General features: G+C 68.0%; 105 protein-coding genes and 5 pseudogenes (3 of these 110 running past the window's edge). 65 read left to right on the top strand and 45 right to left on the bottom strand.

The features are described 5' to 3' along the window. Positions 1-2977, bottom strand: a pseudogene (locus tag H0B43_RS07545) (protein kinase) (it extends 570 nt beyond the left edge of the window). 102 nt (positions 2978-3079) lie between these two features. Between H0B43_RS07545 and H0B43_RS07540 the strand changes: the two are divergent. The 3 genes from H0B43_RS07540 to H0B43_RS07530 all read left to right on the top strand — a co-directional run bounded on the left by H0B43_RS07540 (position 3080) and on the right by H0B43_RS07530 (position 5950). Further along, positions 3080-3787 carry a nitroreductase gene (locus H0B43_RS07540; RefSeq protein WP_185728522.1) on the top strand — a complete coding sequence of 236 codons (708 nt, stop codon included), beginning with the start codon at positions 3080-3082 and terminating at the stop codon, positions 3785-3787. A 1-nt stretch (position 3788) separates the two neighbouring features. Then, complete coding sequence (locus tag H0B43_RS07535; protein WP_185728524.1) at positions 3789-4931, top strand: methyltransferase; 1143 nt, start codon at positions 3789-3791, stop codon at positions 4929-4931. 164 nt (positions 4932-5095) lie between these two features. Continuing rightward, the gene (locus tag H0B43_RS07530) at positions 5096-5950 is read left to right on the top strand and encodes a Bax inhibitor-1/YccA family protein (protein WP_185728525.1); all 855 of its coding nucleotides are present in this window, start codon (positions 5096-5098) and stop codon (positions 5948-5950) included. A gap of 113 nt (positions 5951-6063) precedes the next feature. Here H0B43_RS07530 and H0B43_RS07525 read toward each other — a convergent pair whose 3' ends face one another. Then, positions 6064-7281 carry an acetyl-CoA C-acetyltransferase gene (locus H0B43_RS07525; RefSeq protein ID WP_185728527.1) on the bottom strand — a complete coding sequence of 406 codons (1218 nt, stop codon included), beginning with the start codon at positions 7279-7281 and terminating at the stop codon, positions 6064-6066. 106 nt (positions 7282-7387) lie between these two features. Next, positions 7388-8410 (bottom strand): SGNH/GDSL hydrolase family protein, encoded by a 1023-nt coding sequence (locus H0B43_RS07520; RefSeq protein ID WP_185728529.1) that lies wholly within the window; start codon positions 8408-8410, stop codon positions 7388-7390. A gap of 134 nt (positions 8411-8544) precedes the next feature. Between H0B43_RS07520 and H0B43_RS07515 the strand changes: the two genes are divergently transcribed. The 4 genes from H0B43_RS07515 (at position 8545) to ilvA (ending at position 13043) form a co-directional block, all read left to right on the top strand. Continuing rightward, on the top strand, positions 8545-9930 hold the full coding sequence (locus tag H0B43_RS07515) for a cystathionine beta-synthase (RefSeq protein WP_185728531.1): 1386 nt from the start codon (positions 8545-8547) through the stop codon (positions 9928-9930). An 86-nt stretch (positions 9931-10016) separates the two neighbouring features. Continuing rightward, on the top strand, positions 10017-10544 hold the full coding sequence (locus H0B43_RS07510) for a hypothetical protein (RefSeq protein WP_185728533.1): 528 nt from the start codon (positions 10017-10019) through the stop codon (positions 10542-10544). 21 nt (positions 10545-10565) lie between these two features. Beyond that, on the top strand, positions 10566-11738 hold the full coding sequence (locus H0B43_RS07505) for a cystathionine gamma-synthase (RefSeq protein ID WP_185728534.1): 1173 nt from the start codon (positions 10566-10568) through the stop codon (positions 11736-11738). A 72-nt stretch (positions 11739-11810) separates the two neighbouring features. Further along, the gene (gene ilvA, locus H0B43_RS07500) at positions 11811-13043 is read left to right on the top strand and encodes a threonine ammonia-lyase (RefSeq protein ID WP_185728535.1); all 1233 of its coding nucleotides are present in this window, start codon (positions 11811-11813) and stop codon (positions 13041-13043) included. Positions 13044-13049: 6 nt separating this feature from the next. On the opposite strand, the gene H0B43_RS07495 is transcribed toward ilvA, so the two are convergent. Further along, the gene (locus tag H0B43_RS07495; RefSeq protein WP_185728541.1) at positions 13050-13820 is read right to left on the bottom strand and encodes an FAD:protein FMN transferase; all 771 of its coding nucleotides are present in this window, start codon (positions 13818-13820) and stop codon (positions 13050-13052) included. A 19-nt stretch (positions 13821-13839) separates the two neighbouring features. Further along, positions 13840-14034 carry a hypothetical protein gene (locus tag H0B43_RS07490; RefSeq protein WP_185728543.1) on the bottom strand — a complete coding sequence of 65 codons (195 nt, stop codon included), beginning with the start codon at positions 14032-14034 and terminating at the stop codon, positions 13840-13842. A 220-nt stretch (positions 14035-14254) separates the two neighbouring features. Here H0B43_RS07490 and H0B43_RS07485 point away from each other — a divergent pair, with 220 nt between their 5' ends. Continuing rightward, the gene (locus H0B43_RS07485; protein ID WP_185728545.1) at positions 14255-15604 is read left to right on the top strand and encodes a bifunctional lytic transglycosylase/C40 family peptidase; all 1350 of its coding nucleotides are present in this window, start codon (positions 14255-14257) and stop codon (positions 15602-15604) included. 80 nt (positions 15605-15684) lie between these two features. Here the strand turns inward: H0B43_RS07485 and greA are convergent, their stop codons facing one another. Together greA and H0B43_RS07475 are read right to left on the bottom strand one after the other, a co-directional pair. After that, a complete protein-coding gene (gene greA / locus H0B43_RS07480; protein ID WP_005238978.1) occupies positions 15685-16179 on the bottom strand; it encodes a transcription elongation factor GreA in 495 nt (164 codons plus the stop codon). A gap of 225 nt (positions 16180-16404) precedes the next feature. Next, positions 16405-16830: a DUF4307 domain-containing protein gene (locus H0B43_RS07475; protein ID WP_185728546.1), complete on the bottom strand. Its 426-nt coding sequence runs from the start codon at positions 16828-16830 to the stop codon at positions 16405-16407. A 190-nt stretch (positions 16831-17020) separates the two neighbouring features. Here H0B43_RS07475 and mca point away from each other — a divergent pair, with 190 nt between their 5' ends. The 3 genes from mca to H0B43_RS07460 are packed head-to-tail and all read left to right on the top strand — an operon-like array spanning position 17021 to position 20249. After that, positions 17021-17899, top strand: a complete 879-nt coding sequence (gene mca / locus H0B43_RS07470; RefSeq protein WP_185728547.1) for a mycothiol conjugate amidase Mca — start codon at positions 17021-17023, stop codon at positions 17897-17899. Beyond that, positions 17896-18216 (top strand): hypothetical protein, encoded by a 321-nt coding sequence (locus H0B43_RS07465; RefSeq protein WP_185728550.1) that lies wholly within the window; start codon positions 17896-17898, stop codon positions 18214-18216. Before mca ends, H0B43_RS07465 begins: the two co-directional genes overlap by 4 nt. 17 nt (positions 18217-18233) lie before the next feature. Continuing rightward, on the top strand, positions 18234-20249 hold the full coding sequence (locus tag H0B43_RS07460) for a thioredoxin domain-containing protein (protein ID WP_185728552.1): 2016 nt from the start codon (positions 18234-18236) through the stop codon (positions 20247-20249). A 7-nt stretch (positions 20250-20256) separates the two neighbouring features. On the opposite strand, the gene H0B43_RS07455 is transcribed toward H0B43_RS07460, so the two are convergent. Next, on the bottom strand, positions 20257-20925 hold the full coding sequence (locus H0B43_RS07455; RefSeq protein WP_185728554.1) for a hemolysin III family protein: 669 nt from the start codon (positions 20923-20925) through the stop codon (positions 20257-20259). A 161-nt stretch (positions 20926-21086) separates the two neighbouring features. Between H0B43_RS07455 and H0B43_RS07450 the strand changes: the two genes are divergently transcribed. Further along, entirely contained in the window at positions 21087-21854 is a 768-nt protein-coding gene (locus H0B43_RS07450; RefSeq protein WP_185728556.1) for an isoprenyl transferase, read from the top strand. Between the two features lie 41 nt (positions 21855-21895). On the opposite strand, the gene coaA is transcribed toward H0B43_RS07450, so the two are convergent. Further along, on the bottom strand, positions 21896-22828 hold the full coding sequence (gene coaA / locus H0B43_RS07445; RefSeq protein ID WP_005238987.1) for a type I pantothenate kinase: 933 nt from the start codon (positions 22826-22828) through the stop codon (positions 21896-21898). Positions 22829-22997: 169 nt separating this feature from the next. On the opposite strand from coaA, the gene H0B43_RS07440 reads away from it, so the two are divergent. The 3 genes from H0B43_RS07440 (at position 22998) to H0B43_RS07430 (ending at position 27260) form a co-directional block, all read left to right on the top strand. After that, complete coding sequence (locus tag H0B43_RS07440) at positions 22998-24218, top strand: DUF885 domain-containing protein (protein WP_185728558.1); 1221 nt, start codon at positions 22998-23000, stop codon at positions 24216-24218. 66 nt (positions 24219-24284) lie between these two features. Further along, positions 24285-25580 (top strand): serine hydroxymethyltransferase, encoded by a 1296-nt coding sequence (gene glyA, locus H0B43_RS07435; protein ID WP_185728560.1) that lies wholly within the window; start codon positions 24285-24287, stop codon positions 25578-25580. Positions 25581-25892: 312 nt separating this feature from the next. Next, positions 25893-27260: a PhoH family protein gene (locus H0B43_RS07430; RefSeq protein WP_185728562.1), complete on the top strand. Its 1368-nt coding sequence runs from the start codon at positions 25893-25895 to the stop codon at positions 27258-27260. Positions 27261-27345: 85 nt separating this feature from the next. On the opposite strand, the gene H0B43_RS07425 is transcribed toward H0B43_RS07430, so the two are convergent. Beyond that, the gene (locus tag H0B43_RS07425; RefSeq protein ID WP_185728564.1) at positions 27346-27774 is read right to left on the bottom strand and encodes a limonene-1,2-epoxide hydrolase family protein; all 429 of its coding nucleotides are present in this window, start codon (positions 27772-27774) and stop codon (positions 27346-27348) included. Positions 27775-27800: 26 nt separating this feature from the next. Then, a complete protein-coding gene (locus tag H0B43_RS07420; protein WP_185728566.1) occupies positions 27801-29411 on the bottom strand; it encodes a serine hydrolase in 1611 nt (536 codons plus the stop codon). A 156-nt stretch (positions 29412-29567) separates the two neighbouring features. On the opposite strand from H0B43_RS07420, the gene H0B43_RS07415 reads away from it, so the two are divergent. Then, positions 29568-30425: an acyl-ACP desaturase gene (locus H0B43_RS07415; protein ID WP_185728567.1), complete on the top strand. Its 858-nt coding sequence runs from the start codon at positions 29568-29570 to the stop codon at positions 30423-30425. Between the two features lie 59 nt (positions 30426-30484). Here H0B43_RS07415 and H0B43_RS07410 read toward each other — a convergent pair whose 3' ends face one another. Together H0B43_RS07410 and glpX are read right to left on the bottom strand one after the other, a co-directional pair. After that, positions 30485-31888, bottom strand: a complete 1404-nt coding sequence (locus H0B43_RS07410; RefSeq protein ID WP_185728569.1) for a class II fumarate hydratase — start codon at positions 31886-31888, stop codon at positions 30485-30487. 98 nt (positions 31889-31986) lie between these two features. Then, entirely contained in the window at positions 31987-33027 is a 1041-nt protein-coding gene (gene glpX, locus H0B43_RS07405) for a class II fructose-bisphosphatase (protein ID WP_185728571.1), read from the bottom strand. A 191-nt stretch (positions 33028-33218) separates the two neighbouring features. On the opposite strand from glpX, the gene H0B43_RS07400 reads away from it, so the two are divergent. After that, entirely contained in the window at positions 33219-33788 is a 570-nt protein-coding gene (locus H0B43_RS07400) for a DUF4245 domain-containing protein (protein WP_185728573.1), read from the top strand. Between the two features lie 13 nt (positions 33789-33801). Here the strand turns inward: H0B43_RS07400 and H0B43_RS07395 are convergent, their stop codons facing one another. The 3 genes from H0B43_RS07395 to H0B43_RS07385 are packed head-to-tail and all read right to left on the bottom strand — an operon-like array spanning position 33802 to position 35921. After that, positions 33802-34032: an exodeoxyribonuclease VII small subunit gene (locus tag H0B43_RS07395; RefSeq protein WP_185728574.1), complete on the bottom strand. Its 231-nt coding sequence runs from the start codon at positions 34030-34032 to the stop codon at positions 33802-33804. A 3-nt stretch (positions 34033-34035) separates the two neighbouring features. After that, positions 34036-35292, bottom strand: a complete 1257-nt coding sequence (gene xseA / locus H0B43_RS07390) for an exodeoxyribonuclease VII large subunit (protein WP_185728576.1) — start codon at positions 35290-35292, stop codon at positions 34036-34038. Further along, complete coding sequence (locus tag H0B43_RS07385) at positions 35289-35921, bottom strand: lipid droplet-associated protein (protein WP_185728577.1); 633 nt, start codon at positions 35919-35921, stop codon at positions 35289-35291. The genes xseA and H0B43_RS07385 overlap by 4 nt, the downstream gene beginning before the upstream one ends. A 142-nt stretch (positions 35922-36063) precedes the next feature. On the opposite strand from H0B43_RS07385, the gene H0B43_RS07380 reads away from it, so the two are divergent. Next, entirely contained in the window at positions 36064-37074 is a 1011-nt protein-coding gene (locus H0B43_RS07380) for a 4-hydroxy-3-methylbut-2-enyl diphosphate reductase (protein WP_185728579.1), read from the top strand. Between the two features lie 22 nt (positions 37075-37096). Here the strand turns inward: H0B43_RS07380 and H0B43_RS07375 are convergent, their stop codons facing one another. Further along, positions 37097-37951: a DUF6542 domain-containing protein gene (locus H0B43_RS07375; RefSeq protein ID WP_185728581.1), complete on the bottom strand. Its 855-nt coding sequence runs from the start codon at positions 37949-37951 to the stop codon at positions 37097-37099. 23 nt (positions 37952-37974) lie between these two features. Next, a pseudogene (locus H0B43_RS07370) lies at positions 37975-38566 on the bottom strand (DNA recombination protein RmuC); the annotation flags it as partial. 205 nt (positions 38567-38771) lie between these two features. Here H0B43_RS07370 and H0B43_RS07365 point away from each other — a divergent pair. Both H0B43_RS07365 and H0B43_RS07360 read left to right on the top strand, forming a co-directional pair. Next, complete coding sequence (locus H0B43_RS07365; protein WP_185728583.1) at positions 38772-39956, top strand: exonuclease SbcCD subunit D; 1185 nt, start codon at positions 38772-38774, stop codon at positions 39954-39956. Continuing rightward, complete coding sequence (locus H0B43_RS07360) at positions 39953-42934, top strand: AAA family ATPase (protein ID WP_185728585.1); 2982 nt, start codon at positions 39953-39955, stop codon at positions 42932-42934. Before H0B43_RS07365 ends, H0B43_RS07360 begins: the two co-directional genes overlap by 4 nt. A gap of 7 nt (positions 42935-42941) precedes the next feature. On the opposite strand, the gene H0B43_RS07355 is transcribed toward H0B43_RS07360, so the two are convergent. The 4 genes and pseudogenes from H0B43_RS07355 to H0B43_RS07340 form a co-directional block, all read right to left on the bottom strand. Beyond that, complete coding sequence (locus H0B43_RS07355; RefSeq protein ID WP_185728587.1) at positions 42942-44153, bottom strand: AI-2E family transporter; 1212 nt, start codon at positions 44151-44153, stop codon at positions 42942-42944. 77 nt (positions 44154-44230) lie between these two features. Next, complete coding sequence (locus H0B43_RS07350) at positions 44231-44422, bottom strand: YbdD/YjiX family protein (RefSeq protein ID WP_029539499.1); 192 nt, start codon at positions 44420-44422, stop codon at positions 44231-44233. After that, on the bottom strand, positions 44415-46718 hold the full coding sequence (locus tag H0B43_RS07345) for a carbon starvation CstA family protein (RefSeq protein WP_185728589.1): 2304 nt from the start codon (positions 46716-46718) through the stop codon (positions 44415-44417). The genes H0B43_RS07350 and H0B43_RS07345 overlap by 8 nt, the downstream gene beginning before the upstream one ends. A 126-nt stretch (positions 46719-46844) precedes the next feature. After that, positions 46845-47730: pseudogene (locus tag H0B43_RS07340) on the bottom strand (glutamate synthase-related protein). 97 nt (positions 47731-47827) lie between these two features. Here H0B43_RS07340 and H0B43_RS07335 point away from each other — a divergent pair. After that, entirely contained in the window at positions 47828-48235 is a 408-nt protein-coding gene (locus H0B43_RS07335) for a CD225/dispanin family protein (protein ID WP_185728590.1), read from the top strand. Between the two features lie 47 nt (positions 48236-48282). Next, on the top strand, positions 48283-49362 hold the full coding sequence (gene ychF, locus H0B43_RS07330) for a redox-regulated ATPase YchF (RefSeq protein WP_185728592.1): 1080 nt from the start codon (positions 48283-48285) through the stop codon (positions 49360-49362). A gap of 111 nt (positions 49363-49473) precedes the next feature. On the opposite strand, the gene H0B43_RS07325 is transcribed toward ychF, so the two are convergent. The 3 genes from H0B43_RS07325 to H0B43_RS07315 all read right to left on the bottom strand — a co-directional run bounded on the left by H0B43_RS07325 (position 49474) and on the right by H0B43_RS07315 (position 52282). After that, positions 49474-49983, bottom strand: a complete 510-nt coding sequence (locus tag H0B43_RS07325; RefSeq protein ID WP_185728594.1) for a hypothetical protein — start codon at positions 49981-49983, stop codon at positions 49474-49476. Then, positions 49980-50741 carry a ParA family protein gene (locus H0B43_RS07320; protein WP_185728596.1) on the bottom strand — a complete coding sequence of 254 codons (762 nt, stop codon included), beginning with the start codon at positions 50739-50741 and terminating at the stop codon, positions 49980-49982. Before H0B43_RS07320 ends, H0B43_RS07325 begins: the two co-directional genes overlap by 4 nt. Positions 50742-50881: 140 nt before the next feature. Further along, the gene (locus H0B43_RS07315) at positions 50882-52282 is read right to left on the bottom strand and encodes an MFS transporter (protein ID WP_185728598.1); all 1401 of its coding nucleotides are present in this window, start codon (positions 52280-52282) and stop codon (positions 50882-50884) included. Between the two features lie 55 nt (positions 52283-52337). On the opposite strand from H0B43_RS07315, the gene H0B43_RS07310 reads away from it, so the two are divergent. Next, the gene (locus H0B43_RS07310) at positions 52338-52874 is read left to right on the top strand and encodes a helix-turn-helix domain-containing protein (RefSeq protein ID WP_185728600.1); all 537 of its coding nucleotides are present in this window, start codon (positions 52338-52340) and stop codon (positions 52872-52874) included. 18 nt (positions 52875-52892) lie between these two features. On the opposite strand, the gene H0B43_RS07305 is transcribed toward H0B43_RS07310, so the two are convergent. The 3 genes from H0B43_RS07305 to H0B43_RS07295 form a co-directional block, all read right to left on the bottom strand. Then, positions 52893-53750, bottom strand: a complete 858-nt coding sequence (locus H0B43_RS07305; protein ID WP_185728601.1) for a cutinase family protein — start codon at positions 53748-53750, stop codon at positions 52893-52895. Between the two features lie 78 nt (positions 53751-53828). After that, a complete protein-coding gene (locus H0B43_RS07300) occupies positions 53829-54233 on the bottom strand; it encodes a DUF1304 domain-containing protein (protein ID WP_185728603.1) in 405 nt (134 codons plus the stop codon). Beyond that, the gene (locus H0B43_RS07295; RefSeq protein ID WP_185728605.1) at positions 54230-54691 is read right to left on the bottom strand and encodes a hypothetical protein; all 462 of its coding nucleotides are present in this window, start codon (positions 54689-54691) and stop codon (positions 54230-54232) included. The genes H0B43_RS07300 and H0B43_RS07295 overlap by 4 nt, the downstream gene beginning before the upstream one ends. A gap of 86 nt (positions 54692-54777) precedes the next feature. On the opposite strand from H0B43_RS07295, the gene H0B43_RS07290 reads away from it, so the two are divergent. Continuing rightward, entirely contained in the window at positions 54778-55821 is a 1044-nt protein-coding gene (locus tag H0B43_RS07290) for a helix-turn-helix transcriptional regulator (RefSeq protein ID WP_185728607.1), read from the top strand. A gap of 7 nt (positions 55822-55828) precedes the next feature. Here the strand turns inward: H0B43_RS07290 and H0B43_RS07285 are convergent, their stop codons facing one another. Both H0B43_RS07285 and H0B43_RS07280 read right to left on the bottom strand, forming a co-directional pair. Further along, the gene (locus tag H0B43_RS07285) at positions 55829-56239 is read right to left on the bottom strand and encodes a hypothetical protein (RefSeq protein ID WP_252189850.1); all 411 of its coding nucleotides are present in this window, start codon (positions 56237-56239) and stop codon (positions 55829-55831) included. 84 nt (positions 56240-56323) lie between these two features. Next, entirely contained in the window at positions 56324-58423 is a 2100-nt protein-coding gene (locus H0B43_RS07280) for a translation factor GTPase family protein (RefSeq protein ID WP_185728609.1), read from the bottom strand. Positions 58424-58530: 107 nt separating this feature from the next. On the opposite strand from H0B43_RS07280, the gene H0B43_RS07275 reads away from it, so the two are divergent. Further along, a complete protein-coding gene (locus H0B43_RS07275; protein ID WP_185728611.1) occupies positions 58531-58998 on the top strand; it encodes an SRPBCC family protein in 468 nt (155 codons plus the stop codon). 5 nt (positions 58999-59003) lie between these two features. On the opposite strand, the gene H0B43_RS07270 is transcribed toward H0B43_RS07275, so the two are convergent. Beyond that, a complete protein-coding gene (locus tag H0B43_RS07270; RefSeq protein WP_185728612.1) occupies positions 59004-60650 on the bottom strand; it encodes an alkaline phosphatase D family protein in 1647 nt (548 codons plus the stop codon). A 547-nt stretch (positions 60651-61197) separates the two neighbouring features. Here H0B43_RS07270 and H0B43_RS07265 point away from each other — a divergent pair. From H0B43_RS07265 to H0B43_RS07245, 5 genes are all read left to right on the top strand, one after another. Continuing rightward, the gene (locus H0B43_RS07265) at positions 61198-61410 is read left to right on the top strand and encodes a DUF4287 domain-containing protein (RefSeq protein WP_185728614.1); all 213 of its coding nucleotides are present in this window, start codon (positions 61198-61200) and stop codon (positions 61408-61410) included. 117 nt (positions 61411-61527) lie between these two features. After that, positions 61528-63456: a molecular chaperone HtpG gene (gene htpG / locus H0B43_RS07260; protein WP_185728616.1), complete on the top strand. Its 1929-nt coding sequence runs from the start codon at positions 61528-61530 to the stop codon at positions 63454-63456. Positions 63457-63461: 5 nt separating this feature from the next. Next, positions 63462-64451 carry an SDR family NAD(P)-dependent oxidoreductase gene (locus H0B43_RS07255; RefSeq protein WP_185728618.1) on the top strand — a complete coding sequence of 330 codons (990 nt, stop codon included), beginning with the start codon at positions 63462-63464 and terminating at the stop codon, positions 64449-64451. Beyond that, positions 64448-65017, top strand: coding sequence for a mismatch-specific DNA-glycosylase (locus H0B43_RS07250; protein WP_185728620.1), 570 nt, complete (start codon positions 64448-64450; stop codon positions 65015-65017). Before H0B43_RS07255 ends, H0B43_RS07250 begins: the two co-directional genes overlap by 4 nt. Positions 65018-65042: 25 nt before the next feature. Then, positions 65043-65393 (top strand): hypothetical protein, encoded by a 351-nt coding sequence (locus H0B43_RS07245; RefSeq protein WP_185728621.1) that lies wholly within the window; start codon positions 65043-65045, stop codon positions 65391-65393. Positions 65394-65405: 12 nt separating this feature from the next. On the opposite strand, the gene H0B43_RS07240 is transcribed toward H0B43_RS07245, so the two are convergent. Beyond that, positions 65406-66800 (bottom strand): acyl-CoA dehydrogenase family protein, encoded by a 1395-nt coding sequence (locus H0B43_RS07240; RefSeq protein WP_185728623.1) that lies wholly within the window; start codon positions 66798-66800, stop codon positions 65406-65408. 131 nt (positions 66801-66931) lie between these two features. Here H0B43_RS07240 and H0B43_RS07235 point away from each other — a divergent pair, with 131 nt between their 5' ends. Next, a complete protein-coding gene (locus H0B43_RS07235; RefSeq protein WP_185728625.1) occupies positions 66932-67741 on the top strand; it encodes a class I SAM-dependent methyltransferase in 810 nt (269 codons plus the stop codon). A 52-nt stretch (positions 67742-67793) separates the two neighbouring features. Beyond that, positions 67794-68462, top strand: coding sequence for a L,D-transpeptidase (locus tag H0B43_RS07230; RefSeq protein WP_185728626.1), 669 nt, complete (start codon positions 67794-67796; stop codon positions 68460-68462). Between the two features lie 60 nt (positions 68463-68522). Here H0B43_RS07230 and H0B43_RS07225 read toward each other — a convergent pair whose 3' ends face one another. Next, on the bottom strand, positions 68523-70220 hold the full coding sequence (locus H0B43_RS07225) for a fumarate hydratase (protein ID WP_185728628.1): 1698 nt from the start codon (positions 70218-70220) through the stop codon (positions 68523-68525). 166 nt (positions 70221-70386) lie between these two features. Here H0B43_RS07225 and H0B43_RS07220 point away from each other — a divergent pair, with 166 nt between their 5' ends. Then, the gene (locus tag H0B43_RS07220) at positions 70387-71157 is read left to right on the top strand and encodes a CPBP family intramembrane glutamic endopeptidase (RefSeq protein WP_185728630.1); all 771 of its coding nucleotides are present in this window, start codon (positions 70387-70389) and stop codon (positions 71155-71157) included. Positions 71158-71188: 31 nt separating this feature from the next. Here the strand turns inward: H0B43_RS07220 and H0B43_RS07215 are convergent, their stop codons facing one another. Continuing rightward, complete coding sequence (locus H0B43_RS07215; RefSeq protein ID WP_185728632.1) at positions 71189-72433, bottom strand: alpha/beta fold hydrolase; 1245 nt, start codon at positions 72431-72433, stop codon at positions 71189-71191. Between the two features lie 320 nt (positions 72434-72753). Beyond that, entirely contained in the window at positions 72754-72891 is a 138-nt protein-coding gene (locus H0B43_RS07210; protein WP_185728633.1) for a hypothetical protein, read from the bottom strand. Positions 72892-73192: 301 nt separating this feature from the next. Between H0B43_RS07210 and H0B43_RS07205 the strand changes: the two genes are divergently transcribed. Further along, on the top strand, positions 73193-73717 hold the full coding sequence (locus H0B43_RS07205; RefSeq protein WP_213015093.1) for an OmpA family protein: 525 nt from the start codon (positions 73193-73195) through the stop codon (positions 73715-73717). 9 nt (positions 73718-73726) lie between these two features. On the opposite strand, the gene H0B43_RS07200 is transcribed toward H0B43_RS07205, so the two are convergent. Next, positions 73727-74857, bottom strand: coding sequence for an NADH:flavin oxidoreductase (locus tag H0B43_RS07200; RefSeq protein WP_185728635.1), 1131 nt, complete (start codon positions 74855-74857; stop codon positions 73727-73729). Between the two features lie 138 nt (positions 74858-74995). Between H0B43_RS07200 and H0B43_RS07195 the strand changes: the two genes are divergently transcribed. The 20 genes from H0B43_RS07195 (at position 74996) to H0B43_RS07100 (ending at position 98286) form a co-directional block, all read left to right on the top strand. After that, the gene (locus H0B43_RS07195; protein ID WP_185728636.1) at positions 74996-76627 is read left to right on the top strand and encodes an amidohydrolase; all 1632 of its coding nucleotides are present in this window, start codon (positions 74996-74998) and stop codon (positions 76625-76627) included. Further along, positions 76624-78036 (top strand): chloride channel protein, encoded by a 1413-nt coding sequence (locus tag H0B43_RS07190; protein ID WP_185728638.1) that lies wholly within the window; start codon positions 76624-76626, stop codon positions 78034-78036. Before H0B43_RS07195 ends, H0B43_RS07190 begins: the two co-directional genes overlap by 4 nt. Positions 78037-78170: 134 nt before the next feature. Continuing rightward, complete coding sequence (locus tag H0B43_RS07185) at positions 78171-79070, top strand: restriction endonuclease (RefSeq protein WP_185728640.1); 900 nt, start codon at positions 78171-78173, stop codon at positions 79068-79070. Positions 79071-79235: 165 nt separating this feature from the next. Beyond that, positions 79236-80444: a serine hydrolase domain-containing protein gene (locus H0B43_RS07180; RefSeq protein ID WP_185728642.1), complete on the top strand. Its 1209-nt coding sequence runs from the start codon at positions 79236-79238 to the stop codon at positions 80442-80444. 107 nt (positions 80445-80551) lie between these two features. Next, positions 80552-80974: a response regulator transcription factor gene (locus H0B43_RS07175; RefSeq protein WP_185728644.1), complete on the top strand. Its 423-nt coding sequence runs from the start codon at positions 80552-80554 to the stop codon at positions 80972-80974. A gap of 218 nt (positions 80975-81192) precedes the next feature. Next, positions 81193-81552, top strand: coding sequence for an NADH-quinone oxidoreductase subunit A (locus H0B43_RS07170; RefSeq protein ID WP_073363447.1), 360 nt, complete (start codon positions 81193-81195; stop codon positions 81550-81552). 49 nt (positions 81553-81601) lie between these two features. Beyond that, on the top strand, positions 81602-82156 hold the full coding sequence (locus H0B43_RS07165) for an NADH-quinone oxidoreductase subunit B family protein (RefSeq protein WP_185728646.1): 555 nt from the start codon (positions 81602-81604) through the stop codon (positions 82154-82156). Positions 82157-82267: 111 nt separating this feature from the next. Beyond that, positions 82268-83065, top strand: a complete 798-nt coding sequence (locus H0B43_RS07160; protein ID WP_397517484.1) for an NADH-quinone oxidoreductase subunit C — start codon at positions 82268-82270, stop codon at positions 83063-83065. Further along, positions 83065-84381, top strand: coding sequence for an NADH dehydrogenase (quinone) subunit D (nuoD, locus tag H0B43_RS07155; RefSeq protein WP_185728648.1), 1317 nt, complete (start codon positions 83065-83067; stop codon positions 84379-84381). The genes H0B43_RS07160 and nuoD overlap by 1 nt, the downstream gene beginning before the upstream one ends. Then, complete coding sequence (gene nuoE, locus H0B43_RS07150; RefSeq protein WP_185728650.1) at positions 84378-85283, top strand: NADH-quinone oxidoreductase subunit NuoE; 906 nt, start codon at positions 84378-84380, stop codon at positions 85281-85283. Before nuoD ends, nuoE begins: the two co-directional genes overlap by 4 nt. Before the next feature lies 1 nt (position 85284). Then, positions 85285-86583, top strand: coding sequence for an NADH-quinone oxidoreductase subunit NuoF (gene nuoF / locus H0B43_RS07145; protein WP_185728652.1), 1299 nt, complete (start codon positions 85285-85287; stop codon positions 86581-86583). A 147-nt stretch (positions 86584-86730) separates the two neighbouring features. Further along, positions 86731-89199, top strand: a complete 2469-nt coding sequence (locus H0B43_RS07140) for an NADH-quinone oxidoreductase subunit G (protein ID WP_213015092.1) — start codon at positions 86731-86733, stop codon at positions 89197-89199. After that, a complete protein-coding gene (nuoH, locus tag H0B43_RS07135) occupies positions 89196-90548 on the top strand; it encodes an NADH-quinone oxidoreductase subunit NuoH (protein ID WP_185728654.1) in 1353 nt (450 codons plus the stop codon). Before H0B43_RS07140 ends, nuoH begins: the two co-directional genes overlap by 4 nt. Beyond that, positions 90541-91107: an NADH-quinone oxidoreductase subunit NuoI gene (nuoI, locus tag H0B43_RS07130; protein ID WP_185728656.1), complete on the top strand. Its 567-nt coding sequence runs from the start codon at positions 90541-90543 to the stop codon at positions 91105-91107. The genes nuoH and nuoI overlap by 8 nt, the downstream gene beginning before the upstream one ends. 31 nt (positions 91108-91138) lie before the next feature. Continuing rightward, positions 91139-91948: an NADH-quinone oxidoreductase subunit J gene (locus H0B43_RS07125; protein ID WP_185730076.1), complete on the top strand. Its 810-nt coding sequence runs from the start codon at positions 91139-91141 to the stop codon at positions 91946-91948. Continuing rightward, positions 91945-92244, top strand: coding sequence for an NADH-quinone oxidoreductase subunit NuoK (nuoK, locus tag H0B43_RS07120; RefSeq protein ID WP_005239116.1), 300 nt, complete (start codon positions 91945-91947; stop codon positions 92242-92244). Before H0B43_RS07125 ends, nuoK begins: the two co-directional genes overlap by 4 nt. 72 nt (positions 92245-92316) lie before the next feature. After that, positions 92317-94209 (top strand): NADH-quinone oxidoreductase subunit L, encoded by a 1893-nt coding sequence (gene nuoL / locus H0B43_RS07115; protein WP_185728658.1) that lies wholly within the window; start codon positions 92317-92319, stop codon positions 94207-94209. Then, positions 94206-95777 (top strand): NADH-quinone oxidoreductase subunit M, encoded by a 1572-nt coding sequence (locus H0B43_RS07110; protein WP_185728660.1) that lies wholly within the window; start codon positions 94206-94208, stop codon positions 95775-95777. The genes nuoL and H0B43_RS07110 overlap by 4 nt, the downstream gene beginning before the upstream one ends. Next, positions 95774-97396: an NADH-quinone oxidoreductase subunit NuoN gene (gene nuoN / locus H0B43_RS07105; RefSeq protein WP_185728662.1), complete on the top strand. Its 1623-nt coding sequence runs from the start codon at positions 95774-95776 to the stop codon at positions 97394-97396. Before H0B43_RS07110 ends, nuoN begins: the two co-directional genes overlap by 4 nt. A gap of 155 nt (positions 97397-97551) precedes the next feature. Further along, entirely contained in the window at positions 97552-98286 is a 735-nt protein-coding gene (locus tag H0B43_RS07100; RefSeq protein ID WP_185728664.1) for a DUF1906 domain-containing protein, read from the top strand. Positions 98287-98290: 4 nt separating this feature from the next. Here the strand turns inward: H0B43_RS07100 and H0B43_RS07095 are convergent, their stop codons facing one another. Continuing rightward, positions 98291-98794 carry a nuclear transport factor 2 family protein gene (locus H0B43_RS07095; protein WP_185728665.1) on the bottom strand — a complete coding sequence of 168 codons (504 nt, stop codon included), beginning with the start codon at positions 98792-98794 and terminating at the stop codon, positions 98291-98293. A 338-nt stretch (positions 98795-99132) separates the two neighbouring features. Here H0B43_RS07095 and H0B43_RS07090 point away from each other — a divergent pair, with 338 nt between their 5' ends. After that, complete coding sequence (locus H0B43_RS07090) at positions 99133-99600, top strand: MarR family transcriptional regulator (protein ID WP_185728667.1); 468 nt, start codon at positions 99133-99135, stop codon at positions 99598-99600. A 10-nt stretch (positions 99601-99610) separates the two neighbouring features. On the opposite strand, the gene H0B43_RS07085 is transcribed toward H0B43_RS07090, so the two are convergent. Beyond that, positions 99611-99961, bottom strand: coding sequence for a hypothetical protein (locus H0B43_RS07085; protein ID WP_185728668.1), 351 nt, complete (start codon positions 99959-99961; stop codon positions 99611-99613). A gap of 106 nt (positions 99962-100067) precedes the next feature. Then, the gene (locus tag H0B43_RS07080) at positions 100068-100850 is read right to left on the bottom strand and encodes a hypothetical protein (protein ID WP_185728670.1); all 783 of its coding nucleotides are present in this window, start codon (positions 100848-100850) and stop codon (positions 100068-100070) included. Positions 100851-101165: 315 nt separating this feature from the next. Between H0B43_RS07080 and H0B43_RS07075 the strand changes: the two genes are divergently transcribed. Further along, positions 101166-102500 (top strand): mannosyltransferase, encoded by a 1335-nt coding sequence (locus H0B43_RS07075; RefSeq protein ID WP_185728672.1) that lies wholly within the window; start codon positions 101166-101168, stop codon positions 102498-102500. Here the strand turns inward: H0B43_RS07075 and H0B43_RS07070 are convergent. Beyond that, positions 102448-102732: a 4a-hydroxytetrahydrobiopterin dehydratase gene (locus H0B43_RS07070; RefSeq protein WP_185728674.1), complete on the bottom strand. Its 285-nt coding sequence runs from the start codon at positions 102730-102732 to the stop codon at positions 102448-102450. The two genes, H0B43_RS07075 and H0B43_RS07070, sit on opposite strands and share 53 nt — an antisense overlap. 16 nt (positions 102733-102748) lie before the next feature. On the opposite strand from H0B43_RS07070, the gene H0B43_RS07065 reads away from it, so the two are divergent. Beyond that, complete coding sequence (locus H0B43_RS07065; protein ID WP_185728676.1) at positions 102749-103165, top strand: NUDIX domain-containing protein; 417 nt, start codon at positions 102749-102751, stop codon at positions 103163-103165. Between the two features lie 8 nt (positions 103166-103173). Here H0B43_RS07065 and H0B43_RS07060 read toward each other — a convergent pair whose 3' ends face one another. Then, positions 103174-103341, bottom strand: coding sequence for a hypothetical protein (locus H0B43_RS07060; protein ID WP_162130660.1), 168 nt, complete (start codon positions 103339-103341; stop codon positions 103174-103176). A 344-nt stretch (positions 103342-103685) separates the two neighbouring features. Here H0B43_RS07060 and typA point away from each other — a divergent pair, with 344 nt between their 5' ends. From typA to H0B43_RS07030, 6 genes are all read left to right on the top strand, one after another. Next, positions 103686-105593 (top strand): translational GTPase TypA, encoded by a 1908-nt coding sequence (typA, locus tag H0B43_RS07055; protein WP_185728678.1) that lies wholly within the window; start codon positions 103686-103688, stop codon positions 105591-105593. Positions 105594-105715: 122 nt separating this feature from the next. Further along, positions 105716-107530 carry an ABC transporter family substrate-binding protein gene (locus tag H0B43_RS07050; protein WP_312033891.1) on the top strand — a complete coding sequence of 605 codons (1815 nt, stop codon included), beginning with the start codon at positions 105716-105718 and terminating at the stop codon, positions 107528-107530. Continuing rightward, positions 107527-108405 (top strand): N-acetyl-1-D-myo-inositol-2-amino-2-deoxy-alpha-D-glucopyranoside deacetylase, encoded by an 879-nt coding sequence (mshB, locus tag H0B43_RS07045; RefSeq protein WP_185728680.1) that lies wholly within the window; start codon positions 107527-107529, stop codon positions 108403-108405. Before H0B43_RS07050 ends, mshB begins: the two co-directional genes overlap by 4 nt. A 100-nt stretch (positions 108406-108505) precedes the next feature. Beyond that, on the top strand, positions 108506-108664 hold the full coding sequence (locus H0B43_RS07040) for a hypothetical protein (protein ID WP_185728681.1): 159 nt from the start codon (positions 108506-108508) through the stop codon (positions 108662-108664). Positions 108665-108678: 14 nt separating this feature from the next. Beyond that, positions 108679-109107 carry a hypothetical protein gene (locus H0B43_RS07035; protein WP_185728683.1) on the top strand — a complete coding sequence of 143 codons (429 nt, stop codon included), beginning with the start codon at positions 108679-108681 and terminating at the stop codon, positions 109105-109107. A 30-nt stretch (positions 109108-109137) separates the two neighbouring features. Beyond that, entirely contained in the window at positions 109138-110655 is a 1518-nt protein-coding gene (locus H0B43_RS07030) for a catalase (protein ID WP_185728684.1), read from the top strand. Here the strand turns inward: H0B43_RS07030 and H0B43_RS07025 are convergent. Next, positions 110652-110876 (bottom strand): annotated as a pseudogene (locus H0B43_RS07025) (VOC family protein); the annotation flags it as partial. The gene H0B43_RS07030 and the pseudogene H0B43_RS07025 sit on opposite strands and share 4 nt — an antisense overlap. A gap of 113 nt (positions 110877-110989) precedes the next feature. Between H0B43_RS07025 and H0B43_RS07020 the strand changes: the two are divergent. Further along, complete coding sequence (locus tag H0B43_RS07020; protein ID WP_043786706.1) at positions 110990-112606, top strand: IS1634 family transposase; 1617 nt, start codon at positions 110990-110992, stop codon at positions 112604-112606. 30 nt (positions 112607-112636) lie between these two features. Here the strand turns inward: H0B43_RS07020 and H0B43_RS07015 are convergent. Next, a pseudogene (locus tag H0B43_RS07015) lies at positions 112637-112843 on the bottom strand (VOC family protein); the annotation flags it as partial. Between the two features lie 39 nt (positions 112844-112882). Between H0B43_RS07015 and H0B43_RS07010 the strand changes: the two are divergent. Then, the gene (locus H0B43_RS07010; protein ID WP_185728688.1) at positions 112883-113725 is read left to right on the top strand and encodes a uroporphyrinogen-III synthase; all 843 of its coding nucleotides are present in this window, start codon (positions 112883-112885) and stop codon (positions 113723-113725) included. A gap of 48 nt (positions 113726-113773) precedes the next feature. Here H0B43_RS07010 and H0B43_RS07005 read toward each other — a convergent pair whose 3' ends face one another. Further along, positions 113774-114508: the 3' portion of a uracil-DNA glycosylase gene (locus H0B43_RS07005; protein ID WP_185728690.1), read on the bottom strand. It continues 9 nt past the right edge of the window; 735 of the gene's 744 nt are visible here — the last part of the coding sequence; its start codon lies off the right edge, out of view; its stop codon occupies positions 113774-113776. Continuing rightward, on the bottom strand, positions 114502-114508 hold the 3' end of the coding sequence (locus H0B43_RS07000) for a PH domain-containing protein (RefSeq protein WP_185728692.1). Its footprint extends 1535 nt past the window's final position; only the last 7 of its 1542 coding nucleotides appear in the window; the start codon falls outside the window, past its right edge; the stop codon is at positions 114502-114504. Before H0B43_RS07000 ends, H0B43_RS07005 begins: the two co-directional genes overlap by 16 nt.

Raw genomic sequence — 114508 nt, 5'->3', positions numbered from 1 at the left:
GCCGCGTCCCGCTTTCAGCCGTGCGCCCGTCACGAAGCGGGCGATCATGAAGTCGACGATGCCGCCCTCGGGCCCGAGTTCGTAGCTCTCGTCGAGAAGCCGCTCGGCCTCGTCGAGGTGACCCAGCTCGTACATCAGCTCGCCCAGCAGCGCTCCCGCGAGACGCGCGGCGTGCGAATGGATTCCGGTCGATTTCGTGGCGGTCTGCACGGCCAGCCGGAAGTTGTCCTCGGCGGCGACGATGTCGAGTTGCTCCATCGCTGCGATTCCGGCGAAGCAGTAGCCGTACATCGAACTGAACGGTCCGACGGTCCGCTGGTGATACCCGGCCGCCCACTCCTGCAGGCGGCGGGCCTCCACGAAATCGAAACGGGCGATCGCGACGGCCGACGCGAGATTGGACCCCGCCGAAACCACCCACGCCCGCAGGGTTTCCGGCCGGGCCAGACATTCCGCGATCAGGTCGGGCACCCCCGCGACGCGATCGGACGACACGGCGATCACCGCGCGGACGATGTCGGCCTCCACCCGGATGTCCGCCTGCTCGGATTCGCTCAACGCCGAGGATTCGAGCGCCGACGACACCAGCGACAGCGCGCGCAACGTCGGTGCCACCCGTTGCAGCAGGATGTTCGCCCACGCGACCGCGATCTGGATGCGGGGACTGGACTCGACCAACGGCCGCGGCAACTTGTCGACCAGACCGAGGAGCGCGACCATCCGCGAGTGCTCCACCAGGTACATTCCCTGCTCCTCGACCACCGCGACGGCCATGTCGCGGTCGCCCGCCGCCAGTGCGTGATCCACTGCGTCGCTGACGTAGTGGCGGTCGGCGAACCAGTGCGCCGCCGCGCGGTGGAGGTCCTCCACGCGGGACGGATGATCACGTTCGAGGCGCCGGCGGAGATACTCGGCGAACAGGTGGTGGTACTCGAACCACTCCCTGTCCTCGTCGAGACTGCGCAGGAACAGGTCGCGGGATTCGACCTGTTCGAGCAGGGCCTGGCCGCGGGTCACGTTCGCCAGGACGCAGGCGAGGTCGCCGCAGAGTCGTTCGGTGACGGACGTGGCCAGCATGAAGTCGAGCAGCGCGGGCTCGAGCGTGCTGAGCACGTTCTCCGCCAGATACTCGCCGATCGCATGATGGCGCCCCGACATGTGCCGGATGAGATCGCCCGGGTCGGCGCGATCCCGCAGCGACAGCGACGCCAGCTGCAGCGCCGCCACCCAGCCGTCGGTGGTCTCCTCCAGCGCTTCCACGTCGGAGTCCTCCAAATGGAGTCCGCCGAGGTCGACCAGAAATCGCTGCGACTCGGTGAGGTCGAAACGTAAAGCCGCGGAGTCGATTTCGACGAGTTCGTCGCGCACCCGCATCTTGGCGAGCGGGAGCCCCGCCTGGGTTCGACTGCTCACCACCATCTGCAGGTGGTGGCAGCCGTTCTCCAGGATGAAGTCCATCGCGGCGATCGTCTCCGGAGACGTGACGCGATGCCAGTCGTCGATCATCACCACCACATGGCGTCTGCTGTCGTGGACCTGGTTCACCAGCGACGTCAGGACGTACCGTTCCGCTTCGGCCCCGTTCTCCTCGAGTGCCTGACCCAGCTCGTCCGCGAGGGTCGGATCCGCCCGGCGGATCGCTTCGACCAGGTGGGACAGGAACCACACCACGTTGTTGTCGTCGTTGTCCACCGTCAGCCACGCGACAGCGGCGCCGTCCTCGATCAGGACGTCGCGCCACTGGGCGGCCACGGTGCTCTTCCCGAAGCCGGCGGGTGCGTGGATGAGGGTCAGTCGCCTGCGCTGACCCAGCCGGAGCAGATCCAGGAGGCGGGTGCGCTCCACCAGAGAACGCATCGGGGTCGGCGGCCGGAATCGGGCGGCGGCGCTCGGCGGGGTGGCGCCCGACCGCCTGCGGTAGCTGCGATTGTGCCCGGACGTCGACGCCTGCGTGGTCGGAGACGAGGTGTGCTCGGTGCGCGGAAACTCATCGGCCGCGGCGGGCAGCGCCATCTCGTCCACGTCGAGCCCGTGCCTGCGTTCGATGTCGCGCAGTTCCTGGCCGAACTCGGCCGCCGAGACCGGTCGGTCGGCCGGGTCCTCGGACATGGCCCGTTCGATGGCGGCGCACACGTCGTCGGGAATGTCCTCACCCCGCAGGTCCGGCACGGGCTGGGTGGCGATCCGGAGGAACTGCGCCACGAGCCGCTCCCCGCTGCGCCGCTCGAACGCGGCATGACCGGTGAGCAGGCAGAACAGGGCGGCGCCCAGACCGTAGACGTCGGACGCCGGCGACGGCGGGTCGCCGCGCAGCACCTCCGGGGCGGTGAACGCCGGCGAACCGGTGATCATGCTCGACGTCGTCTCGAACCCACCGGAGACGCGCGCGATCCCGAAATCCGTCAGCTGCGGTTCGCCGTAACCGGTGAGCAGGATGTTCGCCGGCTTCACGTCCCGGTGCAGGGTGCCGAGCCGGTGCGCGGTCTCGAGGGCGCCGGAGAGCTTCACCCCGACGCGCAGCGTCTCGGTCCACGGCAGCGGACCCTCACGGCGAATCCAGGCGTCGAGCGAATTGCGCGGGTGGTACGGCATCACGATGTAGGGCCTGCCGCTGCGCGTCACCCCGGACTGCAGGATGTCCACCACGTGCGGATGACCCGACAGTTTCCCCATCGCGCGCTGTTCCCGCAGGAACCGTTCGCGGTCCTCGCCGCCCTGTCATCGCGCGCTGTTCCCGCAGGAACCGTTCGCGGTCCTCGCCCTCCAGATCGGAGGACAGCACCTTGATCGCGACGGTGCGGTCGAGGGCCGTCTGGAGGCAGCGGTAGACGACCCCGAACCCTCCCCGGCCGATCTCGCGCGCATCGTCGAACCCTTCCGCCGACAGCTCCGCGACGATGTCGGTCACGACGATCCGCCTGGTTGCCTGCGGATCCGAGTCGGTCGGCCCGGAACTGCTTTCCGGGGGTCGTGGCACACTCAATCCAATCACCTTCTCGGTGCACTGACGCCAGCATATCGCGACCGCACGACACCGAGAGCGTGTTCGAGAACGAGTAGACCCGAGGAGAATTCGACGGTGACGGATACCGGCATGGCGACTGTGGACACGAGCACGGCCGAGCAGACCCTGGCCCAGCTCCTCGACGCGCGAATCAGTTGCAGGGCCTACCTGCCGACACAGGTACCCCGCGACGTGATCGAGAGGATCCTCGCGCTCGCGCAGCAGACGCCGTCGTGGTGCAACACGCAGCCGTGGCAGGTCGCGATCACCGAGGGGGAGGGCACCGAGCGGTTCCGCGCCGGGCTGGCGCAGTACGTGCGCACCCACCCGCAGGAATCCGACTTCGACTTCCCTCGCGAATACACAGGCGCGCACAAGCGGCGCCGCCGGGAATGCGCCATGCAGCTGTACGCCAGCGTGGGCATCGCGGCCGGCGACCGCGCCGCGTCGGCCGAGCAGACGATGAAGAACTTCGACCTCTTCGGGGCTCCGCACGTCGCGATCGTCACCACCCACGAAGCGCTCGGCACGTACGGTGCCGTCGACTGCGGGCTGTACGTCGACACGTTCCTCCTCGCCGCGCAGAGCCTCGGAGTCGCGACCATTCCCCAGGCCGCGCTCGCCGGCAGTTCGCGGTTCATCCACGAGTTCTTCGGGCTCGAGGAGGACCGCCGCGTCGTCTGCGCCATCTCCTTCGGCTACCCCGACGCGGAGAACCCCGTCAACGGTTTCCGCACCGACCGCGAATCCGTAGCCGACGTCGCGCAGTGGGTGTCCGAGTAGCGTGCACGGCTCCGAATTGTCCGACCGGGACGCGCTGTTCGCCCGCCTGCGTCGCCGCCCCGATGTCGAGGGCCCCAACCTGGTGGCCGTCGATGCCGCCGACCGGCTGATCCTCGACGAGGCCGAGGCGGACCTGTCCGTGGCCCGCGCCGGGACGGTCGCCGTGATCGGCGACCACTACGGGGCCCTCACCCTCGGTGCCGCGGCGGCGCACGGTGTCACCGGAATCCGCGTGCACCAGGACCCGCTGACCGGTGAGCTGGCCCTGGCCGCCAACGCGGAGACGACCGGTCTGTCCGACCGCTACCGGTCGTGCGCGCTCGGCGAGGAACTGCTGGGCGGCGCGACGGTCGTGTTGATGCAACTTCCGCGGAGTCTGAGCGAGCTCACCGAGATCGCCGAGAACATCGCCCGCTACGCCGATCCGTCCGTCGTCGTCTACGCCGGTGGCCGCGACAAACACATCTCCACCGCCATGAACGACGTCCTCGGCCGCTCGTTCTCCGCCGTCCGCGCCAGCCTCGGCAGGCAGAAGTCGCGGGTGCTGACCGCGAGCGGTCCCGCCGCGCCGGCGGAGCAGACGTACCCCGTCACCGATCACCTCGCCGACATCGGGCTGGACGTCGTGTCGTACGGGGCCGCGTTCGCCGGCGCCAAACTCGACATCGGGACCCGGTACCTCCTCGACTTCCTGCCCCGCGTGAACCCCCGTGCCCGCACCGCCGTCGACCTCGGATGTGGAACGGGCATTCTCGCTGTCAGCCTCGCCCGGCTGTTGCCGGACGTGTCGGTGATCGCCACCGACCAGTCGTCCGCGGCGGTGGCATCGGCGGCGGCGACCGCGCGCGCCAACGGTTTCGGCGACCGGGTGAGCACACTGCGTGACGACGCCATGTCCACGCTCGGCACGGACAGTCAGGACGTCGTCCTGTGCAACCCGCCGTTCCACGTCGGAGCGGCCGTCCACACCGGTGGTGCGTCGAAGATGTTCGCCGAAGCCGGCCGCGTGCTCCGGCCCGGCGGCGAGCTGTGGACCGTCTACAACTCCCATCTCGGGTACCGGGGACGGTTGCAGCGGCTCGTCGGCACGACCGACGTCGTCGGGCGCAACCCCAAGTTCACCGTCACGCGGTCCGTGGCCTGACCGCCACGCCGGACCGGCCTCGTCTGGCGGGTGTCCACGCGGCACCGGTAGAGTCCGAATTGTCCGACCCGAAAGCGACGAACGGGAACTTGCGCCGGGTGCGGGACGTTCAACGTACAAGAGAACCGGATCCACCCGGCGAGCCACGAGAAGGGATGTGCACGGTGCGCACCACCAGTAACCCGGTGTTCCGCAACCTGCCCAAACAAGAGGGCAGCGGCGGATACGCCTCGTTCGGATCTACGACGGCCGGCGCCGCGCAGGTCACGCAGCAGTTCGGTCAGCCGCAGTACACCCAGGCCGAGCCCTACCGGACCGGCCCCGATCACCGTTCGATGACCATCGACGACGTGGTCACCAAGACCGGAGTCACGCTCGGCGTGCTCTCGGTGGCGGCGATCATCTCCTATTTCCTGGTGAGCAACAACGCGAACCTCGCGGGCCCGCTGGTCATCGGTGGCGGCCTCGTCGGTCTGGTGCTGGTCCTGGTGGCCACGTTCGGCCGCAAGATGGACAACCCCGGCATCGTCCTCGCCTACGCGGTGGCGGAAGGCCTGTTCCTCGGTGCCCTGTCGTTCATGTTCACCGACGTCACGTTCGGTGGAGTCGGGGGATCGGCGCTCATCGCCCAGGCGGTGCTCGGCACGTTCGGCGTGTTCTTCGGCATGCTCGTCGTCTACAAGACCGGCGCCATCCGGGTCACACCCCGTCTGACGCGGATGATCGTCGGCGCCCTCATCGGTGTCGTCGTCCTCGCCCTCGGCAACCTGATCGCCAGCTTCTTCACCGAAGGCGGCCTCGGCCTGCGCGACGGCGGTCCGATGGCGATCATCTTCAGCCTCGTGTGCATCGGTATCGCCGCGTTCAGTTTCCTGCTGGACTTCGACGCCGCCGACCAGCTGATCCGCGCCCAGGCGCCGGAGAAGGCAGCGTGGGGCGTCGCATTCGGACTCACCGTCACCCTCGTGTGGCTGTACGTCGAGATCCTACGACTGCTGAGCTACTTCAACAGCGACTAGTAGGTCCACGAGAAGGCCCCCGGGAGAATGCTCTCGGGGGCCTTCTCGCGCTTCGCGCCCGTGCGCCCTTCTGGTTGCTACCGCTACCAAAAGGGCGCACGAGCCCGGAGGGCCTAGCTCAGGCGCTCGAGGACCATTGCCATGCCCTGCCCGCCGCCGACGCACATGGTTTCGACGCCGAACGTCTTGTCCTGCTCGCGGAGGTTGTTGAGCAGGGTGTTGGTGATGCGGGCCCCGGTCATGCCGAAGGGGTGGCCGAGGGCGATGGCGCCGCCGGAGATGTTCAGCTTGTCCTCGTCGATCTTCAGCTCGCGGGCCGAGCCGAGCACCTGGACGGCGAACGCCTCGTTGATCTCGAACAGGTCGATGTCGGAGATGGACTTGCCGGCGATCGCGAGGGCCTTCTTGACGGCCTCGATCGGCCCGAGACCCATGATCTCGGGCGACAGGCCGGACACCCCGGTCGACACGATGCGGGCCAGCGGGGTCAGACCCAGCTGCTTGGCTTTCGTGTCGGACATGATGACCAGCGCGGCGGCGCCGTCGTTGAGGGGGCACGCGTTGCCGGCGGTCACGGTGCCGTCGGGCCGGAACACCGGCTTCAGCTGACTGATGCCCTCGTACGTGGTGCCGGTACGTGGGCCGTCGTCGGTGCTGACGACGGTGCCGTCAGGGAGGGTGACCGGGGTGATCTCCCGCTCGAAGAACCCGTTCTTGATGGCGTCCTCCGCGCGGTTCTGGGACCGGACGCCCCAGCGGTCCTGCTCCTCACGGGTGATGCCGGTGGCGGAGGCGACGTTCTCCGCGGTCTGGCCCATGGCGATGTACACGTCGGGGAGCTGATCGTTCTCGCGCGGGTCGGTCCACGCGACACCGCCCTCGGCGAGCTTCGCGGTCCGCGCCTCGGCGTCGGCGAAGCGGTCGTTCTTGGTGTTCGGCAGGCCGTCGGCGTTGCCGGTGACGAAGCTCGACACCGACTCGACGCCGGCGGAGATGAAGACGTCGCCCTCGCCGGCCCGGATCGCGTGCAGCGCCATGCGGGTGGTCTGCAGCGACGAGGAACAGTAGCGGTTGACGGTGACGCCGGGCAGGAAGTCGTAGCCCAGTTCCACCGCGACTACGCGGGCGATGTTGAACCCGGACTGGCCGGCGGGCTGACCGCACCCGAGCAGCAGGTCGTCGATCTCGGTGGGGTCGAGTTCCGGGACCTTCGCCAGCGCCGCGGCCACCATCTGCGTCGTCAGATCATCCGGTCGGATGGTCTTGAGCGAGCCCTTCATGGCTCGGCCGATCGGTGAGCGTACTGCGGAGACGATGACTGCCTCGGGCATGGAAACTCCTTTGTCAACTGCGGGTGCCGGTCTGTGTTTCAGACCACCCGTTCTGTGGCCTTCCCGACAACTTACGTCGCCGGGGGAGAGCGTGGACATCGCTATCTCACTCAGCGACCCGTCGCGCCCTCGTCGCGGCGGCCTCCTCGACCGCGAGGAGTTCGTCGAGGCGGCCGGGGGAGCGCCTCCTCGCGTCGCGTCGCCACAGAAAACGATTGAGCGACGCCGTCATTCGGGTCGACAGCTTGCGGGATTCCGCGGCCTCCGACACCTCGGGCAAATCGGGGAGCGGCCCGCCGTGCCACATCCCCAGCGCGGTCGCGAGCACGGGCACGATCTGGATCGCCGCCAGTTCGTATCCCGCCGCCGACGGGTGGAAGTGGTCGGCGGAGAACATCCGGTCGGGGGCCGCGAGGAACTCGGGCGCCAGCAGGTCGGCCAGCGCCACCGGATGGCCACCCGCCGCACTGGTCGCGGCCGCCTGCGCCCGGGCCAGCCGCAACCCCCACGTGCGGACGACGGTGCGCAGCGGTTGCGGGATCGCGGTCACCACTCCGAGGTCCGGGCAGGTCCCGACGACGACGGCGCACTCATGTTTCCGTAGCCGCTCGACGGCGTCGCCCAGCCTGCGTGCCGACGCCCGAATGGAGTTCTTGGACGTCACGTCGTTGGCGCCGACCAGGATCACCGCGGCGTCCGGCGGCGCTCCGGCGACGAACATCGCATCCACCTGCCCGCTGAGTCCGCGGGAGGTGGCGCCGCCGATCGCCTTGGTGCTCAACCGGATCCGCTTCCCGGTCTCGTCGGCGAGGCGCATCGCGATCTGCACGCCCGGCACGTCCTCCGCCGCCACACACCCCACGCCCGCGGCCGTCGAGTCACCGAAGATCATCAGGTGCACGTCGTACGGGGTGGTCCGTAGCCAGCGTTCGGGCACCGATGCGCCGGGGGAGTAGACGCCGTCGGCTTCCGGCGGCTTGGCGACGTTGCGCCCGATCACACCCCGCGCCGCCGTCGCCTGGGACATCAGATACGAGTACGCCACCCACGACAACGTGCCTGCGCTCGAACCCGCCACGACAGCCGTGGCCCCGGCCTTCACACCGGTCTGCCAGGTGCTCTTGGGCACTGGTCTCACCTTTCCGCTACCTGGTGCTCATCTCACGGGTTCCAGCGGCTGCGTCCGTACCAATCTAGTCGGATCGGGTCCCCCGTGCCGGACGTCCGTGAGCATCGGATCGGAGCATCTGGGAGCATGGAGGCATGCGCATCGCGGAACACGTCGTCGACCTGATCGGCAACACCCCTCTCGTCAAGCTCTCCTCTGTCATCGGTGAGAACCACGGGACCGTTGCAGCCAAGATCGAATACCTCAACCCGGGTGGAAGCTCGAAGGACCGCATCGCGGTCAAGATGATCGACGCCGCGGAGGCGTCGGGTGAGCTGAAGCCGGGCGGGACCATCGTCGAGCCCACGTCCGGTAACACCGGCATCGGCCTCGCCCTGGTGGCGCAGAAGCGCGGATACAAATGCGTCTTCGTCTGCCCCGACAAGGTCAGCGAAGACAAGCGGAACGTCCTCAAGGCCTACGGCGCCGAGGTCGTGGTGTGCCCCACCGCGGTCGCGCCCGAGCATCCGGACAGCTACTACAGCGTCTCCGACCGGCTCGCTCGCGAACTCCCCGGCGGCTGGAAGCCCAACCAGTACTCCAACCCGGGCGGCCCGCAGAGCCATTACGAGACCACCGGCCCCGAGATCTGGGCCGACACGGACGGCAAGATCACGCACTTCGTCGCCGGCGTCGGCACCGGCGGCACCATCACCGGCACCGGCCGCTACCTGAAGGAGGTGTCCGGCGGCAAGGTCAAGGTCATCGGCGCCGACCCCGAAGGTTCCGTGTACTCGGGCGGCACCGGGCGTCCGTACCTGGTCGAGGGCGTCGGCGAGGACTTCTGGCCCACCGCGTACGACCCTTCCGTCCCGGACGAGATCATCGCCGTGTCGGACGCCGACTCCTTCGAGATGACGCGCCGCCTCGCCCGCGAGGAGGGCCTGCTGGTCGGCGGTTCGTGCGGCATGGCCGTCGTCGCCGCACTGGAGGTCGCCAAGCGTGAAGGCCCCGACGCCGTCATCGTCGTTCTGCTGCCCGACGGCGGTCGCGGCTACCTGTCGAAGATCTTCAACGACAAGTGGATGGCGTCCTACGGTTTCCTCCGCACCCCGCTCGACGGCAAGCCCGACGAGAAGACCGTCGGCGACGTGCTCCGCGGCAAGTCCGGCGAACTTCCGGACCTCGTCCACACGCACCCGTCCGAGACACTCCGCGATGCCATCGAGATCCTGCGCGAGTACGGAGTGTCGCAGATGCCCGTCGTCGGCGCCGAGCCGCCCGTCATGGCCGGTGAGGTGGCGGGCAGCGTCACCGAGCGCGACCTGCTCAGTGCCGTGTTCGAGGGTCGCGCCCACCTCGCGGATCCGGTCGAAAAGCACATGAGCAAGCCTTTCCCGCTCATCGGTTCGGGTGAGCCCGTGTCGGCCGCCACCAAGGCGCTCGGCGACACCGACGCACTGATGGTCGTCGACGACGGCAAGCCCGCCGGGGTCATCACCCGTCACGACCTGCTCGGTTTCCTCAGCGCCGGCTCCTAGCCGGCACGTCGGTCTGGTCCCTGCTGCGCACGGAACGTACGGTGCACAGCAGGGTGCCGGTCCGGTGGTCGTGAGGGGGAAACGCAGTGAGTGCTCGTCTATGCCGTGGCCTGGTGGTCCCGGTCGCCGTGCTCGGGTTCGCCGCGGCCGGTTGCGGGAACAGCATCGAGGGCGCCGCCGTCGCGCAGTCGGGACCGGCGGACGTCGGGTCGGTGTCGTCGCCGGGGTCGCCCGTGTCCACCGACTGCGCTGCGCTGACGAGGGCGCTCGGGCGGCTCGTGTCGGACCGACCGCATCTCACCGAGGCCGTCCTCCCCGGGTCGATCGACCCCACCTGCTCGTGGTCCAAGGGGCCGACGAACGTCATGAGCACCATCACCGCGTCGGTCAAGCCTCAGGTCACCGATCCGGCAGTGCTCGTCGAGATGCGGAACGGGACGAACGTCGTCCCCGACCCCCGTTCCGCCGAGGTCGGCGGGGTGGTCCTCGACGTCGTGGCCATGGCCCTGCTCACGCCGGAACACAGCATCATCGTCAACGCGCTCGACCCCTCCGTCAGCACCGCGACCAAGCTCGACGTCGCCTTCGCCATCGCGAAGTATCTGGAGAAGTAGGTCCCCACTAGGCTGGGGGCCATGAGTGAGCAGCGCAGCAAAGCGGACAACATCAGCTGGCAGGGTTTCTCCACCAAGGCCGTGCACGCAGGATTCGACCCGGACCCGCAGACGGGCGCCGTGAACGTGCCGATCTACGCGAGTTCGACGTTCGCACAGGACGGCGTCGGCGGTATGCGGAACGGATTCGAGTACGCCCGCACCGGCAACCCCACGCGACGACCGCTCGAGGCCAACCTCGCCGCCCTCGAGTCGGGCACGTACGGTCGCGCCTTCGGTTCGGGCATGGCCGCCACCGACTGCCTGCTCCGCGCCGCGCTCCGGCCCGGCGACCACCTCGTCATCCCGAACGACGCCTACGGCGGAACGTTCCGCCTGATCGACAAGGTCTTCACGCAGTGGGGTATCGAGTACACGCCCGCCGCGGTGTCCGACGTCGACGCGGTCCGGGCCGCGATCCGTCCCAACACCAAGCTCGTGTGGGTCGAGACGCCCACCAACCCGCTGCTCAACATCGGTGACATCGAGGCACTGGCCGACGTGGCGCACGAGGCCGGCGCGAAGATCGTCGTCGACAACACGTTCGCGTCGCCGTACCTGCAGCAGCCGCTGCAGCTCGGTGCCGACGTCGCACTGCACTCGACCACCAAGTACATCGGCGGGCACTCCGACGTCGTCGGCGGCGCACTCGTCACCAACGACGAAGAGCTCGACACGGCGTTCGCGTTCCTGCAGAACGGTGCCGGGGCCGTCCCCGGACCCTTCGACGCGTTCCTCACGCTCCGCGGCATCAAGACCCTCTCGCTGCGCATGGAGCGGCACAGCGACAACGCCGAGCAGGTCGTCGAACTGCTCAGCGGGCACCCCGCGGTGTCGCAGGTGATCTACCCCGGGCTCGAGTCGCACCCCGGCCACAAGGTCGCCGAGAAGCAGATGCGGCGCTTCGGCGGCATGATCTCGGTGCGTCTCGCCGGCGGCAAGCAGGCCGCGCTGGACTTCTGCGCGCGCACCGAGATCTTCACCCTCGCCGAGTCGCTCGGCGGCGTCGAATCGCTGATCGAGCATCCGGGCGCCATGACCCACGCCTCGACCGCCGGTTCGCTCCTCGAGGTCCCGGACGACCTGGTGCGCCTGTCCGTCGGCATCGAAGACGCCGCCGACCTCGTGGGCGACATCGAGCAGGCGCTGAAGTAGTAGGCGGCTTCGCCGCCCGTGCGCCCTTTTGGTAGCTGGAACAACCGGAAAGGCGCACGGGCCGCAGGCCCTATGCTGGCCCGCGTGGAGCCTGTCACGCTGGATCAGATCAGAGCAGCTCGTAAGCTGCTGGACCCCGTCATGCGCCGGACGCCGGTGATCGCGTCCCGGGCGCTGTCGGAACGATGCGGGCACGTCGTCACGTTGAAGTGCGAAAACCTGCAGCGCACAGGATCGTTCAAACCGCGTGGTGCGTACAACCGGATCGCGAATTTGTCGGTAGCGGAACGGGCGTGCGGTGTCGTTGCGGCCAGTGCCGGCAATCACGCGCAGGGCGTGGCCTGGGCGGCCACTGAACTCGGCATCCCGTCCACCGTCTTCATGCCCACCGGCGCACCCCTTCCGAAACTCGTCGCCACCAAGGCGTACGGCGCCACTGTCCACCTCACCGGCGACACGGTCGACGACGCGCTGGTCGCGGCGAGGGCGTACGCGGACGAGACCGGTGCCGTCCTCATCCACCCGTTCGATCACGCCGACATCGTCGCGGGGCAGGGGACCGTCGGGCTCGAGGTCCTCGAGCAGGAACCCGACGTCGGTACGATCGTCGTCCCGACCGGGGGCGGTGGCCTGATCGCGGGCATCGCCGCGGCGGTGAAGGCCACCCGCCCCGACGTGCGGATCGTCGGCGTCCAGGCCGAGCAAGCGGCCGCGTGGCCGCGTTCGCTGGCGGAGGGCCGCCCGATTCCGCTGGAGACCATGTCGACGATGGCCGACGGTATCGCGGTCGGCAGACCTGGTGACGTGCCGTTCGCGCACGTCGGCACTCAGGTCGACGCCATCGTCACGGTCAGCGAAGACGCGCTGTCCAGGGCGTTGTTGTTGTGCCTCGAGCGCGCGAAGCTCATCGTGGAGCCCGCGGGTGCGGCGGCGGTGGCCGCGCTGATCAGCTGCGCGGCGGAGGAGCTGGGACTCACCGGGACGGTGTGCGCGGTGCTCTCCGGCGGCAACATCGACCCGTTGCTGCTCACCCACGTCGTCAATCACGGTCTCCGAGCGGCGGGACGGTATCTCGGTGTGCACGTGACCATCCCGGACCGACCCGGCGGTCTGGTCAGCCTGCTCGGTGTGATCAGCGGCAACGGCGCCAGTGTCGTGGATGTCGTCCATTCCCGCACCGGCGGCGCGCTCGCGCTCGACGAGGTCGAGGTGTTCCTCACCGTCGAGACCCGCGGGCCCGGTCACCGGCAGGATCTTCTCGACGCCCTCCGCGACGCCCGGTACTCCGTCCGACTGCAGGAGTAGCCGGATCTAGTTCGGCCACCCGCCGAGGGTGATCACCCGGAACTCCTGGTCCACCAGCCGGGCGGGTAGCTCGAGGTTGGTGAGCCAGTCGACGGCGCCGCCGCCCATCCCCACCGCCGCCGTGCTCGACGCGTGCGCGGTGGTGCACGACGCGGCCACCACGGACACGGTGCGCCACAACGAGATCGAGTCGGGGTGCAGCGGTTTGACGGTGCTGGCGGTCGCGACGGCCGCACCCGACGGAATCGACACCTGGCAGGTTGGGTCGCCGGGCAGGTCCTGGACCTGGACCTGCCAGCCGCCGGGCGGTGTGGTCCCCGCGGTGGCGATGTCTCCGCCGAGGGCCACCAGGACACCGCACCCGAGCAGCTCGGCCGTCGTCGACGCACAGTGATCGGCGGAACTCGCCCGCGCGGTCGCCGTCAGGTCGAGTTCCACTCCGGCGGGAAGCGTTATCTCCGTGCCTTCGACGGTGATCGACCGCCACGCGTGCGGGGCAGGGGACGAGGCCGTGGGGTCGAGCGCTCCTTCTGTCGTGCGCGCCGCGGCGAGGGCGTCGGCGAGGAACCGGGCGAACATCGGTGTGACCGTGTTCCGGCCCTCGTCGAGCGAGCGGATCTCGGCGTCCGCACGGTCCCGGTTGACCGCGGCGTCGGCGGCTGCGAGGTACCCGCGGATCAGGTTCGACGCCGAACTCAGCGCGTCCGGGTCGGTGACGACGATGCGGGCGTGCACACCCCAGGTGGACCATTCGGTTGCGCTGCGCGCGCTGGTCATCGGTGGATCTCCGGTTGTTTCAGGAACCGCTGGACAGGGCGTCCGGTGCGCCGAATCCAGCCGAGACGAGGGGCGCTGCCACCGACGAATCGGGGGTCGCGGGGTCGGCGGCGGCTGCCGCCATACCACCACCTGCGACGAGTCCGGCGATTCCAGCTGCTGCCAAGACACGGCGAACGGGAAGCAGGCGGGTGATCCGTCGGTCTTCACTCATGCCGACCAGCTTCCCCGACGAACCTTAGAACAACCTGGGAAGAATCTGTCTCTCCTCCCCGAGTGCGCAGTCGGTTCCGTGGGCGTGATTCGCCCGGTGCCGCTATCCCGCAGGTCACAGCAGGAAACGGAGCAATCCCGCAGAATCGCCTCGCACCTGCTGTGCCCCGTCGTAACGTGAACTCACTCGGTTAGGTGCACCGAGGAGGAGGAGCGCACGTATGTCAGTTGATGCAGCGGCGATCATCGTGGCGATCACCACCGCAGCGGGGGCCATCGTTCAGGGAGCGGACATACCGCAGCCGGTGAAAGATCAAGCAGCCGAAGCAATTCATGTGGTCGAGCAGGCCTCACCCGACGTTCAGAAACAAGTTGACAACGCAATATCGTCCCTCCCCGAGCCGGCCCGTGCACAGGCCGAGCAGATGGTTGCCCAGGCTTCGGATGTGGTGAAGCAGGCAACCGACCCCTACATTCCGCCACCGCCCGCCCTCGAAGCGGCACCGCCGCCCGCCCCGGTCGCACCATTGGTGCTCCCGGACGCACCGCTCGACCAGCCTCCCGCGCCGAGTGCCCCCGACGTCGGAACGGCGATCGGGGGTCTGGCCGCCCTGCCCGGCGTCCCGGCGCTCATCAGCGGTCTCGGGTCGCTGATCCCGTCCGTCCCCGCCGGGTTTCCCGGTGTCTCGCTCGCGCCGGTCGGTGCCATCGCCGTCTTCGCGCCGTGGATCCGCAAGGCCGGGTCGCTGTGCGAGGGCATCAAGCCGCCGACACTGGCGGCCCTGTACTCGGTCGAGAACGGCTTCCGGTACGGCGCCACGTCGCCCGTGTCCCGGGCAGGTGCCCGCGGCCCCGGTCAGTTCATGCCCGCTGCCTGGGCCAAGTACGGCAAGGACGCCGACGGCGACGGCAAGGTCGACATCAACGGCGTCGCCGACCCGATGATGGCGTCCGGCCAGATGCTGTGCGACCTGTTCGGGCAGATCGACGGCTGGAAGAAGGAGGGAGTCGTCAAGGGCGACACCCTCGACCTCACGATCGCCGCCTACAACGCGGGTGCGGGCGCGGTCCGGTCGGCCGGTGGCATGCCCGCCGGGAAGTTCGACTACGAGCACGAAACCCAGCCGTACGTCGCACGGATCCGCTCGCTCGAGGACTCGTTCGCGCGGATGCTGTCACCGTTCTTCTACGGCGCCGCCGCCGGCGACACGAGCCGTGTCGTCGAAGCGGCCATGCGGTTCATCGGACTGCCGTACGTGTGGGGCGGCGGCAACATCAACGGGCCGTCCGGTGGCGGTTTCGACTGCTCCGGTCTGACGTCCTTCGCTGTGTACGCCGCCACCGGCATCAAGCTGCCCCGCACGTCGGAGACCCAGTGGGGTGTCGGCGTCGAGGTGCCGCTGTCCGAGGCCAGGCCCGGGGATCTGCTGTTCGGCAACTGGCAGTCGGGTGGGCCGGGGCACGTGGCGATCTACGTCGGTAACGGTTTGATGCTGCACGCGCCGACCACCGGGGACGTCGTGCGCATCGGACCCGTGTTCGCCGGCATGAAGGCTCGCCGGCTCTTCTGAAGAACCGTGCGTCCGAAAAACGCAGAAACTCCGGCCCGGGCGCTGGGCCCGGACCGGAGTTTTCGGCGGTGGATCCGAGATCAGCTGTGGTACGGCTCCGCGCTGACGAGCGTCACCTTCATGCTGCTGCCGTTGGGCAGCGTGTATTCGCGGGTCTCGCCGACCTTCGCCTCGAGCAGTGCGCCACCCAGCGGGGAGTTGGGGGAGTAGACCTCGAGCTTGTTGTCGCGGGCACCCTCTTCGCGGGTGGCGATCAGGAACGTCTCGGTGTCCTTCTCGTCGCCGTCGTAGTAGACCTTCACCACGGAACCGGGCAGCGCGACACCGGATTGGGTGGGGGCCTCGCCGACCTTCGCGCTGTTCAGGAGTTCCTGAAGCTGGCGGATGCGCGCCTCCTGCTGGCCCTGCTCTTCGCGGGCCGCGTGGTAGCCGCCGTTCTCCTTCAGATCGCCCTCTTCGCGACGCTCGTTGATTTCGGCGGCGATGACCGGACGATTGGCAATGAGCTGGTCGAGTTCGCTCTTGAGCCTGTCGTGTGACTCCTGGGTCAGCCAGGTCACCTGGGTCTCGGTCATCTCGATCACTCCCTCGTAGTTGGAGCCGCCGGGCTCCCTCGACAGACCACTGCAACAGCAGTGATCAACGGCTCGGCGGATTCGAGGGCCGCAGCCGTTCGGGTTCCGCCTTGCCGCCAATGCAGCAATACACGGTTCCAAACGGAACCGTGTATCAGGCGATTCTAGCACGATCGGGGAGTGCAACCCCCGAATAAGCCGAACGGTCGCTCGGGTTCGGGTGTGTCAGCCGCGGGTGAGATAGGCGGGAACGTCCAGGCTGCAGCCGTAGATGTCGCCCATGGCCGGCGGCCGCGAAGTGTAGACGGGTGCGGTGACCTTCACCGTCTGATCCTCGCCGCCGGCGATGAAGACCTCCCGGCGGCCGGTCTCGGAACCGTCCTTGGAGCGCGAGCGGACGATGCAGACCGCGTCCCGGGACGGGTCCTCGCGCGTGACGGTGAACGTGATGTCGAGTTGCGAATCACTCACCAGATCGAACGACGTGGCCTCACTGTCGATCTCGGAGACGGCGAACTTGTCGTATGCGACGAACGCCACGATCACGCCGACCACCACGACTGCTGCGGACAGCGCCCACACGAGCCAGCGCTTCGAATGCGCAGGCTTTGCCGCGGCTGTGTATCGGCCGGGGGGAAGCGTTCTCGTCATCTCTCAACTCTCGTACCGCTCCGGTTCCCTGTAACTCACAGCACTCGAGCGGGGGCACGGCTGCAAGCGGAACTCTCGGGTGGAACTATAGAGGACGTGCGTCAGTGCGCCGCCAGCGATGGCGGGGGCGAGAGCGCACGACACGGACAAGCCGGCAACGGCTACTGGCGAAGTTGAGGTGAACGAATACGTGAGCGGATTCCGGCTCATGGCCGTCCATGCCCATCCCGACGACGAGTCGAGCAAGGGCGCCGCGACGACGGCCCGTTACGCCGCAGAAGGCAACGAAGTGAAGGTCGTGACGTTGACCGGTGGTGAACGTGGCGACATCCTCAACCCCGCGATGGACGTGCCCGGGGTGCGGGACCGCATCCACGAGGTGCGCATCGAGGAGATGGCCGAGGCGGCGCGCATCCTCGGTGTTCAGCATCAGTGGCTGGGATTCGTCGACTCCGGTCTGCCGGAGGGCGACCCGAAGCCGCCGCTGCCGGAGGGATGCTTCGCGCTCGTTCCGCTCGAGGAGTCGACCGAGGTGCTGGTGCGCGCGATCCGTGAGTTCCGCCCGCACGTCATGACCACGTACGACGAGAACGGTGGCTACCCGCACCCCGATCACATCCGGTGCCACGAGGTGTCGATGGCCGCGTACGAGGCCGCGGCCGACCCCGATCAGTTCCCGGACGCCGGAGAACCGTGGCAGGTGCAGAAGGTCTACTACTCGCACGGCTTCATCCGGAAGCGACTCCTGCAGTTCCAGGAGGAGTACGACCGCCGCGGCGAAGAGTTCCCGATGGCCGAATGGCTCAAGAAGTGGAAGACCGAGCAGGGTGACCTGATGGCGCGCGTCACCACCCAGATCACGTGCGGCGACTACTTCCCGAAGCGGGACGACGCGTTGCGGGCCCACGCCACCCAGATCGACCCGAACGGCTCGTTCTTCGCGGTTCCGCTCGAGATTCAGCAGAAGATCTGGCCCACCGAGGAATTCGAACTCGCGAAGACACGGGTCACCACCTCCATCCCGGAGAACGACCTGTTCGCGGGCATCGCCGAGGACGGCCGGCAGTGAATGCATTGACGGCCGGCATCGTGACCGGCGCGGCAGACATCCTGGCGCAGACGCCGAGCACGCCGTCCGGCCCCGAATTCGGTAAGGCGTCGCCCATCGGCCTCGTGGTGATACTCGCGCTGCTCGCGGGTGTGGTGCTGCTGGTGCGGTCGATGAACAAGAAGCTCAAGAATCTGCCCGAGACGTTCGAGCCGGAGCACCCCGAACCCGACCAGGAAGCGGACGAGGGCACCGACCGCGGCGCGATTCACGGCGGCGGCGCGAGTACGACCGAACCGCCGAAGCCCACGGACACCCCACCGAACCTGCAGAAGTAGTCGAACGGGAGCTGGAGATGGACCCACGCGCGCGCAACACACTCGGCGGGTCCACCAGCCCCTATCTCCGACAGCACGCCGACAATCCCGTGCACTGGCAGCAGTGGGGTCCGGAGGCCACCGAGTGGGCGCGGGAGCGGGACGTCCCGATCCTGTTGTCGATCGGGTACTCGGCGTGCCATTGGTGCCACGTGATGGCTCACGAGTCCTTCGAGGACGAGGCGGTGGCGTCGCTGATGAACGAGCATTTCGTCTGCGTCAAGGTCGACCGCGAGGAGCGGCCCGACCTCGACGCGGTGTACATGAACGCCACGGTCGCGATGACCGGTCAGGGCGGCTGGCCGATGACGTGCTTTCTCACCCCGGCCGGCGCCCCGTTCTATTGCGGTACCTATTACCCGGCGGAGCCGCGTGGCGGCATGCCGTCGTTCACCCAGTTGCTGGGCGCCATCGCCGACACGTGGCGTGACCGTCGCGGCGACGTCGACGAGGCGGCCGCCTCGGTGGTCGCGGAATTGCGGCGCGGCGCCGGCGGCATCCCCGAGGGCGACGTCCGGGTCGACGCGGCTCTGCTGGACGCGGCCGCCGGGAGCGTGTGCGGCGACGAGGACGCCGAGCGCGGCGGGTTCGGGGGCGCCCCCAAATTCCCCCCGTCTGCGCTGATGGAGGGCCTACTCCGCACGTACGAGCGCTCCGGCGACGACGCCGTCCTCGGCGTGGTGCAGCGCACCGCGTCGGCGATGGCCCGCGGCGGCATCTACGACCAGCTCGGCGGCGGGTTCGCCCGCTACTCGGTCGACGCGGCGTGGGTGGTGCCGCACTTCGAGAAGATGCTCTACGACAACGCCCAGCTGTTGCGCGCGTACGCGCACCTGGGTCGCCGCACGGGCTCGGACCTGGCCGTCCGGGTCGCGGAGGAGACCGTCGAATTCCTGCTGCGCGATCTGCGCACCGCGAACGGGTCGTTCGCGTCGGCCCTCGACGCCGATACCCAGGGCGTGGAGGGGCTCACGTATGTGTGGACCCCGGAGCAGCTCGTCGACGTCCTCGGGCCCGACGACGGGCAGTGGGCGGCCGATGTGTTCGCGGTGACTCCCGCCGGGACGTTCGAGGCCGGCGCGTCCGTCCTGCAGCTCCCGCGCGACCCGGACGACCGGGACCGCTGGCGCCGGGTGCGGGACGCGCTGCTCGCGCAGCGGGCGACCCGGCCGCAGCCCGGACGCGACGACAAGGTCGTCACCGCCTGGAACGGCCTCACGATCACCGCGCTCGCCGAGGCGGGCGCGGGCCTCGGCAGGCCGGAGTGGGTGGCCGCCGCCGCGGAGTGCGCGCGAGCGGTCCTCGGACTGCACGTCGTCGACGGGCGGCTGCGGCGCGCGTCGCTGGGACCTTCCGTCGGCGAGTCGGCCGGCGTGCTCGAGGACTACGCGTGCCTGGCGACAGGACTCCTCGCGCTGTACCAGGCGACCGGCGATCCTGACTGGTCGACGCACGCGCTGGCGTTGCTGGACCGCGCGCTGATCCATTTCGCCGATGCAGAGCGGCCCGGCAGCTGGTTCGACACCGCGGACGACGCGGAGACGCTGGTGACCCGACCCCGGGACCCCGTCGACGGAGCGACGCCGTCCGGAGCGTCGTGCCTGGCAGAGGCGCTGCTCACCGCGGCCGCGGTGGCCGACCAGGAGTCGTCGGGACGGTACGCGGCCGCTGCCGCCCACTCGCTCGACCGGGTCGCGCTGCTCCTGCAACGTGCACCGCGATCCGCCGGGCACTGGCTCGCCGTCGCCGAGGCGTCGGTGCGTGGCCCGATCCAGGTGGCGGTGGCCACCGACGGCGACTCCGCGCTGCTCGCGCAGGCCCGCAGACTTGCCCCCGGCGGCGCGGTCGTGGTCGGGGGCGAACCGGACTCGTCACCCCTGCTCACCGACCGTCCGCTGGTCGGGGGAACGTCGGCGGCGTACGTGTGCCGCGGGTTCGTCTGCGACCGCCCGGTGTCGACGGCCGAGGACCTCGGCGAGGCGTTGAGCCGGTAACCGGCTGCTACCGGAACACCACCAGCCACACGGCGATGTAGTGGCACAGCGCCGCGACGACGGTGGCCGCGTGGAAGAACTCGTGATGGCCGAATGTGGACGGCCACGGATTGGGCCACTTGGTGGCGTAGAGGATCGCGCCGACCGAATACAGGATGCCGCCGATCAGGAGCAGCAGCATCGGGAGGACGCCGACCTCGCGTGTCAGTTCGGGTGCGACCGGGACGATCGCCCAGCCGAGCAGCAGGTACAGCGGCACACCCACCCATCGCGGCGCCGTCGGCCAGAGCATCTTCAGCGCGACCCCGGCGAGCGCCCCCGCCCACACGACGATCAGCAGCGTCCGGCCGGTTCCGGAGGGGAGCCCGAGCACCGCGAACGGGGTGTAGCTGCCGGCGATGAACAGGAAGATCATCGAATGGTCCGCGCGCTTCATCCAGGTGCGCGCCGACACGGTGTTCCAGTGGGTCCGGTGATACGTGGCGCTGACCCCGAAGACGCCGCACACCGTCAGGCTGTAGACGGCGGTCGCGAGGGCCGCCTGCTCCGACACCCGGAGGCCCGCGAGTGTGACGAGGACGAGCCCGGCGATCACGGAGACGCCGAACGCCCACAGGTGGATCCACCCTCGCAGTCGGGGCTTGACGGGTAGTTCGTCGAGGCCGAAAGCGGTCACTGAACACCTCTTCTCGCTGTGCGTGGCGCTAACCTACGGGACCGTAGGTTAGCTCGTGCTGTGAGCGTACCCGTCGGTAGCAGGAAGTCGCGCGCTGTGTGACGGCCGTCGCGGATCACGTTCGGCTGCGGCGTAGTCTTGCGTGTCATGGTGATCTCCAGGTGAGTGCGCGAGGACTGCTGTACAGCATCTACGAGCGTCGGCTACTCGCGCGGCTCGACGGACTACAGCACCCTCGGCACATTGCCGTGATGTGCGACGGCAACCGGCGGTGGGCCCGGGAGAACGGCTTCGAGGACGTCAGCCACGGCCACCGCATGGGCGCCCTCAAGATCTCCGAGCTGCTCGGCTGGTGCGACGCCGCGGGCATCGAGATGGCCACCATCTACCTGCTGTCCACCGAGAATCTGCGCCGCGACCCCGAGGAACTCGACACCCTGCTCGAGATCATCACGGACGTCGTCGAGGAGATCTCGGGCCCGGACAAGAACTGGAGCGTCAAGATCGTCGGCGCACTCGATCTCCTGCCCGCCGAACAGTCGCGCCGACTGCGCGACGCGGCCGCCGGAACCGAGGGCCGCACCGGCACCCACGTCAACGTCGCCATCGGCTACGGCGGCCGGCAGGAGATCTCCGACGCCGTCCAGTCTCTGCTGAGCGAAAAGATTCTCGCGGGACTGGCGGGGGACGAACTCGTGAAATCGATCACGGTCGACGGCATCGACGGCCACCTCTACACGTCCGGCCAGCCCGACCCGGACCTCGTGATCCGCACGTCAGGGGAGCAGCGGCTGTCGGGTTTCCTGCTGTGGCAGAGCGCGTACTCCGAGATCTGGTTCACTGAGGCGTACTGGCCCGAGTTCCGTCGCGTCGACTTCCTCCGCGCGCTGCGCGACTACGCCGCCCGGCACCGCAGGTTCGGCGTCTGACGTGAGCGGCGAAGCGTGCCTGAACACACTTCGCCACTCACCTACAGCTTGCGGAGCCGCAGCCGGTTGATCGAATGATTCGCGTCCTTGCGCAACACGAGCGTGGCGCGCGGACGCGTCGGCAGGATGTTCTCCACCAGATTCGGCCGGTTGATGTTGTGCCAGATCTCCTGCGCGGCTGACGTCGCATCCCGATCCGACAATCCGGCGTAGTGGTGGAAGTGCGCATCGGGATCCGAGAACGACGTCTTCCGCAGCGCCAGAAACCGCTGGATGTACCAGTTCTCGATGTCCTCGATCCGCGCGTCGACGTAGATCGAGAAGTCGAACAGGTCCGACACCATCAGCCGCGGGCCGGTCTGCAGCACGTTGAGACCCTCGATGATGAGGATGTCCGGCTGCCGGATCAGGTGATACTGGCCGGGGATGATGTCGTACGAGATGTGTGAATACACCGGCGCGGCCACTTCTTCGGCCCCCGACTTCACCTCGGTGACGAACCGCAGCAGCTTGCGGCGGTCGTAACTCTCGGGAAAGCCCTTGCGGTGCATGATGCCGCGGCGGTTCAGTTCGGCCGTCGGATACAGGAAGCCGTCCGTCGTAACCAGGTCGACCCGCGGGTGGTGCTCCCAGCGCGCGAGCAGCGCCTGCAGGACACGCGCCGTGGTCGACTTGCCGACCGCGACACTGCCGGCGACGCCGATCACGAACGGCACCTGCTGGTCGGGGTGCTTCTCGCCGAGGAACGTCGCGGTCGCGGCGAACAGTCGCTGCCGGGCCGCCACCTGGAGGTGGATGAGACGCGACAGCGGCAGGTAGACCTCCGCGACCTCCTCGAGGTCGATCTGCTCGCCGAGGCCCCGCAGTCCGTACAGCTCTTCCTCGGTGAGGACGAGCGGCGTCGACTTACGCAGTGTGCGCCACTGCTTCCGGTCGAATTCGACGTACGGACTGGACTCGCTCGTCCGCGCCATCAGTTCCGCTCACACTCGGGTACCAGGGGGAGTGAGCGGTCCATGCCCAGAATCTCTGCCGTCGTCGTCGCGCTGGCGAGTAGCGGTTGCATAGTCGGATTGTGCTTGGTGCCACAGGCTGCGCTGTCGGCGGGTCGGGAAGACGTGTCTGCGACTAAGGTCGGACGGCATGGAATCCGTTTCGTTCGTCCGCGAATACTTGCTGCTCGGGCTGGGTTTCGACCGGCTGGAGGAAGGATTCGTCGACGCGTACACCGGCGATCCCGCGTTGCGCAGGCAGGTGGAGAACGCGCCGAAGCCCGATCCGCGTGACCTCGCGCGCACGGCGGCGCACCTGCGTGCCGAATTGCCGTCGGCGGGACTGTCCGAGGAGCGTGCCCGGTTCCTCGACGTCCACCTCCGCGCCCTCGAATGCTCGGGACGCAAGTTCGCGGGCGACGACATCGGCTTCGTCGACGAGGTCGAGGCGTACTTCGACGTTCACATCGAACGCGGCGACGAGGAGCAGTACCGGGAGGCGCACCGGAAGATGGACGCCGTGCTGCCCGGACCGGCGCCGCTCGCCGAACGCGTCCGCGTCCACCGGGCGAAGGACACGATTCCCGCCGACCGGTTGCAGGAATGTGTCGACGCCTTCTCGAGCGCCCTCCGCGACCTCGTGCGGCAGCACTACGTGTTGCCCGACTCGGAGGTCGTGGAGTACGAGGTGGTGGGCGACAAGCCGTGGTCGGGGTTCAACTACTACCTCGGCGACTACCGGTCGAAGGTCGCGATCAACTCCGATCTCGAACAACACATGGCGAACCTGCCGCGGCTGATCGCGCACGAGTCGTACCCCGGCCACCACACCGAGCACTGCCGGAAGGAAGCCGGACTGGTCGGCGCCGGACAGCTCGAGCAGACGCTGTTCGTCGTCAACACGCCGCAGTGCCTGATGGCCGAGGGCCTCGCCGACCTCGCGCTGGAATCGATCGTCGGCGCCGACTGGGGGCTGTGGGCGCAGGAAATCTACGCCGACCTCGGTCTGCGATTCGACGGTGAGCAGGCGCAACGCCTGTCGGCAGCGTCCGGACAGCTGCTCGGCGTGCGGCAGGACGCGGCGATGATGCTGCACGACGAGGGCCGCAGCCACGACGACGTGGCGGCATTCCTCCAGCGGTGGAGCCTGTCGACCCCCGAGCGGGCCCGGCAGTCGCTGCGCTTCCTGTCCTCGCCGCTGTGGCGGGCGTACACCAGCACCTACGTGGAGGGGTACCGCCTGCTCGGCGGCTGGCTGGCCGAGGTGCCCGTCGGCGCGGAGCGGTCGGAACGGTTCCGCCGCCTGCTCGACGAGCCACTCGTTCCCAGCGTCCTGCGCGCCGATGAGGGCTACCTCACCGCGGGCGGTTAGGTACTGCTCACGGGTTCTTCGTAGACTGGGAGCATTCGTTTCCGCATCCAGCTTGGAGATCCCTCGATGACCGCTGTGCCCGGTACCGACGTCAACACGGCCCCCCTCGCCGAACTCGACCCCGAAGTCGCCCAGGCCATGGCAGGTGAGCTGGCCCGTCAGCGCGACACGCTCGAGATGATCGCCTCGGAGAACTTCGTTCCCCGCGCGGTCCTCCAGGCGCAGGGCAGCGTGCTCACCAACAAGTACGCCGAGGGCTACCCGGGCCGCCGCTACTACGGCGGATGCGAGCACGTCGACGTCGTCGAGGACCTCGCCCGCACCCGGGCGAAGGAACTGTTCGGCGCCGACTTCGCGAACGTCCAGCCGCACTCCGGCGCCCAGGCCAACGCGGCGGTCCTGATGGCCCTGATGAACCCGGGTGAGAAGCTCCTCGGCCTCGACCTGGCGCACGGCGGCCACCTCACGCACGGCATGAAGCTGAACTTCTCCGGCAAGCTCTACGACGTCGAGTCGTACGGGGTCAGCAAGGAAGACCACCGCATCGACATGGACGAGGTCCGCAAGATCGCCGTGGCCGCGCAGCCGAAGGTCATCGTCGCCGGCTGGTCCGCGTACCCGCGTCACGAGGACTTCGCCGCGTTCCGTTCCATCGCCGACGAGGTCGGCGCGTACCTGTGGGTCGACATGGCGCACTTCGCGGGCCTGGTGGCGGCCGGCCTGCACCCGTCGCCCGTGCCCTACGCCGACGTCGTGTCGAGCACCGTCCACAAGACGCTCGGCGGACCCCGCTCCGGTCTGATCCTCGCCAAGCAGGAGTGGGCGAAGAAGCTCAACTCCGCCGTCTTCCCCGGCCAGCAGGGCGGACCGCTAATGCACGCCATCGCCGCCAAGGCCGTCTCCCTGAAGATCGCGGGCACCGACGAGTTCAAGGACCGCCAGCAGCGCACCCTGACCGGCGCGAAGATCCTCGCCGAGCGTCTGACCGGCTCGGATGTCGTGGACAAGGGTGTCAGCGTCCTCACCGGCGGCACCGACGTCCACCTCGTGCTCGTCGACTTGCGCAACTCCCAGCTCGACGGACAGCAGGGTGAGGACCTTCTCCACGAGGTCGGCATCACCGTCAACCGCAACGCGGTGCCCTTCGACCCGCGCCCGCCGATGGTCACGTCCGGCCTCCGGATCGGCACTGCCGCGCTCGCGTCGCGTGGCTTCGGCGACGAGCAGTTCACCGAGGTCGCCGACGTCATCGGCACCGCGCTCGCCGGATCGTCCGACGTCGAGACGCTGAAGTCCCGCGTGTCGAAGCTCGCCGCCGACTTCCCGTTGTACGAGGGCCTCGAGGACTGGCGCCTGGTTTAGGCGCTTCGCGCTCGTGCGCCTTTCTGGTCGTTGGAGCAACCAGAAAGGCGCACGGGCGCCGCAGGCGCCTTCTCCGCGTAACTTGATGTTCACCGACACGCCCGCCGCTCGCGCGGCCGTCCGGCGTGTTTGGCAGTACCGTCGGGGGTAACAGGCAGCGGGGAAGTTGCTTGTACGGGAGGTCCTGATCGTGGCTGAAACACTCAGTGCGAGGGGGCCGGCGCCCGGCCCCCGTGTGGATTGACACACCAGGGACGGACCGGTTCCAGCGAACCGAGTTTGCGTGGGTGCCACGCAGACCTAGGAGCCAACGTGACTGCTTCACGCTCCGTCTCAGCCCGCGCCGGACATTCGTCCGCCGCACCCAGGAAATCCTCGGACTCGGCAGTTCGTACGTTCGTGCTCGACACGTCCGTTCTGCTGTCCGACCCCTGGGCCGTCACCAGGTTCGCCGAGCACCGTGTGGTGCTTCCCCTCGTCGTGATCAGCGAGCTCGAAGGGAAGCGGCACCACCACGAGTTGGGATGGTTCGCAAGGGAATCGCTGCGTATGCTGGACGACCTCCGGCTGCAATACGGTCGTCTCGATCAGCCCGTGCCGATCGGCACGGAGGGGGGCACCCTGCAGGTCGAGCTCAATCACACCGACCCGTCGGTTCTGCCGGTCGGATTCCGCACGGACAGCAACGATTCCAGGATCCTCGCCTGCGCCTTGAATCTCGAGGCCGAGGGGGGCGACGTCGTCCTCGTCAGCAAGGACATCCCGCTGCGTGTGAAGGCCGGTGCGGTGGGTCTGCCCGCCGACGAATACCACGCTCACGACGTCGTGCCGTCCGGGTGGACGGGTATGACGGAAATGGATGTGGCGTCGTCGTCGATCGACGAGTTGTTCGCCGAGGGCGTCGTCGACCTGGAGGAGGCCCGGGAGCTTCCGTGCCACACGGGTATTCGGCTGCTGGGTGGTTCGTCGAGCGCGCTGGGCAGGGTGAACGCCGACAAGCGGGTGCAGTTGGTGCGCGGGGAGCGTGAAGCATTCGGCCTGCACGGGCGTTCGGCCGAGCAGCGGATCGCCCTGGACATCCTGCTGGACGACAGCGTGGGCATCGTGTCGCTCGGCGGCAAGGCGGGTACCGGAAAGTCCGCGCTGGCGCTGACGGCGGGGCTGGAGGCGGTGCTGGAGCGACGCACCCAGCGCAAGGTCGTCGTCTTCCGGCCCCTGTACGCGGTGGGTGGTCAGGAACTCGGCTACCTGCCCGGCAGTGAGAGCGAGAAGATGGGCCCGTGGGCCCAGGCGGTCTTCGACACCCTCGACGGCCTCGCCAGCCCCGAGGTGATGGACGAGGTCATCAGCCGCGGCATGCTGGAAGTGCTGCCGCTCACGCATATTCGCGGACGATCGCTGCACGATTCGTTCGTGATCGTGGACGAGGCGCAGTCGCTGGAACGCAACGTGCTGCTCACGGTGCTCTCCCGGCTGGGAACCGGCTCCCGCGTGATCCTCACGCACGACGTCGCTCAGCGCGACAATCTGCGGGTCGGACGTCACGACGGTGTGGCAGCGGTGATCGAGAAGCTGAAGGGGCATCCGCTCTTCGCGCACATCACGCTGACCCGCAGTGAGCGCTCGCCGATCGCGGCGCTCGTGACGGAGATGCTGGAGGAGTTCGGGCCGACGCCGTAGGCGGCAGTCCCGCAGCGTGATCCGTCCGATGTCGCACCGGTGCAGTCGTAGTGGACCGAGGTGACATCGGGCGGAACCGGGACCGTCAGAAGGCGCGCAGGATTCCCTTGAGTGTGCCCCACAGGACGTCCCGGTTGCTGAAATAGTCACGCCAGACGGCGATCTTGCCGTCCTTCATCTCGAACGTGCCGCACACCCAGAACTCGCTGCGCACTCGCTTGTAGATCAGGACGTCGGTGCGTTCGGTGAGTACCGCTGTTCCGTCGCCCGCGATGTGGTGCAGGCGCACATCGAATCCGACACCGGGCCGGCTCATGCCGTTGAGGATGCGCATCACGGAGCGGATGCCGCGGATCTTGGGCAGAGACACGTTGTGCCACACGATGTCCTGGTCGAGATACTGCTGTGCGGCGTCCGGGTCGCCGGCGACGAGCGCGTTCAGGAACGCCCGAACCACCTCGACATCCGCGGCGTTCCGCGTGGTTCCCGTCGGTGCGTGCGAATTCGAATTCATGATCTTCTCCCAGTCGATAGTTCGGCTCAGCGGACGAATGTCCCCCGGCCTTCGGTGTCGTAATACTCGAGTGTCACGCCGTTGCCGGCGAACGTGGCCTTCGAAATGCTTCCGGGCGGTGCGTTCTCACCGCTGGGTGTGAAGGTGAAGGTGTCACCGTCCCAGTGGGTGAGAGGGTAGGTCTGCCCCGCGGGTCCGAGCCGCAGCGACAGCGCGCCGTTGCTCTCGGTGACGACGGCGGGGCCCCAATACGGGTTGACGTATGTGCCCGCGTAGGTCGGAAGGGGCTGCGGTGGTGCCGGTTTCGCGGGGGCCGTCTGGCCGACGAGGCTGCCTTCGGGCTCGTCCATCGGTGCGATGGCCTGCCGGTACGACGATCTCCAGTCCTCGCGGATCTCCCCGAACTGGACGAGGTCGGCGAACTCGGCGGTGAGGGTCTCGGGAATTCCGACGGGCGACCCGTTGGTCAGGGCGACGATGGCGACGTCGGCGGACGGTATCGCGACGAAGTTCGTCGCCACCCCGAGCTGGAACCCACCGGAGTGGCTGAGGGAGACCCGGCCCGCCGGGGTGGTCGAGACGTTGAATCCGTATCCGTACGATCCCGGACGGCTGTCCATCGAACGCGGTGGGCTGGACACCATCTGAGGACTCACGGCCGGGAGCAGCGCCTCGGGGGACACGATCTTCTTGCCCTCGAACGTTCCGTCGGCCAGCAGCATCGCCAGCCACTTGCCCATGTCGTTGACGGACGAGCTCACCCCGCCTGCGGGGGACTGGGCGTCGGGGTCGCGTACCGCGTCGGCGACGTACTTGCCGTCGACGAGTTGGTGCGCCACGGCGCGGTCGCTGCGGGCCTGGTAGTCGGCGAACCGTGAACTCGTGGACGACATCCCCAGCGGCTCGTAGAGCATCTTTTCCGAGAGCGTCGCCCAATCCGTCCCGGACGCCGCCGCGACAGCCTCCGCGGCCGCCGTGAGACCGAAATTGGTGTATTCGTACGTGATCCGGAACGGGTTCAGAGGGTCGAGCCGGAGCTTGTCGAGAACCTGCTGCTGGTTGTACCCCAGGTCCTCGAGCAGATCGCCGGCGTGATCGGGCAACCCCGACCGGTGCGAGTACAGATCGCCCACCGTGACGTGCTCGGTGACCCACGGGTCGGCGAGGGCGAAACCGGGCAACTTCGACACCACGGGCGTGTCCCAGCCGACGACGCCGGCATCGACCTGATGGGCCACCACAGTCGACCCGACCGGTTTCGACATCGACGCCAGCTGGAACACGGTGTCGGCGTCCACCTTCTGATCGGTGCCCGCCTCACGCACCCCGAATCCCTTCGCATAGACAGTCTGCCCGCCGTGGACGACGGCGACCGCCATACCCGGAAGTCCGGAACTCTCCATCAACTCGTTCGCCAGTTCGTCGAGACGCCCCACGGCGTCGTCGATCTGACCGTCCGGGATGTCGACGCCCGCGACCGTGCCCGGATTGGGCGGCGCGGAGCCCTCGGACGTGGGATTCGCGTCGGACGTTCCGGAGGGTGACGAGTCGCCGGTATCGGAGCCACATCCCGTGAGGAGTGACCCGCCGAGCGCGACGGCGAACAGAAGTGTCGTCAGGTTCCCATGTCTGCGCATTGGCGATCCTCTGCTCGGGCCCGGGACGGTCGTGAACTGCCAGCCTAACGACCACAGGCCCATGACCTGGCTGTTTTCGCCACAACGCCCGCGCCCGTTCCGTCGAATCCACCGCTGGTCGACCCTGCGTTCGCCCGCGGACGCTACGGTGTGCGGATGCCGATTGATATGAATGACTCGCAGCTGCTCAGTGAGCTGGCCCCGGTGGTGGACGAAAACCTCACACGCCACCTCGCCGAGGCGGACGGCTGGCAGCCGCACGATCTGGTTCCGTGGGACCAGGGCAAGAACTTCGCGTTCATGGGTGGAACGGATTGGTCGGCAGATCAGTCGACCCTGAGCGAGGTGGAATCGCTCGCACTGACGGTGGGTGTGCTGGTGGCGGACAATGTGCCCGCGTACCACCGGGAGATCGCCAAGCACCTCGCCCAGGTGGGTCCGTGGTGGCGCTGGGTGGGTCGCTGGACCGCGGAGGAGAACCGGCACTCCATCGTGCTCCGGAACTACCTGATGGTGACGCGGGCCGTCGATCCCGTCGCCCTCGAGCGCGCCCGGATGGACGAGATGGTCCGCGGGTACGCGATGCCGCCCATGCATCTGCTCGAGATGCTCGCGAACTCCGCGTTCGAGGAGAAGGCGGCGGCTGTGCGTCATCACAACACCGCAGCACTCGGCGAGGACGCGCTGGTGGCCACGATCGCCGAGCGGCTGGCCGCCGACGACGAACTGCAGTCGCTGTTCTACCGGAACGTCGTCGAGGCGGCGTTCGAGCTGGTCCCCGACCAGACGATGCGGGCCATCGCCTCGCGGATCGCCGCGTTCGACGTGCCGAGCGTGGCCCTGCCCGGTGGAACCGACAGCACCGCCGTGCTGGCCGAGGCCGGGATCTACGACCCCGCCCAGCAGGGGGAGAAGGTGTTCACCCCGCTGCTGCGGTCGTGGAATATCGCCGGACGCACCGATCTCGGCGAGGAGGGCGAGAAGGCCCGCAACGAGCTGTCCGCGCTGCTGTAGGGACCTTTGCGCGAGAGGGCCCGCACTCGATGGAGTGCGGGCCCTCTCCGTCGGCAGGGTCAGTCCTTCACCTTCGCCATCGCCAGCACGTCGAGACGCTTGTCGAGTTCCTCCTCGGTCAGCGTGTCGCCGATCAGCCCCCGGTCGATGACCGTCTCGCGGATGGTTTTCTTCTCCTTCAGCGCCTGCTTGGCGACGGCCGCCGCCTCCTCGTACCCGATGGCCGAGTTCAGCGGCGTCACGATGGACGGCGACGACTCCGCGAGGGTCTTCAGGTGCTCGGTGTTCGCGACGAGCCCCACGACGCACCGGTCGGCGAACAGGCGTGAGACGTTCGCCAGCAACCTCAACGACTCGAGCAGGTTGCGCGCCATCATCGGGATGTACACGTTGAGCTCGAATGCGCCCCCCGCACCGCCCCACGCGACCGCGGCGTCGTTGCCGACCACCTGCGCGGCGACCTGGGTGGCGGCCTCCGGGAGCACCGGGTTGACCTTCCCGGGCATGATCGAACTGCCGGGCTGCAGGTCGGGGAGCCGGATCTCGCCGAGACCGGTGAGCGGGCCCGAGCCCATCCAGCGGATGTCGTTGGCGATCTTGGTCAGCGACACCGCGATCGTGCGCAACGCTCCGGACGCCTCCACCAGGCCGTCGCGCGCCGCCTGCGCCTCGAAACTGTTCTTCGCGGGGGTGAGGGCATCGACGCCCGTCGCCTTGACCAGTTCGGCAACGACCTTCGGGCCGAACCCGTCGGGGGCATTGAGTCCCGTTCCGACCGCGGTGCCACCGATGGGAAGTTCGCCGAGGCGGGGGAGGCAGGCCACGATCCGCTCCATTCCGGCCTCCATCTGCCGGGCGTAACCGCCGAACTCCTGGCCGAGGGTCACCGGGACGGCGTCCATGAGGTGGGTGCGGCCCGACTTCACCACGGTCCGCCACTCGGTGGATTTGTCGAGCAGAGCCAGCCGCAGATGGTCGAGGGCGGGGAGGAGATCCTTCACCGCGGACTCGGTGGCCGCAAGGTGCGTCGCGGTGGGGAAGGTGTCGTTGGACGACTGCGACATGTTGACGTCGTCGTTGGGATGGACCACCACACCGTTGGCCGCCGCGATCGAGGCGATCACCTCGTTGGCGTTCATGTTGGAACTGGTGCCCGAACCGGTCTGGAAGACGTCGATGGGAAACTGGTCGTCGTGCTTGCCTTCGGCGATCTCGCTCGCCGCGGCGATGATGGCGTCCGCCTTGTCGGCATCGAGGAGGCCGAGGTCCTTGTTGACCTGCGCGCAGGCTGCCTTCAGCAACCCCATCGCACGGATCTGGGTGCGCTCGAGACCTCGACCGCTGATCGGGAAGTTCTCGACGGCACGCTGAGTTTGCGCGCGCCACAGGGCATCCACGGGCACCCGCACCTCGCCCATGGTGTCGTGTTCGATCCGGTACTGCTGTTCGCTGCTCTCGGTCATGCGTCAAACATGCCACTTCCGGGCGCCGCGTGGGGATGCTCCCGTGCGCCTTTCCGGTCGCCGCAGCAACCGGAAAGGCGCACGAGCAGCGGAGCTGCCTAGAACGACGGCGGAATGGCGCCGTCCTCGCCCGTGAAGTCCACGGACGAGTACTCGCGCAGCTTCTCCAGGCGGTGGTAGGCGTCGATCATGCGGACCGTGCCCGACTTCGACCGCATCACGATCGACTGGGTCGACGCGCCGCCACCGTAGTAGCGAACCCCGCGGAGCAGGTCGCCGTCGGTGACACCGGTGGCGCAGAAGAAGACGTTCTCACCGGACACGAGATCCTCGGTGGTCAGCACGCGATCCAGGTCATGGCCGGCGTCGATGGCCTTCTGGCGCTCGGCGTCGTCGGTCGGGGCCAGCCGGCCCTGCAGCGAACCACCCATACAGCGCATGGCGGCGGCCGCGATGATGCCCTCCGGGGTTCCACCGGTGCCGATCAGGATGTCGGTGCCCGACTCGGGGCGCGCGGCGGCGATCGCACCCGCGACGTCACCGTCGGAGATGAGCCGGATGCGGGCGCCGGTGTCCCGGACCTCCTGGATGAGCCTGGCGTGCCGGGGACGGTCGAGGATGCAGACCGTCACGTCGGACGTGGACGCCTTGCGCACCTTCGCGACACGTTTGATGTTCTCCGCGACGGGCGCGGTGATGTCGATCACATCGGCGGCGTCGGGACCGACGGCGATCTTCTCCATGTAGAAGACAGCGGACGGGTCGAACATCGCGCCGCGCTCGGCGACCGCGAGGACGGCGATCGCATTGGGCATGCCCTTGGCCATCAGCGTGGTGCCGTCGACCGGGTCGACGGCGAAGTCGCAGTCGGGCCCGTCGCCGTTGCCGACCTCCTCGCCGTTGAACAGCATCGGGGCTTCGTCCTTCTCGCCCTCGCCGATGACGACGACGCCGCGCATCGACACCGAGCTCACGAGCTGGCGCATGGCGTCGACGGCGGCTCCGTCGCCACCTTCCTTGTCGCCACGGCCCACCCAGCGACCGGCAGCCATCGCACCAGCCTCGGTGACTCGGACCAATTCCAGAGCAAGATTTCGGTCCGGGGCCTCGCGGCGACTCGAAGTGGTGCTAGCCGTCATGGGCAGTGCCTCCTGGTGCTGTCACGGTCGACGTTGTACGCCGACGCTGTGTCGGCGGCCTCTCGGCCACCGAGTGTCGGGTGGATCTCGCCTGCTGATTCTCCCAGAAAGATGTGTGACGTGCGCTCCTGGGGCGCGAATCACGGGACCGAGAATCGTTGTTCCGGGACCGACCCTGGATACTGGTGGGCGTGGCATCTGATAAACCCCGCATCCTGCACAACAACCGCGACATGGTGTGGTCGCTCGTACCCCTTGTCCTGTTCTGCGTACTGATCGCGGGTATCGCCAGCCAGTGCACGTTCAGCCCGGGCGGTCCGACAAGCGGCCCGATTCCCAGCTTCGACATCGATGCGGCACTGAAATACGACGCGCAGGACCTTCCGTTCCCGGTGCGTAAACCGGCGACCCCGGAGGGCTGGACGCCCAACTCGGGCAGCCGCAGCATCGTCAGCGGCGACAGCGGCGGAGATTCGAGCACCGTCGGATTCATCACCGAGGCAGGCCGCTACATCCAGCTCACCCAGAGCAACGCCGCTGAAACGGTGCTCGTGCCGTTCGTCGCGGGTGGCCCGCGCACGGCGACGGGAACCGAGGACGTCGCAGGTCACAGCTGGATCGTGTACGGCGGTGAAGGTGTCGAACCGATCTGGGTCTCCGACTTCGGCGACGTCCGGCTGCTCGTCACGGGCAGTGCGTCACCCGAGGCGTTCGAACAGCTGACGACCGCCGCGGCCGACGCCCCGATCCTCACGTACTGAGAAGGCGGGGGCGTCAGCCCTCGTCTTCGGCCTGCGACAGCGCCGTCTCGACGCGTTTGCGGGCCCCCGCGAGGTGCTCCTCGCACCGCTTCGCCAAGGCCTCGCCTCGCTCCCACAACGCGAGTGACGCGTCGAGGTCGAGGCCGCCCTGCTCGAGCACCTTGACCACGTCGACGAGTTCGTCGCGCGCCGCCTCGTAGCCGAGCTCCGCGATGTCGCTGTCGTTTCCGGTGGGCTCGCTCATGTCCTACTTGTCCTTTCCCATCACCGCGGCACGGACTGCGCCGTCCGCGACTCGAACGCGAATCTGGGTGCCCGGCGGGGCGTCGGCGACCGAACGCAGCACCTCGGGGTCGCCGTCGGGCACGATCCGCTGGACCACGGAGTAACCACGGGCCAGGGTCGCCGCCGGCCCGAGGGTCGTGAGCCGTGCGCGCAGGTGCTCGACGGTCGTGCTCTCCGCGGCGATCGCCCTGCTCACGTCGCGTCGTCCGGCTTCGCGCAGTCGTTCGACCTCGTCCGACCGGTGGTCGAGTGCGCGCAGGGGGTCGGCGAGAACAGGCCGGCTCCGCAGCTGGGCGATCAGGTGCGACTCGCGCTGCACCCAGTTGCGCAGGGCGGCCGCGCTCCGTGAGCGCAGTTCCCCGACCAGTGCCTGTTCGGCGACGGCGTCCGGGACCACTCGCTTGGCGGCGTCGGTGGGGGTCGCCGCACGCAGGTCGGCGACGTGGTCGCTGAGCGGGCTGTCCGGCTCGTGCCCGATCGCGCTGACCACCGGGGTCGTGCAGGCGACGATCGCGCGGCACAGGGTCTCGTCGGAGAACGGCAGCAGGTCCTCCACGCTGCCGCCGCCGCGAGCGAGGATGATGACGTCGACGTGCGGGTCGGCGTCCAGCTCCTTCAGTGCGTCGAGGATCTGCGGAACGGCGGTGGCGCCCTGGACCGGGGTGTTGCGCACCTCGAACCGCACCGCGGGCCAGCGGCGCTGCGCCACGCTGAGAACGTCGTGCTCGGCAGCGCTCGCGCGACCGGTGATCAACCCGATCGTGCCCGGCAGGAACGGCAGCGGACGCTTCAGCCGCGCGTCGAACAGGCCTTCCGCGGCCAGCAGTGCGCGTAACCGCTCGATCCTTGCCAGGAGTTCACCGATCCCGATCGCACGGATCTCCGTGACCCGCAGCGACACCGACCCGCGGCCGGTGTAGAACGACAACTTGCCGAACATCACCACCCGGCTGCCCTCGGTGAGCGGGACCGGGGAGTTCTGCAGCACCTGCGGGGAACAGGTCACCGACAACGACATGTCGACGGACGGATCCCGCAGCACCAGGAACGCGGTCCGGGTGCCGGGGCGTGCGTTGATCTGGGTGATCTGTCCCTCCACCCAGACACTTCCGAGTCGATCGATCCACTGCGCGACCTTCGCCGACACGGTGCGGACAGGCCAGGGCTGTTCGGCGGTGCTCGGTCCGGTACTGGCTGCGCGGGGCTGTGCGGAGGTCACTTGGCCTTGGCGGTGGTGATGCGGTTGGTCAGCATCGTCTGGAACGGCGCTCGTGCCAGGGTCGCATTCTCGTAGTCCAGCAGTGTGGTGAGGTCCTCGACCGACAGGCTGCGCAGGCGCGCCCGCAACTGGGCGAGGGTCAGCGAGCCGTAGTCGAGGACGACAGCGATCTCCGGTTCGGCGACGGCCGAAGTGGAGGTGGCGGACTTCGTGGTCGCCGACGTGACGGGGGAGGCGCCGTTGGTGGCGGCGGGCGCTGCCTTCGGGGTCGAGATCTTCGCCGGCGTGCCCTCGTCCTGCGGACTCAGCGAGTACAGGGCGAACCGGCCCGGTCCGGCCGCGCGGTCGTCGGACCCGCCGTCGGCGGCGGGCTCCGGGGCGGTGTCCTCGTCGAAGACGGCCCACGCGGGCTGCTCGTCGTCGTGTGTCCAGTGGATGAGCGCGAACGCCTGGTCGCCCTTGATGGCCAGCGCCGTCATGGACTGCTGAACCCGCATGGTGGTCTGCAGCACCTGACTGACCGCGGTCATGGGCAGGGTTGCCGCGGTGGTGGGCAGTTTCCTGGCCTCTTCGACGGCCGTCACGGCGATTCCAGCGGCGACGCGCGCCACGAACGGGGGACGAATCATTCCCACAGCCTGCCTGAGAACGGCACGTTTGGGTAGCCGACGTGCCCACAGCGTCGACGACTCGGGTGCGACGCTGCGCACAGTACCCCGCCGAGGCCCCGCGAAAGTGTCGTCCGCTGGGGGTGACCCGTAGTCTGGAGCCATGTCTTCGGCTGTTCCACTCAATGTGGGTATCACACGTTCGGCAGATTCGGGAGCGTCGCGTGCCGACGGCGAGAAGCGCGTGCTGCTCGCGGAGCCCCGCGGCTACTGCGCCGGCGTCGACCGCGCCGTCGAGACGGTGGAGAAGGCTCTCGAAAAGCACGGCGCCCCGATCTACGTGCGCAAGGAGATCGTGCACAACCGGCACGTCGTCGAGACGCTCACCGATCAGGGTGTCGTCTTCGTCGACGAGACGGACGAGGTCCCCGAGGGTGCGCTGCTCGTGTTCTCGGCCCACGGCGTGTCTCCCGCGGTCCACGAATCGGCCGCGGCGCGCAATCTGCGCACGATCGACGCCACCTGCCCGCTCGTGACGAAGGTTCACCAGGAAGCCAAGCGCTTCGCCCGAGACGACTTCGACATCCTTCTCATCGGCCACGAAGGCCACGAGGAAGTGGAGGGCACGGCCGGCGAGGCCCCCGACCACGTGCAACTCGTCGACGGTCCCGATTCCGTCGACACCGTGACCGTCCGCGACGAATCGAAGGTCATCTGGCTGTCGCAGACCACGTTGAGCGTCGACGAGACGATGCAGACCGTCGCCCGACTGCGGGAGCGTTTCCCGAATCTGCAGGACCCGCCGAGCGACGACATCTGTTACGCCACCCAAAACCGTCAGGTGGCGGTCAAGGCGATGGCCCCCGAGTGCGACCTGGTGATCGTGGTCGGGTCCCGGAACTCGTCGAACTCCGTTCGCCTCGTCGAGGTCGCACTGAACGCCGGCGCGAAGGCGTCGTATCTGGTCGACTACGCACGCGAGGTTGATCCGGCGTGGCTCGACGGCGTGCGGACCGTGGGAATCACCTCGGGGGCGTCCGTGCCGGAGATTCTGGTCCGCGGTGTGATCGACCTGCTCGACGAGCACGGATTCCACGACGTCCAGTCGGTCACCACCGCCAACGAGACGCTGGTCTTCGCACTGCCGCGCGAGCTGCGCGCAGCGCGGACCTGATCGTCGCGCTCTCTACCTCGCTCTAGCGGGGCTGCTCCGTCTCGAACGGCGGCTCGTACCGGTCGCGGTAGCGCACCTGCGGAATGGGGTGGGCCGGAACGTCCGGGTTGGGCCGCGGCCGAGGGGTGGTGCGCGGCGGGACCGAATGCGGCGCCTGGGTAGTGCGCGGCGGTGCCGAGCGGGGGGCCTGCGCTGCTCGGTCGACCATCGGCGGCGGCGCCGTGCGGCCGCCCGACGACGCAGATCGGCGCGGAGGAGGCGTGGCTGCCCGGCGCGACGAGCGGGGGTGCTCCCGGGCCGCGTCCGTGTTCCGCGCCCTGCGCGGCGACTCCCTGCGCGGCGGTGGAGTCGGCTCCGAGTCCTCTGCCGCACGACGTGGGCGGGCGGAGCGCGGAGCACGCTGGGAGCGTCGCCGCTCCGACGTGCGGGCGGGACCGGTCTTGCGTTGCTGCAACAGGAAGAGGCGGAGTCCGCCGATCAGCAGTGCTACGACGGTGGCGGCGAGCATTACCGGAAAGCGGTTGACCAGTGGGTACGCGATGTTGATCGCCAGGTCTCTCAGCGCGGTGCTGTTCTCGTCCGCGATCAGGCTCTGACCGAGCGGCACGGCGACGAACAGGATCAGCGGGGGTTGGACGATCGCGGTGAACAGCGCCCGATTGCTGGCGGCCGCCACGGCGAGGACACAGCCGAGGAAATAGAACGTGGAGAACGCCGCTGTGAGTTCCGTGCCACGTGCCGCGTCGACAGCGAATCCGACAAAGGCGACTCCGACGGCCAGGAGAATGACACCCCACCAGGGGAGACCGGGGACCGTAGGGACAATCGACCGCCTGTCGAGCGGCACCCCAGAGCGAGCACGTTGGGTTGCAGACACACAACGACAGTAGCGGCAACTTGTTAACTAGCCTCGTTGGCGTGACCGGTGGAGCCTGAGAGATCCTCGAGATTTGTGCGTCGCGGCCACGAATCGACGGCACTGACCTCGGTGAGGTCGCCGTCGAAGACGTCGAGGTCGTGCAGCTTGCGCGCGGTGACTGTGACCCGGGACTCCATCGCCGCGACGGTGAGATTGAACGAGTCGAGGGCCTCGCCGAGTTGCGAGCCCAGACGGTCGAGATGCGCGCCGACGGTGCCGAGTCTCGAATACAGCTCCCGGCCGAGTTGGTGGATCTTCGCGGCGTCCTGAGACAACGCCTCATGCCGCCAGGTGACCTCCGGCGTCGGGTCGAACGACTCCCAATACGTCGTGTCGGCCAACTGGTCGACATGCGTGCGCGGCTGCCGGGCGTGCCGGGTGAGGTGCTGGTCCCGGGCGGCCGGGTTCTCGGTCTGCGCGGCGTCCAGGTACGCCGCGAACGGGGACCTTGGCGTCGACGACGATCTGTTTGCCCCCTGCCAGGTACACGAGCAGGTCGGGGCGGACACCGTCCTTCGACACCTAGGTGTCGAAGTCGCAGTGCCGGACCATCCCCGCCAGTTCGACCACGCGTGCGGCGAACTACTGCTTGCTGCTCATCGTTCGGGGTTGTCGCCACAGGCGGCCAGAGGCTGGCTGGCGACGAGGGGGCATGCCAGTGCAGCGAGTGCATTCATGGGGCTCATGGTGCACCGCCCCACCGACGAGTCGAATCGGCCGGACGCCACGCGGCGGAGGTGTTCGAGGTTGTCGGCGGGGTGCTCTACGGTCTCGGGACATGAGGATCCTGCACACTTCGGACTGGCACATCGGACGCACGTTCCACGGGGTGGACCTGCTCGCCGACCAGGCCCGGGTGCTCGACGCGATCGCCGCACTCGTCACCGAGCACGGCGTCGACGTCGTGGTCGTCCCCGGAGACGTGTACGACCGGTCCATCCCCAGCGCCGACGCCGTCACCGTGTGCAATCGCGGATTCGAGGCGATCCGGGACGCCGGCGCTGTCATCGTCGCCACGTCCGGCAACCACGACTCCGCCGCACGACTCGGCGCGGGCGCGGCGTTCTCCGGGGCCGGCGGACTGCACCTCATGACGACGGTCGCCGGCATCGGCTCACCCGTCGTGCTCGAGGACGCGCACGGTCCCGTCGCGTTCTACGGCATCCCCTACCTCGAACCCGAGATCACCCGCGCGCAATTGGACGTGCCGTCCGCCCGCTCGCACGCCGAGATCCTCGACGCCGCGATGAATCGCGTCCGCACCGACCTCGACGCGCGCAACGACACCGGTCCGCGCACCAGGTCCGTGGTGCTGGCCCACGCATTCGTCGTGGGTGCCGAGGCCACGGGATCCGAACGGTCGATCTCCGTCGGCGGTGTCGAGACGGTGTCGGCGTCGGCCTTCGGCGATGTCGACTACGTCGCGCTGGGCCACCTTCACTCGCCGCAGACCCTCGCCGAGCACATCCGCTACTCGGGTTCGCCGCTGCCGTACTCCTTCGGTGAGCGCACCCACGGCAAGGCCGTGTATCTCGTGGACCTGGACGCCGACGGACTGCGGACGGTCGAACGCGTCGACCTGCCCGTGGTCCGCGGTCTGCGGCAACTGACCGGGACGGTCCAGGAGTTGCTCGAGGACGAGTCGTTCCGCGACGCCGAGGACTGCTACGTGTCGGCGGTGCTCACCGACCCGCAGCGCCCGGTCGACGCCATGCGCTCGCTGCAGACCCGATTCCCGTTCGCCGTGCACCTCGAATGGCAGCGCCCGGCCGGCGTCGACGATCTGCGCTACCGCGACAAGGTGCACGGGCGCAGCGATCTGCAGATCACGCGCAATTTCCTCACCGACGTGCGCAGCGCACCGTCGACCGGCGAGATCCGGCTGGTGGAGGAGGCGCTCGGGTTCGCCGACCGGGCCGGCGAGAACACCGCCGAGGTCGTCGCGCTGGGACAGACGGCATGAGGCTGCATCGACTCGAGGTCGAAGCCTTCGGGCCGTTCGCAGGATCTGTCGAAGTCGACTTCGACCGCCTCGGCGCCGATGGCCTTTTCCTGCTGCACGGCCACACCGGCGCCGGGAAGACGACGGTGCTCGACGCGGTGGCGTTCGCGCTCTACGGCACGGTGCCCGGGGCGCGGAAGGACGGCAAGCGCCTGTTGTCAGACCATGCACCAGCCGGTTCCGTGCCGACGGTGACCATCGAGGCGACGATCGCGGGCCGGCATCTCCGTCTCGTGCGCAGCCCCGAGTTCGAGCGTCCCAAGCGCCGGGGGTCGGGCACGATCAAGGAGAACGCGAAGGTCGCCCTCACCTGGCTCGACGGTCGCGGGGAAAACCTGTCCCGGATCCCCGACGTAGCCGAGGAGATCGGGCGGCTGATGGGGATGAGCGCCGATCAGTTCTTCCAGGTGGTCCTGCTGCCGCAGGGGGAGTTCGCGAAGTTCCTGCGCGCCGACAACGAGGAACGCGGTCAGCTCCTGGAGAGACTGTTCGACACCACCCGATTCGGGACGGTGGAGGGGTGGTTCCTCGACCGCAGGCGAACTAGTGCACACGACCTGGACGAGCAGCAACGGTCCGTCGACGTGCTGCTCGCCCGGGTCGCGACGGCGGCAGGAATCGAGGGAGGCGCCGACGCCGATCCGATGACCTGGGCCCACAAACTCGAAGAGCAGGCACGCGATACCCGCGACCTGGCTGCAGACGACCTGGAGCAGGCCAAGGCGCGGGCGAAGGTCACCCGTGACGCGCTGACGGAGGCGCGCCGGGTCCTGGAACTGCAGAACCGCAGACGTCGAGCCGAGTCGGAACTCGACGCCCACGCCGCGGGGGCGGACGAACGGGCCGTCCTCTTCGCCGAACTGGCGGACGCGCGCCGGGCCGAACCGGTGGCGACTGCGGCACGGGACGCCGACTCCGCACGCACCAAGGCTGCGGCCGCCGCGCGCACCGTCGAGACCATCACCGAGGGCCTGCGCTCCACGGCGGGCGGCGCCGATCTCGTGGCGGAACTGTCGTGGCCACCGGCCCCGGACGAACGGGAGCACATCCGGTCGAGCATCCGGTTCTGGCGCGACGAGATCGTGCGGCTCGACGGCGCACTCGCGGAATCCGAAGCCGCTGACCGGCTCGCCGTCGAACTCGATCGGCTGCGAGCCCGGCAGGCCGAACTCACCGAGACCGGCGCCACGCTGTCTCGGGAACGGGAACAACTTCCCCTCGGGCTGCGGGAAGCCGAGAAGGCACTCGACGCCGCAGAGAAGGCTCGCGCCGCACTGCCCGCACTGGTGGACGCTCGGGATCGTGCGGCCGACGCCGCCTCCGCGGCGACGGATCTCCGCACGCGCCGCGCCGAGCACGGTCGGTGCGACCGTGGCGTGCTCGATGCCCGGCAGAAGCATCAGGACGCCCGGGAGCACTGGCTCGACCTGCTGCAACGGCGGATCGCGGGCATGGCCGCAGAATTGGCGGGCACGCTCGAGGACGGGGCGCCGTGCCAGGTGTGCGGTTCACCCGAGCATCCGCAGCCTGCCGAACCGTCCGAGCTGTCGGTCACGAAGGCCGACGAGGACGCCGCTCGTGTCGCGGAGCAGAAGGCCGCGACGGTGCTGACGGCCGCCACCGAGAAGCTGAGTTCGGTCGAGCGGGCGATCGACGTCTTGATTCAGCGGGGCGGCGACGGCGACGCGGACGAACTCGCACGGGCACTCGCGTCCGCCGAGACGGCGGTGGGGGAGGCGACGGCGCTCGCCGATCAGGTCGAACGCCGATCCGGATCGCTCGCCGAACTGCGCGACCGGGAGAACCGACTGCAGGAGCAGTTGCGGGAGGTGGGCATCGACGCCGCAACCGTCACCGAGAAGATCGCGGCGGGCACCACACAACTCGGAGAGATCCGGGCCCGCGTCGCCGAGGCCGCGGGCGACGACCCGAGTGTCGCGGCTCGCCGCGCCCGACTCGAGACGCTCGCCGAATCCGCATCGAACCTGCTGGACGCCCGCGACGCGGGTGCCGGCGCCGAGTCGGCGGCCCGCGAACTCGCGGCCAGGGTCGAGACCCTCGCCGGCGACGCCGGTTTCGGCAGCGTCGACGACGCCGCGGCCGCGGTCCGCACGGCCACGCGCCAGAACGAGATCGAGACCGTCCTGACCACGGCCCGGGATGCCGAGGTCGGGGCGCGCAGCGTGCTCGACGACCCCGAGGTCGTCGCCGTCGCAGACGCGGAGCCCGTCGAGTTGGGATCCGTCCAGCAGGCACACGACGTGGCGGCCGAGGAAGTGAACGTCGCCGTCGCGGCGGCGTCCGACGCCGAGCGTCGGCTGCTCGACCTCGAACGATACGTCGGTCAGCTCGCCAGGGCGGCCGAGGCGATTGCCCCGCTACAGGCCGCGCACGAGGAACTGGCGGCGCTCGCCGAGGTCATCGCGGGCCGCGGCCAGAACTCCCGGAAGATGTCGTTGCGGTCGTATGTGCTGGCGGCCCGTCTGGAAGAGGTGGCGGTCTCGGCGTCGGCGCGGCTCGGCCAGATGTCGGGGGGACGCTACGAATTCGTCCACAGCGACGAGGCCGGTCCGCACGGTCGTCGCGGCGGACTGGGGTTGGACATCCGCGACGACTACACAGGGGTGGTCCGGTCGGCGAAGACCCTGTCGGGCGGCGAGTCGTTCCTGGCGTCGCTGTCGCTGGCGCTCGGTCTCGCCGATGTGGTCGCGGCGGAATCCGGGGGAGTCGTGCTCGACACGATCTTCATCGACGAGGGGTTCGGCACCCTCGACGCGGACACTCTCGACTCGGTGATGGGTGTTCTCGACGAGCTGCGGGACGGCGGCCGGGTGGTCGGGATCGTCAGTCACGTCGACGAGATGCGTCAGCGAATCCCGAGCCGCCTGCACGTGATTCGCGGCCGTACCGGGTCGACGGTTGAGGTCGTTGCCGGCTGACCGGCGGTCAGTCCGCGGTCGGGGCGACGGCGGACCGGTCGACGGTGACGCCTTCCTGTTCGGCGTCGCCGAGATCCTCGCCGGCGGCGGCGGAGTCGGTGATGTTGCTCTCGGCACTGTGCTCGTCGATCTGTTCACCGATGTAGCGCACCACCACGGCGGCGACGGCGGCGGCGGGCACGGCGAGGAATGCGCCCACGATCCCGAACACGGAACCGCCTGCCGTGACGGCGAGCAGCACCACGACGGCGTGGAGTTTCATGCTCTTGCTCTGCAGCACCGGCTGCAGCACGTTGCCCTCGATCTGCTGCACCACGAGGATGATGATCAGCACGATCACCGCAGTGGTGAGACCGTTGGCGACCAGCGCGACCAGCACCGCGAGGGCACCGGCGACGAACGCACCGACGATCGGGATGAAGCCACCGATGAACGTCAGGATCGCGAGGACCGGTGCGAGCGGCACGCCGAGAATCAACAGCCCGGCGCCGATGAAGACGGCGTCGACGAGGGCGACCAGCGCCTGCGTCCGGATGAACCCGCCGAGCGTGTCCCACATGCGGCCCAGGACCACCTCGAGGTGACGGCCGGCACGGCCGCCGCTGACGGAATGCAGCCACGGGATGAAGCGGGGTCCGTCCTTGATGAAGAAGAACGACAGCACGAGCACGAGGCCGAGCGTGATCAGCAGGGAACTGGCGGTGCTGACACCGGTGAACACCCCGGAGGCAATGACCGTTCCACTCTCCTGAACCTTCACGATGATCGTGTGGATGCCCTGGTCGATCTGATCGTCCTGCAGGTTGATCGGCGGGCCCTTCAACCAGTCCTGTACCTGGTTGATGCCCTGGGTGGCCTTGTTGGCCAGCTCGGGAGCCTGCCTGACGACCGACGGCACGATGCCCGCGATGATTCCGGCCACGACGGCGATGAACACGACGAGCGTCGTCGCGGCGGCCGCAGCCGGGGGGATGCGACGCTTCGTCATCGCCCGCGTCGGCGGCCACAGCACCGTGCACACCACGATGGCCAGGAGAACGGGGAGGACGATCACCCACAGCTTTTGGATGATCCACCCGAACAGCAACGCGCCCAGGGCGATCGCGACCAGGACCAGCGACCACTTGGCGAGCCACATCGCGCCCACCCCGATGAGGTGGCCGCGGTCCGGTTTCGTGACTGTGGTCCCGGACGGTGCCGGGGTTTCCTTCTCCGTCACAGATGGTCCTCCCTACCGTGTCTGCTCAGCCGATCAGTACTGACAGTACTGGGGGTCGGCGGGGAGGCACGGTGAGGTCAGCAGCAGCGGGCACCCGGGTTGGCATCGGCGTCCGCGTAGCGCGCCTTCCAGTACTCGCGTTCGGTCGGCACCTCCGCCTCCGGGTGGTTCCGGCGGAGGTGTTCGACGTATCGGCTGTAGTCGTGGTCGCCCATCAGCGATCCCGTCCACCACCACGCGGTCCGCACCGCGCCCACGACCCTATTCATCATGGTGATGCGCCCTGTCCGTGTGGGTGTGCGCCGCGCCGGGTGCGCGCACCGCGCCCGAAGCGATCAGTTCGTTCCATTCCTTGTCGAGCGCCTTCTCGGCGGACGTGGGGACGAACCCGGCCGGGGCGAAGATCTTCGACGGTTCCTCCGGCGACTCGGTGGTGGGGAGTCCGCCGGCCCGGAACGCCTTGATGCACACGAGTGCTCCGGCCACCACGACGACGAGGACGAGCCCGGCGAACACGATCGACAGGGTGCCCTGGATGAACGTGTTGCGGATGACGGCGTCGATGGCCTCGGGCGTCTTGGCCGAGCCGAAACTGGTCTTGCCGGCTTCCTTCGCGTCCTTGAACGCGGCGTGCTGGGACCAGTAGCCGACGGACGTGTTGGCGGAGAAGATCTTCTGCCACGACGCGGTCATGGTCACGATGAGGTCCCAGACGAGGGGCACACCGGGAATCCAGGCCCACTTGAAGAGGCCCTTCTTCATCACGACGGCGAGGACCACGGTGAGGGCGATCGCGGCGAGCAACTGGTTCGCGATCCCGAACAGCGGGAAGAGCGTGTTGATTCCGCCGAGCGGATCGGTGACACCCATCAGGAGGATTGCTCCCCACAGACCGACGACGGCGAGCGAGCACACCCAGGCTCCGACCCGCCACGACGGATCCTTGAACCGGCGGGCGGCGCCGCCGAAGTTGCCGAGCGAGTCCGACAGCATGAACCGCGCCACCCGGGTTCCGGCGTCGACGGTGGTGAGGATGAACAGCGCCTCGAACATGATCGCGAAGTGATACCAGAACGCCTTGAGGGCGGTACCGCCGAGGAACTGGCTGAGCACTTGCGACATGCCGAACGCGAGGGTGGGGGCACCGCCGGTGCGCGAGATGATCGACTCCTCGTCGACACTCGCCGCGGCCTGCGAGAGGGTGTCCGCGGTGATGTTGGGACTGGACAGTCCGAGACCGTTCACGTACGCGGCCGCGGTTTCCGGGGTGCCCCCGGTGAGGGTGGCCGGCGCGTTGAGCGCGAAGTACAGGTGCTGGTCGATGATGCACGCGGTGACGAGCGCCATGATCGCGACGAACGACTCGGTGAGCATGCCGCCGTAGCCGATCAGGCGTGTCTGCTTCTCCTTCTCCAGCAGTTTGGGGGTGGTGCCGGACGCAATCAGGGCATGGAAGCCGGACAGCGCGCCGCACGCGATGGTGATGAACAGGAACGGGAACAGCGATCCGGCGAACGCGGGACCGTTGCCCTGGATCGCGAACGTAGTGACGTCGGGCATCTGAATGGTGGGCCGGGCGATCAGGATGCCGATGGCGAGCAGGAGGATCGTGCCGATCTTCATGAACGTCGACAGGTAGTCGCGCGGCGCCAGCAGCAGCCACACGGGGAGGACGGATGCGGCGAAACCGTACGCGATCATCAGCCAGGCGATGGTGACCTTGGAGAGGGTGAACCAGTCGGAGCCCCATCCGGTGTCGGCCACCCAGCCGCCCGACACGATGGCCAGGAGCAGCAGTACGACGCCGATCAGCGACACCTCGGCGACCTTGCCGGGACGCAGGTAGCGGAGGTAGACGCCCATGAAGAGTGCGATCGGGATGGTCATGGCGATGGAGAAGACGCCCCAGGGGCTCTCCGCGAGTGCATTGACGACGACGAGGGCGAGCACCGCGATGAGGATGATCATGATGACGAAGACGCCGATCATGGCGGCGACACCGCCGACGACGCCGAGTTCGTCGCGCGCCATCTGTCCGAGGCTGCGTCCGCGGCGTTTCGTCGAGATCCACAGCACGAGGAAGTCCTGCACGGCTCCGGCGAAGACGACGCCGATGATGATCCACAGGGTGCCCGGCAGGTATCCCATCTGCGCGGCGAGGACCGGGCCGACGAGGGGTCCCGCGCCGGCGATGGCGGCGAAGTGGTGCCCGAACAGCACCCGCCGGTCCGTCGGCATGTAATCCTTGCCGTTCTCGAGGATCTCGGCGGGAGTGGCGCGGTCGTCGCGGGGTTGGACGATCTTGCGTTCGATCAGCCGCGCGTAGAAGCGGTACGCGATGAGGTACGTGCAGACGGCGGCGACCACGAACCAGACGGCGTTGATGTTCTCGCCGCGCACGAACGCGATCATCACCCAGGCGATGCCGCCGAGGATGCCGAGGACGGCGAACACGATTTTTGCGGTCGGTGAGATGGGAGTGCGGTCGACGATGCCCACCGGGGGCAGATCCGGATCCGTCTTCAGGTACTCGACCTCGGATTCGGGGGCGGCTCTCAGGGCCATCGCGAACTCCTTCCCAACGTCCCCGTACTCATTGTGTGCCAGGAGGAACGCTGTCGACAGATGCCACATCTCTTGTGGCCCCCGTCACCCTATTGCGCCGACGTTCCGTTCGACGAAAAAACGACGTCAGAAGCGAGTCGAGTCGGCATCGATCCAGTCGGTGAGCCAATCGGACGGCGGATCGTCGAGCAGTTCGCCCGGCATCAGCCACTCGTACAGTTCGGCGTAAGTGCGGGTGGTGACGCCGTCGATGTGACGGTTGAGCATCGCCGGGGTCAGCTGGTCGAAGCTGTCGAGGCCCATGGACGCCACCATCTGCTGGGCGCCGGCCACCGTCGACGCCTGGAACCGGAACACCCTGGCCGCCTTGTCGGGGACGTCGAGTGCGCGGGTCCGCGCCGGGTCCTGGGTGGTCACGCCGACGGGGCAGCGGTTCGTGTGGCACATCTCCCAGATCAGGTCCCGCCGGCGTTGAGCGCTTCGATGGCGTTGGCGGAGAGCGAGCCGAAACTCATCGCCGACACGTTGAGGAGCGCGATGTCGTAGGGGCGTGCGCAGTCGGGCCGCCGAGGCGCACGGTCGGCTGCTCCGGCGGTGCCATCCTCGCTCGCAGCGAGTGGATCATGAACTCGTAGCCGACGGCGTGCACGTCCCGCTCGGTGCCGAACGGCTCCTCGGCGAGGGTGCCCTTGGCGCGCTCGCAGACGAGGTCGCGGGTGTCGCGGTCGAAGGGCGTTCCATCCGTGGACGATTCGACGAAATACTGCTGGATCTCGGGGCGGATCTTCTCGAGCAGGAACCGCGCGTGCCCCAGCACCGGATAGTTCCGCAGAATGCTGTGCCGCCGTTGCAGCAGATCCCACGCCCCAAGGGCCGCCATCGCGAGCAGGAGGACCGCGGCGAACCACCACCCAGTCGCCACACCGAGGGCCAGGGCGAGAGCACCCAGACCGAGGATTCCTATCGCGAGGACGATCAACCAGCGGGTGACTCGCTGAGACTGGAACCTCACATGAGTGCCGATGCGTACTCCGGCGCACTTTCGCACTCACATGGGGGACGGGTGGGATAGTGGACGCACGAGGTCAGCTGCCACGACAGGGGGTGTCATGACGGAGTCACCGAACAATCCGGAATCGTCGAGCAATCCGGTTCCGCCGAAGCCCGGCGACACGGGCGCGTACGGATACCAGTACCCGACCCAGCAACAGCCGCAGTCGCAGCCCTACCCGGGCCAGTACGGGCCACCGCCGCTGCCGCCCTCGAACGCCGGGTGGGCGGTGGCGGCCATCCTCTTTTTCTGGCCGCTCGCGTTCGCCGCGTTCAACCACGTCCACGACGTCTACCCGAAGTGGGTGATGGGCGACTACCAGGGCGCTCAGTACGCGTCCGACCGCGCCAAGGCGTTGGGCAAGATCGCCCTGTGGATCTGGGTGGCGCTGATCGTCGTGTTCGTGATCGGGTACGCCATCCTGATCGTCGCCCTCGTCGCGAACAGCAATACCAACAGCTGGTGAGGGCGATGGTCGTTGTTACGGCCCCGACGCCGTAGAATCCAACGACCGTGAGCCTTACCCTCGGAATCGTCGGACTGCCCAACGTCGGCAAGTCCACCTTGTTCAACGCCCTGACCAACAACGACGTGCTGGCCGCGAACTACCCGTTCGCGACCATCGAACCCAACGTCGGCTTGGTCGAACTGCCCGATCCGCGGCTGTCCGCGCTCGCCGGGATCTTCGGTTCCGAGCGCATCCTGCCCGCGACGGTGTCGTTCGTCGACATCGCCGGCATCGTGAAGGGCGCCTCCGAGGGCGCCGGTCTGGGCAACAAGTTCCTTGCCAACATCCGCGAGGCCGACGCGATCTGCCAGGTGGTTCGCGTGTTCAACGACGACGACGTCGTGCACGTCGACGGGCGCGTCGACCCGGCGTCCGACATCGAGGTGATCGAGACCGAGCTCGTCATCGCCGACATGCAGACGCTGGAGAAGGCCCTGCCGCGTCTGGAGAAGGAAGCGAAGAAGAACAAGGAACTCAAGCCCCTCCACGAGGAGGCGCTGAAGGCGCAGGACATCCTAAACGAGGGCAAGACCCTCTTCAGCGCGAAGGACAAGCTGGACTTCTCGCTGCTGCGCGAGCTGAGCCTGCTCACCACCAAGCCGTTCCTCTACGTGTTCAACGCGGACGAGTCGGTGCTCACCGACGAGGCGAAGGTCGCCGAACTGCGCGCCTCCGTCGCCCCTGCCGACGCGGTGTTCCTCGACGCCAAGGTCGAGCAGGAGCTGCTCGAACTGGACGAGGAGGACCGGCAGGAGATGCTCGACTCCATCGGACAGTCCGAGCCCGGACTGCACGCCCTCGCCCGCACCGGCTTCCACACCCTCGGCTTGCAGACCTACCTCACCGCAGGTCCCAAGGAATCCCGCGCCTGGACCATCCACAAGGGGGACACCGCCCCGCAAGCCGCCGGCGTCATCCACACCGACTTCGAACGGGGCTTCATCAAGGCCGAGATCGTGTCCTTCGACGACCTCGTCGCCGCCGGATCCATGGCCGCCGCCAAGGCCGCGGGCAAGGTGCGCATGGAGGGCAAGGACTACATCATGGCCGACGGCGACGTGGTGGAGTTCCGCTTCAACGTCTAGACCCCTCGGTCACCGGACTGTTTGCCGTCGCTCGGCCGGTAACCAGGCGCCGGCCACGACCCACCGGCGAGCCGGTGGGTGTCGGTGTCGTCGTGGCTGCTTTTGGGCGGGCTAGGTGATGCGTGGACCCCGGGCGAGTGCGGCACCGCGCGGCGGGAAGGGTTCGCCGTTGTTGTACCTGCGTTCGAGAACGGCGAGGTAGTGGGTGAGCGCTTCGTCGACGAGGTTGGTCCAACTGTCGGGGGCGCCGGCGATGTGGCCGATGGCGGCGACGGCATTCTTGCCATTCTCGGCCTTGGCGCGGGTGATGGAGACGGATTCCTGCCTCTTGTCCGCGGCGATCCGTCTGGTGGTCTTCTTTTCCTCTCGGAGGGCCACCGGCGCCGATTGGGGTTCGGCTGCTGCGCCCTGTCCGACGTCCACGCACTGTTCGATGAGGTTCGGCAGTCGTGGCTTGCGGCGTTCGAGGGGGTTGTTGACCAGTCCGGGTTTCCGTGTCACGCCCGTCAGGAGGTCCTTCCGGCGAGTTCGCGAGTACGCCTCGTCCTGGTGAGCACCGGTGCGGGGCTGGCGGCGTTCGAGGGGGTTGTTGGCGAGTCCGGCTTTACGAGTCGTGCTCATCGGTGGTCCCTTTCGACGAGTTCTTGGGCGGCGTCGCGGTAGGCGCGTGCTGCGGAGGACGACGGTGCCCACCTGACGACGGGCTCTTCGGCGCTGTAGCTTTCGCTGACGCGGACGGACTTCGGGATGATGGTGTGCATCGTCTGCTCGGGGTAGGTCTCGCGGAGCGCGGCCAGGACCTGCTGGTCGATGACTTGGCCGAGTTCGACACGGCCGCACAGAATGTGGTTGAGCCGCGCAGTGGGGTTGAGCAACTCGACCTGCTGGGTGATGTAGTTCTCGATCCGCATGAGCGCCTCGAGTTCCATGGCTCCCGTCATGACGGCGGCGAGAACTTCGGTGCAGGCGACGAGTGCGCTGATGGTCAGATGGTCGAAGTCTCCCGGGCAGTCGAGGAGGTTGAAGTCGACCTCGGGGGCGCCGGCGAGGGCTTTGCGCAGAATGCCGTGTGCACCGGGCTTCTTGAGGAAGTAGGGCCCGACGGAATCGAGTTCCTTGGTGGCAGGAACGAGGTGGATCCCGGACGCGGTGATGGTGGTGGCTTCTTCGATGCTCGCCACCAACATGAGTACCGACAGGACATCGTTGTCGACGGCTTCTGGTGTGGCGCCGAGCCACGTGGTGGCGTTGCATTGTGGGTCGAGATCGACGACGCGGACGGTGTAGCCGGCTTCGACGAGGGCTTGGGCGAGGTTGACCGTGCTCGTGGTCTTGGTGGAGCCGCCTTTATGGTTGACCACTGCGATGGTGCGGGTCATATGAGCCTGTCCCTTCGTGAACATATAGTGACGTAGCTCAAGATACTGAACTTGGCCCTGGCTCGTGGATGACCCGCCGATCCGAGCTGGGAGCGAGCGGTGCTCTACCTCACTGAAACGCCCAGCACTGCGTTCCGATATCAACGTCGGGATGCGGTTCCCCGCACGAGTACTCCGACGACTGCCGCGCCGATGAGGGAGATCAGCCCGGTGGTGACGGCGGCGTGGTTCCAGCCCGACGTCATGCCGTCGACGGTGCCCGCCGGGTCGAGGGCGATGATGCTGACGACGGTGACGCCGATGGACGAGCCGAGGTAGCGGGCGGTGTTGTTGGCGCCGCTGCCGAGTCCGCCCTGGTCGGCGGGGACGCTGGCAACGGCTTGGCGTCCGAGGCCGGCGTTGAGCAGTCCGCTGGCGACGCCGGCGAGCAGTAGTCCCGGGACCAGTCGCAGGAGGGACGAGTCGGGGGGGAGGCCGGTCATCGTGAGCATGGCGATGCCGACGCCGGCGAGTCCGATGACCAGTTGCGGTGACCCGGCGAGCCGTGCGGGAAGTGTTCGCGCCAGCAGCGACGCGACGACGCTCGTGCCCGACCACAGCGCGATCACGCCGGCGGCCGCGAGTGTGCTGACGTGCATCGTCTTGACCAGGAACGTGCACGCGAACGACATCAGCCCGATGATGCCGGCCCCGGTTGCAAGGGCTGCGAGAGTGGCGGCGAGGAAGTCGCGTCGGCGGAACAGCGCGAGATCGAGCATCGGGTAGGGCCGTCGCCGTTCGACCGCGACGAAGGCGATCGTGAACATGGCCGCGCCCGCGCCGCAGAGCACGGTGGCGGTGGTGTTGCCCTGCCTGCCCTCGACGAGTGCGACGAGCACCAGGACCATCGCGGCGCACAGCGTGACCGCGCCCGGCACGTCGATCCGCTTCGGGACGGCGGAGCGTGACTCGGCCAGCGACCGGGTTGCGACCTGTCCGATCACGAGCGACGCGACGGCGAGCGCCCAGTACAGACCGCGCCACCATCCGGCGAGGTCGAGGAGGCCCGCGAGCACGGGGCCGACGGCGATTCCGGCGCCGCCGCTCGCGCCCCAGATTCCGCTCGCGGTCGCGCGGGCCGCCGGTGTGGTGAAGGCGTGCGCGACGGCGCCGAGACTGGCCGCGATCAGTGCTGCGCCCGCGACACCCTGGATCAGCCGCCCGACGATGAACAGGACGGGTTCGTGACTGACCGCGCCGATCACCGCGCCCAGGGCGAGAAGCCAGGTGCCCCAGTGGAACACCCGGCGCCGTCCGTAGTCGTCGGCGAGCGCGCCCGCGGTCAGCAGGACTGCGGCGAGGCCGACACTCATCGAACTGAGAATCCACGTCTGCGCTGCCGGGCCCGCCGACAGTGCGGCGGCAACGGTGGGCAGGTTGCCGAGCGGGGCGCAGAACGCGACGAGCGCGACGAACGTCCCGAGCGACGCGACGGACAGCGTGGTCCCCGGGCGGGGTGAGCGTGTGGGGATCGGCGCGGCAACCGCAGTTGGTCTGTTCACGAGACTGAACTTAGAACTATTTTGGTCTGGTGACAAGACTGAATTGCGCTAGCATGTGGGAGTGGCACTGGGAACCGGGTACTCACAGCAGAACTGCAACCTCGCTCGCGCGCTCGAAGTGGTGGGTGAGCGGTGGACGATGCTCGTGCTCCGTGACTGTTTCTACGGCGTCCGCCGCTTCAGTGATCTGCTCGCCCACCTCGACATCTCCCGCGCCGTCCTGACGGATCGACTGGTGGCTCTCGTCGACGCCGGAGTGTTGGTTCGCGTGGCCGACGGGGGTCATCCCGAGTACGAACTCACCGAGGCCGGAAAGGCACTGTGGCCGAGCATCTATGCGCTCTCGCAGTGGGGTGAGCAATATGCGTCGCCCGGCAGCTACCCCGGCCGCGTGTTCTCGCACGCCGAGTGCGGCACCCGGCTCGATCGCTTCGGGCGGTGCCCCGACTGCGGCTCGATCCCGGGGCCGGAAGACCTGGTGGTCGCGCCCGGGCCGGGGGAGGCGGTGCATCCTCGCAGCGACGCCGTCGCCGTGGCGTTGCGTCAGCCCCGCCGGATGCTCACCCCGCTGCCTTCGCGCACGCAGGCATGAGTCTGACGGGCGTGAGTCTTACGCCGCGATGCGCACGGGCGGTTCGAACGTGGCCCGCACCTGCAGCCACTGGGCGAGGATCTGGCATCCGGTGAGCCCGCTCGCGTCCAGTGGTTCGCTGGCGTACGCGATGTGCCGACCGCCCCGCGCATTGACGATGCGCACGCCGCACCAGGCCAGGCGCGGCGGCAGGTAGCCCAGCACCTCGTTCACGGCGGTTCGGCAACGTCGCAGGTCGGTGCGCCATTGCCGAGGGCAGATACGCGTCTTGTGTGCATTCTGGAAGCTGTTGTGCCGAAGCAACTCCCACGTCTGCGCGAGCCAGGTCCGACGCGTGCGAAACGACATCCACCGGGTGAGGTCCGCGATGTCGCGCACATAGCTGTCTTCGCTGGCATTGCAGATCATGTCGTCCGGGTGCGCGATCCATTGGACCGGCACGGTGTCGGGAATCGGCGGTCCGACGCCCGCGACACCCCGTCCACCGCATCCCGGGACCGCACCCGCCGGTTGCTCGGGGTCGGAGACCAGACCGACGGCGCGGAGGTTGCCGGCGCGGAGGGCACCAATGGCGATCTGCCCGAGGACCTCGCGGATCACCGTGCATCCCTGCGAGTACCCGACCAGCATGACCTGTCCGGGCGCGTCGTCGATGGCGTCGATCAACCGTCGCATCCCGACCTCGGTGCTCTGACGGTAACTGAGCCCGCCGGCGGCGACCGGCCCGTACGACGCCGGATAGCCGACCCACCGGGACGCGAAACGGTCGTCGAGGGCGTCGGTGACCTCGCGCAGCAGTCCGGAGACGTGGCGCCGGTGGTCGTCGGGGTGGGATTCTCCGGTACCACCGACAGCGAGAACGGTCACCTGGGCCATGGCTCCATCATGCCGACCGGGAGTAAGATCCGTTCGGTCGATCCTGAGAAGTTCCTGGCAATCGAACGGCCGAAGTTGTCACCCGATCGCCAGCGCGATCAGTGCGACCAGCGGAGGCACGCTTTGGGACAGTGCGCCGACGACACCGTCGCCACGCCGGCGGCTGAGCGCCATGCGGTCCGAGACGGCCAGCGCGACGCCCGCCAGGCACATGAACGTGCAGATGTAGAGGACGAGGGTGCGGCCCGGAGCGGCCTGCCCGGCCCACCACAGGACCACGCCGGTGGCGGCTCCGGCCGCGAGGAAGAAGTTGTAGAAACCGACGTTGAACGCCCAGAGATGGGCGGCGTGCACGTCGCTGTCCGGAATGCGGAAGATGCCCTCGTGCACCGACGGCCTGTGGAACAGGACCGACTCCCACACGAACGCCAGCAGGTGCACGGCGGCGGCGATCAGGGTGGCGATCTGCGCGACGAGGATCATGGCGCACCCGCCCCGGTCGCGAGTGCGACGCCGTAGCTGTCGGCGACCTCGCGCAGCAGTCGGGCCGCTTCCTCCGGCGCGTGGCCGTGTCCGGTCGCGTCGAGTTCGGCGAAGAAACCACTGTTGGCGGTCCCGGCGACGACGAGGAGGAAGCCGGCTGCCTCGGAGAGGACCGTGAACGTATTCATCGTCCTCGCCTCGATGACGATGGTTTCACCCGGCTCGAGTTCGTACCCGGTGTCCCCGGCCTGGACGAGGATCCGGCCGCGCAGCACGTGATACGACTTGGACCACGGCTCGGCGTGGCGCCGGCCGGGCGCTCCGCGGGGTGCTTCGACGAGGAACACTTCGTATGCCCCACCGGCGCGACCATCGCCGACCAGGACCGTGATATCGGCGTCCGGCACGGTGAGGCGCCGGCCGTCGCCTGCTCTGACTACATGAACGTTGGTGGACATACTGCAACGCTATGATCGGCGCACGCCGCGGCCCATCCCCGAAATCTGGGATGGTGGTGTGCCTGTGACCAGCGCATACTGTGTTCATGCTGGAGGTCCGGGCGGAGAAATTGCGCCGCGAGGTGCTCGCCTTCGCGGGAGCGGGCACCGGTGTCACGCAACTCCACGAGCGGGCCATCGAACTGGTCGGTGACACGGTGCGCAGCGACCTGACGTGCTGGGCGATGCTCGACCCGGAAACGCTCGCGATCAGTTCGATGACCAGCGGGCGCTGCCGGATAGCGCAGCGGTACGAACCTCTGCTCGCCGAATCGGAGTACAACGGCGACGATCCGGGGACGTTCGCCGAACTCGCCCGCAGCGGCCGCACCGTCACCCGTGCCTCGGATCTGCCCGCCGCCGAGGTCACGCGCAGCCTCCGGCACGCTGCGGTCTGGGGGCCGCTGGGGCTGCGCAACGAGGTCCGCATCGTGTTCCGCGTCGACGGTGTGTGCTGGGGCGCAGCCGGATTCGTGCGGTCCGGGCCGGATTTCACCGAACGCGACCTCGAGTTCCTGACGCTCGTGGCCCCCGGGTTGGCGGCCGCGACGCGGGCCGCATCCGTACACGCCCCGGCGGTGTCCCGCGACTGCGATCAGGGTCCGGCAGTGGTGCTCACGGATGCGACGGGTGACCCGGTGGCCCTGACCGCCGCCGCCCGCGGCTGGCAGGACCGATTCGACGAAGTCGCCCCGGGCAGGCTGGCGTTGGTGCTGCGGGCCGCGACCTTCGGGGCGCGTTCCAGCAGTGCGGGCATCTTCAAGGCGCGGATCCGCGATGCCGAGGGCGGCTGGATTCTGGTGCGCGCCACGGCATTGATCGGAGCCGACGAACCGCAGACGGTGGTCACCGTCGAACCTGCGGGCGACGGTGAGCTCACCGGGCTGCTGCTCGCGGCCTATGCGGTGACGGCCCGCGAACGAGACGTGTGTGCGGACGTGCTGGCCGGCTACGCGACGTCCGAGATCGCGGACCGCCGCGGGATCACGGTGAACACCGTCCAGGACCACCTGAAATCGGTCTACGCGAAGGCGGGGGTCCGCAGCCGCGCGGAACTCGCCGCACGGCTGCGGACCGGTCGCGAGAACTAGCGACGGCTCACGACCCGCTGGTCCCGGTTGCCGGCGAGGAGCATGCGGCCTGCGCGGTAGCCCATGTCGTGCTGTCGACCCCTGGAGGTGCGGCCGACGCGTCCGGCGCGCCACCCTGCGGCGGAGCGGAACCATCGCCGCCGCCGGGCGGTGCCATCTCGCCACTCGGCGGTGCCATTCCGCCCGGTGCGCCGCCGCCGGCCTGGTCGGGTGGCGCGGGCACGCCGTTCTCCTCCAGGCAGGCCTGGAGTTCGTCGCTCATCGCCGCGGGCGCGGTGCCGTCCTGCACGACCGTGCTGCCGGTGCCCGTCGACGAAGTCTCGGACGAAGACTCGCCCGAGCTGCACGCGACGACGGAACACGCGAGGCCTGCCGCCATCGCCGCTCCACCGAGGCCGCGAACCAATTGTGAACGCATGATCGATGCCCTCCCCCTGTGAGTGAGACACCACTACACCGCGGAACGCTGTGAGAACACTGCGCGCACGCTGGAAGGCGACTGTCAGCGCGGTTCGGGCCGCTCCTGGTAACACTTGAATTCGAGGGCGAGGCGGCCGCGCCCGTGCGTCATGGAGCGCAGTGCGACGGGGTAATCGGTGATCTCGCTCGACGGGACGGAGGCGATGACGGTGATCTCGCCGTCACCTGCCGGTTCGGTGCCCTCGATCTGGCCGCGCCGCCGGCCGAGATCGGCCATCACGTCACCCTGCAGCGTCGCGGGCACCGTGACCTCGACGTGATCGACCGGTTCGAGGACGAGTGTGCCGACCTTGTCGATGGCGGCGCGAAGGGCGAGCGCCCCCGCCATCCTGAAGCTGAAGTCGTCGGAGTCGACCGAATGGTGTTTGCCGTCGAGGACGGTGGCCCGCAGGTCGACGAGCGGAAACCCGTGCCGCCCTCCGCGTCCCATCGATTCCGCGATCCCCTTGCCGACCGCCGGAATGAGCGACTTGGGAATCACCCCACCGCGGGTCTCGTCGACGAAGTCGTAGCCCTCGTCCCGGGGGAGCGGCTCGAAGCGGACCGTCGCCACCCCGAACTGGCCGTGCCCGCCGCTCTGCTTCTTGTGCCGGCCCTCCGTCTCCACCGGACCGAGCAGCGTCTCGCGATAGGCGATCTTCACGGGTTCGGTCTGGAGCGTGATGCCGTATCGGCGCTTCAACCGGGTCAGCGCGACCTGGACGTGCACGTCGCCGGCGCCCCGGACCACCGTCTGGTGGGTTTCGCTGTCGCGCGTCACCTCCAGCGTCGGGTCGTCGCTGACGAGTTCGGCCAGGGCGGTCGCGAGTTTGTCCTCGTCGCCCGCGCTTTCGGCGGCCACCGCAATCCCGTACACGGGCCGTCGGTGCTCGATCGGCGGCACGGTCAGCGCGGCACCGATCGGTGCGAGCGTGTCACCCGTCGCCACGTCGGTGAGTTTGATCGCCCCGACGATGTCGCCCGCCTCCGCCGTATCGATCGCGGTGTGTTTGCTGCCGAGGACGCGCAGCAGATTGTGCAGGCGCTCCTTCGCTCCGGTGCGCTGGTTCACGAGGACCTCGTCGGCGTGCACGGTGCCGGACAGGATCTTCACCAGCGCCACCTGCCCGACATATTCGTCCGTCTGCGTCTTGAAGACGTACGCGAGCGGATCGCCAGACGGATCACACATCACCGTGGCGACCCCGTCACCCCGCACTTTGGCGACCCCGTCACCCCGCACTTTGGCGACCCCGTCACCCCGCACTTTGGCGACCCCGTCACCCCGCACTTCGATGCCCGGGGCCTCCGACGGTGCCGGCGCGATCCGGCACACGAAGTCGAGCAACCGGTCGACGGCGATCGCATCGACGGCGGACCCGCACAACACCGGCCACAGCGAGCCCCCGGCGAAACCCGCGCGGAGGGCGTGCTCGAGTTCGGCGACGGAGATGTCGTCGCCGTCGAGATACTTCGAGAGCAGATCGTCCTCGATCTCGACCACGTCCTCCACGAGGTGCTCGTGCTGTTCGTGCTCGCGTTCCGCGATGTCGGCGGGCAGCTCGTCGCTCGTGTTCGCCGACCCGGTGTCGTAGAGGATGACGTGTTCGGTGAGCAGGTCGGCGACCCCCGTGAACGCCGACGCCTCGCCCACCGGCAGATCGACCGGCTCGACCCCGGACCCGAAATGGTCGCGGATCCCGGACAGGACGGCATCGAACGACGCCCGCTCCTTGTCCATCTTGTTCACGAACAGGATGCGGGGGATGGAACGCTCACCGGCCGCCTGCCACAGCAACTCGTCGTTCACCTGCAGACCGCTGACGCCGTCGATCACGAACACGGCGACGTCGGCGACGCGGAGTGCGGTCATCGCGTCGCCCACGAAATCGGCGTACCCCGGCGGGTCGAGCAGGTTGATCCGGTAGTCGCCCCACGAGAACGACGCCAGGCCGAGCGCCAGCGACTGGGTGCGATCGTGTTCCTCCGGCTGGGTGTCGAGCACCGTGTTGCCGACTTCGACGCGGCCCGGCCGCGTGACCACACCGGCGCGGTACAGCATCGCCTCTGCGAGCGTCGTCTTGCCGTTGCCCTGATGTCCCACCAGAGCGATATTGCGGATCAGATCGGTCTCGGTCGTCACGGCTACCCCCACCGTCTATGGGTCGTCCCCGACGATACCGCGCGCGCCACCGGCGATGAGGCGTTATCTTCTGTCCGCAGACCCCCGAGACCCGAACGGAGACCGACATGGCAGCGGACGAGTTCCTCGTCGAACGTTCCACCGTCATCGATGCGAGCCCCGAGGTCGTTCAACCGCTTCTCGACGACTTCCGGCAGTGGCAGTCGTGGTCGCCGTGGGAGGGCGTCGATCCGGACCTGAAGCGCACGTACACCGGCCCCGCGTCGGGGGTCGGCGCCGCCTACGCGTGGGAGGGCAACCGGAAGGCGGGCGCGGGATCGATGGTGATCACCGAGTCGGTCCCGGGATCGAAGGTCGTGCTGGACCTGAAGTTCGTCAAACCGTTCAAGGCGGACAACGTCACGACGTTCCTCCTCGAGCCGAACAGCGCCGGGACCACCGTCCGCTGGCGGATGACAGGAAAGAACAACCGATTCTTCAAGCTCCTCGGAGCAGTCTTCTCGATGGACAAGATGGTGGGCAAGGACTTCGAGAAGGGACTCGCGCAACTGAAGGCGAAGGCCGAGGAACGGTAGAAGTCCTACTCGGTCGCCAAGTCCAGATCAGTCATCGTCCTGAATCGGGGTGTGCCGTCGCCGCCGTCGGTGGCCTGCTCCATCACGAGGCGGGCGGTCCGCCCCTTCAGGTGGAGGGTCGCCACCTGATCGCCGAAGAAGGGTCCGGCGAGGTTGGACCAGTCGAGGGGGACCGGCGGTACTCGGGAGATCCGGCCGAGGATGAAACGCACCGTTCGCTCGGTGGCGCGCCACCAGGAGATCCGGAACGTCACCTTCATCGCGGCCGGGACGTAGTTGTGCAGGGGAGAGCACGTCAGCTGATAAACAAGTGACTGCACCGGCTCGGGGTAACGGGCCTGCGCGGCGTACGCGTGGTGGACGTCGCCGGACAGCACCGAGATGGTGGACGGCGCCCGGCCGCCGGGACCGGATTTCCGCCCTCGTCCGACCTCGGCGAGGAGGCGGGCGAGGCGGTCGAACGAATCGCGGAACGCCGCCCAGTGCTCCAGGTCGGCGCCCCGCCGGACCTTCTCCGCCAAGGCCGCCACGCGAGGACCGCGCGATCCGCCCGCGAGGCGTTCGTCCCAGGATTCCAGGTCGTGCAGGGCACGCGGCAGCAGCCACGGCAGCGACGTTCCGATGAGCAGATGGTCATAGTCGCCCTCGGTCTCACGCTCGATCCACGAGAATTCGGGGTCGGACACCATCTCGCGGCGACCGCCGGCGAGGACGCGACCGCACCGTGAGTCGATGACGAGGAGCCGCGCGGCCCCGAGGTCCCGGCGGTACGACCATTGCGTGCCCTTGGCCCCGTCCGCCTCCTCGTCGGCGGCGGACGCGAATTCGCGGAGCATCGGTTCGACGTCGCCACCGTGCTTCCGAACACGTTGGTACAGGTCGTTTTCGGCGAGATGACTCGGAGCCAGGTTCCCGAGGTGCTGGTAGACCCAGTACGAGGACAGTGCGCCGACGATGCGCTCCTCCCACCACGAGGTCGCCTCGAGTTCGTCGCGCCAGGACTGGGAGGTGTTCCAGTCGTCCCGGACGTCGTGGTCGTCGAAGATCATGGACGTGGGCACCGTCGACATCAGCCACCGCACCTGCGGGTCCGACCACGACTCGGCGTAGAGCCAGGTGTACTCCTCGAAATTACGCACCTGTGGTCCGGGCGGCTCGTTCACGTCGTGGATCTCGGCGACGCGGGCCTCCGTCTCCGGCGACAATTCGTCCGCGTACACCTGATCGCCGAGCAGCAGCAGGGCGTCGGGCCACTGCTCCGGGGGCTGTTCCGCCATCCGCACCGCGTACGCGTCCAGGGCGTCGGCGCCGAGATGCCGGTTGTCCTCCGTCGACGACATCGTCGCGAACCGGCACGACCCGAACGCCAGCACGAGCGTGTCGTCGTCCTCGTCGAGGGTGTGGATGCGGGACGGCACCGCGTTCGGCAGCGGCCACACCGGCCGGCCGTCGAGCGTCACCTCGTACGGCGTGCTCGAACCGGGCTCCAGCCCCTCCACGACGACGAGCGCATAATGGTGGCCCGACACGTTCCATGTGCGTTCCTCGTGGCCGAGCACCCTCACGGTGCACGCCTCGGAGGTCTCGACCCACACCGTCGCATCGCACGTGCCGACATGCCTGAGCAGCGGCCCCAGAATCAACTCCGCCACGACGTCACCCGGCCGGAACATTCACGCGTGACCGATACATGCGATCAGCCTACGGACCCCCGCACGACGGCGAGGACGCTTCTGCGCATGAGGAGTCGTTCGGGGGCACTTGTTCCGACTACGCGGTTTCGAGTCTCGGTAGCTGCGTGAAGTCGAAGCCGATCTGATGATGAACCGGATTCTTGGGGCAGACCCATTTCACCGCCGATCGATCTTCGGTGGGTTGGAGTCGCATGTAACTCTCCGTCGGGCACCACAGGCAGCGCGCAATCGGGACTGTGAGGAAGGTTTGTGCTCGGGCATCTCTGTCACGATGGCAACGACGATACTTAAAGAAACTCCAGCGACTGACAGCCAATTGTCCGGTAACCACACGCGACGTTTTACATGACGGTACATCTCGGTTCGGTGTTCGAACGGATCGCTGGTGATTGGGGGTACCGGGAGGTCTCGCGGCGGCTCGCCGAATGGGTGCATCCCGCCTGACGTCGCCTCGAAGGTGCCTGTCGGACAGTGCGTGTCGGTGGGTGCCGATAGTCTCCGGTACATGGCTGAACCAGTGAAGGGTCCCGCGTCGTACTTCCCGTCGATCGAGGAGAAGTACGGCCGGCCGATCAGCGAGTGGAAGACGCTCATCCGTTCGTCCGAGCTGACCGGGCACATGGAGTTGGTGAGCTGGCTGAAGTCCGAGCACGGGCTCGGTCACGGCCATGCCAACGCACTGGTCGCGCACACCCTGAAGGAGGACGCTGCCGGGTGACGGCGGGTGTCACCGCGATCCCGGACCCGTCGCCGCACAGAATCCGGGTTGTGGCCGCGGGCTATCATTTCGACGACGAATCTGGTGTCGAGGGTTCTGCTGTCGAAGGGAATCGAAGTGAGCACGAATATCGAACAACTGGAGTTCCAGGCGGAGACCCGCCAGCTCCTGGACCTCATGATCCACTCGGTGTACTCCAACAAGGACTCGTTCCTGCGGGAGCTCATCTCCAACGCCTCGGACGCGCTGGACAAGCTGCGGCTCGAGGCGTTCCGCAACAAGGATCTCGACGTCGACACGTCGGACCTGCACATCGAGATCGAGGTCGACGCGGAGAACCGCACACTCACCGTCCGGGACAACGGCATCGGCATGTCGCACGAAGAGGTCGTCGACCTCATCGGCACGCTGGCCAAATCCGGCACGGCGGACCTGCGCCGCAAGCTGCGCGAAGCGAAGGACGCCGCCGCATCCGAGGAACTGATCGGACAATTCGGCATCGGCTTCTACTCGACGTTCATGGTCGCCGACAAGGTGACCCTGCTGACGCGGAAGGCCGGCGAGAGCGAGGCCACGCGCTGGGAGTCGAGCGGCGAGGCGACGTACACGATCGAAGCGGTCGACGACGCGCCGCAGGGCAGTTCCGTCACCTTGCACCTCAAGCCCGAGGACGCCGAGGATCACCTCCACGACTACACGTCGGAACGGAAGATCAAGGAACTCGTCAAGCGGTACTCCGACTTCATCGCGTGGCCGATCCGGATGGACGTCGAACGCCGGGTCCCCGCGGAGGGTGACGGCGAGGACGAGGTCACGAAGACCTCGGAAACGATCAACTCGATGAAGGCGCTGTGGGCGCGCTCGAAGGACGACGTCTCCGAGGACGAGTACAAGGAGTTCTACAAGCACATCGCCCACGCCTGGGACGAGCCGCTCGAGGTCATCCCGATGAAAGCGGAGGGCACGTTCGAGTTCCAGGCCCTGCTGTTCATCCCCTCGCATGCGCCGTTCGACCTGTTCATGCGGGACGGCAAGACGGGTGTGCAGCTGTACGTCAAGCGCGTCTTCATCATGGACGACTGCGACCAGCTGATGCCGGAATACCTCCGCTTCGTCAAGGGTGTGGTGGACGCACAGGATCTGTCCCTCAACGTGTCGCGTGAGATCCTCCAGCAGGACCGGCAGATCCGCGCCATCCGGCGCAGGCTCACCAAGAAGGTCCTCACCACGATCAAGGATCTGAAGACGGAACGGCCTGACGACTACCGCACGTTCTGGGCGGAGTTCGGCCGCGCGGTCAAGGAAGGCCTGATGTCGGACGCCGACAATCGGGATGCGTTGCTGGGCATTTCGTCGTTCGCGTCCACGCACAGCGAGGAGGAGCTGACCTCCCTCGAAGACTATGTGGCGCGGATGAAGGACGGCCAGGAGCAGATCTTCTACGCGACCGGCGACTCCCGGCAGCTGCTGGAGAGCTCGCCGCACATGGAGGCGTTCCGCGCGAAGGGCTTCGAGGTGCTGCTGCTGACCGACCCGGTGGACGAGATGTGGGTCGGTGCTGTTCCGGAGTTCGACGGGAAGTCGTTCCAGTCGATCGCCAAGGGCGAGGTCGATCTCGACACCGAGGAAGACAAGAAGGCGCACGAGTCCGAGCGGGAGGAGCAGGAGAAGGACTTCGCCGGCCTGCTCTCCTGGATGGCCGACGCGCTGAGCGAGCAGGTCAAGGAGGTGCGGCTGTCGACCCGGCTGACGACGTCTCCGGCCTGCATCGTCGGCGACGCGTTCAGCATGTCGCCGGCGCTCGAGCGGATGTACCGCGCGTCGGGGCAGCCCGTCCCCACCACCAAGCGCATTCTCGAGCTGAACCCGACCCACCCGCTGGTCTCCGGACTGCGGGAGGCTCACGGCGCACGCGACGATGACCCGGCGCTGGGGGAGACCGCGGAACTCCTCTACGGCATGGCATTGCTGGCCGAGGGCGGCGAACTCGACGATCCGGCCCGGTTCACCACGATGCTCGCCAACCGCCTCGCCAGGACGGTGTAGAACCGTTGCTGGTACTGGTCACGGGGGGAACGGGTTTCATCGGGGCGTGGAGCGCGAAGGCGGCGGCGGACGCCGGCCACCGGGTGCGGTTCCTCGTCCGGGATCCGGCCCGCCTCGTGACCAGTGCGGCGGCGCTCGGACTCGACACGTCCGATCACGTCGTCGGTGACATCACGGACGCGGACTCGGTGCGGCGTGCGCTGGAGGGCTGCGACGCCGTCATCCACGCCGCCGCCGTGGTCGCGGTCGACCCACGGCGCGCGGACGAGATGCTGCAGACCAACCTCGCGGGCGCGCGGAACGTGCTGGGAACCGCCGTCGAGATGGGTCTCGACCCGATCGTGTACGTCTCGAGCATCGCCGCCCTGTTCCAGCCGGGAGTCGGGGTGCTCACCCCGGAACTGCCGGTATGCGGACCGCCCGACGCCTATGGCCGGAGCAAGGCGCGCGTCGAGCACTACGCGCGCAACCTGCAGGCCGGCGGAGCCCCGCTCGCCATCACCTACCCGGGTATGGTCGTCGGCCCGCCCGCCGGCAACCAGTTCGGCGAAGCAGCCCAGGGCGTCGAGGCCGCTGTCCGTCTGCGCTTTCTGCCCGGCCGGAGTGCCGCGTGGACGATGGTCGACGTCCGTGAGGTGGCGAGCGCGCACGCGGCCCTGCTGGAGCCGGGGCATCGCGCCCGGCGATACATGCTCGGCGGTCCGCGGATTCCGATCGCCGGGATCGCCGACATGCTCGCCGCGATCACCGGCAAACGCATGGGTGTGCTCCCGGTTCCGGACACCGCTTTGCGTCTGGTGGGCAGGCTGGTGGACGCTGTAGACCGGTTCATTCCGTTCGACACACCGGTCTCGGAGGCCGCGATGGAGTACTACACGCGGATGCCGGACACGGACGACGGGCCGAGCGAGAGCGAACTGGGTGTGAAGTACCGCGATTCCGCCGAGACGCTGGCGGATACCGTCGCGGGGCTGACGGACGCGGGCCGGCTGTGAGTTTCACGCGGGCGGAGTTGGAGTCGTTCCGGGACGCCGAGGTCGCAGATCTCATCGGACCGGGATGCCGCCTGCTGTTCGTCGGTATCAACCCGGGACTGTGGACGGCCGCGACCGGTGCGCATTTCGCGCGGCCGGGCAACCGTTTCTATCCGGCACTGCTGGCCGCCGGGATCATCGAGCGGGCGATCGATCCGACGTCCGGCATGTCCGACGAGGATCGTGATCACCTGATCGGACGCGGTGTCGGCATCACCAACCTGGCCCCGCGCGCCACCGCGAAGGCGGACGAGTTGACCGGCGGGGAACTGGCCGTGGGAGCCGAGCGCCTGCGCGGCGTGGTCCGTGACATCGCGCCGCGGGTGGTCGCCGTCGCCGGGATCACCGCCTATCGCACGGCTTTCGGGGATCGTGCGGCGAAGAAGGGCAGGCAACCGGGTGATCTCGAGGGCGCGGAACTGTGGCTGGTGCCCAATCCCAGTGGCCTCAACGCCCACGAGACGGTCGCCACGCTGGCGGCGTCGTATCGGGAGGCGGCGACCCGGGCCGGAATCGTCTCCGGTTGACCGGGCAGATCGCTAGGCTGCGGAGATGACCGTCGTCTACAACCTCGTCTTCGTCTGCCATCTGCTCGGCATGGCCGCGCTCGTCGGGGGCTACTTCGCCGTACTCGGAGCGCCGCGGATCTCCGAGGTGATGGTGTGGGGTGCGCGGCTCCAGTTCGTGACCGGGCTGATCCTCGTCGGGCTCGGCGAGGCCGCCCTCGACAAGGACTACAACCACGTGAAGATCGCCGTGAAACTCGTGCTTTCGCTTGTGGTGGTCGCGCTCGCCGAGATCGTCCGCGCCAAGCAGAAAAAGGGTCAGGACAACCCGAATCTCGCCCACGTGGTCGGGGGGCTGGGCATCGTCACCGTGCTGGTAGCCGCACTCTGGACCTGATCCCGCCGTAACTCACTTCTTGGGTGGGGCAAGGATTTTCATTGCGAGCCGCTGCGCGGACTCGGGCATCCGGTCTTTCACAGACAGCGCGAACTCGCCGGCCTTCGTGCGTACGGAGGTGCCCCGGCCGAACCGTCGGTTGAAGGCGGATCCCTCGGTCGGCTGATCGAAGTGGAGAGGTGGGGCGCCGTCCGCGGCACCCAGAGCGCGCCCGATCACCATTCGCTGAATCTCGCTGGTGCCCTCGAAGATGGTGTACAGCTTGGCGTCCCGGTACCACTTCTCGACGGGGTGGTCGCTGATGTAGCCCCACCCGCCCATCGTCTGTAGTGCCCGTTCGGTGGTCTTCACCGCGACCTCGGACGCCGCGAGTTTCGCCATCGAGCCCTCGCCGTGGCGGAATTCCACGCCGGTCGCCGCCATCCACGACGCCCGCCACGTGAGCAGCCGCGCGGCGTCGATCTGTGTCGCGAGGTCGGCGAGGGGAAACGCGATGCCCTGGTTGTCGATGATCGGACCGCCGAATGCCTCACGACGATTCGCGTATTCGGTGGCGTACTCGAGTGCGGCGCGGGCGATGCCCAGCGCCTGAGCGGCCACCATCGGACGTGTCTGCTCGAACGTGCCGAGGGTCGCCGATTTGCGTCGCGGCGCTCCGGTGGCGACCTCCTCCTGCACCTCGCGGGCCTTCCGCATGCGGTTCTGCAGCTTGTCGTCGCCGCCGAGCAGATGGTCCGCGGGCACTCGCACCTGATGGAACTTCAGCTCCGCCGTGTGCGACGCACGGCAGCCCAGCTTGTCGAGCTTGCGGACGAGTTCGATACCCGGAGTTCCGCCGGGCACCACGAACAGTGCCTGCCCGCGGTGGCCCAGGTCCGGGTCGACGGTCGCGTTCACGACGTGCACGTCGGCGATGCCTCCGTTGCCGATCCACATCTTGTGCCCCTCGAGCACCCATTCGTCGCCGTCGCGCGTCGCGGTGGTCCGCAGATTGCGGACGTCGCTACCGCCCTCGGGTTCCGAGATGCACAGGGCGGCGAGTTTCAGACTGCCCGGCTCGCCGAAGCATTCGGGTGCCCAGCGCAGCATCTGCTCCGGCGTCGCGGCCTGCCCGATCGACGACAGCGCCAGCGCGGGCATCACCACGGCAAGCCCGATGCCGGCGCAACCCCAGAACAGTTCCTCCATGAACAGGGGGAGGGACAGGCCGGTCGGGTCGCCGATGAGGTCGCGGTAGAACAGCGGACTGTAGAAGCCCTCTTCCGCGGCCTTTTCGAGAACGTCCCACGGAAACTCCTGCGCGCGGTCGTGCTCGGCCGCCACCGGGCGGATCACGTTCTCCGCGAAGGCGTGAGTGCGTTCGACGAGATCCCGCTGAGCCGGAGTGAGAGCGAGGCTGAAAGTCATGGCAGTCCCTCGGTAGCCGTGTTGCTGTGCACCAACGTAACACCCATGAACCGCCGCGTGCCGCAATCTGCAGATCTCGATACTCGAGATGATCATCCCATTATGTGACAAGGGTTGCTAGCGTCGGAAGTATGAGCGGCGAGGACACGGTCTACACCCACGGACACGACGAATCGGTACTGCGCAATCACCGGTGGCGTACTGCGGAGAACTCCGCCGCGTATCTGCTCCCGCATCTGCGCGAAGGGATGACACTGCTCGACGTCGGATGCGGGCCCGGCACCATCACCGCCGACCTCGCACGGGTCGTCGCTCCCGGACTCGTCACCGCGGTCGAGATGAACGACGAGGCGCTGTCCCTGGCCAGGAACGAGTTCGCGAAGCGGGGAGTGGCGAACGTCCAGACCGTCGTGTCGGACGCGCACGCACTCGACCTTCCCGACGACAGCGTCGACGTCGTCCATGCACACCAGGTACTCCAACACGTCGGCGATCCGGTGCAGGCGCTGCGGGAGATGAAGCGGGTGTGCAAGCCCGGTGGACTCGTCGCCGCCCGCGACGCGGACTACGGCACCTTCACCTGGTTCCCGGCGACACCCGAACTCGACGAGTGGCTGGCGCTCTACAAGGACATCGCCCGGGCGAACGGCGGCGAACCGGATGCGGGCCGACGCCTGCGGGCGTGGGCGCACGAAGCGGGTTTCGGCGACGTCGAGAACACCGCGAGCACGTGGTGTTTCTCCTCCGTCGACGAACGCGAGTGGTGGGGTGGGTCCTGGGCCGACCGCACGCTCCGGTCCACCTACGCCGAACGGGCGCTCGAACTGGGACTCGCCACCGAGGACGACCTCGCGCGCATCGCGGCCGGGTGGCGTGCGTGGGCGCAGGAGGACGACGGCTGGTTTGCGCTCCTGCACAGCGAGATCCTGTGCCGGGTGTAGGACCCGCTCCGAACCTCCCGCGACGATTACCCGGGGATGGGACACTCGGCCCATGACGACGTTGCGGCTGGGTCGATCGTGCTTGCTGGGACTGATGGTGGCTCTGAGCGGGATGGTGCTCACTCCGGTCGCCTCCGCCGCTCCGGACGGCGCAGCCTTCTCGGGTGACGCCGAGCAGGTGGTCACGGTGCACGTCCCGTCCGCGGGAGCGGTGGTCGGTCGGCTGACCGCCTGGGAACGCGGCGCGGACGGCGCGTGGCGGGTGTTCGCCGGTCCCGTCGCCGCCGACGTCGGCGCGGAAGGGATCGGCGCGGCCGACGAATTCTCCGCCCGCACGCCGGCCGGCGTCTTTCCTTTGACGCAGGCGTTCGGCCGGCAGCCCGCACCGGCGACGGCGATACCGTACTTCCAGTCGGACCGGCAGGACTGGTGGGATTCGAATCCGCTCTCGCCGACCTACAACACGCACGTCCGTCAGGATGCGACTCCCGGCGGCGCCAGCGAGAACCTCTACGACGCGGGTCCGCTGTACGACTACGCAGTGGCGATCGGCTACAACGCCGCCCGGATCCCCGGAGCGGGTTCGGCGATGTTCCTGCACGTCACCGACGGCACCACCACCGAGGGCTGCGTTGCCACCGACCGCGACACGCTGACGTCCCTCCTCGGCAAGCTCGACCCGGCGAAGCGCCCGGTGATCGAGATCGCCGTAGGCGCGTAGCGCCCGTGCGCCTTTCTGGTCGCTGCAGCAACCACAAAGGCGCACGGGCGGCGGAGCCGCCTACAGCCCGGGACGCTTGCCGATAGTGAGGGTGGGCGTGGAGACGCCGGCGAAGAAGTCCTCACCCTTGTCGTCGACGACGATGAATGCGGGGAAGTCCTCGACCTCGATCTTCCAGACCGCTTCCATGCCGAGCTCTTCGTACTCGACGATCTCGACCTTCTTGATGCAGTCGAGGGCGAGACGCGCCGCGGGACCGCCGATGGACCCGAGATAGAAGCCGCCGTAGGACTTGCAGGCGTCGGTGACCTGCTTGGAGCGGTTGCCCTTCGCGAGCATCACCATGGAGCCGCCCGCGGCCTGGAACTGTTCCACGTAGGAGTCCATGCGACCGGCGGTGGTGGGACCGAAGGAACCGGACGCCATGCCGTCGGGGGTCTTGGCCGGCCCGGCGTAGTACACCGGGTGGTCCTTGAGGTACTGCGGCATCTCCTCGCCGGCGTCGAGCCGTTCCTTGATCTTGGCGTGGGCGATGTCGCGGGCGACGACGAGCGGGCCGGTGAGCGACAGCCGCGTCTTCACCGGGTGCTTCGACAGCTCGGCGAGGATCTCGGGCATCGGTTTGGTGAGGTCGATCTTCACGGCCGCACCCTTGCCGGTGCCGGAGACGCCATCGGTCTCGGCGTCGAGCTGCGCGTCGGTGACCTCGGGGAGGAACCGGCCCGGGTTGAATTCGAGCTGCTCGAGGAAGACGCCCTCGGGGGTGATCTTCGCCTTGGCCTGGCGGTCGGCCGAGCAGGACACGGCGAGGGCGACGGGCAGCGACGCGCCGTGGCGGGGGAGGCGGATGACGCGGACGTCATGGCAGAAGTACTTGCCGCCGAACTGGGCGCCGATGCCGATCTGACGGGTCAGCTCGAGCACCTTCTCCTCGAGGTCGAGGTCGCGGAACCCGCGGCCGGTGATGGCACCCTCGTTGGGGAGTTCGTCGAGGTAGTGGGCCGACGCATACTTCGCCGTCTTGAGGGCGAACTCGGCGGACGTGCCGCCGACGACGATCGCGAGGTGGTACGGCGGGCAGGCCGCGGTGCCGAGGGCGCGGATCTTCTCTTCGAGGAACCGCATCATGCCGTCGGGGTTCAGGATCGCCTTGGTCTCCTGGAACAGGTACGACTTGTTGGCGCTGCCGCCACCCTTGGCCATGTACAGGAACTTGTAGGCGTTCTCGTGGCCGGCCGCCGTGTCGGCGTACAGCTCGATCTGGGCGGGGAGGTTGCTGCCGGTGTTCTTCTCGTCCCACATCGTGATCGGCGCGTTCTGCGAGTACCGCAGGTTGAGCCGCGTGTAGGCGTCGTAGACGCCCCGCGCGATGGCCTTCTCGTCGTCGCCGGGGGTGAGGACGTGCTGGCCGCGCTTGCCCATCACGATCGCGGTTCCGGTGTCCTGGCACATCGGCAGTACTCCTGCCGCGGAGATGTTGGCGTTCTTGAGCAGATCCAGCGCCACGAACTTGTCGTTGTTCGAGGCTTCCGGATCGTCGAGGATGCTCGCGAGCTGCGTCAGATGATCGCTGCGCAGGTAGTGCGAGATGTCGTGCAGCGCGGTCTCGGTGAGCAGGCGCAGCGCCTCGGGCTCGACGGACAGGAAGGTGCGGCCGTCGGGTCCTTCGACAGTCGACACCCCCTCGGTGGTCAGCAGCCGATATTCGGTGGGGTCCGCACCGATCGGCAGCAAGTCCTCGTAGAGGAAGTCGGCCATTCTATCTCCTGGACAGCGGGTTGTGTGAAGTTCGTATTCAGGCTAGACGCGGCTGCGTGAGGCGGCAGAGGCCGGGGGCCGTGTTGTGGCGGCAGTCACAGGGTTTTCACAAACAAATCCGTACACTTGACTGGATGCGCGAACACGAACGAGATCGGCCGGCCGAATGACCCTCGAAGTCCAGTACGCCGGAGCGGTCGATGACGAGAAGCCCGGTGCACGCGCCCAGCGGCCCGTGCTGCACGCCTACCTCGACATCGCAATCGTGGTGGTCGTCCTCGCGGCCACGAATCTTATTGCGCACTTCACCACGGCGTGGGCCAGCATCGCGACCGTTCCCATCGCGGCCGTCGTGCTGCTCGTGCTCACGCGTCGCCGCGGTCTCGGGTGGGCCGAACTGGGCCTCTCGCCCCGGCACTGGCGACGGGGTTCGCTCTACGCCCTCGCGGCGATGGGTCTCGTCATCGGCGTCGTGGCCATCGGCGCGGCCTTGCCGATCACCCGTCCCTTCTTCATGGCCGATCGCTACGCGACCCTCTCCGGCGCGCTCATCGCGTCGATGATCGTCATCCCGTTGCAGACCGTCATCCCCGAGGAACTCGCGTTCCGTGGCGTGCTGCACGGCACCCTGGACCGCGTGTACGGCGCACGCGGCGTCTTCGCGGCCGGCTCGCTGATGTTCGGTCTGTGGCACATCGCGTCCTCGCTGGGACTGACCTCGGGCAACAAGGGATTGTCCAGCTTCCTGGGCGGCGGCGTGCTCGGGCAGATTCTCGGCATCGTGGCGGCCGTTATCGCCACCGCGGCCGCGGGCGTCGTGTTCACGTGGCTCCGCCGGCGCAGCGGGAGCCTGATCGCCCCCATCGCGCTGCACTGGTCGCTGAACGGCGCCGGTGCACTCGCCGCCGCCCTCGTCTGGCACGCGACCATGGCTTGAGTGTCGCCCGCGACGATGGCCTGAGTGTGGATCAGCCGACGTCCGGCGCACCGAACCATTCGAGCAGCTTCTCGTACACCGACTCGTGGTTGAGCATCGTGAAATGGTTCGCGGGCGCGAGGTGCATGCCGTCCTCGGCGCGGAAGCCGATCATTCGGGTCTTGTTGCGTCCCGAGGCGCTCGGGACGAGCACCATGCCGTCGCCGAACATGCGACCCAGTGGGTGCTTCGGGCTTCGCGTGATGGTCGCGGAGACGAAGCAGTAGGTCACCCCGTCGAGGAGCGGGACCTCGCTGCACGCCGCGGCGCGCAGGGCGTCCGGATCGCGGTCGCGCCAGTCCTCGTCCACCAGCGACCCCTGATTCAGATCCCGGATCCCCGCGCTTCTCCGGCGGAGTAGCGCGGAGATCGCCCGTGTCTCGGGCAGCGCCGCCAGGCCTGCGCTCGCGTAGTGCACGGCCTGTTCCAGAGGTGCCCCGAGGTGCGGGGAGCCGAGGCTCACCACCTGTCGCACGTGTCCGACCCACGGACGGTCGTCGAGGAACGCGATCCGGCAGGCGCTGCGGGCGACGAGGCCGCCCATGGAATGCCCGACGAGTGCGATCGACTCCACCTCGACCGGCCAGTGCTCGGTGACCGCGTCCAGAAGGTCGGACAGGCTTCTGCCGTTGGCGGAGATGTGACGGCCGGAGTTGTAGCGGATCTGCAGCGCCGTGTATCCGAGGTCCGTTCCGAGCCGCTCACCGTAGGTGCGACGGCCACCCAGCGCCCAGGCGCTCTCGGTCTCGACGAGTCCGTGCAGGAAGACGACGATGCGGCCGCCGGCGTGCGGGAACGCCTCGGCGAGCGTCGGCGCATCCGGCGTGAGCGCGACCCCGTTCATCCGGATCGCCATGGGCTCGGCGAGCGGTGACCCCTGGGATTCCAGAACGTCGCCGATCAGCCCCTGGATCGCGGCGATGGCCTGAGCGCCGCGCCGCGTCTGCGAGGGTGCGACGTTCTCCGACGACGGAAGGTCGAGAAGCTGTCCCGCGAGGGAACCGCCGAAGCGCGCGGTGTCGGAGACCAGTGCGTACACGGCTCCCGAGATGCCGTCGTGGAGCGCCTTGACGGGGAGCGCACGGGTGCCGAGTCCGAGTCGTGCGCCGGCGAAGACGCGGTCGGAGATCGCGCGGTGGATGCTGCCGATTCCGCCCGCGGCGCCCCCGATCTCTTCGAGGGCGAGTTGCGCGAGTGCCCGCACTTCCGAGCGGCGTCTGATCTGCGGGTCGGTCACGGATTTGAGTGTACGCATGTGCACTGAGATCTGCGCGCGATGCGAAAAGTAGAGCGCCGCGGGCTGTTTCCGATTATTTCGACAGTTAATTACCGTTGAACGTAGATGTGGCCCTTCGCAAATTGGTCGAATTGGTCGATCGACCAGTCCGGGAAAAGTGCTGGTGAGGAGATAATGAACATGTTCATTTAATTAGTTATCACATTGTGATAGGCGCAGCATTGGGGCTCTCGATGGTGCAGACAAGACCGCGACGGGGCTCGCGCGCCTGAGCGTGCGAACCCCGTCGCGGGTGTTCAAGTCTTGTACCAGCGGAAATGCTAGCCAAGCGTGGCTGCGGCCGCGGTTGCGGCGTCTGCGCCACCGCTCAACGCGTCCGAGGAACCCGAGAAGAAGTCCAGGGCACCGGCGAGGTCGGCGAAGGCGGAGAAGAAATCGGACAGGAAGGCGAGATCCATGCTTTTAACTCCTTGCTCGGTTGTGGGCATTTGCGTTTGGCGCTGAGCGGGCGCCGGATTCATTCCTACCGTTATTGAAATGAGATCGCAATCCGAGGGATTAACCGAAATGAAACGCGGCACGAATTGCCGGATTAGTTCCAGGTGAGAAGCCTGTGTCCGGCTCTACGTCTGCCCCGTCGGATCTCACGATGTGGGAGTGCGGCGGTGCTCGAATACCACCGTCGAGGGGTGCCGGCGGGGCTATCCTCGTCCCACGACGTGTAGCGCCTACCGGACATACCGACGTTTAGGGGAATCCATGATTCGCAAGACGATCGTCAGCAGCGTCGCGGTCGCGGCCATCGCGGTGCTCGGTGTGGCCGGCTGCTCCGACGACAGCTCGAACGAGGCTCCGATCGCGACCACGACCACCTCCTCCGCATCCGAGCGGGTGGAAGGCGCGATCAGCAGTGTCCAAGCCACGGCGTCGTCGGCCGTGAACACCGCGCGCGAGGCCACGCAGAACGCGATCAACTCCGCCATCGCGGCGGTCCCGATCGGATTCGAATCGGGAACCGCCGAGCTCAATGCCATCTCGGACGTGACCGTGAAGGCGGTCGCCGCCGCGATGAAGGCCGGCGACAACAAGATCAAGATCGAGGCGTACGCCACCAACACGGACGAGGCGGCCGCCGAACTGCTGGCCGACCAGCGCGCCCAGGCCGTCGCGAACGCACTCGAGGCGCAGGGCGTGGACAAGAGCCGAATCTCCGTCGAAGGAACCGCGAACCCGCCCGAGGGCGTGAACGCGGATCAGGTGGAGATCACCGTCGAGGACAGCTGACCGGCACGGTCAGTGCAGGACCGCCCGGTGCTCGTTGCTGTACGGGACGTGCTCGGCGGTTCTGCCGTCGCGGAGCTTGTTCACCCACTCGGGATCGGACAGCAGCGCGCGCCCGACCGCGACGAGGTCGAATTCGCCGTTCTCGTACTGCCGGAGCAGGCGGTCGATACCGGCGGTATTCGAGGCTCCGTCGGACGTGAAGGCCGTCGTGAACACCTCGTCGAGACCCACCGATCCGACCGTGATGGTCGGAAGTCCGGTGAGCTTCTTCGTCCATCCGGCCAGACCCAGATCTCCGTCGTCGCCGGTAAGTTCGGGGAAGGCCGGTTCCCAGTGCCTGCGTGTGGAGGGGTGCAGGACGTCGACACCGGCGGCGAGGAGGGGTGAGAGCACGGCCGCCAGGTCGTCGGGGGTCTGCGCGATACGTGAGTCGTAATGGTTCGACTTCCACTGGGAGAACCGGTAGACGATGGCGAAGTCCTCGCCCATGGCCTCGCGGATCGCGGTGACCACCTCGGCCGGGAACCGGGTGCGGGCCTGCGCCGATCCGCCGTATCCGTCGGTGCGGACGTTGGTGCGGTCCCACAGGAACTGGTCGAGCAGGTAGCCGTGTGCGCCGTGCAATTCGATGCCGTCGAAGCCCACGTCGCGTGCGTTCACGGCGGCTGCGACCCAGGCCTCGCGGAGTGCGTCGAGATCGGATTCGGTGAAAGCGCGGCCCAGCGGGGTGCCGTCGAGGGCGATCCCGGACGGGCTGGCGGTGGTCACTTCGGGATGGAGGCGGGGCCGCGGGCCGCGTTCGACGCCGAGATGCCACAGCTGCGGGATTATCTGGCCACCCTCCGCGTGGACGGCGTCGACGACCGATTTCCAGCCCGCGAGACTGTCCTGTCCGTACAGGAGCGGCACCCGGGTGTGTGATCCGGCCGCCGGGTCGGGAATGTACGTGCCCTCGGTGATGACCAGACCGACCCCACCCGCCGCACGCCGGCGGTAGTACGCGGCCACATCGTCGCCTGGGACGCCGTCGGGGGAGAAAGCCCTGGTCATGGGGGCCATCGCGAAGCGATTCCGGAGCTGGAGGGACTTGACGGCAAACGGCTCGAAGAGGCCGTCGACGGGCAGCGGTGTTTCGGTCATGCCTGTCTGCAACTCGTCCGGCTTCCGGACTATTCCTGCATATGACCTGCTGCGTAGTTGTAATGTGAAGTAACAGTCGACACTCGCTGCCGGCGCATGGGCCCTCGCCCGCGCCCGGTCTGACGGGAGGGTGCACTGATGGGCACGAACGACGCACAATTTGCCGATCTGGTGCTGTTCGGTGACGTGGTCACCATGAACGACGCCGCCCCACGCGCTCGGGCCGTCGCGGTGCGTGACGGTCGGATCGCCGCCGTCGGCAACGACGCCGAGGTGTTTCCGCTGATCGGGCCGGCCACGATCGCGGTGGACGTGCACCGCGCCTGCATACTCCCGGGATTCATCGAGGCGCACGGTCACCCGCTCAACTCCGCGGTACTGCTCGGCGAACCGGTCGTAGACATCAGGCCGGTCACCGTCGCCGACGCGCCGGACGTGGTCGCCGCCGTCCGCCGGGCCGTCGACGAACACCCCGACGGCGCCGTCCTCAACGGGTGGGACCCCCTGCTCCAGAAGGGGCTGCCCGAACCGACCCGCGAATGGCTCAATGCCGTCGCTCCCGACACCTCCCTGGTGATCCTCCACAACACCGGGCACGTCGCGTATTTCAACGACGTCGCCGCGCGGGAGTCCGGGCTGACGAAGGACACACCGGACCCCGAGGGCGGCAGCTTCGGACGCGACAAGTCGGGGGAACTGGACGGTTCGGCATTCGAGGCCCCGGCGGTGATGGCGGTGGCCGCAGGCATCCTCGCCGGTGCCACCGAGCGGTTGCCCGAACTCCTGGCCGCCGAGTGCGCCCGGATGAACGCCGCCGGGATCACGACCGCCAGCGAGATGGCGTTCGACCCCCGGTTCCGGGGTGCCCTCACCGCGATCGCCCGATCCGGTGCGCTGACCACCCGACTGCGGTTGTACGAGATGTCGAACCCGGAGCGCGCCTCGGAGGTTTCGCCCGGGGTCGGGAACGACCTGCTCCGCCAGGTGGGCATCAAGATCTGGTCGGACGGCTCGCCGTGGGTGGGCAACGCCGCCACCAGTTTTCCGTACCTCGACACGGAGGTGACGCGGTCACTCGGTCTCGCGGGCACCCGCGGCAAGGCCAACTACACGGAGGACGAGGTCCTCGAGATCAGCAGGCCGTATTTCGAGAACGGCTGGCAGATCTCCTGCCACGCGAACGGTGACGCGGCGGTCACCCTGGTCCTCGACGCGTGGGCGCGAATGCTCGCCGACACCCCGCGGGAGGATCACCGACTCCGGCTCGAGCACGTCGGCGCGATGACCCCGGACCAGTTCCGTCGAGCGACGGAACTCGGTGTCACGTGCAGCTTGTTCGTCGACCACCTCTACTACTGGGGCGACGTGCTCGTCGACGACCTGTTCGGCCCCGAGCGCGGAGCACGCTGGGCGGCCGCCGCGTCCGCGATCGCAGCGGGGCAGCGGATCTCGTTCCACAACGACGGTCCGGTCACCCCCACCAACCCTCTGCGCAACATCGCCGACGCCGTCACCCGCCGCACGCGATCGGGACGCGTCCTCGCACCCGAGGAACGTATCTCCGTCCCGGATGCGTTGCGCGCCGAGACGATCAACTCGGCGTGGCACCTGCAGAGCGAGGATGCCATCGGAGCGATCGTCCCCGGTTTGCATGCCGATCTCGTCGTGCTGTCGGCGAATCCGCTTCTGGTGGACCCCGACGACATCGCGGACCTGGAGGTGCTCGCCACGATCCTGGAGGGTCGGACGGTCTTCGGAAAGCTGGAGTGATCCGGGTGGCGCCCGGGTCCCGGGCCGTGAGGTCGATCGGGGCGTCGGTGGGAACCTGGATTCGCAACTCGGGCTACACCCGCAAATGGCTGGTTCTCGGTGTCGTGATCGGGATCGTCGCCGGACTCGGCGCGGTCGTGTTCTACGTCGCCCTGTCGGAGGCGACGCAACTGCTGATCGTCGACCTCGGTGGCTACCACCCACCGACCGCGGCGGGCGACGGCGGGGCGGCCGGCAGCCGCGAGTTCACGAGACCGTGGGCGATCCCCCTCGTGGTGTGCCTCGGTGGTCTGGTGTCGGGGATCATCGTGTTCACCCTGGCCCCCGAGGCGGAGGGGCACGGCACCGATGCGGCGATCGAGGCCGTCCACCGAGATCCGCGCATGATCCGGGTCCGCGTCGTCCTCGTGAAGCTGGTCGCGTCTGCGATCACCATCGGGTCCGGCGGGTCGGGCGGCCGCGAGGGACCGACCGCGCAGATCTCGGCGGGTTTCGGATCGCTCCTCGCCCGCAGGCTCGACCTGTCGCCGCGGGACGGCCGAATCGCCGTGGCGATCGGCATCGGCTCCGGCATCGGCGCGATCTTCGGCGCCCCGCTCGGCGGCGCTGTGCTGTGCTGCACCATTCCGTACAAGGAGGACTTCGATTTCGAGATCCTGGTGCCGGCGCTGGTCACGTCGATCGTCAGCTACACCGTGTTCGGCAGCTTCCTCGGGTTCGGTCCGCTGTTCGGGTACGCCGCGCAGGAGTACGTCTTCGACAATCCGGTCCAGTTGGTGTGGTTCGCGCTCATCGGTGTGCTGGCCGGCGTGATCGGGCTGCTGTACAGCGGAACGTTCTACACCGCCGTCGATCTCACCCACCGTCTCCCCGGCAGCCGGATCGTCAAACCGGCGGTCGGCGGGCTGCTCGTCGGACTGATGGCGCTCGTGCTGCCGGAGGTGCTGGGCAGTGGGTACGGCTGGATCCAGCAATCGATGGCCCGCGGCGCCCTCACGGACATCCCGCTGTGGGTGGTGCTGCTGTTGCCGTTCGCGAAGATCCTCGCGACGTCGCTGTCCATCGGCTCGGGCGGGTCCGGCGGCATCTTCGGACCGGGGATGGTGATCGGGGCGTTCACCGGCGCGGCGGTGTGGCGTGTGCTGGAGCCGATCGCTCCGGCCGTCCCCGACAATCCGGCGCCCTTCGTCATCGTCGGAATGATGGCCTGTTTCGGCAGCATCGCGCGCGCTCCCCTCGCGGTCATGCTGATGGTCGCGGAGATGACGGGAAGCGTCGGCGTCCTCGTGCCGGGGATGATCGCGGTCGGGCTCGCGTATCTCATCGTGCGCCGCTCGGGGAAGACCATCTACCGCGCGCAGCTCCAGAACCGTGAGGAGGCGCGGCTCGCCCACGGTTCCCCCGGTTGATCGGATCGGGGTCCGGGTGTGGCGTGCCCGGTGGAATCCGGGTCCATGTGTGGCGTGCCGGTGGAATCCGGGTCCATGTGTGGCGTGCCCGGTGGAATCCGGGTCCATGTGTGGAGCGCCTGGTGGATTCCGGCATGCTTGTGGCCATGACTGTTCACGTTCCTCAGTACGTCGACCTCCTCTGGCCAGCGCTTCAGGCTGCCATTGCTCTCGGTGGTTCGGCGTCCAACGAGGAGCTCGACAGCGCCGTCGTTGAGCGCGAAGGGTTTTCGTCCGACGTTCAGGGTGTGCTGCACGGAGACGGTCCCAGCACGGAGATCGAGTACCGGTTGGCGTGGGCGCGCACCTACCTCAAGGGGATGGGTCTGCTCACGAACAGCCGGCGCGGGGTGTGGAGTGTGACGGAGAAGGGCCGCGAGGTCGCCGAGAGCGAGATCCGCCCTCTGCACGCCGAATTCTCCGCCGAGAATCGCAAGAAGAATGCGGCCCGCAAGTCGGCGAAGGCGGCGTCCCGCCGGACGGACGAACCCGATGCGAACATCGCCGAGGCGGAGAACGACGCGGACTGGAAGGACCTCCTGCTCGACACGGTGCTGAAGATGTCGCCACCGGCATTCGAGCGTCTGACCCAGCGGTTGCTGCGGGAAGCCGGCTTCTCCAGCGCGTCCGTCACCGGTCGCGGCGGCGACGGAGACATCGAGGGGCTGGGGGTCTACCAGCTGTCGCTGCTCAGTTTCCCGGTGTTCTTCCAATGCAAGCGGTACAGCGGCAGCGTCGGCGCCGGGGCGGTGCGTGACTTCCGCGGGGCGATGGCGGGCCGCGGCGAGAAAGGTCTGCTCATCACCACCGGAACCTTCACCGGTGACGCACGCACGGAGTCCAAGCGGGACGGGGCGCCGCCGATCGACCTCATCGACGGCGATCGGCTTTGCGACCTGCTGAAGGAGCATTCGCTGGGTGTCCAGACCACGACGCGACTCGTCGAGGACGTCGAGGTCCGGTCGGACTATTTCCACTCCCTGGAACCGAAATGATCAGCATCGGGTCACCCCACCACCGCCGGGACACTCTTTCCCGTTGCGGTATGGCCACGAAGCGATCACACCGCCTCTGAAGCGATGCCGCCGGCGTCCCGTCATGTGTAAAGAGGAAGTTAAATGCACATGTCATTGATGTGAAAGCGACCGAGGGAAGTCGATATGACGACCACGACGCCGTGGCCGTTGATGGGCCGCACGGTCCGGCCGCCGGCGGGAATGCTGGTGGACCGGCGGTTCGGGATGCTCGTCGACCAGTTCTTCGGACTCTTCCACGACGCCCGCCAGGGCGGCGGCGCACTGGCCGTCTATCTGCACGGCGAACCCGTCGTCGACGTGTGGGCGGGATGGTCGAGCCGCGACACCTTCTGGCAGGCCGACACCGTCACCCTCACGTTCTCCACCGGCAAGGGTGTCGCATCCACCGTTCTGCACCGACTCGCCGGGCGCGGGATCATCGAATACGACGTGCCGGTGGCGCGGTACTGGCCCGAGTTCGCGGCCGAGGGCAAGGACGCGATCACGGTCCGTGAACTGTTGTCGCACCGTGCCGGGCTGCACCGGGTTCGCGGACTCGTGCCCGGTCCGCTGAGCCTGATGGACCATTCGCTGGTCAGTGCCGCGCTGGCCGCCGCGACCCCCGATCAGCGCAGGCTGAAGGTCCCCGGGTACCACGCGGTGACGTTCGGCTCGCTCGTCGCCGAACTCACGTCCCGCGCGGCCGGCACACCGTTCACGGACCTCGTCCGCGCCGAGGTCGCCGAGCCGCTCGGGGTGAAGGAGTTCTGGTACGAGGTTCCGCTGACCGAACGCGACCGGATCGCCAGGACCTTCCCGCACATCAACCCGTTCGGCGTTCCGTGGGGTGCGACGTCGTTCGCGATGTCGAGGCTGCCCGGGCTGCGCGACGTGGCCGACGCCGGCATGCCCGCGGGGTTCGACGCCCTGGTTCGCAACCCCGCGATCCACGACAGCGTGATGCCGGGGTGGAACGGCGTGTTCAGTGCCCGGGCGCTCGCGCGGATGTACGGGGCGCTGGCGAACGGCGGGACCGTCGGAGGTGCGGAGTTCCTGCCGCCGGAGGTCGTCGCGCAGCTCAGCGAGGTGCAGACGACGGCCCGTGACTACGTTCTGGGTATTCCGATGAACTGGCGGCTCGGTTATCACGCGGGGATGGTGGCGCGACGCAGGCAGCCGTCGAATACCTTCGGGCACTACGGTTTGGGTGGGTCCGGTGCCTTCGCCGACGCGGAAACCGGGCTGTCGATCGCGTTCGTCACCAATCGGCTCGGCAACATGCTGACCCCCATCGCCGATCTCCGCCTGCCGAAGCTCGGTTCGACGGCGCTGGCCCTGGCCGGGCGGCTATAGCCGAACACGTCCTGCGGCGGGCCGGACCAATTCGAGGTCGACGCGCCGCTTTTCGATCGCCGCGTGCCGCCGGTTCGGGAGAGCAGGCGACCGGTAGCATCGTGTCCGTGACCGACGCGACCGCCCACACCAGCCGTCCTGCTCGGTTGCGTGTCCTCGTCTACAGCGACGACGCGAGCACCCGACAGAAGGTCGTTCAGGCGCTGGGGACGCGTCCGCACCCGGATCTGCCGGAGTTGGAATACCTCGAGGTGGCGACGGCTCCGGTGGTGTTCACGCACATGGATGCCGGCGGCATCGACCTGGCGGTTCTGGACGGGGAAGCGGTGCCCGCGGGAGGAATGGGCATCGCCAAGCAACTGAAGGACGAGGTCGACGGCTGCCCGCCGATCCTCGTCCTGACCGGACGCGCCGACGATGCCTGGCTGGCCACCTGGTCGCGGGCCGAGGCCGCGGTGCCGCATCCGCTCGACCCGATCCGGTTGTCCGAAGCGGTCATAGCGCTGCTGCGCACCCGACTCTCCGCTTAGGGTCTCCTGACTTCCTTCCCCGCTGCCCGCACGCGCATCGAGCGCCTGTGCCGCAGGGGTTTTCCGTCGTTCGAGATCGCTCGGAACTGACTCGGTCAAATCGACCGGGCCCGACGACTTCCCTTGTACGCTGTGGCATAACTCACAAGAGCGTAGCTTCGGAAACGACCGTCCGGGAATCGGGCGGGCAGGCTCGGGAAGAGGGGAGCTGAGACGGCATGAATGTCTACGTGCCGATCCTCGTGCTCGGGGCGATTGCGGTCGCGTTCGCGGTGTTCTCCGTGATCGTGGCGAGGATCGTCGGTCCGAGGCGTTACAACCGTGCGAAGCTCGACGCCTACGAGTGCGGCATCGAGCCGACACCGTCGCCTCTGGGCGCGGGACGCATCCCGGTGAAGTACTACCTGACGGCCATGCTGTTCATCATCTTCGACATCGAGATCGTGTTCCTCTATCCGTGGGCTGTTCATTTCGATGCCCTCGGTTTCTTCGGTCTCGGGGCCATGGCCCTGTTCATCTTCAACGTCTCCGTCGCCTATGCGTACGAGTGGCGGCGTGGCGGTCTCAGTTGGGACTGAACTGTCCTGTGAGCGATCCAAAAGCTAAGTCGGAAGAGAAGAGTCGGATATGGGCATCGAGGAGAAGCTGCCGAGTGGCTTCCTGCTGACCACGGTCGAAGGGCTCGCGGGGTACGTCCGCAAGGGCTCGCTGTGGCCGGCGAGTTTCGGGCTCGCGTGCTGTGCGATCGAGATGATGGCCACCGCCGGCGGACGCTTCGACATCGCGCGCTTCGGTATGGAGGCGTTCCGTGCGTCCCCTCGGCAGGCCGATCTGATGATCGTCGCGGGCCGGGTGAGTCAGAAGATGGCTCCGGTGCTGCGGCAGATCTACGACCAGATGGTGGAGCCGAAGTGGGTGCTGGCGATGGGGGTGTGCGCGTCGTCGGGGGGCATGTTCAACAACTACGCGATCGTGCAGGGCGTCGACCACATCGTCCCCGTCGACATCTATCTGCCCGGTTGTCCGCCGCGGCCGGAAATGTTGCTGAACGCGATCCTCACGCTGCACGAGAAGATCCAGCAGATGCCGCTCGGCGCCCACCGGGAGGAGGTGGCGCGTGCGGCGGAGCAGGCCGCCCTGGCTGCCACCCCCACCATCCAGATGAAGGGGCTCCTCCGGTGACCGCCCGACAGGGTTCGACGAGCCGCGCGGGTCTTTCGTGGGAGCGCAGCGACCCGAGTACCCGGCGTCTGGTCCGTGCGGTCTGGGCTGAGGAACGAGGGAGCGTAGCGAGTGAGTGACGAGGGAAGAGCGCACGAGAAAGACCAGACGCCCGCGAGCGAAGCGAGCCGTGTTCCGGCGCCTGCGAGCGAAGCGAGCCGTGTTCCGACGCCCGCGAGCGAAGCGAGCCATGTCCCAGCGAGCCATGTCCCAGAGCAGATCGGTATACGCCGGGGGTTGTTCGGGGTGCGGGGGACTGGGGATACGTCGGGGTATGGGCGGTTGGTGCGTCCGGTGTTGTTGCCGGGGAGTACGCCGCGTCCGTATGGGGGGTATTTCGATGAGGTGGCGGATGGGCTGGCGGCGGCGCTGGGGGAGTCGGGTGTGAGTTTCGAGGCGGCGCTGGAATCGGTGGTGGTGTTTCGGGGTGAGGTGACGTTCGGGGTGCGGCGGGAGTTCTTGCCGTTGGTGGCGCGGGTGTTGCGGGATGAGCCGGATTTGCGGTTCGAGATGTGTCTGGGTGTGAGTGGGGTGCATTTTCCGCAGGACGTGGGCCGTGAGTTGCATGCGGTGTATCCGTTGTTGTCGGTTACGCACAATCGTCGGATCCGGTTGGAGGTGGCGGTGCCGGATGCGGATCCGCACATTCCGTCGCTGTATGACGTGTATCCGACGAATGATTGGCACGAGCGGGAGACGTACGACTTCTTCGGGATCGTGTTCGACGGCCATCCGTCGTTGACGCGGATCGAGATGCCGGACGATTGGTCGGGTCATCCACAGCGTAAGGACTATCCGCTCGGCGGCATTCCCGTCGAGTACAAGGGTGCGGAGATCGCGCCTCCCGATGAGCGGCGGGGGTACAACTGATGAGCGAGGACACGGTTTTCACGGTTGCCGGGCAGGATTGGGACGAGGTCGTCGACGCAGTGAAGGCGTCGTCGGAGGGTGCGCGATCGGAGGGTCGCGAGGAGCGGATCGTCGTCAACATGGGTCCGCAGCATCCGTCGACACACGGGGTGTTGCGGCTCATCCTGGAGATCGAGGGTGAGACGGTGACCGAGGCCCGGTGCGGCATCGGGTATCTGCACACGGGGATCGAGAAGAACCTCGAGTACCGCAACTGGACGCAGGGCGTGACGTTCGTGACCCGGATGGATTATCTGTCGCCGTTCTTCAACGAGACGGCGTATTGCCTGGGTGTGGAGAAGTTGCTCGACATCACGGAGCACGTTCCGGAGCGGGCGAGTGTCGTCCGGGTGATGTTGATGGAGCTCAATCGCATCTCGTCGCATCTGGTGGCTCTGGCCACGGGTGGCATGGAGCTGGGGGCCGTCACGGCGATGCTGTTCGGGTTCCGCGAGCGTGAGCTGGTTCTCGACGTGTTCGAGATGATCACGGGGCTGCGCATGAATCATGCGTACATCCGGCCGGGTGGGTTGTCGCAGGATCTTCCGCCCGGTGCGGTGGAGAAGGTGCGCGAGTTGCTGGCGTTGCTGCCGGAACGGTTGCGGGACATGGAGAATCTGCTCAACGACAACCGGATCTGGAAGGGGCGCACCGAGGGCATCGGGTATCTCGATCTGACCGGGTGCATGGCGCTCGGGATCACCGGTCCGATGCTGCGCGCGACTGGTCTGCCGCACGATTTGCGGAAGTCGCAGCCGTATTGCGGGTACGAGAATTACGAGTTCGAGGTGAGCACCGCCACCGGATGTGATGCATACGGCCGCTATCTGATTCGGGTCGACGAGATGAAGGAGTCGCTGAAGATCGTCGAGCAGTGCCTCGACAAGTTGCGCCCGGGTCCGATCATGGTGGAGGACAAGAAGATCGCGTGGCCCGCGGATCTGACGCTGGGTCCGGACGGTTTGGGAAACTCGCCCGGTCACGTTCGCGAGATCATGGACTCGTCGATGGAGTCGCTGATTCACCACTTCAAGTTGGTGACGGAGGGTTTCCGGGTGCCGCCGGGGCAGGTGTACGTAGCGGTGGAGTCGCCGCGGGGCGAGCTCGGTGTGCACATGGTGAGCGACGGTGGGACACGCCCGTTCCGTGTGCATTTCCGCGATCCGTCGTTCACCAATCTGCAGTCGGTGGCCGCCACCTGTGAGGGCGGGATGGTAGCGGACGTCATTGCGGCGGTCGCGAGCATCGATCCCGTGATGGGGGGAGTGGACCGATGACCGAGCGAGCGGCACCCGTCTTCATCGAGTTCGGACCGAGGCAGGAGGAGAACGGGCTGCTGGTGCGGCCGGGTGCGCGTGCGGCATATCCGCCGGAGATCCGGGCGAGGCTCGACGCCGATGCCGACGCCGTCATCGGGCGGTACCCGAGTGCGCGTTCGGCGTTGCTGCCGCTATTGCATCTGGTTCAGGCGGAGGACGGATGCATCACGCCGGCGGGGATCGAATTCTGTGCCGGCAGGCTCGGGTTGACCGGAGCCGAGGTGGCTGCGGTGGCGACGTTCTATTCGATGTACCGGCGCGATCCGACGGGCGACTATTACGTCGGGGTGTGTACCAATACGTTGTGCGCGATCATGGGCGGCGACGCGATCCTCGCCGCGTTGGAGGAGCACCTCGACCTTCCCCACGGCGGTACCACTGCGGACGGCAAGATTACCCTGGAGCACATCGAATGCAACGCGGCGTGTGATTACGCCCCGGTGGTCATGGTCAATTGGGAGTTCTTCGACAACCAGACACCGGAGTCGGCCCGTTCGCTCGTCGATGCGCTGCGTTCGGGGGAGCAGGTGACGCCGAGCCGGGGTGCGACGTTGTGCACGTTCCGGGAGACGGCGCGTGTTCTCGCGGGGTTCCCCGACGAGCGCCCCGGTGTGTCGGGGGCCGGCGCCGGCGCTGCCACGCTGGCCGGCCTGCGCGTCGCACGCGAACTGGGTATGGAGGCGCCGGATCCCGGGGCCACGTCGTTGATCGCGGAGCGGCAGTCGGCGGACACCGAGTCGGCTGCGGCGGAGTCCACCAAGCGCGAGCCGGCACCCGCACCGTCCGCGACGGTGCCTCCGGACCGCTCCACCTCCGAGACGGATCCGGCTGCCACCGACCCTGGACGAAAGGGAGACTGACATGCCGCTGACGCCGGTCCTCAGCCGCTATTGGGACGAGCCCGAGTCCTGGACCCTCGACACGTACCGGCGCCACGACGGGTACGAGGGTCTGCAGAAGGCGCTGCGCACCGACCCGGACGACGTCATCTCGACGATCAAGGAGGCCGGGCTGCGCGGGCGCGGCGGTGCCGGGTTCCCGACCGGCATGAAGTGGTCGTTCATCCCGCAGGGCGACGACAAGCCGCATTACCTCGTGGTCAACGCCGACGAGTCGGAGCCGGGCACCTGCAAGGACATGCCGCTCCTGCTGGCCACGCCGCACGCGCTCGTCGAGGGCGTCATCATCGCGGCGTACGCGATCCGCGCCGGGCACGCGTTCATCTATGTCCGCGGTGAGGTGGTGCCGGTGCTGCGCCGGCTGCAGGCCGCGGTCGCGGAGGCGTACGCGGCGGGCTATCTGGGGAAGAACATTCTGGGTACCGGCTTCGACCTCGAACTGGTGGTCCACGCGGGTGCCGGGGCGTACATCTGCGGGGAGGAGACGGCGCTGCTCGACTCGCTGGAGGGGCGCCGGGGTCAGCCCAGGCTGCGCCCGCCGTTCCCCGCGGTGGCCGGTCTCTACGCGTCACCGACCGTCGTCAACAACGTCGAGTCGATCGCGAGTGTCCCGCCGATCATCGTGAACGGCATCGAGTGGTTCCGGTCGATGGGCAGCGAGAAGTCGCCCGGTTTCACCCTGTACTCGCTGTCCGGGCACGTGACCACACCCGGGCAGTACGAGGCGCCGCTCGGGATCACCCTGCGTGAGCTGCTCGAGTACGCGGGAGGAGTTCGCGCCGGGCACCGGTTGAAGTTCTGGACCCCTGGCGGCTCGTCGACGCCGATCTTCACCGACGAGCATCTCGACGTCGCGCTCGACTACGAAGGTGTCGGGGCCGCAGGATCGATGCTGGGCACCAAGGCTCTACAGATCTTCGACGAAACGACGTGCGTGGTGCGCGCTGTGCTCCGCTGGACCGAGTTCTACGAGCACGAGTCGTGCGGCAAGTGCACCCCCTGCCGGGAGGGCACCTATTGGCTGGTGCAGATATTGGAGCGCCTCGAGCGGGGGGAGGGGACCGACGCCGATCTGGAGAAGCTCCTCGACATCGCCGACAACATTCTCGGCAAGTCGTTCTGCGCTCTCGGTGACGGTGCGGCGAGCCCGATCATGTCCTCCATCAAGTACTTCCGCGACGAGTACCTTGCGCACTTCGAGCGGGCCGGCTGCCCGTTCGACCCCCATCAGTCCACGCTGATGGCTGGAGTGGACGCGTGATGCCCGCCCCGACCGGCGCGGGGACCGCGCGGTCTGGACTGAGAAGCGAGGGAGCGCAGCGAGTGAGTGACGAGGGAAGGGCGCGCGTGAAGGCCCTGGCGCCCGCGAGCGGAGCGAGCCATGTTCCGGAGCGAGGGAGCGCAGCGGATGAGTGACGAGGGAAGGGCGGGCGTGAAAGCCCCGGTGCCCGCGAGCGGAGCGAGCCCTGGTACAGCAGTGAGTGTCGTCATCGACGGTGTCGAGGTGAGTGTCCCGAAGGGCACGTTGGTGATTCGCGCGGCGGAGATGATCGGCATTCAGATCCCGCGGTTCTGTGACCACCCGTTGCTCGATCCGGTCGGGGCGTGTCGTCAGTGCCTCGTCGATGTGGAGGGTCAGCGCAAGCCGCTCGCGTCGTGTACCACCACGGTCACGGACGGCATGGTGGTGCACACGCAGCTCACGTCACCGGTCGCCGACAAGGCGCAGAAGGGTGTGATGGAGTTGCTGTTGATCAACCATCCGCTCGACTGCCCGGTGTGTGACAAGGGCGGCGAGTGCCCGCTGCAGAATCAGGCGATGTCGAACGGGCGTGCGGAGTCGCGGTTCGGGGAGGTCAAGCGCACGTTCCCGAAGCCGATTCCGTTGTCGACGGAGGTCCTGCTGGACCGTGAGCGGTGTGTGCTGTGCGCGCGGTGCACCCGATTCTCTCAGCAGGTTGCCGGTGATCCGTTCATCGAACTGCAGGAACGCGGTGCGCTGCAGCAGGTGGGGATCTACGCGAAGGAGCCGTTCGAGTCGTATTTCTCCGGCAACACGGTCCAGATCTGCCCGGTGGGTGCGCTGACCGGTACGGCGTATCGGTTCCGGGCCCGGCCGTTCGACCTGATCTCCAGTCCGAGCGTGTGTGAGCACTGCGCCAGCGGCTGTGCGCAGCGCACCGATCATCGCCGGGGCACTGTGCTGCGTCGGCTGGCGGGCGACGACCCCGAGGTCAACGAGGAATGGAACTGCGACAAGGGCCGGTGGGCGTTCGCGTATGCCACGCAGCGCGACCGGATCGGCACGCCTCTGGTCCGCGGCGACGACGGCGTACTGGCACCCGCCTCCTGGTCGGAGGCGCTGGCTGCTGCGGCGCGGGGGCTGGCTGCCGCGCGGGGCAGTGTGGGCGTTCTCGTCGGGGGCCGGTCCACGTGGGAGGACGCCTACGCTTACGCGAAATTCGCGCGAACGGCGCTCGGCACCAACGACATCGACTTCCGCGCCCGCGCGCACTCCGCGGAGGAGGCCGAATTCCTGGCCGCCCGGGTGGCGGGGCAGCGTCTGGCCGTCACCTACGAGGATCTGGACGCCGCACCGGTGGTCCTCCTCGTCGGATTCGAGCCGGAGGAGGAGTCGCCGATCGTGTTTCTGCGGCTGCGCAAGGCCGCCCGCGCGAAGTCCGTTCCGGTCTATTCGGTGGCTCCGTACGCGTCCCGTGGCCTGGCGAAGATGACGGGCACGCTGTTGCCCGCCGCGCCGAATGCGGAGCCGGAGGTCCTCGACGGACTCCGTACCGGTGATCGGGAGTCGGGCGTCACCGCACTCCTGCGTCGACCGGGCGCGGTGATCATGGTCGGGGAGAGACTCGCCGCGGTGCCGGGGGCGCTGTCCGCGGCGGTCCGGCTCGCCGACGACACCGGGGCTCGGCTGGCATGGGTGCCGCGGCGGGCCGGTGAACGCGGTGCACTGGAGGCGGGGGCGCTGCCCGGACTGCTCCCGGGCGGCCGGCCGGTCGGCGATCCCGTGGCCCGGCGGCAGGTCGCGTCCGTGTGGAACGTCGCCGATCTGCCGGACACCGTGGGCCGCGACACCACGGGCATTCTCGCGGCGGCCGCCGCGAAGACGCTCGGCGCGTTGCTGATCGGCGGGGTGGAGGCCGACGACCTTCCCGACCCGGACGCCGCGTCGGCCGCCGTCGACGCGGCCGGATTCGTGGTCAGCCTGGAACTGCGCCACAGTGCGATCACCGCCCGTGCGGACGTGGTGTTCCCCGTCGCGCCGGTCATGGAGAAGCCTGGTGCGTTCCTCGACTGGGAGGGCCGCGTTCGCGATTTCGACACCGCGCTCCGCAACACGGGTGCGATGCCCGACCAGCGGGTTCTGCACGCCATCGCCGGCGAAATGGGTGTCCCGCTCGCTCTTCCCGATGCCGCGACAGCACGTCGCGAACTCGAGCGGCTGGGCGCCTGGGACGGAGACTTCTCCGCTCCGCCCGACCACCGGCAACCGCCGCGACCCGAACTCGGGCCAGGGGAGGCGGTGCTGGCGACCTGGCGGATGCTGCTCGACTCGGGACGGCTCCAGGACGGGGAACCTCACCTGGCGGGCACGGCCCGCACCCCGGTTGTGCGGATGTCCGCCGCCACGGCGGCCGATACCGGTGCGCGCGAAGGAGACCCGATCACGGTGTCGACGGAACGGGGCGCCGTCACCCTGCCGCTGACCATCACCGACATGCCGGACCGGGTGGTGTGGCTGCCCCTCAACTCGCCCGGCTCCGCGGTCTACCGGCAACTGGCCGCGGTCGCGGGGAGCGTCGTCCACGTCCGCCGTGCGGCCGACACCGGCGGCACCGTCCCGGGAGGTGCGCTGTGACGATCGACGCCGTCTACCCCGACCCCGCGCTCTTCGGTCACGACCCGTGGTGGCTGGTGGTCGGCAAGGCTCTGGCGATCTTCGTGTTCCTCGTCCTCACACCGCTCCTGACGATCCTCGCCGAACGCAAGGTGATGGCCTGGATGCAGATGCGCGTCGGCCCGAACCGCGTGGGCCCGCGGGGCATGCTGCAGAGCCTCGCCGACGGCATCAAGCTCGCTCTCAAGGAGGGGATCGTCCCGAAGGGTGTGGACAAGCCGATCTACATCCTCGCCCCGATCATCGCCGCGGTGCCGGCGTTCATGGCGTTCGCCGTGATCCCGTTCGGACCCGAGGTCTCGATTTTCGGGCACCACACGGCCCTGCAACTGACCGACCTCCCGGTGGCCGTCCTCTACGTCCTCGCGGCCACGTCGATCGGCGTCTACGGCATCGTGCTCGCCGGCTGGGCGTCCGGCTCCACGTACCCGTTGCTGGGCGGTCTGCGATCGACGGCGCAGGTGATCTCGTACGAGATCGCGATGGCACTGTCGTTCGCGGCCGTCTTCCTGGACGCCGGAACCATGTCCACGTCCGGCATCGTCGCCGCGCAGGAACGCACCTGGTACGTCTTCCTGCTGCTGCCGTCGTTCCTCATCTACGTCACGTCCATGGTCGGCGAGACCAACCGCGCGCCGTTCGACCTCCCCGAGGCCGAGGGTGAACTGGTCGGCGGCTTCCACACCGAGTACTCCTCGCTGAGCTTCGCGATGTTCATGCTCGCCGAGTACGTCAACATGGTGACGGTGTCGGCCCTCGCCACCACGTTGTTCCTCGGCGGCTGGCACGCACCGTTCCCGATCAGCCTGTGGGACGGCGCGAACTCCGGCTGGTGGCCGGTGTTGTGGTTCACGCTCAAGGTCTGGTGCTTCCTGTTCGTCTTCGTCTGGTTGCGCGCCACCCTGCCCCGGCTGCGGTACGACCAGTTCATGGGTCTCGGCTGGAAGATCCTGATTCCGATCTCGCTGGCGTGGGTCATGATCGTCGCCACCGTCCGCGCGTTCCGCAACGACGGATACGACGGCCGGACGATCGCCCTCGTCGTCGCGGGCCTGGTGGTGGCAGTGGTCGTGGTGGCGCTGCTGTGGAACCGTCTGCGTCCGGGCCGAGTTCGTGCACCCGAGGAACCACCGGCACCGCGGGGACGCGCCGAGCTCTCCCCGGAGACGCTCGAACCGTTCGACCCCATGGCCGGCGGGTATCCGGTGCCGCCCATGCCGGGGCAGACGCTGCCTGCGTTCCGGCGCACGCCCGTCTCCGTCACCGGCGCGCAGTCCAGCGGATCGACCCAGGAGAACAGTGATGACTAAATTCCTCGGCCCCATAGCCGGATTCGGCGTGACCTTCTCGACGATGTTCAAGAAATCGAACACCGAGTTCTACCCCGAGGAGAAGGCGCCGACGGCGCCCCGCTATCACGGCAGACACCAGCTCAACCGATACGCGGACGGGCTGGAGAAGTGCATCGGGTGCGAACTGTGCGCCTGGGCGTGCCCCGCCGACGCCATCTTCGTGGAGGGCGCCGACAACACCGACGAGGAACGCTTCTCGCCGGGTGAACGGTACGGCCGCGTCTACCAGATCAACTACCTGCGGTGCATCGGGTGCGGGCTGTGCATCGAGGCGTGCCCGACGCGGGCGCTGACCATGACCAACGAATACGAGATGGCCGACGACAACCGGGCCGGCCTGATCTACGAGAAGGACCGGCTGCTGGCGCCGCTCGAACCCGGCATGGCCGCGTCGCCGCACCCGATGGCCCCCGGCACCACGGCCGAGGACTACTACCGCGGCACTGTGACCGGGGGAGCGGCGGCTGCGTCGCAGGACGCGTCCGCGACCGAGGACACGACGGGGGACAGGCCGTGATCGAGGGAGGAGAGCCGACGTGGTGAACACGATGCCGTCCGCGGTCCACTTGGTCGCGGAACCCTTCACCCAGACCTCGACGGGAGAGGGGGTGCAGTTCTGGATCCTCGGGACCCTGGCCGTGATCGGCGCGCTGGGAGTGGTCAGCGCAACCAAAGCCGTCTACTCGGCAATCTTCCTCGCCACGACCATGATCATCCTGGCCGTCTTCTACATCGCGCAGGGCGCGCTGTTCCTCGGCGTCGTGCAGATCGTCGTCTACACCGGTGCGGTCATGATGCTGTTCCTGTTCGTGCTCATGCTCATCGGCGTCGACTCCTCCGAATCCCTCGTCGAGAACCTGCGCGGTCAACGGGTGGCTGCCATCGTCGCGGGGCTGGGCTTCGGATTGCTCCTGATCGGTGGCCTCGGCAGTGCGTCCGTATCCGCGTTCACCGGTCTCAACGAGGCCAACGCGGCGGGCAACGTCGAGGGCCTGGCGGAGCTCGTGTTCGTCCGGTACGTGTGGGCGTTCGAGCTCACCGGTGCGTTGCTCATCACCGCGACGATCGGCGCCATGGTGCTCGCCCACCGCGAGCGTTTCGAGCGCCGGAAGGACCAGCGCGAGCTGTCCCAGGACCGTGTCCGGGAGGGCGCTCGAGTCACACCGTTGCCCAGCCCGGGCGTCTACGCCCGGCACAACGCGGTCGACATCCCGGCGTTGCTTCCCGACGGCACGTTCTCCGAGCTGTCCGTCAGCCGGTCGCTCGAACGGCGGCCGAGCCTGCCGGCGCGGGCACTGGGCACCGCGGACGTCGCGACCCCCGAACCCGGTGGATCCGAGGAAGGGGGCCGGCGATGAACCCGGAGAACTACCTCTACCTGTCCGCGCTGCTGTTCACGATCGGCGCGGCGGGAGTGCTGATCCGGCGCAACGCGATCATCGTGTTCATGTGCATCGAACTGATGCTCAACGCCTCGAATCTGGCGTTCGTGACGTTCGCCCGCATGCACGGCAATCTCGACGGTCAGGTCTTCGCGTTCTTCACCATGGTCGTCGCGGCCGCCGAGGTGGTCGTCGGGCTGGCGATCATCATGACCATCTTCCGTTCCCGCCGTTCGGCTTCCGTCGACGACGCCAACCTCCTCAAGAACTGACGGGTCCCCGATGACGCACATCCTCGAGAAGGTGACTTTGCCCGACGACGACACCCCGATCGGCGGTGCGGCATGAGCGGAACGCTCTCGTCGGCCGTGTGGCTCCTCCCGGTTCTGCCGCTCCTCGGCGCAGCCGTGCTTCTGCTGACCGGCAGGCGCAGCGATTCGTGGGGCCACCTCCTCGGCTGTGTGACGGCGCTGGCCTCGTTCGCGCTCGGCGTCGCGTTCTTCGTCGACATGCTGGGCCGGGACACGGCCGACCGCACGGTGCATCAGGTTCTGTTCAGCTGGGTGCCGGTCGGCGCACTGCAGGTGGACTTCGGACTCCAACTCGACCAGCTGTCCATGTGTTTCGTATTGCTGATCACCGGAGTCGGTTCGCTGATCCACATCTACTCGGTCGGGTACATGGCGCACGACCCGGAGCGCCGGAAGTTCTTCGCCTATCTGAACCTGTTCCTCGCCGCGATGCTGCTGCTTGTCCTCGCCGACAACTTTCTGGGCCTGTACGTCGGCTGGGAAGGGGTGGGTCTCGCGTCGTACCTGCTCATCGGCTTCTGGCAGTACAAGCCGACCGCGGCGGCGGCCGCGAAGAAGGCGTTCGTGGTCAACCGCGTCGGCGACATGGGCCTGGTCTTCGCCATGATGATGATGTTCTCGACGTTCGGTTCGGTCGAATTCGCCGACGTGTTCACGGGCGCCGAGGCCGCGAGCGAGGGGATACTCACCGCGATCGGGCTGGCGCTTCTTCTCGCCGCCTGCGGCAAATCGGCGCAGGTTCCGTTGCAGTCCTGGCTCGGTGACGCGATGGAGGGCCCCACGCCGGTGTCGGCGCTCATCCACGCCGCGACCATGGTGACCGCGGGTGTCTATCTGATCGTCCGTTCGGGCGCGATCTTCGACCTGGCCCCGAATGCACAACTGGCCGTGGTGATCGTCGGTGCGGTGACGCTGCTGTTCGGCGCGATCATCGGCTGCGCGAAGGACGACATCAAGAAGGCGCTGGCGGCGTCGACGATGAGCCAGATCGGGTACATGGTGCTCGCAGCCGGCCTGGGTCCGGCGGGGTACGCGTTCGCGATCATGCTCCTGCTGACCCACGGCTTCTTCAAGGCCGGCCTGTTCCTCGGTGCCGGCTCGGTGATGCACGGAATGAACGACGAGGTGAACATGCGGCATTACGGCGGACTACGGACCTTCATGCCGATCACGTTCGTCACGTTCGGGTTGGGATACCTGGCGATCATCGGGATTCCGCCCTTTTCCGGCTTCTTCTCCAAGGACAAGATCATCGAAGCGGCGTTCGCCGCCGAGGGCGCCGAGGGCATCGTCCTCGGAACCGTGACGCTGCTGGGCGCGGGACTCACCGCCTTCTACATGACCAGGGTGATGCTGATGACCTTCTTCGGACAACGGCGGTGGGAACCCGAGGCCGACCCCCACGAGTCGCCGGGGGTGATGACGGTGCCGATGATTCTGCTCGCGGTCGGCTCGGTCGCCGCGGGTGCCCTGCTCGCCGTCGGGTCCTCGCTGCAGCACTGGCTGGAACCTGTCGTCGGAGCCCGTCACGGCGAGCCCGCGCTCCCGGTCTGGGCGATCACGGGTCTCACCCTGGTGGTGGTGCTCGCCGGGGTGGCGGTGGCCTACCGCCAGTACGCCCGGCAGCCGGTCCCCGACGTCGCGCCGGCGAAGGTCACCGCGCTCACCGTCGCGGCACGGAACGATCTGTACGGCGACGCGTTCAACGAAACGGTGTTGATGCGGCCCGGGCAGGAATTGACGCGAACGCTCGTGGCCGTCGACGACCAGGGAGTCGACGGCGCCGTCAACGGGTTCGCCGCGCTGGTCGGCGGGACGTCGATGCGGTTCCGGCGCCTGCAGACCGGGTTCGTCCGGTCGTACGCCCTGTTCATGTTCGCGGGCGCGGCGCTTCTCGTCGCCACGATGCTGGTGAGGTTGTGGTGAGCGGGTTTCCGTGGCTGACCGCCCTGTGGGTGCTGCCACTCGTCGGGGCAGGTGTCGTCCTCGCCCTGCCCGTCGACCGGCGCGCGCTCGCGAAGTCGACAGCAGTGGGCGTGTCCGTGGTGGTGCTGTGCCTGGCGGTCGTGCTCGCGATCCGATTCGATCCGACCGGCGAGCAGTACCAGTTCGTCGAATCGCACGCCTGGATCCCGGCGTTCGGCACCCGGTACATCCTGGGCCTGGACGGCATCGCGCTGGTCCTCGTGCTCCTCACCGCCGTTCTCGTGCCGCTGCTGTTGCTCGCGGGGTGGAATGACGGTGACTCCGCTCCGGACTACGCGCGGCGGCGGATGGCCCACACGTACGTGGCGCTGACGCTGGTGGTCGAGGCGATGGTGATGGTGTCGTTCACCGCCCTGGACGTTCTGCTCTTCTACATCTTCTTCGAGGCGATGCTCATCCCGATGTACTTCCTGATCGGCGGATTCGGTGGGGTGGGGAAGTCGTACGCCGCGGTGAAGTTCCTGCTCTACAACCTGTTCGGCGGCCTCGTCATGCTCGCGGCGGTCATCGGGGTGTACGTGGTGACGGCCCGTCAGGACGCCTTGGGCGGCGGCACGTTCGACTTCCGGGTGATCGTCGCCGAAGGGCTGGACGCGGACCCCGGCGTGCTGAAGGCGCTGTTCCTCGGATTCATGTTCGCGTTCGCCGTCAAGGCGCCGCTGTGGCCGTTCCACACCTGGCTGCCGGGCGCCGCGGTGGAGGCCACGCCGGCCAGCGCGGTGCTCATGATGGCCGTCGTCGACAAGGTCGGCACGTTCGGCATGCTGCGCTTCTGCCTGCAGATGTTCCCGGACGCATCCGCGTACTTCGCACCGTTCGTCACGGTGCTGGCGGTGATCGGCATCATCTACGGCGCGGTGCTGGCGATCGGGCAGACCGACGTGATGCGGCTGATCGCCTACACGTCGATCTCCCACTTCGGGTTCATCATCCTCGGCATCTTCGCCATGACGAGCCAGGGGCAGGCCGGGTCGACGCTCTACATGGTCAATCACGGCATCTCGACTGCGGCCCTGTTCCTGATCGCGGGATTCCTGGTGTCGCGGCGCGGCACTCGCGTCATCGCCGACTACGGCGGCGTGCAGAAGGTCGCCCCGGTGCTGGCCGGGACGTTCCTCGTGGCGGGTCTCGCCACGCTGTCGCTGCCGGGGCTGGCGCCCTTCGTCAGTGAGTTCCTCGTCCTGATCGGCACGTTCTCGCGGTACCAGATCGCGGCCGTGGTGGCGACTTTCGCGCTCGTCCTCGCCGCGATCTACGTGCTGTGGCTCTACCAGCGGATGATGACCGGGCCGGTGAAGGAGGGCAACGAGTCGGTGCGCGACCTCGTGCGCCGCGAGATCGCCGTGGTGGCGCCACTGATCGCCCTGCTGCTCGTCCTCGGCGTCTACCCGAAACCCGTGCTCGACGTCATCACGCCCGCGGTGAGTCACGTCCTCGTCACCGTCGGTGAGCACGATCCCGCACCCACCGTCGCCGAGCAGGACCCCCAGGGAGGTACGCACAGATGAGTCCCTCCGAACTCGTTCTCGCCCAGTCCGCGACGCTGCCCGCGCCGGACATCGAATACAGCCGGTTGGCGCCCATGCTGATCGTGTTCGGAGTGGCTGTCGCCGGTGTGCTCGTCGAGGCGTTCCTGCCGCGGCGTGTCCGCTACTCGAGCCACCTCGTTCTCGGACTCGGAGGTCTCACCGCCGCGTTCGTGGCCGTCGTCCTGCTCGCCGGGACCCGCGCCTCGGTGGTCGTGGGCGCGGTGGCCGTCGACGGGCCGACGCTGTTCCTGCAGGGCACCATCCTGCTGATCTCGATCCCCGCGATCCTGCTCATCGCGGAGCGCGGCGTCGACAGCGGGGTCGCGGCGGCGACCGCGGAGGTCACCGCGACGGCGGGGGCGGAGTCGGAAGGGGGAACCGACGCGTTCACCCCGCAGGCGTTCGCCGTCCCCGGCAGCGTCGCCGAACGGGAGGCCACCCGATCCGCCCCAGGACACACCGAGGTCTTTCCCCTCACGCTGTTCGCGGTCGGCGGGATGCTCCTGTTCCCGGCGTCCAACGACCTTCTCACCATGTTCGTCGCCCTGGAGGTGCTCTCGCTGCCGCTGTACCTGTTGTGCGGGCTGGCGCGGCGCCGCCGCCTCCTGTCGCAGGAGGCGGCCCTCAAATACTTTCTGCTGGGGGCATTCTCGTCCGCGTTCTTCCTGTTCGGTGTCGCATTGCTGTACGGCTACGCCGGCACGGTCGAGTTGCCGCGGATCGCCGACGCGCTGGCCCGCGGCACCGACGACAAGGCGCTGGCACTGATCGGTACCGCGCTGCTGTCGGTGGGCCTGCTGTTCAAGATCGGCGCCGTGCCGTTCCACTCCTGGATCCCGGACGTCTACCAGGGCGCGCCGACGCCGATCACCGCCTTCATGGCCGCGGCCACCAAGGTCGCCGCGGTCGGCGCGATGCTGCGCATCTTCTACGTGGCACTGCCGGACCTGCGCGGCGACTGGCGGCCCGTGATGTGGGGAGTCGCCATCCTGACCATGGTGGTCGGCGCCGTCCTGGCGGTCACGCAAAGCGACGTCAAACGCATGCTCGCCTACTCGTCCGTCGCGCACGCCGGGTTCATCCTCACCGGTCTGATCGCGGCCAACCGGGCGGGCCTGTCGTCCACGATGTTCTACCTGCTGGCGTACGGATTCAGCACGCTCGGGGCGTTCGCAGTCGTCACCCTGGTGCGCGACAGCCGGGGTGAGGCAACAGACCTGTCCCGCTGGGCGGGGCTGGGGCGGCGGTCGCCGCTCGTGGGCGGGGTCTTCGCCCTGTTCCTGCTCGCGTTCGCCGGAATCCCGTTGACGAGTGGGTTCGTCAGCAAGTTCGCGGTCTTCCAGGCGGCCGTCGAGGGAGGCGCCGCTCCGCTCGTTCTCGTCGGTGTCGTCAGCAGCGCGATCGCGGCGTTCTTCTACGTCCGGGTCATCGTGCTGATGTTCTTCTCGGAACCGCAGAGCGACGCCCCGACGATCGTGGTGCCCAGCATGTTCACCGCCGCGGCCATCGCCGTCGGAGTGGTGGTGACCGTGGTGCTCGGGATCCTGCCGCAGGGGGCACTGGATCTGGCGGACCAGGCCGCGGTGTTCTTCCGCTGAACTGAGGGTGCCTGCGGTTCGCGAGTGTCCGATGTGACGGATGTAGTGCAAGTGGCTGGCGGGACCGTTGTGAGTGTGGTGGAATGCAAACCGGACAAGATACCGACCGAGCAACACCGGATGTCGGAGACACGCCGAAGCGCGACCGATCGGATATGGGGGCCACAGTGCAGATTTCTCGACGAGACCTCTTCCGGTACGCGGCAGCAGGATCTGCCGTGGCCGGAATCGCGGCGCTCACGTCCACCACGTCCTCGGTCGCCGTCGCGAAGGCGGACAGTCTGGGCACCCTGATCGACTATGCGGGTGGCGTCCCCTCGGCGGACGCCATTCTCGAGGCGGGGTACGACGGCGCCATCCGTTACGTGTCCGATCGGCGTCCCGGCGCCGAGTGGATGGAGGGCAAGCCGATGCTCGCCGACGAGGCGCAGGCGCTGCTCGATGCCGGACTGTCGGTCGTGTCGTGCTACCAGTTCGGCAAGGGGCCGACGGCCGACTGGCGCGGCGGGCTCGAGGCGGGGAAACGGCATGCCGAACGCGGCCTCGAATTGCACCTCGCCGCAGGCGGTTCCGAGGACCGGCCCATCTATGCATCCATCGACGACAATCCCTCGCCCACCGATTTCCTCACCATGATCGGCCCGTACCTCGCGGGGTGGGAGTCGGTGGTCGGCAAGGGCAATACCGGCATCTACGCCAACTCGAAAACGCTGGATCTGGCGATCCTGGCAGGGTTCGGTTCGTTCTACTGGCAACACGATTGGGGCACGCCGGAGGGGTACGTCCACCCGTCGGCGCACCTGCACCAGTACGAGATCGATGCGAGCAACGTCGACGGAGTCGGTATCGATCTCAACGACATTCTCAAGCCCGACTACGGGCAGTGGTGACCGGTCACGCTGCCGGTTGCCCGCCTGTTCTCGTCAGCCACTCCCGGGCGTCGTCGGGTAGGTTTCCGGCGGCTTCCGCTGCGCGACACCACTTCTTGGCCGTCGCGAGAAAGTTCATCGGGTTGTACGCATCCTCTTCGCGCGACCACAGGTTGTCGCCGGCGTAGTGCAGAATGGTGATGTTGGCGGCCGCGTGCTCCGAACCGTCGCCGGGATCTTCCATCGGGTTGTCGATCTCGCAGATCACCCACCCCCGGTCTTCGTCGATCACGTACCAGTTGGCCGGGAACTCGGTCATCCGGCTCCCGGGGAACGCCGACATGGTGCGGGTGACCCAGCGGCGGATGGCTTCGCGTCCGTCGAATTGTCCGAAGGCGTGCTCGACGTACGTGGCGTCCTCCGTGAAGAGGTCGGCAAAGCCGTTCCAGTCGCCGAGTTCGACGCAGCGACCGACGCTTCGCTGGTAGTGGGCGAATGCGTCTTCCAGTTCGGCACGGCTCCACGGCATGCGTGCGTCCCTTCTCTCGTCCGGCTCTCTTCGGAGAATGAGAACACGTTTCAGTTCGAGGGTGGGGCGTTTTCCGGTGGATGGGACTGTGAAACGCTGACCGAGGAAACCCCGATTACCCTCTCGTCACTCCTTTCACTCCGAACCCGGGAGGTCCCCATGGATCTGCTCCTCAACTTCGTGTACACCGTCGCGTCGGTCCTCTTCACTGCGCTGTTCGTCAACGGGTCCTGAACCGTCGTCCCGCCAGGAGAAATGTGCACAATACACATTGTGTGTAGGATGCACATTTGATCTCGGGCAGAATGAGTCCCGCAGAACGAGGGCGACGAGTGGAGGTGGCGGTGTCCGATCGCGACGTGGTGGCAGCTGTCGAGAACGAATTGACGTTGCTGTCGCGATATCACGCCCATGCCCAGCGCGCGGGATTCCAACTCGACCGTTCCGCCTACCTGATCCTCGGCCGCCTGGAGCTGGAGCATCCGCTCAGTCTGAAGCAGCTGGCCGAGGCGTTCCGGCTCGACATCTCGACGATCAACCGACAGATCGGCGCGTTGCTCAAGCGCGGGCTCGTCGACCGCGTCCCCGACCCGGACGGCGGAATGGCCCGCAAGGTCGAGGCGACACCGCGGGGCATCGAACAACTGCACGCCGACCGGGCGTTGGGTCGCAACGGCGTCGAGCGCATCATCGCCGGATGGAGTGCCCATGACCGGGACGAGTTTCGCCGGCTGCTGACGAAGTTCAACGGCGAGATCGAGAAGGTCGAGGGCAATTCCTGGCCGCGCCGCGGAAAGACCTCCTGAGCCGGGAGTGTCAGGACTGGACGTGCGCGGTCGCGTCCCGTGCGAGGTCCGGCTCGTCGGCGATGACCGTCAAGTGGGGGTGTTCCGGCGGCGCGTCGTGCCATCCCTTCCAGGACATCAGCGACCATCGGGACAGCCCCGACAGGGCGGACCCGAGGCTCGCGAACGAGGCGGTGCTCAGGGCCGAGCCGGCCGAACCGACCGACCCGATCGAGAGCACCGAGCCCACACTGCCGACCGACAGGATCGAATAGGCGGAACCGATCGAGAGGATCGATCCCTCCGAGCGGATCGAGAGGATCGAACGCCGGGCGTGTCGCGATCGCAGTGAGTGGTCCGGGGTGTGGTGCATCGAGGGCATTCTTCGGTCTACCACGGCGGCGCCGTCGGCAAACAGGGTTGCGGTGCACGAAGGGCCCCTTCCGGACGTATCCGGAGGGGCCCCTCGTGTATCGGTGTCGAGGGTTCTACGCGACCTGGAACATGCCGACGGTGGGGAGGAAGCTGCACGTGATCGGCGCGGCGCCCTCTTTCTGCGTCGTCAGGCCACCCGAGACGACGGCGAGGACGCGGCCCGGGCCGGTGTCCGCGATGGCGGACAGTGTGGCCGGTCCGTCCGGGTTGATCTTGGCCTCGTTGGTGAGGTTCTGGGTGGCGCGGCGCTGGTTGTCCAGGTTGATCCACGTCACAGTCAGCGGATTGGGCTGTTCGGGGGCAACGGAACTGGTTCCGAGAGCCGTGAACACGAAACCGGCCTGACCTGCCTTCGGTCCGGGCGGGGGCAGCACGGCCGGACCGGGAACCGCGAGTGCGGTGCCCACCGAGTCGGCGCCCTCTCCGATGCAGCCCTTACCGATGGTCGGGTACAGGAACTGCGCGATGACGGGCGCGTTCTCCTTGGGGATCTCGGGACCGCCGCCGCCGCTGCCGTCGAGGAACGTGATGACGCGCTCGAGAGTGGACTTGAGCTCCGGCGGAATGCCGGGGGATTCGAGGAGATTACGGGCCTGATCCAGGATCGCGTCCTGGGGACCTGCGGCGATGTCTTCGGTACCTGCGGCTGCTCCGATGATCGCGGGTGCGAACGACGCGAGCATCTCCACGGGGATGCCTTCGGGCACGGGCGGCGGCGTCGGCTGCGCGATCGCCTGGGCCGGCACTGCCATCGCGGCTGCTGCGGCCACAGCGAGAGCAGTCACTGCTCTGCGCATACCTCGGGTTCGAAGCACAGTCTCCCCATCCTTAGTCATAACAGCGTGGACGACAACTCAATCCGCGCTGACGGCTCGGGGGGTCACTCTATGTACAGCGCCCCCGGGTTGTACAGCTCACGAGTTCGTTCACCGGTCGCTGCGGCACCCCGGTGGGGAGTGTATGGCATACAGACCCCGACGGTGATCCTCCGGTGACGATAGCGTGTGGCCGGTGTGGTCCGTGTGATTGGTGATGCAACTGTTACGCACCGCTACGGACACCTCGGGGCCCGCGGGCGCCGCCGTCTACGCTGTGCGGGACCGTTTCGGGATCGGCTGAGACGTCTACACCTCACAGGAGAGCACCACACTGTGTCCGACCATGCAGCGTCCGACCATGCAGCGTCCGACGACGGAGCATCCTCCGACCACCCGTCCGAGCGTTCGCCCACGTCGTCGTGGGGGACGGCCGCCCTGCACACCCTGTTGCGGTGCGCGCCTGTGCTTCTCGTGCTCTCGGTGCTCGGGCGTATGGCGTGGACGCTGCTGAGTCCCAACGGAATGAACCTCGTCGACCTGCACGTCTACGTCGACGGGTCCGAGGCGCTGCACGGGGGCAGTCTCTACGACTTCACCTATTCGGAAGTGACACCGGACTTTCCGCTGCCGTTCACGTATCCGCCGTTCGCCGCGCTCGTCTTCTTTCCCCTGCACTACCTGCCGTTCCCGCTGGTCGGCGTCGGCTGGCAACTGCTCACCATCCTGGCCCTCTACGCGCTGGCCCGCATGAGCCTGGGGCTCGTCCTCGGCGACACCGCACGCACACCGCACTGGCGTGCGGTCGCGGTGCTGTGGACCACGGTGGGGGTGTGGGTGGAACCGGTGCGCACCACCCTGGACTACGGCCAGATCAACGTCTTTCTCGCGCTGCTGGTGATGACCGCCGTCCGCAGTTCGCGGTGGTGGCTGTCCGGTGCGCTCGTCGGTGTCGCCGCCGGGATCAAACTGACCCCGGCGATCACGGGCCTCTATTTCCTCCTGCAGCGCCGATGGAAGGCCGCCGCGTTCTCGGGGATCGCCTTCGCCGCGACCGTGGGAGTCAGCTACCTGCTGATCGGCTCGGAGGCGCGGGAGTACTTCACCCACCTGCTCGGCGACGCGGATCGGATCGGCCCGGTCGGCTCGGTGTGGAATCAGTCGCTGCGTGGCGCGTTGTCGCGGCTGCTGGGGTACGACGTCGAGACCGGCGCCGTCTGGCTGCTGGCCGTGGCGGTCACGCTCGTCCTCGCCGTCCTTGCCTGGCGGGCGATCGCCCGCGACGACCGGCTCGGCACCCTCGTCATCGTCGAGTTGCTGGGCCTGCTCATCTCCCCGATCTCGTGGTCACACCACTGGGTGTGGGTGATCCCGATGCTGATCTGGCTGCTGCACGGTCCGTACGGGCCGATGCTGGGCACCCGGATCCTCGCCGGCTACTGGCTCGTCACGACACTCATCGGGGTGCCGTGGGTGCTCAGCTTCTTCCAGGACTCGATCTGGCTGATCTCCCGCCCCGCGATCTTCGCGTGGCTGGGCACCGTCGACGTCGTGGGTGCGTTCGGTGTCTACGCCTGGGTGGCCTACGCGGGGCGCCGCACGACGCGTGCCGCCGCGGTCAGCCCGCCAGCGCGTCGATCTGCGCAGCAAGATCCAGATCCTGCTGCGTGAGCCCGCCCGCGGAATGCGTCGACAGCGTATAGGTGACCTTCCGCCACCTGATGTCGATGTCCGGGTGGTGGTTCGCAGCCTCCGCCGCGTCCGCGACCTTCCGCACGAGCTCGACGGCGTCGGGGAAACTCGGCGACTCCACGGTGCGGACGAGGGAATCGCCGGCTCGCCGCCACCCGGGCAGTTCTGCGAGCGCGGTGTCGATCTCTCCGTCTGACAGCAACTCGGCCATACCCCATGATGGTGCGGTGCCAGCGGAACGTGCAAGACCCGTCGACCACGCCGGAGAGGTCGTGGCGGCCGCGATCATCGTCGACGGCCTGCTGTTGCTCGCGCAGCGCACCCGGCCCCCGGAGCTCGCGGGACAGTGGGAGCTGCCCGGAGGGAAGGCGGAAGCGGGGGAGACCGCCGCGGCCGCGCTGCGCCGGGAGCTGCGGGAAGAACTCGGGGTGGAGGTGTCCGGCAGCGACCGGATCGGCGGCGACGTGCCGTTGCCCGACGGCCGGGTGCTGCGGGCGTACCGGGTCGAACTGGTGTCGGGAACACCGGTCGCGCTCGATCATGCGGAGCTGCGGTGGGTGGACGGGCGCGAACTGGGGGAGATCGACCTCGTCGGCAACGACCGCGGGTGGGTGCCGGACCTGCGGCCGCACCTGAACGGGTAGGCGTGACGTCAGGCCGCGCGGGCCTTCTTCAGGCCCTTCTTCAGTTCCTTCTTGGATGCGCCCTCGTTCTCGAGCTTCTTCATCCGCATGATGACCACGGGGCACTTGATGCAACGCGTCTTGCTGCGGCAGCACTTCTTCTTCGGCTTGAGACCCGATACCTTGCTGGCCTTCACCTTGCCCATACTCGGCTCGGCCTTCCTACTCCGGTGGATGCCGGTCTCCGCCGGCCGCACCCAGGTTAGCGTCCCCTCAGCTTTCGGCCTCGATCCACACGCGGGAGACACCGAAACGAACGTGGCGCAGATCACTTTACGCTGGTCGGGCAGGCCTCGTGTGGTCGGCGATGCGCGAAGTCGGCGCTCGGGCGGGTAGTATTCACGTGGCCGCGATGCCTGTACTGGGCGATTTGACCATCGCCTCGACGAGGATTCTGAATCGAGATGACAAGGCGGCCGCCAGAAAGCCGTGCGAGGGAACTTTCGCGTGGCCGAATCAACTCAGCCAGGAGAGCCACCGCGTGACCATCACCAGCTTCCGTAACGTTGCCATCGTCGCACACGTCGACCACGGCAAGACCACTCTCGTCGACGCCATGTTGCGTCAGTCGGGGGCATTCGAGGAGCGCGCCGAACTGGTCGATCGTGTCATGGACTCCGGCGACCTCGAACGCGAGAAGGGCATCACCATCCTCGCGAAGAACACCGCCGTCCACAAGCATCACGCCGACGGCAGTGTCACCGTCATCAACGTCATCGACACCCCCGGCCACGCCGACTTCGGCGGCGAGGTCGAGCGCGGCCTGTCCATGGTCGACGGTGTCGTCCTGCTCGTCGACGCGTCCGAGGGCCCGCTGCCGCAGACCCGCTTCGTGCTGCGCAAGGCGCTCGCCGCCTCGCTGCCCGTCATCCTCGTCGTCAACAAGACCGACCGTCCCGACGCTCGCATCGAGGAGGTCGTGTCCGAGAGCCACGACCTGCTGCTCGACCTGGCTTCGGACCTCGACGACGAGGCGGCGGAAGCGGCGGAGCTCGCACTCGACCTTCCCGTCCTCTACGCGTCCGGCCGCGAGGGCAAGGCGTCCAAGGTTCAGCCCGAGAACGGTCACGCACCGGACGCCGAGAACCTCGACGCCCTGTTCGACGTGCTGCTGAACTACGTGCCCGCCCCCAAGGGCAACGTCGACGCGCCGCTGCAGGCTCACGTCACCAACCTCGACGCCTCCGCGTTCCTCGGCCGCCTCGCGCTGGTCCGCATCCACAACGGCGAGCTGACCAAGGGGCAGACCGTCTCCTGGTGCCGCGAGATCGACGGCGAGCCCGTGGTCACCAAGGCCAAGATCACCGAACTGCTCGCCACCGTCGGCGTCGAGCGTCAGCCGGCCGAGAAGGCCGTCGCCGGTGACATCGTCGCCGTCGCCGGGTTCGCCGACATCATGATCGGCGACACCCTCGCCGACCTGGAGAACCCGGTCCCGCTGCCCCGGATCACCGTCGACCAGCCCGCCATCTCGGTGACCATCGGCACCAACACGTCGCCGCTCGTCGGCCGGGTCAGCGGACACAAGCTGACCGCCCGCATGGTGAAGTCCCGCCTCGACCAGGAACTGGTCGGCAACGTCTCGCTCAAGGTCCTCGACATCGGCCGCCCCGACGCCTGGGAGGTCCAGGGTCGTGGTGAGCTCGCGCTCGCCATCCTCGTCGAGCAGATGCGCCGCGAGGGCTTCGAGCTGACCGTCGGCAAGCCGCAGGTGGTGACCCGTCAGGTCGACGGCAAGGTGCACGAGCCCTTCGAGGAACTCACCATCGACAGCCCCGAGGAGTATCTCGGCGCCATCACCCAGCTCCTCGCCAACCGCAAGGGCAAGATGGTGCAGATGGCCAACCACGGTGCGGGCTGGGTCCGGATGGAGTTCATCGTCCCGTCGCGCGGCCTGATCGGCTTCCGCACCGACTTCCTCACCGAGACCCGCGGCACCGGCATCGCCAACGCCGTCTTCCACGGTTACGCGCCGTGGGCCGGCGAGATCCGCGCCCGCCACACCGGCTCGCTCGTCTCTGACCGCACCGGTTCGGTCACCCCGTTCGCGATGATCCAGCTCGCCGATCGCGGAACCTTCTTCGTCGAGCCCGGTGCCGACACCTACGAGGGCATGGTCGTCGGTATCAACCCGCGCCAGGAGGACCTCGACATCAACGTCACCCGCGAGAAGAAGCTGACCAACATGCGTCAGTCCTCCGCCGACGTGATGGAGACCCTCGCCAAGCCCATCAAGCTCGAGCTCGAAGGCGCGATGGAGTTCTGCGCCGGCGACGAGTGCGTCGAGGTCACCCCGGAGGTCGTGCGCGTGCGCAAGGTGCACCTGTCGGCCACCGACCGTGCCCGTGAGCGTTCGCGCTCCAAGGCCCGTGACAAGGCGGCCCTGTAGTCGGCACGTCCGACCACGTCATACACAACCGGGCGGATGTACCTTCGGTCGATAGGCGACCGAAGGTACATTCGCTCGTGGGTTTCCGGAGCCTTCCGGTATCTCTGAGGAAAGGCGGCGCGGTGGGTGCTGGGGGTCGACTCGCGAGAGGTCGAGGACTGCGGGGACGACGGCGGGGGACGGCAGTGGCCGCGCTCCTGCTGGCCGTGACGACGACGGTACTCACGTCGTGCACCGCCGATCCGCCTCCGCCCGTCGAAAGCACCGACAGCCCCAAGCCGACGGTGTCGCCCACCGAGAAGCAGCCCGTCGTCGTCGCGATCGACGACGTGGGCAGCGGATTCAACCCGCACCTGCTGTCGGACCAGTCGCCGGCGAACTCCGCGGTCAGCGCGCTCGTCCTGCCGAGCCCGTTCCGGCCGGTGCCCGATCCCGCACACCCAGGCGGCAGCACCTGGATTCCCGACTCGTCGCTTGTCATCGCCGCGGACGTCACGTCGCAGGAACCGTTCACCGTCACGTACCAGTTGCGGAACGAGGCGCAGTGGTCCGACGGCGCCCCCATCGCCGCCGAGGACTTCCGGTACCTGTGGCAGCAGATGATCAGTGCGCCCGGTGTCGTCGACCCGGCCGGGTACCGGCTCATCGAGGACGTCAGGTCGTCCGGCGGCGGCAAGACGGTGACCGTCGTGATGAAGGCCGCGTACCCCGCGTGGCGTGAACTGTTCACCGACCTGCTGCCGTCACACCTCATCAAGGATTCCCCGGGCGGTTTCGCGACCGGGCTGTCCGAGAACATCCCGGTGTCGGGCGCGCACTTCCACATCAAGTCCATCGATCGCGGTCGCGACGAGATCCTGCTCGAACGCAACGACCGGTTCTGGGACAAGCCGGCGACCCCCGACCAGATCCTGATGCGCCGCGACGGATCGCCGTCGCAGCTCGCCGACTCGATGCGCAACAACGACACCCAGGTCGTGCAGATACACGGGGGCACGGCTACTTCGGCGCAGCTCGCGGCGATCCCGACGGTGCGCACCGGGTCGTCGTATCAGCCCCGCGGACTCGACCTGACGCTGAACGGCCGGGTGCCCGAACTTGCCGACGTCCGGGTGCGGAAGAGTCTCCTGGACCTCCTGGACACCGACCTGCTCGCCGTCGTCGGCGCGGGCAGCGAGGCGTCCGCTGTTCCTGCGCGGTCGCAGGTCTACGCCCCGTCCGACCCCGGTTACGTCGCGACCGCACCCGCGCGGCCGAGCCGCGAGCAGGTGCTGGCGCAACTGGCCGAGTACGGCTATGTGGCCGAAACCCCCACGGCGACCGCCGTTCCCGCGGGTGCTGCGCCGGCGACCCGGCTCGTCCGCAACGGTGTGCCGCTGACTCTCGTCATCGGGACACCCGAGGGGGACGACACCGCGAGCGCAGTCGCGAACACGGCAGCCGACCAGTTGCGCGGCGCCGGCGTCGATGCCACCGTGACGGCACTTCCCGCCGAGGAGCTGTACGGAGAGTCGCTGAGCAAGGGCGACATCGGAGCGGTCGTCGGATGGTCGCGCGCCGGATCCGATCCGGCGACGGCACTGGCCTCCCGGCACAGCTGCCCGCCCGTGGCGGTCGCGACGACGCAGGCGAACACCGGGACGTCGGGCCCCGCAGGGGATTCGGTGGTGGAGGCCGAGGCTCCGTCGAACCTGTCCGGCGTCTGCGATCCCACGCTGCAACCGGCCATCGACGCCGGGCTGCGGGGAACGGGGGACGTGCCGCAGGCCCTCGCCGATGCCGATCGCAGGCTCTGGGATCTCGCTGCGGTGCTGCCGATCATGCAGGATCGCACGCTGGTCGCGGCAGGACCGGGCGTCGAGGGTGTGTCTCTGTCGGGCGCCGTGCCGGTCGGAATATTCAGCGACGCAGCAGACTGGAGCAGGATCAAGGAATGAGTGAGCGGCGACTTCTGCTGGTCCACGCCCATCCCGACGACGAGACCATCACCACCGGCGGCACCATCGCGCGCTATGTCGCAGAGGGCGCCGAGGTTCACGTCCTCACGTGCACGCTCGGTGAGGAAGGCGAGGTGATCGGCGACGAGTGGGCGCATCTGGTGGCCGGCGCCGCCGATCAACTCGGCGGGTTCCGGATCGGTGAGCTGACCTCCGCCCTCTCGCGCCTGGGCGCGGGGCGGCCGCGGTTTCTCCTGGGGGCGGGGCGCTTCCGCGATTCCGGGATGGTAGGCACCGCGTCGGCGGCGAACCCGCGCGCGTTCGTCAATGCCGACCGCGAGTCCGTGATCGCGGCGATGGTGGCTCTCATCCGGGAGTTGCGACCGCACGTCGTGGTCACCTACGACACCGACGGCGGATACGGGCACCCCGACCACATCCAGGCGCACACGATCACCACCGCGGCCGTCGAGGCCGCGGGTTCGGCGTGCTACCCGGATCGCGGTGAACCGTGGGACGTCGCGAAGCTGTACTGGACGGTGACCGAGGCGACCGCGCTCGAGTCGGGTCTCTGCCGGATCGGGGACGTGCCCGACGGCTGGCGCCTGCCGGAGCCCGGCGAACTGCCGAGTGTCCCGGACTCCGACGTGACGACGGTCATCGACGTGCGGGGCGTGTTCGACGCCAAGCGGGCGGCGCTCGCGGCGCACGCCACGCAGGTGACGGTGGCACCGAGTGGCACCGAGTACGCGCTCTCCAACGACATCGCGCAGCCGATCCTGACCGAGGAACACTTCGTGCTGGTGCGAGGTGCACTCGGCGACACGGGCCAGGACGGCCGGGAGCACGACCTCTTCGCCGGCGTCGGTCACTGACCGCAGGTACCTGTGACGGGCGTTACGTATTACACTGTGGCGCACGTCACGAAGCGGTTCTCGGCAGAGTCCGTGTGACACCCGTCAGGAGAGGCGCTAGATGTACAACTGGGATGTTCAGAACGCCATCGTCGCGTTCGTCGACTCACTTCGGCCGTCGTGGCCGGCCCAGCACGACCTGTATTACAGCGTGCTGTACGGATTCGCCGACATGCAGAGCCACTTGCTGACCCTGCTGGGCTACCCGCCCGTCGCGTGATCCACTATTGACACATGACCGTCGGCACCGCAGCGAAACCCGGGCACCTCGATGCTTTGGGGAGGATCACCCTCGCGCTGCTGGTGTTCGACGGCTTCCTGTGCGCCGTGCTGTCGGTGCTCTTCCTGCCCTCCTACATCGGGTCCACCCCGTTCCCGATCAGCATCCTCGCGGCCGCGATCGTCAACCTGGCGCTGGTGATCGCTGCCCGGTCGACCACGGGCCGGGTCGGCGCGGGGGTGCTGCCGCTCGCCGGGTGGGGGGCCGGCTTCCTGCTCTGCATGGTCGGCGGCCCCGGCGGCGACGTCCTCGTGCTCGCCTCCGCATCGACCCTGCTGCTCCTGTTCGGCGCGCTGGTTCCCGCGGCCGTCTACCTGTGGAAGGTCAGTGCCAAGGCCGCTTTCGGATCTGTTTCACCATCCGAGCGCGAGGGTACGCGGTAATCCCCAGCAGTCTGCTGAAGGAGCATCGCGATGACAGATCAGAACTTCACGACCGACGACGCCGGCATCCCGGTGACGAGTGACGAACATTCGCTCACGATCGGGACGGACGGGCCCATACTCCTGCAGGACCACTACCTGATCGAGAAGATGGCCCAGTTCAACCGCGAACGCGTAGCGGAGCGCCAACCGCACGCGAAGGGCGGCGGGGCGTTCGGACGGTTCGAAGTTACCGAGGACGTCTCCGCCTACACGAAAGCCGACCTCTTTCAGCCCGGCAAGAAGACCGATCTGCTGATCAGATTCTCGTCGGTCGCCGGCGAGCGTGGCAGCCCGGACACGTGGCGCGACCCGCGTGGATTCGCGATCAAGTTCTACACCGACCAGGGCAACTACGACATGGTCGGCAACAACACCCCCGTCTTCTTCATGCGCGACCCCATGAAGTTCCAGGACTTCATCCGCTCGCAGAAGCGGCGTGCCGACAACAACCTTCGTGACCACGACATGCAGTGGGATTTCTGGACGCTGTCCCCGGAATCGGCGCACCAGGTCACCTGGCTCATGGGCGACCGTGGCATCCCGCGCACGTGGCGGCACATGAACGGGTACTCGAGCCACACCTACATGTGGGTGAACGCCGCGGGCGACAAGTTCTGGGTGAAGTACCACTTCAAGACCGACCAGGGCATCGAGTTCTTCACGCAGCACGAGGGTGACCAGATGGCCGCCATGGACACCGACTACCACACCCGTGACCTGTGGGAGCACATCGAAGGCGGCGAGTACCCGAGCTGGACCCTGAACATGCAGATCATGCCGTTCAAGGATGCCGACGACTACCGGTTCAACCCGTTCGACCTCACCAAGGTGTGGCCGCACAGCGACTATCCGCTCATCCCCGTCGGCAGAATGACTCTCGATCGTAACCCCACCGACTACCACTGCGAGATCGAGCAGGCCGCGTTCGAACCCAGCAACCTCGTGCCCGGCATCGGCCCGAGCCCCGACAAGATGCTTGTCGGACGGCTGTTCTCCTACCCGGACGCCCACCGCTACCGCATCGGCGCCAACTACAAGGAACTACCCGTCAACCGCCCGCACGTCCCCGTCCGCTCGTACTCGAAGGACGGCAACATGCGGCACCACAACCCCGGCGATCCGGTGTACGTGCCGAACTCCAAGGGCGGCCCGCACGCCGACCCGTCACAGGTCGGGAAGACCGCAACCTGGTACGCCGCCGGCGACATGGTGCGCTCGCCCTATGCGCTCCACCGGGACGACGACGACTGGGGTCAGGCCGGGACCATGGTCCGGGAGGTACTCGACGACGCTGCACGGGACCGTTTGGTGGACAACATCGTCGGCCACCTGCTGAACGGCGTCAGCGAACCGGTCCTGGCGAAGGCGTTCGAATACTGGCGCAACGTCGACAAGCCCCTCGGCGACCGGATCGCCGACGGTGTGTCGAAGAAGCAGTCGGAGACCGACCCGAAGGCGGGGGAGCAGGCCAACGCGGCGCGCAGCAGCGCGCAGGCGAAGGCCTAACCGTCGTACGCCACCGGGTGCCGGGGTTGGTACAGCATCATCTCGCCCGCTCCCGGGATCTTCAGGGCGGTGGTGAGGCCGTATCCGTCGTTGCGGATTCCGCGGGTGAACTCGGCACCCTTGGCTTCGAGTTCCGCGACGGTCGACTCGATGTCGTCGCACATCAGCGAGATCTCGTGGTGCGGTCTCGTCGACCACGGTTCACCGCCCCGATCGTCCGACCTGAGTTGGCTCACGTTTCGGCGGTGAACGGGTACTCACGCCTGTGACCTGCTTGCTTGTATTCGGATCGGGCGGATTTCACGCACTAATCGCATCGGTTTAGGCTCGGCGGGTGGCGTTTATCAGGAAGGTGCGCACCAAATCCGGGGCCACGGCCGTGCAGATCGCCCGATACGCAAACGGCCGGCAGGAGATCGTCACACACATCGGCTCCGCCCACACCGACCTCGAACTCGGGATGCTCCTCGAACGCGCCCGGGCATGGCTCGAACCCGACCAGCAGGCTCTCGATCTGGGTGTCACACCCCAGATCCCGGTCGAAAAACCCCTGCCCACCGGGCAGAAGACACTGCTTGACCCCGCCGAGAAACCCGCGAGGATCGATGCGCCGGGACGTACCGAATCCACCGGATCGGTGCTGCTGCGCCAGGTGATGACCGAGGTGTACGAGCAACTCGGCTTCGGAATCGTCGACGATGAGGTGTTCCGCGATCTGGTGATCGCCCGCATCGTCGAACCCGGTTCGAAACTCGACGCCGGCCGGGTCCTGCACGACCTCGGCGCCGACCCGCCCAGCTACGCCACGATCAAACGCCACCTCAAGCAGGTCATCACCGGCGAGTACCGGGACAAGATCGCCGAGCAGTGCTTCGCCCACGCTGCCGAAACCGGCGGCCTGAGCCTGTTGCTCTACGATGTGACGACCTTGTACTTCGAAGCCGAAAAAGAGGATGACCTGCGCAAAGTCGGGTACTCGAAGGAACGTCGGGTCGACCCGCAGATCGTGGTGGGGTTGCTCGTCGACCGCACCGGCTTCCCCCTCGAAATCGGATGCTACGAAGGCAACGCCGCTGAAACCCACACGATTGTGCCGATCGTGCGCCAGTTCCAGACCCGCCACGATCTCGAGGGCGTCGAGATGGTCGTGGCCGCCGACGCCGGGATGCTGTCGGCGGCGAATCTGGCGGCGTTGGATCGGGCGGGCCTGAAGTTCATCGTCGGGTCACGGGTGACGAAGGCGCCCGGTGATCTCTGTTCCCATTTCCATTGGAACGGTACAGTTTTCAAAGGTGGGCAGATCATCGACACGATCACGCCGCGGCATGGTCGCTCGGTGGTGAACAACACCCGTAAACGCGCCGAACCCGTCTGGAATCAGGCGGAGCATCCGAATGCGTGGCGGGCGGTGTGGCAGTACTCGCGCAGTCGGGCGGCTCGTGACGAGAAGACCCTGAACGCGCAGGAGGCGCGGGCTCGTGCTGTGGTCGACGGTGACACCGTCCCGAAGTCGACACGGTTCGTCAAGGCGACTGCGAAGGGCCGACGGCTGGATACGGCCTCGCTGGAGCGGGCGCGGATGCTCGTGGGCTTGAAGGGTTATGTGACGAATCTTCCTGTGTCGGTGATGGATCCGGGTGAGGTGATCGGGAAGTATCACGAGTTGTGGCATGTGGAGCAGTCGTTTCGGATGTCGAAGACGGATCTGCGGGCGCGGCCGATCTTCCACCGGACCCGTGATGCGATCGAGGCGCACCTGACCGTGGTGTTCACGGCGTTGGCGGTCTCGCGGGTGGTGCAGGAACGTAGCGGATTCGCGATCGGGAAGGTCGTGAAACTGCTGAGACCACTACGGTCGGCGACCATCGCGATCAACGGGACTCGCCACACGTTCCCACCCGACGTCGAGGCCAACACGAAGGCCCTGCTCGACCGGATTGTGGAGCCCTGAGTTCACGCACTAACGAAATGAGCCAACTCAGGAGATCTCGTGGTGCGGTCTCGTCGACCACGGTTCACCGCCCCGATCGTCCGAGGTGGGATGCACACCCATCTCGGACGGCCCGGTGCCGAAGATCAGCCACCCGCCCCCGGCATCGACATGGGACCAGCCGAGCACGTCGCGGAAGAAGGCGCGGGCGGCGTCGGGGTCGTCTGCATAGACCAATGTGTGAACCGCGGTGATCATGTGGGCAGCCTAGTGCGATTCGTCCGTCACACTGGGTGAATGTCGAACGACGAACTTTCCGGACTGACCATCGCCGTCACCGCCGAACGCCGGGCCGCCGAGTTCATCACGCTCCTCGAACGGCACGGTGCCGAGATCACCCACACCCCCGCCATCCACGTGCTGCCGCTCGCCGACGACTCCGATCTGCGGTCCCGCACCGACGAGGTCATCGCGACGCCGCCGGACCTCCTGGTCGTCAGCACTGCCGTCGGATTCCGGGGATGGTTGGATGCGGCACGGGCCTGGGGCGAGGAGGACGCGCTGCTCGGCGCCCTGCAGTCGGCCCGGATCATCACCCGCGGTCCCAAGGCGAAGGGCGCCGTCCGCGGCGCGGGGTTGCGTGAGGAGTGGTCGCCGGAGACGGAGTCGTCCGAAGAAGTGCACGAGCACCTCGTCGCCGAGGGCGTGCGCGGGCTGCGGGTGGCGGTCCAGTTGCACGGAACCATCACCGAGTGGGAGCCGATGACCGACCTGAGCGTCTCTCTCGCCGGCGCCGGGGCGGAGACGACGGCCGTGTCCGTGTACCGGTGGATCAGACCCGAGAACCAGCAACCGCTGCAGACGCTGCTCGATCGGATCATCCACGCCGAGGTCGACGCCGTCACCTTCACCAGCGCGCCCGCCGTGTCGTCCCTCCTCAGCACCGCGAAGGAGACCGACCGCGTCGACGCCCTCCTCGACGCATTCCGCGGTCCCGTCGCACCCGTTTGCGTCGGCTCCGTCACGGCCTCGCCACTCACCGCCCTCGGCGTCGACACCCTGCAACCCGCCCGGCCCCGCCTCGGCAGCATGGCCAAATACATCATCGAGGAACTCCCGAACCGGCGGCATGCGGGGTGAACGGCACCTTCGGCGCCTCGGTGAGGTCGGATGTACCGTTCGCCCGGGTCACTCGCTCAACCCGGCCGCGCGCGCGGCGTCGGACAGCACGGATTCGAGCATGGCGGGGGTGAGCCGGCCGGTGAAGGTGTTCTGCTGGCTGACGTGGTAGCAGCCGAACAGGTGCAGCGGCTGTTCGGTGCCGGAGAGTTCGGTGCTGGGGAGTTCGGTGTGGGGGAGTTCGACGTGCGCCCCGTGCCCGAACTTGGGTCGCGGCCGGGGGACGGCCCAGCCGGCGTCGTCGAGGACGGGGAGCAGCGATTGCCAGCCGAAACCTCCGAGCACGATCACCGACCGCAGGTGGGGGCGGAGGATCCGCAGTTCGGAGTCGAGCCAGTGGCGGCAGTGGTCGCGTTCGGCCGGGGTCGGCTTGTTCGCGGGCGGCGCGCAGTGCACGGGGGCGGTGATGCGGACGCCGAACAGTTCGAGGCCGTCGCCGATGTGGGTGGCGGTGGGCTTACTCGCCAGACCCACGGCGTGGAGTGCGGCGTAGAGGAAGTCGCCGCTGCGGTCGCCGGTGAACATACGACCGGTGCGGTTCGCGCCGTGGGCGGCGGGGGCCAGACCGACGATCAGCAGGGGCGCGTCGGGTGGTCCGAAACCGGGAACCGGCCGGCCCCAATAGGTTTCGTCCCGGAAGGAGGCGCGTTTGTCGCGCGCGACCTGCTCTCGCCACTCGACGAGGCGGGGGCAGGCCCGGCATTCGATCAACTGTGCGTCGAGTCCGGTGATGTCGGTCAGTGC

This window comes from Rhodococcus sp. 4CII (assembly GCF_014256275.1).
Taxonomy (GTDB): Bacteria; Actinomycetota; Actinomycetes; order Mycobacteriales; family Mycobacteriaceae; genus Rhodococcus_F; species Rhodococcus_F wratislaviensis_A.
The sequence above is the reverse complement of the archived record's forward strand: the minus strand, read 5'-3'. Positions and strand labels throughout refer to the sequence as shown.

What these genes read in the sequence shown, in the direction of transcription:
- H0B43_RS07125 (WP_185730076.1), top strand. Translation starts at nt 91,139, where the DNA reads ATGCCGTCCGCGGTCCACTTGGTCGCGGAACCCTTCACCCAGACCTCG.
- H0B43_RS07205 (WP_213015093.1), top strand. Translation starts at nt 73,193, where the DNA reads ATGATTCGCAAGACGATCGTCAGCAGCGTCGCGGTCGCGGCCATCGCG.
- H0B43_RS07495 (WP_185728541.1), bottom strand. Translation starts at nt 13,820, where the DNA reads ATGACCAGCGCGCGCAGCGCAACCGAATGGTCCACCTGGGGTGTGCAC.
- nuoD (WP_185728648.1), top strand. Translation starts at nt 83,065, where the DNA reads ATGAGCGAGGACACGGTTTTCACGGTTGCCGGGCAGGATTGGGACGAG.
- nuoE (WP_185728650.1), top strand. Translation starts at nt 84,378, where the DNA reads ATGACCGAGCGAGCGGCACCCGTCTTCATCGAGTTCGGACCGAGGCAG.
- H0B43_RS07345 (WP_185728589.1), bottom strand. Translation starts at nt 46,718, where the DNA reads ATGGCCCTGAGAGCCGCCCCCGAATCCGAGGTCGAGTACCTGAAGACG.
- H0B43_RS07420 (WP_185728566.1), bottom strand. Translation starts at nt 29,411, where the DNA reads ATGCGCAGACATGGGAACCTGACGACACTTCTGTTCGCCGTCGCGCTC.
- glpX (WP_185728571.1), bottom strand. Translation starts at nt 33,027, where the DNA reads ATGACGGCTAGCACCACTTCGAGTCGCCGCGAGGCCCCGGACCGAAAT.
- H0B43_RS07505 (WP_185728534.1), top strand. Translation starts at nt 10,566, where the DNA reads ATGAGTGAGCAGCGCAGCAAAGCGGACAACATCAGCTGGCAGGGTTTC.
- nuoL (WP_185728658.1), top strand. Translation starts at nt 92,317, where the DNA reads ATGAGCGGAACGCTCTCGTCGGCCGTGTGGCTCCTCCCGGTTCTGCCG.
- H0B43_RS07300 (WP_185728603.1), bottom strand. Translation starts at nt 54,233, where the DNA reads ATGATCCTCGTCGCGCAGATCGCCACCCTGATCGCCGCCGCCGTGCAC.
- H0B43_RS07365 (WP_185728583.1), top strand. Translation starts at nt 38,772, where the DNA reads ATGAGGATCCTGCACACTTCGGACTGGCACATCGGACGCACGTTCCAC.
- nuoI (WP_185728656.1), top strand. Translation starts at nt 90,541, where the DNA reads ATGACTAAATTCCTCGGCCCCATAGCCGGATTCGGCGTGACCTTCTCG.
- H0B43_RS07210 (WP_185728633.1), bottom strand. Translation starts at nt 72,891, where the DNA reads ATGGATCTCGCCTTCCTGTCCGATTTCTTCTCCGCCTTCGCCGACCTC.
- H0B43_RS07200 (WP_185728635.1), bottom strand. Translation starts at nt 74,857, where the DNA reads ATGACCGAAACACCGCTGCCCGTCGACGGCCTCTTCGAGCCGTTTGCC.
- H0B43_RS07245 (WP_185728621.1), top strand. Translation starts at nt 65,043, where the DNA reads ATGACCGTCGTCTACAACCTCGTCTTCGTCTGCCATCTGCTCGGCATG.
- H0B43_RS07080 (WP_185728670.1), bottom strand. Translation starts at nt 100,850, where the DNA reads ATGACTAAGGATGGGGAGACTGTGCTTCGAACCCGAGGTATGCGCAGA.
- H0B43_RS07395 (WP_185728574.1), bottom strand. Translation starts at nt 34,032, where the DNA reads ATGAGCGAGCCCACCGGAAACGACAGCGACATCGCGGAGCTCGGCTAC.
- H0B43_RS07180 (WP_185728642.1), top strand. Translation starts at nt 79,236, where the DNA reads ATGACGACCACGACGCCGTGGCCGTTGATGGGCCGCACGGTCCGGCCG.
- H0B43_RS07095 (WP_185728665.1), bottom strand. Translation starts at nt 98,794, where the DNA reads ATGCCGTGGAGCCGTGCCGAACTGGAAGACGCATTCGCCCACTACCAG.
- H0B43_RS07385 (WP_185728577.1), bottom strand. Translation starts at nt 35,921, where the DNA reads ATGATTCGTCCCCCGTTCGTGGCGCGCGTCGCCGCTGGAATCGCCGTG.
- coaA (WP_005238987.1), bottom strand. Translation starts at nt 22,828, where the DNA reads ATGGCGCGGACGAGCGAGTCCAGTCCGTACGTCGAATTCGACCGGAAG.
- H0B43_RS07380 (WP_185728579.1), top strand. Translation starts at nt 36,064, where the DNA reads ATGTCTTCGGCTGTTCCACTCAATGTGGGTATCACACGTTCGGCAGAT.
- H0B43_RS07485 (WP_185728545.1), top strand. Translation starts at nt 14,255, where the DNA reads ATGTCAGTTGATGCAGCGGCGATCATCGTGGCGATCACCACCGCAGCG.
- greA (WP_005238978.1), bottom strand. Translation starts at nt 16,179, where the DNA reads ATGACCGAGACCCAGGTGACCTGGCTGACCCAGGAGTCACACGACAGG.
- H0B43_RS07265 (WP_185728614.1), top strand. Translation starts at nt 61,198, where the DNA reads ATGGCTGAACCAGTGAAGGGTCCCGCGTCGTACTTCCCGTCGATCGAG.
- H0B43_RS07185 (WP_185728640.1), top strand. Translation starts at nt 78,171, where the DNA reads ATGCTTGTGGCCATGACTGTTCACGTTCCTCAGTACGTCGACCTCCTC.
- nuoK (WP_005239116.1), top strand. Translation starts at nt 91,945, where the DNA reads ATGAACCCGGAGAACTACCTCTACCTGTCCGCGCTGCTGTTCACGATC.
- H0B43_RS07335 (WP_185728590.1), top strand. Translation starts at nt 47,828, where the DNA reads ATGACGGAGTCACCGAACAATCCGGAATCGTCGAGCAATCCGGTTCCG.
- H0B43_RS07350 (WP_029539499.1), bottom strand. Translation starts at nt 44,422, where the DNA reads ATGAATAGGGTCGTGGGCGCGGTGCGGACCGCGTGGTGGTGGACGGGA.
- H0B43_RS07285 (WP_252189850.1), bottom strand. Translation starts at nt 56,239, where the DNA reads ATGCGTTCACAATTGGTTCGCGGCCTCGGTGGAGCGGCGATGGCGGCA.
- ilvA (WP_185728535.1), top strand. Translation starts at nt 11,811, where the DNA reads ATGCTGGCCCGCGTGGAGCCTGTCACGCTGGATCAGATCAGAGCAGCT.
- H0B43_RS07440 (WP_185728558.1), top strand. Translation starts at nt 22,998, where the DNA reads ATGGAATCCGTTTCGTTCGTCCGCGAATACTTGCTGCTCGGGCTGGGT.
- H0B43_RS07490 (WP_185728543.1), bottom strand. Translation starts at nt 14,034, where the DNA reads ATGAGTGAAGACCGACGGATCACCCGCCTGCTTCCCGTTCGCCGTGTC.
- nuoF (WP_185728652.1), top strand. Translation starts at nt 85,285, where the DNA reads ATGCCGCTGACGCCGGTCCTCAGCCGCTATTGGGACGAGCCCGAGTCC.
- H0B43_RS07220 (WP_185728630.1), top strand. Translation starts at nt 70,387, where the DNA reads ATGACCCTCGAAGTCCAGTACGCCGGAGCGGTCGATGACGAGAAGCCC.
- H0B43_RS07030 (WP_185728684.1), top strand. Translation starts at nt 109,138, where the DNA reads ATGACAGATCAGAACTTCACGACCGACGACGCCGGCATCCCGGTGACG.
- H0B43_RS07225 (WP_185728628.1), bottom strand. Translation starts at nt 70,220, where the DNA reads ATGGCCGACTTCCTCTACGAGGACTTGCTGCCGATCGGTGCGGACCCC.
- H0B43_RS07425 (WP_185728564.1), bottom strand. Translation starts at nt 27,774, where the DNA reads ATGAATTCGAATTCGCACGCACCGACGGGAACCACGCGGAACGCCGCG.
- H0B43_RS07195 (WP_185728636.1), top strand. Translation starts at nt 74,996, where the DNA reads ATGGGCACGAACGACGCACAATTTGCCGATCTGGTGCTGTTCGGTGAC.
- H0B43_RS07070 (WP_185728674.1), bottom strand. Translation starts at nt 102,732, where the DNA reads ATGGCCGAGTTGCTGTCAGACGGAGAGATCGACACCGCGCTCGCAGAA.
- H0B43_RS07085 (WP_185728668.1), bottom strand. Translation starts at nt 99,961, where the DNA reads ATGCCCTCGATGCACCACACCCCGGACCACTCACTGCGATCGCGACAC.
- mshB (WP_185728680.1), top strand. Translation starts at nt 107,527, where the DNA reads ATGAGTGAGCGGCGACTTCTGCTGGTCCACGCCCATCCCGACGACGAG.
- H0B43_RS07230 (WP_185728626.1), top strand. Translation starts at nt 67,794, where the DNA reads ATGACGACGTTGCGGCTGGGTCGATCGTGCTTGCTGGGACTGATGGTG.
- H0B43_RS07100 (WP_185728664.1), top strand. Translation starts at nt 97,552, where the DNA reads ATGGGGGCCACAGTGCAGATTTCTCGACGAGACCTCTTCCGGTACGCG.
- glyA (WP_185728560.1), top strand. Translation starts at nt 24,285, where the DNA reads ATGACCGCTGTGCCCGGTACCGACGTCAACACGGCCCCCCTCGCCGAA.
- H0B43_RS07295 (WP_185728605.1), bottom strand. Translation starts at nt 54,691, where the DNA reads ATGTCCACCAACGTTCATGTAGTCAGAGCAGGCGACGGCCGGCGCCTC.
- H0B43_RS07410 (WP_185728569.1), bottom strand. Translation starts at nt 31,888, where the DNA reads ATGACCGAGAGCAGCGAACAGCAGTACCGGATCGAACACGACACCATG.
- H0B43_RS07235 (WP_185728625.1), top strand. Translation starts at nt 66,932, where the DNA reads ATGAGCGGCGAGGACACGGTCTACACCCACGGACACGACGAATCGGTA.
- H0B43_RS07035 (WP_185728683.1), top strand. Translation starts at nt 108,679, where the DNA reads ATGACCGTCGGCACCGCAGCGAAACCCGGGCACCTCGATGCTTTGGGG.
- H0B43_RS07140 (WP_213015092.1), top strand. Translation starts at nt 86,731, where the DNA reads ATGAGTGACGAGGGAAGGGCGGGCGTGAAAGCCCCGGTGCCCGCGAGC.
- H0B43_RS07460 (WP_185728552.1), top strand. Translation starts at nt 18,234, where the DNA reads ATGGACCCACGCGCGCGCAACACACTCGGCGGGTCCACCAGCCCCTAT.
- H0B43_RS07325 (WP_185728594.1), bottom strand. Translation starts at nt 49,983, where the DNA reads ATGAGCACGACTCGTAAAGCCGGACTCGCCAACAACCCCCTCGAACGC.
- H0B43_RS07240 (WP_185728623.1), bottom strand. Translation starts at nt 66,800, where the DNA reads ATGACTTTCAGCCTCGCTCTCACTCCGGCTCAGCGGGATCTCGTCGAA.
- H0B43_RS07290 (WP_185728607.1), top strand. Translation starts at nt 54,778, where the DNA reads ATGCTGGAGGTCCGGGCGGAGAAATTGCGCCGCGAGGTGCTCGCCTTC.
- H0B43_RS07010 (WP_185728688.1), top strand. Translation starts at nt 112,883, where the DNA reads ATGTCGAACGACGAACTTTCCGGACTGACCATCGCCGTCACCGCCGAA.
- H0B43_RS07415 (WP_185728567.1), top strand. Translation starts at nt 29,568, where the DNA reads ATGCCGATTGATATGAATGACTCGCAGCTGCTCAGTGAGCTGGCCCCG.
- H0B43_RS07305 (WP_185728601.1), bottom strand. Translation starts at nt 53,750, where the DNA reads ATGGCCCAGGTGACCGTTCTCGCTGTCGGTGGTACCGGAGAATCCCAC.
- H0B43_RS07040 (WP_185728681.1), top strand. Translation starts at nt 108,506, where the DNA reads ATGTACAACTGGGATGTTCAGAACGCCATCGTCGCGTTCGTCGACTCA.
- H0B43_RS07320 (WP_185728596.1), bottom strand. Translation starts at nt 50,741, where the DNA reads ATGACCCGCACCATCGCAGTGGTCAACCATAAAGGCGGCTCCACCAAG.
- H0B43_RS07525 (WP_185728527.1), bottom strand. Translation starts at nt 7,281, where the DNA reads ATGCCCGAGGCAGTCATCGTCTCCGCAGTACGCTCACCGATCGGCCGA.
- H0B43_RS07360 (WP_185728585.1), top strand. Translation starts at nt 39,953, where the DNA reads ATGAGGCTGCATCGACTCGAGGTCGAAGCCTTCGGGCCGTTCGCAGGA.
- H0B43_RS07275 (WP_185728611.1), top strand. Translation starts at nt 58,531, where the DNA reads ATGGCAGCGGACGAGTTCCTCGTCGAACGTTCCACCGTCATCGATGCG.
- H0B43_RS07515 (WP_185728531.1), top strand. Translation starts at nt 8,545, where the DNA reads ATGCGCATCGCGGAACACGTCGTCGACCTGATCGGCAACACCCCTCTC.
- H0B43_RS07170 (WP_073363447.1), top strand. Translation starts at nt 81,193, where the DNA reads ATGAATGTCTACGTGCCGATCCTCGTGCTCGGGGCGATTGCGGTCGCG.
- H0B43_RS07475 (WP_185728546.1), bottom strand. Translation starts at nt 16,830, where the DNA reads ATGACGAGAACGCTTCCCCCCGGCCGATACACAGCCGCGGCAAAGCCT.
- nuoN (WP_185728662.1), top strand. Translation starts at nt 95,774, where the DNA reads ATGAGTCCCTCCGAACTCGTTCTCGCCCAGTCCGCGACGCTGCCCGCG.
- H0B43_RS07165 (WP_185728646.1), top strand. Translation starts at nt 81,602, where the DNA reads ATGGGCATCGAGGAGAAGCTGCCGAGTGGCTTCCTGCTGACCACGGTC.